This window comes from Ruegeria sp. K5 (genome assembly GCF_056531805.1).
Genome location: NZ_JBQFML010000003.1, coordinates 115,343 through 230,685 on the forward strand (window position 1 = coordinate 115,343; position 115,343 = coordinate 230,685).

Annotated in this window: 99 protein-coding genes, 1 pseudogene and 1 riboswitch (2 of these 101 running past the window's edge); of the genes and pseudogenes, 42 read left to right on the forward strand and 58 right to left on the reverse strand. The window is 60.5% G+C overall.

The window, feature by feature from the left end; genetic code table 11:
- The 10 genes from ACR0MO_RS11755 to ACR0MO_RS11800 form a co-directional block, all read left to right on the forward strand.
- Positions 1-224, forward strand: partial view of an ABC transporter substrate-binding protein gene (locus tag ACR0MO_RS11755; RefSeq protein WP_480626697.1) — the 3' portion only. 1,036 nt of this gene lie to the left of the window's left edge; the window shows 224 of its 1,260 coding nt (coding positions 1,037-1,260); the start codon falls outside the window, past its left edge; its stop codon occupies positions 222-224.
- 89 nt (positions 225-313) lie between these two features.
- Positions 314-1,240, forward strand: a complete 927-nt coding sequence (locus ACR0MO_RS11760) for a carbohydrate ABC transporter permease (RefSeq protein WP_170522817.1) — start codon at positions 314-316, stop codon at positions 1,238-1,240.
- 1 nt (position 1,241) lies between these two features.
- A complete protein-coding gene (locus ACR0MO_RS11765; protein WP_170453790.1) occupies positions 1,242-2,090 on the forward strand; it encodes a carbohydrate ABC transporter permease in 849 nt (282 codons plus the stop codon).
- 22 nt (positions 2,091-2,112) lie between these two features.
- A complete protein-coding gene (melA, locus tag ACR0MO_RS11770) occupies positions 2,113-3,453 on the forward strand; it encodes an alpha-galactosidase (RefSeq protein ID WP_480891398.1) in 1,341 nt (446 codons plus the stop codon).
- 25 nt (positions 3,454-3,478) lie between these two features.
- Positions 3,479-5,188, forward strand: a complete 1,710-nt coding sequence (locus tag ACR0MO_RS11775; protein ID WP_170453792.1) for an IlvD/Edd family dehydratase — start codon at positions 3,479-3,481, stop codon at positions 5,186-5,188.
- Complete coding sequence (locus ACR0MO_RS11780; protein WP_170622167.1) at positions 5,188-5,955, forward strand: SDR family oxidoreductase; 768 nt, start codon at positions 5,188-5,190, stop codon at positions 5,953-5,955. The genes ACR0MO_RS11775 and ACR0MO_RS11780 overlap by 1 nt, the downstream gene beginning before the upstream one ends.
- 4 nt (positions 5,956-5,959) lie before the next feature.
- Complete coding sequence (locus tag ACR0MO_RS11785; protein ID WP_170736095.1) at positions 5,960-6,853, forward strand: 2-dehydro-3-deoxygalactonokinase; 894 nt, start codon at positions 5,960-5,962, stop codon at positions 6,851-6,853.
- Entirely contained in the window at positions 6,850-7,455 is a 606-nt protein-coding gene (locus ACR0MO_RS11790; protein WP_480891401.1) for a 2-dehydro-3-deoxy-6-phosphogalactonate aldolase, read from the forward strand. Before ACR0MO_RS11785 ends, ACR0MO_RS11790 begins: the two co-directional genes overlap by 4 nt.
- Positions 7,452-8,312: an SMP-30/gluconolactonase/LRE family protein gene (locus tag ACR0MO_RS11795; RefSeq protein WP_480891403.1), complete on the forward strand. Its 861-nt coding sequence runs from the start codon at positions 7,452-7,454 to the stop codon at positions 8,310-8,312. The genes ACR0MO_RS11790 and ACR0MO_RS11795 overlap by 4 nt, the downstream gene beginning before the upstream one ends.
- A complete protein-coding gene (locus ACR0MO_RS11800; protein ID WP_480891405.1) occupies positions 8,309-10,225 on the forward strand; it encodes a beta-galactosidase in 1,917 nt (638 codons plus the stop codon). Before ACR0MO_RS11795 ends, ACR0MO_RS11800 begins: the two co-directional genes overlap by 4 nt.
- Before the next feature lie 38 nt (positions 10,226-10,263).
- Here the strand turns inward: ACR0MO_RS11800 and ACR0MO_RS11805 are convergent, their stop codons facing one another.
- The 14 genes from ACR0MO_RS11805 to ACR0MO_RS11870 all read right to left on the reverse strand — a co-directional run bounded on the left by ACR0MO_RS11805 (position 10,264) and on the right by ACR0MO_RS11870 (position 27,599).
- Positions 10,264-11,526 (reverse strand): ABC transporter permease, encoded by a 1,263-nt coding sequence (locus tag ACR0MO_RS11805; protein WP_480891408.1) that lies wholly within the window; start codon positions 11,524-11,526, stop codon positions 10,264-10,266.
- Positions 11,523-12,443 (reverse strand): ABC transporter permease, encoded by a 921-nt coding sequence (locus ACR0MO_RS11810; RefSeq protein ID WP_170453799.1) that lies wholly within the window; start codon positions 12,441-12,443, stop codon positions 11,523-11,525. The genes ACR0MO_RS11805 and ACR0MO_RS11810 overlap by 4 nt, the downstream gene beginning before the upstream one ends.
- A gap of 12 nt (positions 12,444-12,455) precedes the next feature.
- Entirely contained in the window at positions 12,456-13,568 is a 1,113-nt protein-coding gene (locus tag ACR0MO_RS11815; RefSeq protein WP_170522790.1) for an ABC transporter ATP-binding protein, read from the reverse strand.
- Positions 13,569-13,682: 114 nt separating this feature from the next.
- On the reverse strand, positions 13,683-14,807 hold the full coding sequence (locus ACR0MO_RS11820) for an extracellular solute-binding protein (protein ID WP_170523054.1): 1,125 nt from the start codon (positions 14,805-14,807) through the stop codon (positions 13,683-13,685).
- Between the two features lie 145 nt (positions 14,808-14,952).
- A complete protein-coding gene (locus ACR0MO_RS11825; protein WP_480891411.1) occupies positions 14,953-16,917 on the reverse strand; it encodes a beta-galactosidase in 1,965 nt (654 codons plus the stop codon).
- Positions 16,914-18,560, reverse strand: a complete 1,647-nt coding sequence (locus ACR0MO_RS11830) for an amino acid ABC transporter permease (protein ID WP_480891414.1) — start codon at positions 18,558-18,560, stop codon at positions 16,914-16,916. Before ACR0MO_RS11830 ends, ACR0MO_RS11825 begins: the two co-directional genes overlap by 4 nt.
- A 65-nt stretch (positions 18,561-18,625) precedes the next feature.
- The gene (locus ACR0MO_RS11835; protein ID WP_170522780.1) at positions 18,626-19,375 is read right to left on the reverse strand and encodes a basic amino acid ABC transporter substrate-binding protein; all 750 of its coding nucleotides are present in this window, start codon (positions 19,373-19,375) and stop codon (positions 18,626-18,628) included.
- A 22-nt stretch (positions 19,376-19,397) separates the two neighbouring features.
- Positions 19,398-20,444 (reverse strand): LacI family DNA-binding transcriptional regulator, encoded by a 1,047-nt coding sequence (locus ACR0MO_RS11840; protein WP_480891416.1) that lies wholly within the window; start codon positions 20,442-20,444, stop codon positions 19,398-19,400.
- Entirely contained in the window at positions 20,444-21,190 is a 747-nt protein-coding gene (locus tag ACR0MO_RS11845) for a sugar phosphate isomerase/epimerase family protein (RefSeq protein WP_480891419.1), read from the reverse strand. The genes ACR0MO_RS11840 and ACR0MO_RS11845 overlap by 1 nt, the downstream gene beginning before the upstream one ends.
- Positions 21,191-21,271: 81 nt before the next feature.
- Positions 21,272-22,354, reverse strand: a complete 1,083-nt coding sequence (locus tag ACR0MO_RS11850) for a sn-glycerol-3-phosphate ABC transporter ATP-binding protein UgpC (protein WP_170453807.1) — start codon at positions 22,352-22,354, stop codon at positions 21,272-21,274.
- A 4-nt stretch (positions 22,355-22,358) separates the two neighbouring features.
- Complete coding sequence (locus tag ACR0MO_RS11855; protein WP_480873868.1) at positions 22,359-24,014, reverse strand: alpha-glucosidase; 1,656 nt, start codon at positions 24,012-24,014, stop codon at positions 22,359-22,361.
- A 9-nt stretch (positions 24,015-24,023) separates the two neighbouring features.
- Positions 24,024-25,172, reverse strand: a complete 1,149-nt coding sequence (locus ACR0MO_RS11860) for a carbohydrate ABC transporter permease (RefSeq protein WP_170522762.1) — start codon at positions 25,170-25,172, stop codon at positions 24,024-24,026.
- A 5-nt stretch (positions 25,173-25,177) separates the two neighbouring features.
- Positions 25,178-26,185: a carbohydrate ABC transporter permease gene (locus tag ACR0MO_RS11865; protein ID WP_170453810.1), complete on the reverse strand. Its 1,008-nt coding sequence runs from the start codon at positions 26,183-26,185 to the stop codon at positions 25,178-25,180.
- Positions 26,186-26,240: 55 nt separating this feature from the next.
- On the reverse strand, positions 26,241-27,599 hold the full coding sequence (locus tag ACR0MO_RS11870) for an ABC transporter substrate-binding protein (protein WP_170453811.1): 1,359 nt from the start codon (positions 27,597-27,599) through the stop codon (positions 26,241-26,243).
- A gap of 220 nt (positions 27,600-27,819) precedes the next feature.
- Here ACR0MO_RS11870 and ACR0MO_RS11875 point away from each other — a divergent pair, with 220 nt between their 5' ends.
- The 9 genes and pseudogenes from ACR0MO_RS11875 to ACR0MO_RS11915 all read left to right on the forward strand — a co-directional run bounded on the left by ACR0MO_RS11875 (position 27,820) and on the right by ACR0MO_RS11915 (position 36,292).
- Positions 27,820-28,848 carry a LacI family DNA-binding transcriptional regulator gene (locus tag ACR0MO_RS11875; RefSeq protein WP_480891421.1) on the forward strand — a complete coding sequence of 343 codons (1,029 nt, stop codon included), beginning with the start codon at positions 27,820-27,822 and terminating at the stop codon, positions 28,846-28,848.
- A 4-nt stretch (positions 28,849-28,852) separates the two neighbouring features.
- Positions 28,853-30,157 (forward strand): annotated as a pseudogene (locus ACR0MO_RS11880) (GH1 family beta-glucosidase); the annotation flags it as partial.
- A gap of 63 nt (positions 30,158-30,220) precedes the next feature.
- Positions 30,221-31,180 (forward strand): glucokinase, encoded by a 960-nt coding sequence (locus ACR0MO_RS11885; protein ID WP_480891568.1) that lies wholly within the window; start codon positions 30,221-30,223, stop codon positions 31,178-31,180.
- Positions 31,181-31,214: 34 nt separating this feature from the next.
- A complete protein-coding gene (locus ACR0MO_RS11890; protein ID WP_480891423.1) occupies positions 31,215-32,141 on the forward strand; it encodes a carbohydrate kinase family protein in 927 nt (308 codons plus the stop codon).
- An 18-nt stretch (positions 32,142-32,159) separates the two neighbouring features.
- A complete protein-coding gene (locus tag ACR0MO_RS11895; RefSeq protein WP_170453815.1) occupies positions 32,160-32,825 on the forward strand; it encodes a D-lyxose/D-mannose family sugar isomerase in 666 nt (221 codons plus the stop codon).
- A 59-nt stretch (positions 32,826-32,884) separates the two neighbouring features.
- Positions 32,885-33,088, forward strand: a riboswitch (cobalamin riboswitch).
- Positions 33,089-33,187: 99 nt separating this feature from the next.
- On the forward strand, positions 33,188-33,544 hold the full coding sequence (locus ACR0MO_RS11900) for a DUF1636 family protein (RefSeq protein ID WP_480891424.1): 357 nt from the start codon (positions 33,188-33,190) through the stop codon (positions 33,542-33,544).
- Complete coding sequence (locus ACR0MO_RS11905) at positions 33,541-34,317, forward strand: ABC transporter ATP-binding protein (protein WP_170622183.1); 777 nt, start codon at positions 33,541-33,543, stop codon at positions 34,315-34,317. The genes ACR0MO_RS11900 and ACR0MO_RS11905 overlap by 4 nt, the downstream gene beginning before the upstream one ends.
- A 12-nt stretch (positions 34,318-34,329) precedes the next feature.
- Positions 34,330-35,280 carry an ABC transporter substrate-binding protein gene (locus tag ACR0MO_RS11910; protein WP_480708484.1) on the forward strand — a complete coding sequence of 317 codons (951 nt, stop codon included), beginning with the start codon at positions 34,330-34,332 and terminating at the stop codon, positions 35,278-35,280.
- 1 nt (position 35,281) lies between these two features.
- Positions 35,282-36,292, forward strand: a complete 1,011-nt coding sequence (locus ACR0MO_RS11915; RefSeq protein WP_170453818.1) for an iron ABC transporter permease — start codon at positions 35,282-35,284, stop codon at positions 36,290-36,292.
- A 2-nt stretch (positions 36,293-36,294) separates the two neighbouring features.
- On the opposite strand, the gene ACR0MO_RS11920 is transcribed toward ACR0MO_RS11915, so the two are convergent.
- On the reverse strand, positions 36,295-37,308 hold the full coding sequence (locus ACR0MO_RS11920) for a LacI family DNA-binding transcriptional regulator (protein ID WP_170622184.1): 1,014 nt from the start codon (positions 37,306-37,308) through the stop codon (positions 36,295-36,297).
- Positions 37,309-37,539: 231 nt separating this feature from the next.
- On the opposite strand from ACR0MO_RS11920, the gene ACR0MO_RS11925 reads away from it, so the two are divergent.
- From ACR0MO_RS11925 to ACR0MO_RS11945, 5 genes are all read left to right on the forward strand, one after another.
- On the forward strand, positions 37,540-38,844 hold the full coding sequence (locus ACR0MO_RS11925) for an extracellular solute-binding protein (RefSeq protein WP_170453820.1): 1,305 nt from the start codon (positions 37,540-37,542) through the stop codon (positions 38,842-38,844).
- Between the two features lie 72 nt (positions 38,845-38,916).
- Positions 38,917-39,798 carry an ABC transporter permease subunit gene (locus ACR0MO_RS11930; RefSeq protein ID WP_170453821.1) on the forward strand — a complete coding sequence of 294 codons (882 nt, stop codon included), beginning with the start codon at positions 38,917-38,919 and terminating at the stop codon, positions 39,796-39,798.
- A 12-nt stretch (positions 39,799-39,810) separates the two neighbouring features.
- On the forward strand, positions 39,811-40,704 hold the full coding sequence (locus ACR0MO_RS11935; RefSeq protein WP_170453822.1) for an ABC transporter permease subunit: 894 nt from the start codon (positions 39,811-39,813) through the stop codon (positions 40,702-40,704).
- Between the two features lie 12 nt (positions 40,705-40,716).
- Positions 40,717-41,763, forward strand: a complete 1,047-nt coding sequence (locus tag ACR0MO_RS11940; protein ID WP_170453824.1) for a sn-glycerol-3-phosphate import ATP-binding protein UgpC — start codon at positions 40,717-40,719, stop codon at positions 41,761-41,763.
- Positions 41,760-42,761, forward strand: a complete 1,002-nt coding sequence (locus ACR0MO_RS11945) for an endonuclease/exonuclease/phosphatase family protein (protein ID WP_480626680.1) — start codon at positions 41,760-41,762, stop codon at positions 42,759-42,761. The genes ACR0MO_RS11940 and ACR0MO_RS11945 overlap by 4 nt, the downstream gene beginning before the upstream one ends.
- 21 nt (positions 42,762-42,782) lie before the next feature.
- Here the strand turns inward: ACR0MO_RS11945 and ACR0MO_RS11950 are convergent, their stop codons facing one another.
- Entirely contained in the window at positions 42,783-43,697 is a 915-nt protein-coding gene (locus tag ACR0MO_RS11950) for a LysR family transcriptional regulator (RefSeq protein WP_170622185.1), read from the reverse strand.
- Between the two features lie 116 nt (positions 43,698-43,813).
- Here ACR0MO_RS11950 and ACR0MO_RS11955 point away from each other — a divergent pair, with 116 nt between their 5' ends.
- On the forward strand, positions 43,814-45,364 hold the full coding sequence (locus ACR0MO_RS11955) for a proton-conducting transporter transmembrane domain-containing protein (protein WP_170453828.1): 1,551 nt from the start codon (positions 43,814-43,816) through the stop codon (positions 45,362-45,364).
- Positions 45,365-45,378: 14 nt separating this feature from the next.
- A complete protein-coding gene (locus ACR0MO_RS11960) occupies positions 45,379-47,790 on the forward strand; it encodes a DUF2309 domain-containing protein (protein ID WP_170453829.1) in 2,412 nt (803 codons plus the stop codon).
- A gap of 48 nt (positions 47,791-47,838) precedes the next feature.
- Here ACR0MO_RS11960 and ACR0MO_RS11965 read toward each other — a convergent pair whose 3' ends face one another.
- The 10 genes from ACR0MO_RS11965 to ACR0MO_RS12010 form a co-directional block, all read right to left on the reverse strand.
- Complete coding sequence (locus ACR0MO_RS11965) at positions 47,839-48,984, reverse strand: iron-containing alcohol dehydrogenase (RefSeq protein WP_480891430.1); 1,146 nt, start codon at positions 48,982-48,984, stop codon at positions 47,839-47,841.
- Positions 48,981-50,363, reverse strand: a complete 1,383-nt coding sequence (locus tag ACR0MO_RS11970; protein WP_480891432.1) for an aldehyde dehydrogenase family protein — start codon at positions 50,361-50,363, stop codon at positions 48,981-48,983. The genes ACR0MO_RS11965 and ACR0MO_RS11970 overlap by 4 nt, the downstream gene beginning before the upstream one ends.
- Before the next feature lie 94 nt (positions 50,364-50,457).
- Positions 50,458-51,819, reverse strand: coding sequence for a glutamine synthetase family protein (locus ACR0MO_RS11975; protein WP_480891435.1), 1,362 nt, complete (start codon positions 51,817-51,819; stop codon positions 50,458-50,460).
- A complete protein-coding gene (locus tag ACR0MO_RS11980; RefSeq protein ID WP_480891438.1) occupies positions 51,816-52,565 on the reverse strand; it encodes an N-formylglutamate amidohydrolase in 750 nt (249 codons plus the stop codon). The genes ACR0MO_RS11975 and ACR0MO_RS11980 overlap by 4 nt, the downstream gene beginning before the upstream one ends.
- 16 nt (positions 52,566-52,581) lie before the next feature.
- Positions 52,582-53,355: an inositol monophosphatase family protein gene (locus ACR0MO_RS11985; protein WP_480891441.1), complete on the reverse strand. Its 774-nt coding sequence runs from the start codon at positions 53,353-53,355 to the stop codon at positions 52,582-52,584.
- Between the two features lie 27 nt (positions 53,356-53,382).
- On the reverse strand, positions 53,383-55,827 hold the full coding sequence (locus tag ACR0MO_RS11990) for a GcvT family protein (protein WP_480891443.1): 2,445 nt from the start codon (positions 55,825-55,827) through the stop codon (positions 53,383-53,385).
- An 8-nt stretch (positions 55,828-55,835) separates the two neighbouring features.
- Positions 55,836-56,717 carry a phosphotransferase gene (locus tag ACR0MO_RS11995; protein WP_480891446.1) on the reverse strand — a complete coding sequence of 294 codons (882 nt, stop codon included), beginning with the start codon at positions 56,715-56,717 and terminating at the stop codon, positions 55,836-55,838.
- Position 56,718: 1 nt separating this feature from the next.
- On the reverse strand, positions 56,719-58,710 hold the full coding sequence (locus tag ACR0MO_RS12000; RefSeq protein WP_480891448.1) for an ABC transporter permease: 1,992 nt from the start codon (positions 58,708-58,710) through the stop codon (positions 56,719-56,721).
- Positions 58,707-59,729, reverse strand: a complete 1,023-nt coding sequence (locus tag ACR0MO_RS12005; RefSeq protein WP_480891450.1) for a quaternary amine ABC transporter ATP-binding protein — start codon at positions 59,727-59,729, stop codon at positions 58,707-58,709. Before ACR0MO_RS12005 ends, ACR0MO_RS12000 begins: the two co-directional genes overlap by 4 nt.
- Positions 59,730-59,805: 76 nt before the next feature.
- The gene (locus ACR0MO_RS12010) at positions 59,806-60,747 is read right to left on the reverse strand and encodes an ABC transporter substrate-binding protein (protein ID WP_170453845.1); all 942 of its coding nucleotides are present in this window, start codon (positions 60,745-60,747) and stop codon (positions 59,806-59,808) included.
- Positions 60,748-60,928: 181 nt separating this feature from the next.
- Between ACR0MO_RS12010 and ACR0MO_RS12015 the strand changes: the two genes are divergently transcribed.
- Positions 60,929-61,732 (forward strand): DeoR/GlpR family DNA-binding transcription regulator, encoded by an 804-nt coding sequence (locus tag ACR0MO_RS12015; protein WP_480891453.1) that lies wholly within the window; start codon positions 60,929-60,931, stop codon positions 61,730-61,732.
- Here ACR0MO_RS12015 and ACR0MO_RS12020 read toward each other — a convergent pair.
- From ACR0MO_RS12020 to hutI, 10 genes are all read right to left on the reverse strand, one after another.
- Positions 61,729-62,490, reverse strand: a complete 762-nt coding sequence (locus tag ACR0MO_RS12020) for a methyltransferase domain-containing protein (protein WP_170522695.1) — start codon at positions 62,488-62,490, stop codon at positions 61,729-61,731. The two genes, ACR0MO_RS12015 and ACR0MO_RS12020, sit on opposite strands and share 4 nt — an antisense overlap.
- Entirely contained in the window at positions 62,487-63,104 is a 618-nt protein-coding gene (locus ACR0MO_RS12025) for a pimeloyl-ACP methyl esterase BioG family protein (protein WP_170522692.1), read from the reverse strand. Before ACR0MO_RS12025 ends, ACR0MO_RS12020 begins: the two co-directional genes overlap by 4 nt.
- Complete coding sequence (gene bioA, locus ACR0MO_RS12030; protein WP_480891457.1) at positions 63,101-64,387, reverse strand: adenosylmethionine--8-amino-7-oxononanoate transaminase; 1,287 nt, start codon at positions 64,385-64,387, stop codon at positions 63,101-63,103. The genes ACR0MO_RS12025 and bioA overlap by 4 nt, the downstream gene beginning before the upstream one ends.
- Positions 64,384-65,004 (reverse strand): dethiobiotin synthase, encoded by a 621-nt coding sequence (bioD, locus tag ACR0MO_RS12035; protein WP_170453851.1) that lies wholly within the window; start codon positions 65,002-65,004, stop codon positions 64,384-64,386. Before bioD ends, bioA begins: the two co-directional genes overlap by 4 nt.
- Positions 65,001-66,134, reverse strand: coding sequence for an 8-amino-7-oxononanoate synthase (locus tag ACR0MO_RS12040; protein WP_170736049.1), 1,134 nt, complete (start codon positions 66,132-66,134; stop codon positions 65,001-65,003). Before ACR0MO_RS12040 ends, bioD begins: the two co-directional genes overlap by 4 nt.
- Positions 66,131-67,111, reverse strand: a complete 981-nt coding sequence (gene bioB, locus ACR0MO_RS12045; protein ID WP_170453854.1) for a biotin synthase BioB — start codon at positions 67,109-67,111, stop codon at positions 66,131-66,133. Before bioB ends, ACR0MO_RS12040 begins: the two co-directional genes overlap by 4 nt.
- Before the next feature lie 145 nt (positions 67,112-67,256).
- Positions 67,257-68,939: a urocanate hydratase gene (hutU, locus tag ACR0MO_RS12050; protein ID WP_480891460.1), complete on the reverse strand. Its 1,683-nt coding sequence runs from the start codon at positions 68,937-68,939 to the stop codon at positions 67,257-67,259.
- A complete protein-coding gene (gene hutG / locus ACR0MO_RS12055) occupies positions 68,936-69,730 on the reverse strand; it encodes an N-formylglutamate deformylase (RefSeq protein ID WP_170622202.1) in 795 nt (264 codons plus the stop codon). The genes hutU and hutG overlap by 4 nt, the downstream gene beginning before the upstream one ends.
- On the reverse strand, positions 69,727-71,265 hold the full coding sequence (gene hutH / locus ACR0MO_RS12060; protein ID WP_480891464.1) for a histidine ammonia-lyase: 1,539 nt from the start codon (positions 71,263-71,265) through the stop codon (positions 69,727-69,729). The genes hutG and hutH overlap by 4 nt, the downstream gene beginning before the upstream one ends.
- The gene (hutI, locus tag ACR0MO_RS12065) at positions 71,262-72,470 is read right to left on the reverse strand and encodes an imidazolonepropionase (RefSeq protein ID WP_170453861.1); all 1,209 of its coding nucleotides are present in this window, start codon (positions 72,468-72,470) and stop codon (positions 71,262-71,264) included. The genes hutH and hutI overlap by 4 nt, the downstream gene beginning before the upstream one ends.
- An 80-nt stretch (positions 72,471-72,550) precedes the next feature.
- Here hutI and ACR0MO_RS12070 point away from each other — a divergent pair, with 80 nt between their 5' ends.
- Entirely contained in the window at positions 72,551-73,915 is a 1,365-nt protein-coding gene (locus tag ACR0MO_RS12070; protein ID WP_170453863.1) for a formimidoylglutamate deiminase, read from the forward strand.
- A gap of 74 nt (positions 73,916-73,989) precedes the next feature.
- Positions 73,990-74,691: a GntR family transcriptional regulator gene (locus tag ACR0MO_RS12075; protein ID WP_480584762.1), complete on the forward strand. Its 702-nt coding sequence runs from the start codon at positions 73,990-73,992 to the stop codon at positions 74,689-74,691.
- Here the strand turns inward: ACR0MO_RS12075 and phnY are convergent.
- Complete coding sequence (gene phnY, locus ACR0MO_RS12080) at positions 74,685-76,130, reverse strand: phosphonoacetaldehyde dehydrogenase (protein ID WP_480873786.1); 1,446 nt, start codon at positions 76,128-76,130, stop codon at positions 74,685-74,687. The two genes, ACR0MO_RS12075 and phnY, sit on opposite strands and share 7 nt — an antisense overlap.
- 76 nt (positions 76,131-76,206) lie before the next feature.
- Entirely contained in the window at positions 76,207-77,172 is a 966-nt protein-coding gene (locus tag ACR0MO_RS12085) for a LysR family transcriptional regulator (RefSeq protein ID WP_480891466.1), read from the reverse strand.
- Between the two features lie 359 nt (positions 77,173-77,531).
- On the opposite strand from ACR0MO_RS12085, the gene ACR0MO_RS12090 reads away from it, so the two are divergent.
- The 3 genes from ACR0MO_RS12090 (at position 77,532) to ACR0MO_RS12100 (ending at position 84,442) form a co-directional block, all read left to right on the forward strand.
- The gene (locus ACR0MO_RS12090) at positions 77,532-81,269 is read left to right on the forward strand and encodes a beta strand repeat-containing protein (RefSeq protein ID WP_480891469.1); all 3,738 of its coding nucleotides are present in this window, start codon (positions 77,532-77,534) and stop codon (positions 81,267-81,269) included.
- Positions 81,270-81,332: 63 nt separating this feature from the next.
- Entirely contained in the window at positions 81,333-83,075 is a 1,743-nt protein-coding gene (locus ACR0MO_RS12095) for a type I secretion system permease/ATPase (protein WP_480891472.1), read from the forward strand.
- Positions 83,072-84,442, forward strand: coding sequence for an HlyD family type I secretion periplasmic adaptor subunit (locus ACR0MO_RS12100; protein WP_480781231.1), 1,371 nt, complete (start codon positions 83,072-83,074; stop codon positions 84,440-84,442). Before ACR0MO_RS12095 ends, ACR0MO_RS12100 begins: the two co-directional genes overlap by 4 nt.
- Positions 84,443-84,545: 103 nt before the next feature.
- On the opposite strand, the gene ACR0MO_RS12105 is transcribed toward ACR0MO_RS12100, so the two are convergent.
- Positions 84,546-85,163 carry a TetR/AcrR family transcriptional regulator gene (locus ACR0MO_RS12105; RefSeq protein WP_170453869.1) on the reverse strand — a complete coding sequence of 206 codons (618 nt, stop codon included), beginning with the start codon at positions 85,161-85,163 and terminating at the stop codon, positions 84,546-84,548.
- Positions 85,164-85,343: 180 nt separating this feature from the next.
- On the opposite strand from ACR0MO_RS12105, the gene ACR0MO_RS12110 reads away from it, so the two are divergent.
- The 5 genes from ACR0MO_RS12110 to ACR0MO_RS12130 all read left to right on the forward strand — a co-directional run bounded on the left by ACR0MO_RS12110 (position 85,344) and on the right by ACR0MO_RS12130 (position 89,879).
- Entirely contained in the window at positions 85,344-86,273 is a 930-nt protein-coding gene (locus ACR0MO_RS12110; protein WP_170622208.1) for an AEC family transporter, read from the forward strand.
- Between the two features lie 103 nt (positions 86,274-86,376).
- Positions 86,377-87,210, forward strand: coding sequence for an S-formylglutathione hydrolase (fghA, locus tag ACR0MO_RS12115; protein WP_170522652.1), 834 nt, complete (start codon positions 86,377-86,379; stop codon positions 87,208-87,210).
- Positions 87,211-87,213: 3 nt separating this feature from the next.
- Positions 87,214-88,665, forward strand: coding sequence for a Si-specific NAD(P)(+) transhydrogenase (gene sthA / locus ACR0MO_RS12120; protein ID WP_170522649.1), 1,452 nt, complete (start codon positions 87,214-87,216; stop codon positions 88,663-88,665).
- Positions 88,662-89,117, forward strand: coding sequence for a YaiI/YqxD family protein (locus ACR0MO_RS12125; RefSeq protein ID WP_170522646.1), 456 nt, complete (start codon positions 88,662-88,664; stop codon positions 89,115-89,117). The genes sthA and ACR0MO_RS12125 overlap by 4 nt, the downstream gene beginning before the upstream one ends.
- Before the next feature lie 141 nt (positions 89,118-89,258).
- Complete coding sequence (locus ACR0MO_RS12130; RefSeq protein WP_170453874.1) at positions 89,259-89,879, forward strand: HAD family hydrolase; 621 nt, start codon at positions 89,259-89,261, stop codon at positions 89,877-89,879.
- On the opposite strand, the gene ACR0MO_RS12135 is transcribed toward ACR0MO_RS12130, so the two are convergent.
- The 15 genes from ACR0MO_RS12135 to ACR0MO_RS12205 all read right to left on the reverse strand — a co-directional run bounded on the left by ACR0MO_RS12135 (position 89,876) and on the right by ACR0MO_RS12205 (position 106,321).
- A complete protein-coding gene (locus ACR0MO_RS12135; RefSeq protein ID WP_480891476.1) occupies positions 89,876-91,117 on the reverse strand; it encodes an MFS transporter in 1,242 nt (413 codons plus the stop codon). The genes ACR0MO_RS12130 and ACR0MO_RS12135 overlap by 4 nt on opposite strands.
- A gap of 165 nt (positions 91,118-91,282) precedes the next feature.
- Positions 91,283-92,044, reverse strand: a complete 762-nt coding sequence (locus ACR0MO_RS12140) for a Phenylacetic acid catabolic protein (RefSeq protein ID WP_480584791.1) — start codon at positions 92,042-92,044, stop codon at positions 91,283-91,285.
- Between the two features lie 13 nt (positions 92,045-92,057).
- Positions 92,058-93,131 (reverse strand): 2Fe-2S iron-sulfur cluster-binding protein, encoded by a 1,074-nt coding sequence (locus tag ACR0MO_RS12145; RefSeq protein ID WP_170453876.1) that lies wholly within the window; start codon positions 93,129-93,131, stop codon positions 92,058-92,060.
- Positions 93,132-93,144: 13 nt separating this feature from the next.
- The gene (gene paaD / locus ACR0MO_RS12150) at positions 93,145-93,603 is read right to left on the reverse strand and encodes a 1,2-phenylacetyl-CoA epoxidase subunit PaaD (RefSeq protein WP_170522634.1); all 459 of its coding nucleotides are present in this window, start codon (positions 93,601-93,603) and stop codon (positions 93,145-93,147) included.
- A gap of 6 nt (positions 93,604-93,609) precedes the next feature.
- Positions 93,610-94,377, reverse strand: a complete 768-nt coding sequence (gene paaC, locus ACR0MO_RS12155) for a 1,2-phenylacetyl-CoA epoxidase subunit PaaC (RefSeq protein WP_480891480.1) — start codon at positions 94,375-94,377, stop codon at positions 93,610-93,612.
- A complete protein-coding gene (gene paaB / locus ACR0MO_RS12160) occupies positions 94,377-94,661 on the reverse strand; it encodes a 1,2-phenylacetyl-CoA epoxidase subunit PaaB (RefSeq protein WP_170453879.1) in 285 nt (94 codons plus the stop codon). The genes paaC and paaB overlap by 1 nt, the downstream gene beginning before the upstream one ends.
- A gap of 23 nt (positions 94,662-94,684) precedes the next feature.
- Positions 94,685-95,662, reverse strand: coding sequence for a 1,2-phenylacetyl-CoA epoxidase subunit PaaA (gene paaA, locus ACR0MO_RS12165; protein ID WP_170522628.1), 978 nt, complete (start codon positions 95,660-95,662; stop codon positions 94,685-94,687).
- Between the two features lie 15 nt (positions 95,663-95,677).
- Positions 95,678-96,880, reverse strand: coding sequence for a 3-oxoadipyl-CoA thiolase (gene pcaF, locus ACR0MO_RS12170; RefSeq protein ID WP_480891481.1), 1,203 nt, complete (start codon positions 96,878-96,880; stop codon positions 95,678-95,680).
- 210 nt (positions 96,881-97,090) lie between these two features.
- On the reverse strand, positions 97,091-97,906 hold the full coding sequence (locus ACR0MO_RS12175) for a PaaX family transcriptional regulator C-terminal domain-containing protein (protein WP_170622217.1): 816 nt from the start codon (positions 97,904-97,906) through the stop codon (positions 97,091-97,093).
- Between the two features lie 49 nt (positions 97,907-97,955).
- Positions 97,956-99,986, reverse strand: a complete 2,031-nt coding sequence (paaZ, locus tag ACR0MO_RS12180) for a phenylacetic acid degradation bifunctional protein PaaZ (protein WP_480891483.1) — start codon at positions 99,984-99,986, stop codon at positions 97,956-97,958.
- A gap of 120 nt (positions 99,987-100,106) precedes the next feature.
- Entirely contained in the window at positions 100,107-101,294 is a 1,188-nt protein-coding gene (locus ACR0MO_RS12185; RefSeq protein ID WP_480891486.1) for a cytochrome P450, read from the reverse strand.
- Positions 101,294-102,646, reverse strand: a complete 1,353-nt coding sequence (locus tag ACR0MO_RS12190) for a TRAP transporter large permease (RefSeq protein WP_170522613.1) — start codon at positions 102,644-102,646, stop codon at positions 101,294-101,296. The genes ACR0MO_RS12185 and ACR0MO_RS12190 overlap by 1 nt, the downstream gene beginning before the upstream one ends.
- Positions 102,646-103,149, reverse strand: a complete 504-nt coding sequence (locus ACR0MO_RS12195; RefSeq protein WP_480584814.1) for a TRAP transporter small permease — start codon at positions 103,147-103,149, stop codon at positions 102,646-102,648. The genes ACR0MO_RS12190 and ACR0MO_RS12195 overlap by 1 nt, the downstream gene beginning before the upstream one ends.
- Before the next feature lie 57 nt (positions 103,150-103,206).
- On the reverse strand, positions 103,207-104,226 hold the full coding sequence (locus tag ACR0MO_RS12200) for a TRAP transporter substrate-binding protein (protein WP_480882033.1): 1,020 nt from the start codon (positions 104,224-104,226) through the stop codon (positions 103,207-103,209).
- Positions 104,227-104,296: 70 nt separating this feature from the next.
- Positions 104,297-106,321: an FAD-dependent oxidoreductase gene (locus tag ACR0MO_RS12205; protein WP_480891489.1), complete on the reverse strand. Its 2,025-nt coding sequence runs from the start codon at positions 106,319-106,321 to the stop codon at positions 104,297-104,299.
- A gap of 103 nt (positions 106,322-106,424) precedes the next feature.
- Here ACR0MO_RS12205 and paaG point away from each other — a divergent pair, with 103 nt between their 5' ends.
- The 5 genes from paaG (at position 106,425) to zapE (ending at position 110,812) form a co-directional block, all read left to right on the forward strand.
- Entirely contained in the window at positions 106,425-107,210 is a 786-nt protein-coding gene (paaG, locus tag ACR0MO_RS12210) for a 2-(1,2-epoxy-1,2-dihydrophenyl)acetyl-CoA isomerase PaaG (protein WP_480626649.1), read from the forward strand.
- A gap of 2 nt (positions 107,211-107,212) precedes the next feature.
- The gene (gene paaI, locus ACR0MO_RS12215; RefSeq protein WP_480891491.1) at positions 107,213-107,638 is read left to right on the forward strand and encodes a hydroxyphenylacetyl-CoA thioesterase PaaI; all 426 of its coding nucleotides are present in this window, start codon (positions 107,213-107,215) and stop codon (positions 107,636-107,638) included.
- A gap of 24 nt (positions 107,639-107,662) precedes the next feature.
- Positions 107,663-108,973, forward strand: coding sequence for a phenylacetate--CoA ligase PaaK (gene paaK / locus ACR0MO_RS12220; protein WP_170736007.1), 1,311 nt, complete (start codon positions 107,663-107,665; stop codon positions 108,971-108,973).
- A 3-nt stretch (positions 108,974-108,976) separates the two neighbouring features.
- Positions 108,977-109,573 carry a TetR/AcrR family transcriptional regulator gene (locus ACR0MO_RS12225; RefSeq protein WP_170453892.1) on the forward strand — a complete coding sequence of 199 codons (597 nt, stop codon included), beginning with the start codon at positions 108,977-108,979 and terminating at the stop codon, positions 109,571-109,573.
- A 180-nt stretch (positions 109,574-109,753) separates the two neighbouring features.
- Positions 109,754-110,812, forward strand: coding sequence for a cell division protein ZapE (gene zapE, locus ACR0MO_RS12230; protein WP_480781241.1), 1,059 nt, complete (start codon positions 109,754-109,756; stop codon positions 110,810-110,812).
- 76 nt (positions 110,813-110,888) lie between these two features.
- On the opposite strand, the gene ACR0MO_RS12235 is transcribed toward zapE, so the two are convergent.
- The 4 genes in view from ACR0MO_RS12235 to ACR0MO_RS12250 are tightly spaced (at most 59 nt apart) and all read right to left on the reverse strand, a layout consistent with a single transcriptional unit that may run on beyond the window.
- On the reverse strand, positions 110,889-112,163 hold the full coding sequence (locus ACR0MO_RS12235) for a bifunctional folylpolyglutamate synthase/dihydrofolate synthase (RefSeq protein ID WP_480891494.1): 1,275 nt from the start codon (positions 112,161-112,163) through the stop codon (positions 110,889-110,891).
- A complete protein-coding gene (accD, locus tag ACR0MO_RS12240; protein WP_170453895.1) occupies positions 112,160-113,092 on the reverse strand; it encodes an acetyl-CoA carboxylase, carboxyltransferase subunit beta in 933 nt (310 codons plus the stop codon). The genes ACR0MO_RS12235 and accD overlap by 4 nt, the downstream gene beginning before the upstream one ends.
- A gap of 59 nt (positions 113,093-113,151) precedes the next feature.
- Positions 113,152-114,042, reverse strand: a complete 891-nt coding sequence (locus ACR0MO_RS12245) for a CPBP family intramembrane glutamic endopeptidase (protein ID WP_480891496.1) — start codon at positions 114,040-114,042, stop codon at positions 113,152-113,154.
- Positions 114,035-115,343, reverse strand: the end of a protein-coding gene (locus ACR0MO_RS12250) for an ABC transporter transmembrane domain-containing protein (protein ID WP_170453897.1). It continues 1,799 nt past the right edge of the window; the window shows 1,309 of its 3,108 coding nt (coding positions 1,800-3,108); its start codon lies beyond the right edge, outside the window; it ends in the stop codon at positions 114,035-114,037. Before ACR0MO_RS12250 ends, ACR0MO_RS12245 begins: the two co-directional genes overlap by 8 nt.

The window sequence follows — 115,343 nt, forward strand, 5'->3', positions numbered from 1 at the left end:
ACGCCCAATCCTCGGTGGATGACGACAAGTTCCTGCAGCAGGGCTTTACCATGCTGTCGTCGAACAGCCCGGGCGGCGTTGCCCAGTTCTGGGATCGTGACGCGCCTGCCGAAATGGCAAAGGTGTCGATGGAAGGCTTCCAGGAATTCATGGTCAAGCCGGACAATGCTGATCGTATCCTGGCCAAGCTGGAGCGTGCACGTCAGCGCATCTACGACAACTAAACGGACAGGGCCGGGCTGAAGCCCGGCCTACGCCAAACTGCAAATGTAAGGTGGGCTTCAGCCCGCCACCCCTCAGCCGGAATGCCGCCATGACCATTGCCGCAGACGCCCCAGAACAGGAAAGCTGGTTCCACCGCAACCAACAGCGTATTGCGCCGTGGCTGTTTCTGGCCCCGGGTCTGCTGTTCTTTATGGTCTATGTGATCATCCCGGTTTTCCAGTCCTTCAACCTGTCGCTTTATGAATGGGACGGTCTGGGCGCGGCGGAATATGTGGGCTTCCGCAACTACGAGGACCTTTACTGGGAATGGGTTGATCGGGATGCGTTCTATATCTCGCTGAAAAACAACCTGATCTGGCTGCTCCTTTACTTGCTGGCCATCCCGGCGGGCCTGTTCATTGCGCTGTTCCTGAACCAGACGGTCTGGGGCATCCGCCTGTATAAATCGCTGTTCTTCTTCCCGTTTGTCATTTCACAGGTCGTCGTCGGCCTCGTTTTCACATGGTTCTATGATCCGACCTTTGGTCTGCTGAACGAGTTTCTTGGCTTCTTTGGCATGGGCCCGCTCAACGTGCTGGGCGATGAGAGGTTCGTCACCTACGGCATCATCTTCGCGGGCCTTTGGCCGCAGACCGCGTACTGCATGATCCTGTACCTGACCGGGCTGAACGCCGTGGACCCCGAACAGATCGAGGCCGGACGTCTGGACGGTGCAAAAGGCGGGCGTATGCTGTGGCACATCATCCTGCCGCAACTGCGCCCGGCCACCTTTATCGCCTTCGTTGTCACCATCATCGGAGCGCTGCGGTCGTTCGACCTGATTTCGATCATGACCCAAGGGGGGCCGTTCGGGTCGTCCCGCGTGTTGGCCTATTATATGTTCGAGGTCGCCCTGTCCGAATACGGCTTCCGCATGGGATACGGCGCTGCCATCGCGGTGATCCTGTTCCTGATCATGCTCTGCTTCATCGCCTACTTCCTGTGGTCAATGTATCGCGAAGAAAGGGGGCACTGAGATGTTTCCCAAACCCATCGAAAAACAACCCCGCGCAGCGCAGATCACCTATCAGGCCATGTTGCCAGTCGCCCTTCTGTTGTGGCTGGGGCCGCTGCTGGCGGTCGCCTTGTTCTCGGTCAAGCCCGCTGCGGATTTTACCAATGCGAACTACTGGGGCATGCCGTCGAGCTTTGAAGGCGCGTTCAACTACGGCCAGGTCTTCTTCAACTCGGACATGCCGCGCTATCTGATGAACTCTTTCCTGATCACCATCCCAACGGTGATCGGATGTGTCGCGCTTAGCTGCATGACCGGGTTCGCGCTGGGGATTTACAAGTTCAAATCGAACCTCTGGATCTTCTTCATGTTTGTCGCGGGCAATTTCGTGCCGTTCCAGATTCTGATGGTTCCCGTACGCGACCTGACGCTGGAATTAGGTCTCTACAACACCAAAACCGGGCTGGTCTTGTTCCACATCGCGTTTCAAACCGGATTCTGTACCCTGTTCATGCGCAATTTCATCCGCGCCCTGCCTTTTGAACTGATCGAGGCTGCGCGGGTCGAGGGTATCAGCGAATGGCGTATCTTCTGGTACGTGGTTCTGCCGCTGATGAAGCCTGCGATCGCGGCGCTCAGCGTGTTGATCTTCACCTTTATCTGGAACGACTATTTTTGGGCCGTGGTCCTGACCCAGGGCGCAGAAAGCCAGCCTGTCACCGCAGGCATCACCAGTTTCAACGCGCAATTCCGCGCCGCCTATCAATTGATGAGTGCCGGTTCCATCGTCGCGGCCCTGCCGCCGGTGGCCATGTTCTTCCTGATGCAGAAACACTTCATCGCGGGCCTGACCCTCGGTGCCGTAAAATAACGTCAAACCAAAGGTTTGCAAAATGACCAAAATCGCCTTTGTCGGAGCGGGCTCGACGATCTTCATGCAGAACATCGTGGGCGACGCGCTGCTGACCCCTGCGCTGGCCGACAGCCACTTTGCGCTGATGGATATCAATCCCGAACGTCTGGCAGAAAGCGAAGCGGTGGCCCGCGCCATGATCCGCTCGGTCGGTTCGGGCGCAACCGTTTCAACGCATATTGACCGCCGCGCCGCGCTGGACGGGGCCGACTTTGTCATAACCGCCTTCCAGATCGGCGGGTATGAGCCCTGCACGGTCACCGATTTCGAGATTCCTAAACAATACGGCCTGCGCCAGACCATTGCCGACACGCTGGGAGTCGGTGGCATCATGCGCGGGCTCCGCACGGTTCCAGTTCTGTGGGACGTGGCGCGAGATATGATGCAGCTTTGCCCCAACGCGACGCTGCTGCAATACGTCAATCCGATGGCGATCAACACATGGGCGCTGGCGGAACAATTCTCGGCGCTGAAACAGGTGGGCCTGTGCCACTCGGTCCAGAACACGGTCGAGGAACTGGCCCATGATCTGGACCTGCCTAAGGACGAATTCCGCTACAAGGTTGCGGGCGTCAATCACGTCGCTTTTTTCCTGAAACTGGAACATCAAGGCCGCGACCTTTACCGCGCGCTGCGGCAAGGCTATGCCAGCGGTCGCCTGCCCAAACCGCCATTGCTGATGCCGCGTTGTCCCAACAAGGTGCGTTATGAGGTTATGGACCATCTTGGCTATTTCTGCACCGAAAGCTCGGAACATCTGGCCGAATACGTTCCGTGGTTCATCAAGGACGGGCGCTCGGATCTGATCGAGCAATTCTCGATCCCGCTGGACGAATACCCCACCCGCTGCATTGAACAGGTCGCCAACTGGAAAGAGCAGGCCAAGACGCTGACCGATGGCCGTGACATCACTGTCACCCGCAGCCATGAATTCGCCGCCGATCTCATGAACGCTATCGTCACCGACACGCCCTATGTGGCTTATGGCAACCTGCCCAACACTGGCCAAATCCCGCAACTGCCCCTTGGCGCTGCGGTCGAGACCCCCTGTCTGGTGGACAGCAACGGGGTGCAGCCTTCGGTCGTGACCGATATCCCACCCCAACTGATCGCGCTGATGCGGACGCAGATCAATGTGCAGGAACTAACGGTGCGCGCTTTGGTCGAGCAGAACCCGGAATATATCTATCATGCTGCCATGATGGACCCCCACACCGCTGCCGAGTTGGACCTGCGCCAGATCCGAAACTTAGTTGACGATCTACTGATTGCGCATACCGACTGGCTGCCGGACTGGTGCAAACCCGCCAAGGCCGCCTGACCCCAAGAGTAGAAGGCTGACAAGAATGACAAAGAAACGCCGCTCAGCGCATTGGTACGGAAAGCTCGACAAGGATGGGTTCATCCACAGGTCCTGGATGAAGAACCAGGGCTTCCCCGATCACGCCTTTGACGGGCGGCCCATCATCGGCATCTGCAACACCTGGTCCGAACTTACCCCCTGCAACTCAGGCCTGCGCGATCTGGCCGAGGGCGTCAAACGCGGCGTGTGGGAGGCCGGAGGGTTTCCGGTGGAATTCCCCGTCATGTCGCTGGGCGAAACCCAAATGAAACCCACCGCCATGCTGTTCCGCAACCTGCTGGCCATGGATGTCGAGGAATCGATCCGTGCCTATGGCATCGACGGCGTCGTGCTGCTGGGCGGGTGTGACAAGACCACGCCGGGGCAGTTGATGGGCGCTGCGTCAGTCGATCTGCCGTCGATCGTGGTCAGTTCCGGCCCAATGCTAAACGGCAAGTATCGCGGGCAGGATATCGGTTCGGGCACCGACGTTTGGAAATTCTCCGAGGCCGTGCGCGCCGGAGAGATGACGCTGCAGGACTTCATGAACGCCGAATCTGGTATGTCGCGCAGCGCAGGGGTTTGCATGACCATGGGCACGGCTAGCACCATGGCCTCTCTGGTCGAGGCGATGGGCATGTCCCTGCCCACCAATGCCGCCCTGCCTGCCGTTGACGCCCGCCGCATGGCGCTGGCGCATCTGACCGGCAAGCGGATTGTCGAGATGGTGGATGAAGACCTCAAACCATCCGACATTCTGAGCAAAGAGGCGTTTGAGAATGCCATCCTCGCCAACGCCGCCGTAGGTGGGTCGACCAACGCGGTGGTTCACCTTCTCGCGTTGGCGGGTCGGGTTGGCGTGGACCTGACGTTGAAAGACTTTGAGATCGGTTCCGAAATCCCCCTGCTGGTCAATTGTATGCCTTCGGGCAAGTACCTGATGGAGGATTTCTGTTATGCAGGCGGCGTGCCGGTGGTTCTGAACGAACTCAAGCCCTTCCTGCGCCCGGCAAAAACGGTGCTGAACAAGGATATCTCGGCCCATTACGAAGGGGCTGAATGTTTCAACAATGACGTGATCCGACCCTTCAATGGTCCGGTGAAACCCGCCGCTGGCCTACGCGTGCTGCGGGGCAATCTGGCACCGAACGGGGCCATCGTGAAGCCTTCGGCGGCCACAGATGCCTTGCTGGAAACCGAAGCCGAGGCTTACGTTTTTGAGAATATCGAAGACCTCAAAGCCAATATCGACCGTGATGACCTGCCGGTGACGTCTGAGACCATTCTGGTGCTCAAAGGCTGCGGCCCCAAGGGTTATCCGGGCATGCCCGAGGTCGGCAATATGCCGATCCCTGCCAAGCTGGTGAAAGAAGGCGTGCGCGACATGATCCGCATTTCCGACGCGCGCATGTCGGGGACCGCCTATGGCACTGTCATTCTGCATGTCAGCCCCGAGGCGCAGGCGGGCGGTACTCTGGCGTTGGTCAAAACCGGCGACCGCATCCGCGTTTCGGCCAGTAAGGGCGAGTTGGAACTTCTGGTCGATGAAAAGGAACTGGACGCCCGCCGCGCGGCATGGCAACCGGACGACCCGCACTACACCCGCGGCTATGCAAAACTCTATATCGACCACGTGCTGCAAGCCGATCAGGGCGCAGATCTTGATTTCCTTGTCGGCAAAGATACCCGCCTTGTGACCAGAGAGAGCCATTGATGACCCAATCCGCCACATTCCATGACCTGAACGGGGCGTCTGTCTATATCACCGGCGGCGGCTCGGGCGTCGGTGCAGCCCTAACGGATGGGTTCCTGGCGCAAGGGGCAAACGTTGCCTTTATCGGCCGCTCGGACGCCAGCGCTTTTGTCGAAGAGATGCGCGACAAACACGGTCGCGCCCCGCTGTTCATGCAGGGCGACATGACCGACACCGAATTGCTGCACACCACCATGCAAAAAGCCGCCGAGGCGCATGGACCCCTGAATGTGCTGATCAACAACGCGGCCAATGACAAACGCCACGCGCTGGAAGAAACCACAACCGAGTTCTGGGACTGGATGATCGAGGTCAACCTCAAGGCCTATTACTTCGCCTGTCAGGAAGCCGCGCGACAAATGCAGGATAAGGGCGGTGCCATCGTCAATTTCAGCTCGATCAGTTACATGATGGGCAATGCGGGCTATCCGATCTACACGACCTCGAATGCTGGAATCACAGGCATGACCCGCTCGCTGGCGCGCGAATTGGGGCCGCAGAACATCCGCGTGAACGCCTTGGCCCCGGGCTGGGTGCTGACGCAGAAACAACTGGATATGTGGGCCACGCCCGAAGATCTGGCCGCCCATATGGATCGCCAATGCCTGAAAGAACACCTGACGCCCGAGGACATGATCGCACCGACCCTGTTTCTGGCGTCTCAGGCCAGCCGCGCCATGACCGGGCAGTGCATGGCCGTTGACGGCGGCGTAGTGGTATCGGGGTGACACGATGAAGACCGAATGGATTGCTGTCGATTGGGGAACCTCTCACTTACGGGCCTGGGCCATGCAGGGCGACACGGTGCTGGATCAGGCGCAGAGTGATCTGGGCATGGCCCGAGTTGCGCCGGGCGCGTTTCAATCTGCGCTGCTGGCGCTGGTGCAAGATTGGCTGGGCGATGCGCCCGTCGATGTCGTCGCCTGTGGCATGGTTGGCGCGCGGCAAGGCTGGGCCGAAGCGCCTTATGCCGCTGTCCCCTCGGCCCCCGTACCAAATGCGCCGGTTCGTGTTCCCGGCACCGATCCGCGTATTCGGGCCTTTATCGTGCCGGGTCTGAAACAAGCGGCGCCGCCAGATGTGATGCGGGGCGAAGAAACCCAGATCGCCGGATTTCTGGCCGGGCATCAGAACTGGGACGGCGTGTTGTGTCTGCCCGGCACCCATACCAAATGGGTTCAGATCAGCGCGGGCGAAGTGATCAGCTTCCGCACCTTCATGACGGGTGAGATGTTTGACCTGCTGTGCGGGCAATCGGTTCTGAAACATTCGGTCGGCGAAGGTTGGGACGATCCGGCCTTTGCCGAGGCTGTGGCAGACACTTTGTCAAAACCGGAAAATCTGGCTGGACGTTTGTTTGGTCTGCGCGCAGCGGACCTGTTGCAGGGGCAGGACAGGGCCATTGCCCGGGCGCGTCTGTCCGGCCTGTTGATCGGGGCCGAGCTTGCGGCGACCCGGCCTTATTGGCTGGGCCAGCAACTGGCCATAATCGGTGCGGACGAGGTCTCGAAGATCTATGCGCAAGCCCTGCAGCAACAGGGCGCATTCGTCGAGACGGCGGATGCCACGCTCTCCACTCTGGCCGGTCTGGCACTGGCCCGCACGCTGACGAAGGAAACCGCATGAGCCGTCCGATCATCGCCATTCTTCGCGGATTGAAGCCATCGGAGGCTGAAACCGTCGGCCGTGTCATTATCGAGGCGGGCATCGACCGGATCGAGGTGCCGCTGAACTCACCCGACCCGCTGGACAGCATCGTCCGATTGGCCTCTGTCTTCGGAGAGCAGGCGTTAATAGGTGCGGGGACGGTGTTGACCGTTCAACAGGTAGAGGATGTCGCACAGGCCGGTGGGAAACTGATTGTGTCACCGAATTTCGACGCCGAGGTGATTGCGCGCACGATTGCGCTGAACCTGCAAAGCTGGCCGGGTGTATACACGCCGACCGAAGCTTTTGCCGCCTTAAAGGCCGGGGCTACGGGGTTGAAGCTGTTTCCGGGTGTCACCGCCGGACCATCCGGTCTGGCCGCGCTGCGCCCGGTTCTACCGCAAGGGACACTGGTTTTTGCCGTCGGCGGTGCAGGGCCCGAGAATTTCGATCAGTGGCTCGCCGCAGGCGCAGACGGGTTCGGCATTGGGTCGGCCCTGTTCAAGCCGGGTATGGACATCGCCGAAATCTCGGAACGGGCCATCCGGATTGTTGCCGCCTATGACGAGGCCGTGGGATGAGCGCCGTATTCGACAACCGCCCCTGCGAATTGGGCGAAGGCCCGCTGTGGCACCCCGAACGGCAACAGCTTTTCTGGTTTGATATCCTGAACAAGCGACTGATGACCCAGGAAGCAGGCGAACAGAAAAGCTGGGACTTTTCCGAACATGTCTCAGCCGCGGGTTGGGTGGATCACGATACGTTGCTGATCGCCTCCGAAACCGGGCTGTGGCGGTTTTCCCTGACCACGGGGCGCAAGGATCTGGTGGTGGCGCTGGAGGCCGACAACCCGATCACCCGGTCGAATGACGGGCGCGCGGACCCGTGGGGTGGGTTCTGGATCGGCACCATGGGTAAGCGGGCCGAGCCGGGTGCCGGTTCGATTTACCGCTTTTGGCAGGGCGAGTTGCGCCGCCTTGTTCCCGATGTGACCATCTCGAACGCGATCTGTTTCGCGCCGGATCGGTCATGCGCCTTCTATGCCGACACCAAGACGCGGCAGGTCATGCGCTGGCATTTGAACGCCGAAACCGGATGGCCCGAAGGCGAGGCGTCGGTGTTTCTGGACCTGTGGACCGACAGGCTGAACCCGGATGGCGCTGTGGTCGATGCGGCGGGCAATATCTGGATCGCGCAATGGGGCGACCACCGGGTTGCCGCCTATGACCGCTCGGGCAAATACCTGCATTCGGTGCGTTTCGATGCGGCCCATACCTCATGCCCGGCCTTTGGCGGCGCTGAACTGACAACGCTTTTTTGCACCACAGCCCGCGAAGGCCTGAGCGCCGAGGCGATCCAAACCCAACCTTCCAACGGAATGACCTTTACCGCGCTGAATGCCGGTCAGGGTCAGGCAGAACACAGAGTCCTCTTATGAAGCCAGAACTTGGCGTTTGTTATTACCCCGAACACTGGCCCGAGGCTGTTTGGGCCGAAGACGTTGCGCGCATGATTGAGGCGGGCTTGCGCTGGGTGCGGATCGGTGAATTCGCCTGGAGCCGGATGGAGCCATCGCCGGGCGACCTGCAATTCGACTGGCTGGATCGCGCTATCGATACGCTGGGCGCGGCGGGCCTGAAGGTTGTTCTTGGTACGCCAACAGCCACGCCCCCGCGCTGGATGCTGGACAAACACTCGGATATGTTGGCCGTCGATGCTCAGGGTCAGGTTCGCAAGTTCGGCTCGCGGCGGCATTACTGTTTCAGCCATCGTGGATACATTGAGGACTGCGCGCGGATCACCCGGATCATGGGCGAACGCTATGGCCGCAATCCGCATATCGCTGCCTGGCAGATCGACAATGAATATGGCTGTCACGACACGACACTCAGCTACAGCCCCCCTGCCCTGAACGCGTTTCGGCGCTGGCTGGCGGATCGCTATGGCTCGGTCCAGGCGCTGAACGAAGCGTGGGGGAATGTGTTCTGGTCGATGGAATACAGCAGTTTCGACCAGATCGACCTGCCCAACCTGACCGTAACGGAACCCAATCCTGCCCATGTTCTGGCCTTCCGCCGCTTTAGCTCGGATCAGGTAGTGGCGTTCAACAAGGCGCAGGTGGAGGTGCTGCGGGATCAGACCGATGCGCCCCTGCTGCACAACTATATGGGTCGCGTGCTGGAGTTCGACCATTTCGATGTGGGGGCGGATCTGGATATCGCCACCTGGGACAGCTATCCGCTTGGGTTCCTGTCGGATCGGCTGGAGGACGGTGCGGAGCACAAAACCAAATACCTGCAACAGGGCGACCCGGATATGCAGGCCTTCCACCATGACCTGTATCGCGCTGTCGGACGGGGTCGCTGGTGGGTGATGGAACAGCAACCCGGCCCGGTGAACTGGGCGCCGTACAACCCAGCCCCCCTTCCCGGCATGGTCCGTCTGTGGTCGCTTGAGGCCGTGGCGCATGGGGCCGAAGTGGTCAGTTACTTCCGCTGGCGGCAAGCATCCTTTGCGCAGGAACAGATGCACGCCGGATTACTTACGCCAGGCAATCGCCCTGCCCCGGCATTGGCCGAGGCGCGCCAGACAGCCGATGATCTGGCCACCTTGGGCGAGGTTCAGCAGGAACAGGCTCGCGTGGCGATCCTGTTCGACTATGCCTCGGACTGGGCTTGGGCGACGCAACCTCAGGGTGCCGGGTTTGATTACTTCCGATTGGTGTTCTCGGCCTATCGTGCGCTGCGGCGGGCCGGGGTGTCGGTGGATTTCGTTCCGACAAACGCCGTTCCCGACGGCTACGCGATGATCCTTGCACCGGGGTTGGCGACGGTGGATGAGGGCCTGGAACAGCGTCTGTCAGACGCCTGCGATCTGGCCATTCTCGGCCCGCGAGCCGGGGCCATCACCGGCGATTTCCAAATCCCCACGACGGGCCGCCCCGGTTTGAACGGTTTGGACTGCGAGGTTGATCTGGTCGAGACGCTGCCACCGAATATCCAGCGCCCTGTGGCAGGTGGCGGATCGGCACAGCACTGGATCGACCGGGTATCCGGTGCCGCCCCCGACCTGCTGAGCTTTGAGGATGGAACCCCTGCCCTGAAAGGGGACGGCGGATTGTGGTATCTGGCCGGGTTCCCGGATGAGGCGCTGTGGGACCGCGTGATTGCGATGGCTGCGGAAAAGACAGGGCTGATCCTGCATCCCCTGCCCGACGGGTTGCGAAAGCGTGAAACGGCCCAGCAGGTTTTCCTGATCAACTACAACGCCGAAGCTGTTGAATGGGACGGTCATTGCATTGCGGGTTGCGATGTCCTGATCCTGAAACGCGCTCGGCCCGAACGGATCTAGCTTCCGTCCGGGCCGAGGCTGTTGTTCAGAGCCTGCGATTAGTCGCTTTGCAGACTGTTGGGGTCAAAGGCCCCGCCAAAGCCGCCATTGTTTGATGGCTGCTCTTCGGTCTCTGACTCATCGTCTTCGGCCTCTCCGCCACCCAGCGCATTGGGGGCAAACACGTTTCCGAATCCGCTGTTGTTCGACGGTTTCGGCGCGGTTTGCGTTGCGCCTTGTTCGGCCTCTTCCGCTTCACGCTGTTTGCGGCGCTCCTCGCGCTGCTTGCGCAGTTCCTGAATGCGCTGTTCGGCCTCCAGCTGCTTTTGCTCGCGCACGTCGGCAATGCACTGGCCGGGGTTGTAGGCCGTAGCCGTGCCCACGACCGTGATCGTCGCAACCGCAAAGACCACCAGCAGAACTGCGGCCATGTTGCCCGCGAAGAAGCTGGGCAGTTTGATCTTGTCTGCCAGTTCCTCGACAGTGGCGTTTTTCCGCGCTGCGGCCACCAGTTCCTGACGCTTCAGCTTGGCCTCGTTCAGCAGGGCAAAGAACACCGTCAGAACCACGATGATAAAGGCCAGAGCGGAGATCGAAGGCGTGATGCCATAACGCACCTTCTGCGCCAGTTCGATGGTCAGCGTCGGGTATTCGCCAAAGGTGAAGGTTGTGGTGTTGTAGTTCTCGAACGAGGCGAGGAACGCCAGCACCGCCGCCGACGCAATCGCCGGGCGCATGAAAGGCAGCAGGATTTTACGAAACGCCTGTGCGTGGGTTGCACCCAGGTCCAGCGCCGCCTCGGTCAGGGCCACGTCATAGCGTTGCAGACGCGCCACCAGAACCAGCATGCAGTAGCTGGCGATAAAGGTGGATTGGCCGATCACCGTCAGGAAAATCCCGTTCGACAACACACTGTCCGCACCCAGCCCCAGCATCCGGTTGATCCGGTCCCAGAACACCAGCGTCGAGATACCCAGAACCACGCCCGGGATCAGGATCGGTGCGATAATGATCGTGTAGTAGGTCGCGCGCAGTTTGGGCCAGATCTGCGTCAGCAGCAGCGCCCCGGCCAAACCCATCGCCACCGACAGTACGACGGTCCCGGCCCCGATGATCAGCGAGTTCTTGATGCCGTTCAGGATGCGTTGATCCTGAAACAGCTCTTCGAACCACTGGAAGGTCAGGCATTCCCACGGGCTCATCCTTGGGAAGCTGGGCGAGTTGAAGGCGGTGATCGACATGATCACCAGCGGTCCCAGCAGATACAGGAAGAAGATCGTCAGATAGACCCAGATACTTATGCGGAGGAAGGAATTATTCATTTCCCGATATCCCCCATGTTCACCTTGAACAGGCGCATCACGGCCAGCACGAACAGGATACAGGTCACCAGCAGCACGATGGCGTAGGCGGCCCCTTGTGGCCAGTCATTGTTGTCGTTGAACTGCTGATAGATCAGCTGCGTGAACCACAGGCTGGACGGCCCGCCAAGAATTTGCGGCGCGGCCAGCGCACCGGCGGACAGCATGAACACCATGGTACAGCCCGAACTGATGCCCGGCTTGGCATAAGGGATCACGACCCGCCAGTGAATGCGCCACCATGGGGCACCCAGATCGCGCGCGGCCTCAATCTGATTGCCGTCCAGACTTTCGATCACGTTATACATCGGGAAGATCATCAGCAGGATGTAGGCGTAGCCCAAACCGGCATAGAGCGCGATGTCGTTGCGGATGAAATCAAACGGCGTGTCCCAGATGCCCAGACCCATGAACAGGGTGTTCAGAACCCCGGTCTCACCAAAGATGATCCGCAGGGCAAAGGCGCGCAGGATCTCGTTGATCCAATAGGGGATGATCAGCATGATCGCGAAAATGCGGATGTGATTGCCCTTGGACTGACCCAGGTAATAGGCAATCGGGTAGCACAGGATCAGGTTGAAGATCGTCACACAGACCGCCGCCAGCAACGTGCGGAAGAACACGCGCAGATCGACCGCGTTGTAAGCCTGACTGCCGCCTTCGGGGCCGTAGATCAGGTATTTGTAGTTCTCCAGCGTGTAAACGTCCTTGGGGCCACCAATTTCAGGCGGAGGCAGGTTGGGACGGAACGAAAAATCCAGCATCGACAATTGCGGCAGGATGATCAGGCCGATGGTCCAGAACAGGACCAGACCAAGGATCATCAACCCCATGCCGGTGCCATTGCGGTTGAAGAAGTCTTTCAGAAATCGGGGCATCTGTTGAACCCCTTACTCTGCCGCCAGTTCACCCGCGGGAACCAGAACCGCATTGCGGGCCTCGTATTCCAGCGTGATGGTCTGGCCGGTGTGATCTTCGAAGGATTGCCCCAGGTTTGGCAGAGATACCTTGATCTCTTTCCCGCCATCCCCTTCGGTGAAGATGTTGAAGACGTTGCCCTCGAATTCTTCGTGATTGACGCGGGCGGTGACGAAATGGTCTCCGGTTGCGCCATCCGGGGCAATGGCAAAGGCTTCGGGGCGGATGAATATCATCGCGTCGTCGCCCTCTTTCATCTTGCCCTGATTGGCCGACGAAATCCGCGCCACCAGATCGCCCGAGCGGTTGGTCGCGATCAGCGCCTCGTTGCCCATCACCTGCTTGATCTTGCCACGGAACACGTTGTTTTCGCCCACGAATGAGGCCGCAAAGGCCGTGTTGGGATCGTTGTAAATCGTTTTGCCATCGGCAATCTGGTCGATCACCCCGGCGCGCATGACGGCGATATTGTCCGACATGGTCAGCGCTTCACCCTGATCGTGGGTGATGTAGATGAAGGTGATGCCGACACGCTGTTGAATTTCACGCAGCTCGGTGCGCATGTGCTGGCGCAGTTTCAGGTCCAGCGCCGAAAGCGGTTCGTCCAGCAGCAACACGTCGGGTTCGGCGCACAGCGCGCGGGCAATGGCGACGCGTTGACGCTGACCGCCCGAAAGCTCGCTGGGCAGTTTGTCGCCCTGTCCCGGCAGAGCGATCATGTCCAGCAACTCATCGGCGCGCTTGCGGCGTTGCGCGGCGCTGGCCCCCTTGATCTCCATCGAGAAGGTGATGTTCTCCCACACTTTCATCAGCGGGAACAACGCGAGGTTCTGGAAGATCAGTGCTGTCGGGCGTTTGTTGGGTCCGATCCCGCGCATGTCATTGCCACCGATCAGCACCTTGCCTTCGCTGGGGTCAAGAAACCCCGAAACCGCGCGCAGGATCGTTGTCTTGCCACAGCCCGAGGGGCCAAGAAACGAAAAGAAATCGCCCCCGTTGATGTTCACATTGGCATCGCGCACGGCGACGAAATCGCCGAAACGGATCCACAGGTTTTCCAGATCTACTCCGACCCCTGCACTCATTTTAGATATCTCCGTCTGGGGCACATGATTTTCGCACCCTGATAGGCCTGTCGCGCCACAAGGGCGCGCAGGGATCAGCCCCCCGCATATGCAAGGGGCCGGGGTTCGAAACGCTTAGGCGCTTTTGAACTTGTTGACGAACTCGGTGCGGGTTTCCGCATACCAGGGCGCTTCGGCAGGCCATGGGTTGAGGTTGGCCAGCGAGTCGCCCGGATAGGCCTCGGCAAAGTTCTTCTTGTAGGTGTCGCCCGAATACTGGTCGGCACCAAGAACGGGCGAGTTGTACCCGTGGCTATCAATCGCAACACCGGCCGGTTTCGCCTGATAGGCAAAGTCGATGAAGGCATAGACCTGATCGATATTGGCAGCACCCGTCGGCATCGAGATGCCGTCAACCCAAGCCATCGCACCTTCGACCGGTGCCTGATAGTGCACAGGCTCACCGGCCGATTTCAGGGCCAGCGGCGGGCCGTCCCAGGTCTGCCCAACCACAACGCCTTCGTTCAGCAGGCCGTTTTTCTGCGTATCTGCGTCGTTCCAGATCAGCTTGATCCGATCCTTACGCGCCACGCACCAGTCGGTGATCTGACCCCAGACCTTGCGCATGGTGTCTTCGTCACCATAAGCGGCCCAGACCGAGCCAGGCTCCATCTCGCCCGAGCGTTCCATGTAGAGACCCGCGCCCAGCATCATCGAATGTGCACGGCCCATGGTCTTGCCCGCGTTCTCTTCCGACCAGACGTCGCCATAGGACGGTGCGTCGCCTTCCGGCAGCCACAGGTCGGTGCGATAGGCGATGCCTTCGGTGCCCCAGATATGCGGCAGCCAGTGTGCGCCGCTGTCACCAAAGTTCCACGCGTCGGTGCCGATCTTGGCCATTGCCGGGTTCACCAGATCAACCGGCACCTTATTCATGTCGAACGGTTGCAGCAGTTCCAGCGGCTCCCACTGAAGCGAGCGGTTGTTGGTGGGCGACACGATGTCAAAGCCCTGGCCCTTGGTGGCCTTCATCTTGTTGATAATTTCTTCGTTCGACCCGATACCGGTGTAGTTCACCTTGATGCCGGTCAGCGTCTCGAATTCCTCAATGAAGCTGGGCGGCAGGTAGTCCGACCACATCAGGATATTGATCTCACCCGACGACGCCAGCGCGCTTTTGCTGTAAAGCGGTGCGGCCAATGCAGCCGCGCCTGCGCCTTTTAGCACCGTGCGTCTGGAAAGGGATTTCCGTTCTACCATTTTGATGTCTCCCATAGTTGGACGTTTGTTTTTGTTATGTGATTGCAGGCCAGAATGTTGCGGCAGAGCTTTTTGTCCAAAAGTGACAGTTGCCAGTTTCCATGAGTCCAGTTTGCAGCCACGTCCGGTGTTTTCCGTGAGGGTGTCACGACTCGTGCCAGACAGCGATACCATAGGGCGGGATTCTCGAACTACCAATAACGTACTGGCGTGAATCGTCGAATTTAAGATCCTGTGCATCGGGGCCGAAGTTGAAGGCAAAGACCAGATCACCCCGGCAGGTGATCCGCAGATCAGGCCCGCAGTCCGTTTTCCGTAGTCCGGCCCAGTCCAGAACGTCTACCAAAACAGCCATTAACAGGTCGCCGCGCGGGATCATGGCCAGATAAGTCGCCCGGTCCGACCGCACAATCGCCGGGCTTCCATCCCGGTAAGCGCTTGAAAAACAGCCAAGTACCTGATCGCCGGTCTCGATGACCTCGCGCCAGCCCGTGAAGGGATACGCCGATCCATCGGGCATCCGGACGGATTCCTGTACCAGATCGGGAAGCGATTCCACCCGCAGAACCCGGACACCCGCCAGATCGGACAACACGCCAGGCGCCAGATTTGATGGCGTGTGCATGTCATGGGTCTTGCTGCCAGCGCGCGCGCCGATCAGCAGTTTGGCCTTGCTGGCCTGAAGCTTTTCCGCCAGTGCAGGCGAGACGATCATGGCCTGAGGAATCACGATCAGGCGATACCCGGACAGGTCGTCATCTGGCCCTATAAAATCCAGATCAACCCCCTGCGCGCGCAATCCGGCATACCATTCCCGCAGGATATGGGAGTTTGGAAAGGCGTCATCATGGGGCAGAATATCGGCGGCCCAGATTGAGGTATAATCCAGCAATATCGCCACCTGCGCCTTTTGCCGCTTTACCGGAGGCAGCGCATCGCGCTCGGCCGCGACCTGTTCAAGTTCAATTGCCGCCTGATCTGCGCTGCCATCAGACCGCAGCAGCGCGGTGTGATATTGCTCTTGCGCGAAGCGGGCCTGCCGCCAGCGAAAGAACATCACCGCCTGCGCACCATGGGCATATGCGGCCCATGTCCAAAGCCGGATCATGCCATCCGCAGGCGAGGGGTTCTTCTCGGCCCAGTCCACCGGGCCGGGCTGCTGTTCCAGCACCCACATGCGCCCCCGCCCTTGCGAGCGATAGAGGTCGCAGTGAAACCCCTGATAATCCGGCGCGCCGCTACGGAGATAGCGGTGCTTGTCCGCGTCCGACAGGGTCGATCCCAACAGGTTGCCCAGCGGGTAACTGTCAAACCCGACAATATCCAGATCCTTGGCAACGGCGTGGTGATCGAACTCGAAACTACCTGCCATGAAGTTGTGGGTGATGTCCCGGCCCGGCGCATGTTCCCTTAGAATATCCGCCTGCGCCTTGTTGAAAATCCGGACCCGATCCGAAGAATAGCGCGCGAAATCCAGCGCATGGGTCGGGTTCGGCGTCGCAACCAGCCCGTTGGGCAATTCGATCTGGTCAAAGCTGGAATAGAGCATTCCCCAGAACACCGTACCCCATCTTTCGTTCAACGCCTCAATCGAGCCGTAACGGTCCCGCAACCAACGGCGGAACCCGTCGCGGGCGGCGTCCGAGTAGCTCAGCACCGTGTCGTGGTCATTATACTCATTGTCGATTTGCCAGGCATGAACATGCGGGTTCTGGCCGTACCGCCGCGCGTATTCGGTCGCGATACGTCGGGCTTCTTCCAAATAAACTTCGCTGGAAAAACAATAATGCCTGCGCGAACCGAACCCGCGCACGCGACCGTCAAGGCCGACGGGCAGAATCTCGGGGTGTTCGTCGATCAGCCATTTTGGCGGCGAGGCTGTCGGCGTCGACATCATCACACGCAGGCCCGTATCGCCCAGAATACCGATCACCTCATCCAGCCAGCCCCATTCGAACTGACCGCGCTTGGGCTCGATCAGCCCCCAGGTGAATTCGGCAATGCGCACCCAATCCAGCCCCATTTCGACCATCCGCGTCGCATCGTCACGCCATTGGGACGGGTCCCATTGTTCGGGGTAGTAGCAAACACCAAGTTCCAACCGGTTCATCTGGTGTCCTTCGCGGTGCGGCGTTCGATCCATTTCAGGAAGCTGGCGCAGCCCAGCGTGATCACGACATACAGGATCGCCGCCGTGTTGAAGGGCGCAAAGGGCAGGAAGCTGGCGGCTTGAAACTCTCGCATCCGTTGGGTCATGTCACGCACCGACAGGATCGACAGCAGCGAGGTGTCCTTGATCATCGCAATGAATTCGTTGCCTAAGGGCGGTGTCACGATCCGCAGCGCCTGCGGTAGCACAATCAGCCGCGCGGTTTGCCAGCGGGACAGGCCCAAGGAACTGCCTGCCTCCAACTGTCCCTTGGGGATGGCTTCGATCCCGGACCGGAAAATCTCGGCCATGTAAGCGGAATATCCGACCGAAATGGCGATAATCCCCCGCGTCATGTTGGTCATGTCGATACCGCCGCCGGTCGCATCTTTCACGGCCCCGGCCAGAGGCAGACCGATATAGAGGATGATCACCAGCATCGGAATGCCCCGGATCGTGTCCACAAAGAACTCAGCCCCAACCGCAAGCGGATGCAGTTTGTGTTGCGCGCCACCAATAGTCAGGGTCAGTAGCAGGAAGCCGAACACCGCAAAGGCCAGCGCCGGATTGCGGAACTTGTCCGGTAGAAAGCTGGTCTGCCACAACACCGGATAGCCTTGTGTATGCGCCTCGACCGGCACAAACGCACCCGAGACGCTGTCGACGGTTTCGATCTGCTCCAACGCGCTCGCCGCATCGGTTGCGCTGCGGATGCGATATTGTTGATCTCCTCCGCCGTCGAATTCGCCAAACCGGATGATATCGGCCTGCGCTTGCGGCGTGCCGCGCACGATGGCGATCCGCGCCTCGGTGCTGCCGACGAGGATATAGCTCACCTTTGGCTGCATGAAGAAAAACGTCGAAATGGCCAATAAGGCCAGGCTGATCGCCCCATAGATCATCGTCGTACGCGCCCTGGCCTTGAACGATTGCAGTCCGACCCAGATCAGCCCAAGGATGGCAGCGAAGATATAGGCAAAGATCGCCGCGCGGAATGTGATGGCGACGCCGGTGGCAAACTGCCAATGGGCCATGAACATCAGATAGAACAATGCGGTCCCGGTCAGGACCTCAAACCCCAACTGCACATACCCGCGCATCGGATTGGGCAAACGGCCCGAGACCAAACACAGCGCAATGATCACCGCATAAGCCGCCAGCAGAACCTGCAAACCCGTCTGCACCTGCGCCACCACCTCGGGGAACAGCACCCAGGTTTGGTTGGACCGGTCAATCAGGGTCGAGGTGTTTTCGCTGAGGGCATGAAAGAACACGGATTCGGCGAAAGGCATCAGCATTTGCGGAGCGACAAAGGCCAGTATCGACAAGCCAACCGCCACCGGAAACGCGACCAGCGCGGCGAGGCGCAACCAAAGGGGGGCTTGCGATTGGAACCGGGTGTGCCGGGCACAGAGGTATCCAAGGATTGCGGCCGTCAGAACCAGCAGAAAGCCCACAAAGATCGGCCCTGCATTGTTGCCGATCCCCAGAATGGCCACCAGGGACCGCAGGTATTTCGACGACGTGGCGAACAGGTAAATGATAAACGGCGCGGCGGCGAGCAACACAAGGTTGCTCGGGCGGATCGAGCTGAGGCGCGACATGGGGTTCTCCGCTAAGTCAAAGCCCCGGCGATTGGGTCCGCCGGGGCTGTTCGTGTCTTATGGGATTAGTTGGTGCCCCAGTATTTCGCTTTCAGTTCGTCCAAAGTGCCGTCTTCCTGAATGGCGGCCAGCCCGGTGTTGATCGCATCCACGGTCGGGTCGCCTTCCTGAAACACGATGCCCAGCGGGTCGGATTGCAGGCCGGTGATGCCCACGGTCAGCTCTCCGGCGAACTCCTGCTCGTAAGCCGAAGCCGAGGTGCCGTCGATGATCACGCCCTGCACATCGGCGTTTTGCAGCGCCAGAATGGCGGCCGAGAAGTTGTCATACAGGCTGACATTCTCGCGCCCGACCAGTTCTTCGGCCAGTTGTGCGTTGGTGGTGCCGGTCTGCGCGGCCAGTTTCTGACCCCCGGCCTTGAAGTCATCCAGCGTCATGTCGCCATTGTCCACCTGCAGCAGGATGGCCTGGCTGACGATGATGTAGGGTTCGGAAAAATCCATGGTCTCTTCGCGTTCATCGGTGATCGACACGCCCGAGATCACCAGATCGAACTCACCCTGCTGAAGCGCGGCAAAGATGCCGTCCCAGGCGGTGTTGACGAAGTTGGGCACGCAATTGACCTTGGCGCAGATCGCATTCATCACGTCTACGTCGAAGCCCACGATCTCACCCGTTGTTTCATCCACGGTTTCCATCGGCGGATAGGTCGCATCCGTCCCGATCTTCAGCACGCGCCCCTCAAGGTCAGCGGCAAAAGCTGCGGGCGCGGTCATCGCGGCAAGGGCCGCTGCGGCAAATAGATGTTTGAACATGTTCGGTTTCTCCTTTGTTGGATCAGTTGGATTGCGCCAGTTCCGGCGCGGGGGTGTCAGGTTGCCGCTCGATTAAGGTGGGCCTGATCTTTTTTTGAATTTCTGACGGGTCGGCCCCGTCCAGGGATTTCAGCATGAACTTGCCCAGCAGACGACTGGTTTCGCTGATCGGCAGGTAGTAGGTGCTGGGCGGCGGCACGAAATACTGGCTGAGTTGCAGATCGTCGGTCGATATTACCACCACATCCCGCCCGACCTGCACGCCGGATTTGGCAGCCGAGGACAAAACGCCCAGCGTCATCGCCTCATTGGCGCAGATGATTGCTGTGGGTGGGTTTGAAAGCCGCGCAAATTTCTGGAATGCCATTTCACCCGACAACGCGGTGGTCGGCCCGTTGAATACAAGGTCTTCGGCAAATCCGATCTGCGCAGCGGTCAGAGCCTGCACATACCCCTCTTCCCGCTGCGACGCATAGATCAACTCGGACGGTGGATTGACCAGCGCGATCCTGCGGTGCCCCAAACGGATTAGTCGCCGGGTCGCATCAAATGCTGCCGCCTGACTGTCGAAATCAACATAGGGGTGGGGTTGGGTGGCATCGCTCATCCCATATGTCACAAAGGGAAAGTTCTGTGCTTGCAAATACGCAATGCGCGGATCATTCCTGAGCGTACCCGAAAAGATCACCCCATCGGCCAGACCCTCTTGCACGATATTGCGCAAAGTCGTCATGGCGCCGTTCAGGTCCGAGACGCTGAATACGCTCAGTTGATAGCGTGAGCCCTGCAGGGCGCCCGATATTCCGGACAGAATACGTGTGAATTCAACACCTTCCCACTCCTCAGGCTCATGAGCCGAGACGCCAACCAGAACCGCAATACGATAGGATTTGTTGGTGCGCAGTTTCAGGCCGTCCAGATTGACCCGGTATCCCTGCTCTTGCGCAACCTTCTGGATCGCCTCGCGCGTTTCGCGCCTGACAGATGCGTCATCGCGCAAGGCGTTCGAGACGGTTCCAACCGAATAGCCCGTTTGACGGGCAATCGACTTGATCGTCGCCCGCGCCATTACGCGGCTGTCCTCAGCTGTTGTTCCAGAAACCTGCGCCCGGTTTCCAGCGTGGCCTTGAGGTCGGTGCTTTCGTCATGTTCGACAAACAAATCCGCGCAGCCGGTCCGCGCAAGGGCCGCCAACAAAGGCTCCCAATCAACGACGCCCTGCCCCAGATCGCGCCAGCGATCATCGCCTTGCTCGGTCGGATCGACATCCTTGGCATGGATGGACAGGATCGAACCCGCGTGGCGCTGAACCATGTCCACAGGATCCAGACCCACCGCCACAACCCAGCCAATATCGGGCTGCCAGTAGATGTTGCCTTGCGACAGAATCAGATCAAGCGGGGTGTCCCCCGCCTCGCCCTGCAGATCGAAATCGTGGTTGTGATAGCCCAGCCTGACACCCTGCGCGGCCAAACGGGTGGCCCATTCGGATAGCTGATGCGCCACCTTGCACCAGTCTGCACGAGATTTTGGACGCATCTCTGGTGACAGCCAGGGCATGATCGCCACCGGGCAATCCAACAGGTTCAGAACCGCTGAGACCTCGTCAAACCGGTCTTCGAACTCTTCCCAGTCAAAATGGGCAGACCGCACCCGCAGGCCCGAGCGTTGAACGATCTCTGCCATCTGGGACGGCGTCAGTTCGTGTAAGCCCGTCGTCTCGACATCCGCAAAACCGCAGGTCGCCGCCATGTCCAGCTGATCGGCCAGACCCCCGCAATGCCGGACTGTGTAAAGTTGCGCGGAAATACGCATATCCCACCATTGAAACGTTTCAAATATGGTGGAATACGAGGGGCGCGCTTGTCAAGCACCCCGCACGGCCCTTGTTTTCGGTTATTTTCGCATCGACATTCCGTTGTGGAACAAATGCACCTTGTCCGGGGCGGCGGTCACCGACGCGGTCTGGCCCCGCAGGTTTCGTTGCACGCCGGGCAGTTTGGCGATGACCGATTCTGCCCCTTCGGATTTCTCGAAATAAAGCAGTGTGACCTCGCCCAAGGCTTCGGTGAAATCGACGGTGCCGGACAGGATCGGATCGCTGTCGGTCAGGACAAAATCTTCGGGCCGAACGCCAATATTGACCTGTTTGCCTTCGTCCCCAGCCTCGGTCGGGATTGTCGAAACCGCCGTGCCACCAGAGGCCAGCGAAACAGTGGTCATCTGCCCGGTGCCCGTGATCGTGCCCGGCAACAGGTTCATCGAGGGTGAGCCGATGAACTGCGCCACAAACTCATTGTCCGGCGTTTCATAAAGCTCCAAAGGAGTTCCGACCTGCGCAATCCCTTTGTTGGCCAGAACCACGATCCGGCTGGCCAGCGTCATGGCCTCGACCTGATCGTGGGTCACATAGATCATCGTGCTGTCAGGCATCGCCTCTTTCAGACGCGCAATCTCGATCCTTGTGGCCACGCGCAGGGCGGCATCGAGGTTCGAAAGCGGTTCATCGAACAGATACACCTTCGGATCACGTACAATCGCGCGCCCGATAGCCACCCGTTGCCGCTGACCGCCTGACAGCGCTTTGGGCAAACGATCCAGAAACGGTTCGAGCTGAAGGATTTTGGCGGCACGCTCGACCGAGGCGTCGATCTCGGAGGCTGGCATCTTGGCGATCTTCAGGGCAAAGGCCATGTTCTCACGCACGGTCATATGCGGATAGAGCGCGTAGGATTGGAACACCATGGCGATGCCGCGCTGCGCAGGCGGGACTTCGTTCATGACCTGCCCTTCGATCTCTAGCGTGCCACCAGAGATCTTCTCCAACCCTGCGATCATCCGCAGCAAGGTGGATTTACCGCAGCCCGAGGGGCCGACGAAGACAATCAACTCACCCTGTTCGATGTCCAGATCGATATGTTTCAGGACATCAACAGGACCATAGGACTTGGCAACGTCCGTCAGCTTGAGTTCAGACATGGCTTTACCCCTTTTCCCTGATCATCAGGCAGAATTGTGCTTCGTTCAGTGTGACTTGCCCGGTGCCATCCACCGCGCCAAGGTCCTGACCAATTGGCCGCCAGTCACCTTCTGGCAGACGCAGATCGGCGCTGTCCGAGCCCAGATTGAAGGCGCAGAACACCTGTTCGGTTTCATCTTCACGTAGGAAAGTCAGGATCGGTCCGGTCTGCTCCATCCGCGTCTGCGTGCCCGAGGCCAACGCGGAATGCGACTGACGCAAGGCAATGGCACGGCGATAGTGGTTCAGCATCGACATCGGATCATTTTCCAACCGATCCACCGCCTGTTCAGCCTGCGCCATGCTGACCGGCAGCCATGGCTCAGCCGCGCTGAAACCGGAATGCTCATCCTGTGCGGCCCAGACCATCGGCGTCCGGCAACCGTCGCGTCCCTTGTATTCGGGCCAGAACTCGATGCCGTAAGGGTCTTGCAGTTTTTCAAAGGGCACATCCGCTTCGTGCAGACCCAGCTCTTCGCCCTGATACAGACAGGCTGAACCGCGCAGGCACATCATCAACACAGCATGTTGCCGGGCGGCAGCCTCGGTCAGGTTCCAGCGCGAGGCATGGCGGGCGACATCGTGGTTCGAAAACGCCCAGCAGGGCCAGGCGTCGCCTGCTTTCGTTTCCAACTGATCAAAGACCTGCTTGGCGTAGTCGGCCGTCAGCGCGCGCTTTTCCAAAAACTCGAACGCGTAGCACATATGCATTCGCTTATCGCCGGTGGTGTATTCGCCCATGATCTCAAGCCCGCGTTGGGCATCCCCGATCTCGCCCAGACAGGCGCGGCCTTCATATTCGTCGGTCAATGCGCGAAGACGTTCCAGAAACGCGATGTTTTCCGGCTGGCTTTTTGAGAACAGGTGATCCTGATGGTTATACGGATTCACCGCAGGCGCGATCGAGGCATTGCGCTGATCCTCGGGCAGCGCCGGATTGTCCCGAAGCGCTTTGTCGTGGAAGTAGAAGTTGATGGTATCCAGGCGGAACCCGTCAACGCCCATATCCAGCCAGAATCGCGCAACGTCCAGCAGCGCGCCCTGTACTTCAACGCAGTGAAAATTCAGGTCGGGCTGCGAGGTCAGAAAGTTGTGCAGGTAATATTGCAGACGGCGGGAATCCCATTGCCAGGCCGAGCCGCCAAAAATCGACAGCCAGTTGTTAGGTGGTGTGCCGTCCGGCTTGGGGTCGGCCCAGACAAACCAATCGGATTTCGGGTTGTCTCGGCTGGCCCGGCTTTCGCTGAACCACGGATGCTGGTCCGAGGTGTGCGACAGCACCAGATCGATCATCACCTTCAAGCCCTTGGCATGGGCCTTGGCCAGCAGGTCCTGAAAATCCGCCAGCGTGCCGAACATTGGGTCCACGTCCCGATAGTCGCTTACATCGTAACCGAAATCCTTCATCGGGGATTTGAAGAAGGGCGAAATCCAGATCGCATCCACGCCAAGCGACGCGATGTAATCCAACCGTTGGGTGATGCCTTTCAGATCCCCGATCCCGTCACCATTGCTGTCCTGAAAGCTGCGCGGATAGATCTGATAGATCACACCGCCGCGCCACCACTCGGACGTTGCTTTGGTCGATTTGGAAATGTCCACGATGTTTTGCACGTTCATCAGACGCCTCTATTTGACAGATCCGGCCAACAGGCCCCGGACCAGATATTTTTGCATTGCGAAGAACACGACCAGCGGCACGAAGATCGACACAAAGGCCGCTGTCGCAAGGATTTCCCAATTGCCGCCTCGGGTTCCCAAAAGCTCGACAATCCGGTTGGTCATTACGGTGGTCTGACCGGTTGCATCGATCAGGAAAACCTTGGCGACCAGCAGGTCGTTCCATGTCCACAGGAACTGGAAGATCGCGAATGAAGCCAGCGCCGGGAAGCTGAGCGGCAGGATCAGCTTGGTGAAGATCTGGAACTCGGTCGCGCCATCGACGCGCGCGTTTTCGATCAGATCACGTGGCAATCCGGCCATGTAGTTGCGCAGCAGGTAAATCGCCAACGGCATCCCAAAGCCCGTATGGGCCAGCCAGACACCCAGATAGCCTTTGCCGATGCCGATATTCAGGTGGAATTTCAGCAACGGGATCAAGGCCAGCTGCAGCGGCACCACCAGAAGGCCGACCACCGCCGCGATCAGCAGCGCACGGCCCGGAAAATCCATCCATGCCAGCGCATAGGCTGCAAAAGCCGCCACAAGGATCGGGATGATCGTCGCCGGGATCGTCACCGTCAGCGTATTGAAGAACGCTTTGGCCATATTGTCGTCACCGCTGTTGCTCAGCAATACGGTGCCGTAATTCTCCATCGTGAATTCCGACGGTACTTTGGCGGTGACAAAGACACGCGCGCCACGATTGCCGGTGAACGCCTCGGAGTTCTCCATTCGGTAGTTGCCCTCTGCGTCCACGGTGATTGTACCGCCCCTGCGCAGTTCGGCCACATCGCCGGGTGCGAAGGCATCGATCTCACGCGCGCTGATCCCCCATTTTGAAATCGTCGCCTGCTGCGCTTCGTCGAACAGGTTGCCCTCGATCACATACAGATCACCCTGTTGCACCTGAGTTTCGGGCGCGGCGGCGCGGATCGTCAGGTTCTGTTCCGACGGGAACATGGCGCGCCACCAGCCGCTGCTGGAAATCTGATCCGCCGTGCGGAACGAAGAAATCAACAGCCCCAGTGTCGGCACCAGCCACAGCACGACCAGAAAGATGACCGAGCCATGAACCACCCATCTGAGGGCGGGTTTGGTTCCTGCAATATCGCTCATACCCGCTACTCCATTTCCTTGCGCGCATTGCGCACGTTCCAGACAAGGATCGGGGTTACCAGCAGCATGATGACCATGGCCGAGGCCGAACCGACCCCCCAGTCATCGCCCCGGAACAGCTTGTCATACATGTAATTGGCCAGGACCTGCGTCTCCCATTGCCCGTTGGTCATGGCAAAGACGATGTCAAAGACCTTCAGCACCGTGATCGTGATCGTCGTCCAGACGACGAGAATGGTTGTCTTGATCTGCGGCACCTTGATCTTGAAGAAAATCTGAAACGGGTTGGCCCCGTCCAGAATAGCGGCCTCGATCGTTTCTTCGGGAATACCGCGCAGGGCCGCTGACAGGATCACCATCGCAAAGCCGGTTTGGATCCAGATCAGGACGATCATCAGGAAGAAACTGTTCCAGAACGGCACCGTCAGCCATGTCTGCGGCTCGGTCCCGCCAAAGAAGATATAAAGCGCGTTCAGGATGCCGATCTGGTCTTGCTCGGCTGGCCGGGCGTCATAGACCAGCTTCCAGATGACCGATGCACCGACGAAGGAAATCGCCATCGGCATGAAGATTAGCGACTTGGCAAGATTGCCCCAGCGGATGCGGTCGGTCAGTTGCGCAACCAGCAGACCAAAGGCCGTGGACATCGCAGGCACCACGATCAGCCACAGCATGTTGTTGCGCATGGCCTCCCAGAATTTTGGCTCGGCGGCCATCTGGCCGTAGTTTTCCAGCCCGACCCATCTGTACCCGCCGCCGGGCACGCGTTCCGTGAGGGACAGACGCAAGGTTTCAACCACCGGATAGGCCAGATACAGGCCAAGTGCGGCCAGCGCGGGAAACAGAAACAGCCAGGGCCGGATCATGTTTGCGCGGTTGATGTTGCGTCCCGCATTCGGCCCGCGCGGCGGGAACAGGACTTTGTCCAGAAACTGGTTCGAGAGGTAGAAGTAGCCCACGCAACCCGACACACCGATGATGATGGTCAGCAGGCCCTGAAGTGCCGGTGTCATGACGCCCTCATGTGTTTGGAAACGGGGCAGCCGGTGGGCCGCCCCATAACATCAGTTACTTCGCGGCATCCCACGAGGACTGGATTTCGCCTGTAACCGTGGCGGCATCTTTCGCACCCGACGAATAGTCGACCATGCCGGTCCAGAAGGTCCCCGCGCCGACCGCACCGGGCATCAGGTCAGAGCCGTCAAAGCGGAAGGTGGTGGCGTTTGTCAGAATCTCACCCTGTCCGCGCTGCGTGTCATTGGCGTAATTCTCGGGGTTTGCCCCCAGATGCGGGGTCAGGAACCCGTCCTGCGACATCATGATCTCATGCGCGAAGGGGGTTTTGAGGAATTCCATGAATGCCTCGGCCGCCGGGTTCGGGTTGGTGATGGTGAACAGCGTGCCCGCACCCAGAACCGGGGTGCCCAGATCCTTCTCGGCATAGGCCGGGAAGTAGAAGAAATCGGCATCCACACCCAGTTCGGTCCCTTCCGGGAAGTAGGCCGGAATGAACGAGGCCTGACGGTGCATCATGCAGGCCGGCGGGCTGTCGAACAGACCCTTGGGGCTGTCGCGGAAATCAATCGCGGCGGTGTCATCGGCATCACCCACGACGTAGTCGTCATTGCGGGTGAAGCTGCCATATTCCTCGATCGCGGCGATCACGCGCGGATCGTCGAACTTCATTTCGTTCGAAACCCACTGGTCATAAACCTCGGGCGGCTGGGTGCGCAGCATCAGATCCTCGACCCAGTCGGTCGCGGGCCAGCCAGTGGCACCACCAGACGCCAGACCAACACAAAGCGGCGTTTCGCCATCTTCGACCATCTGGTCCATCAGTGCCTTGAACTCTTCCATGGTCTGGGGCACTTCGTAACCGAAATCCTCAAAATTCTCGGGGATGTACCAGACCAGGGATTTCACGTTCACATTGAAGAAGAAGCCGTAGAACCCGTCTTCACCTTCGGCATTCTCGAATGTCCCAAGATCAACCCAGGACTGCCCGGCGGCAAAATTCTCTTTGATCCAATCCGCCGACCCTTCGGCCAGAGGTGTCAGATACCCGTTCTTTGCCATGTTGGCGGCAAGGCCGGGCTGCGGAAAGACAGTCAGGTTGGGGGCCGACCCGGCGGCAGCGTCAATCAGGATCTGCTGTTCCAGCGAATCCGACCCGACATAGCTGGCATTGGCGCCGGTTGCATCGATGAAATAGGCCACGAGGTTCTCGAAAGAATCGCCCTCACCCGCCAGCCATGGCCCGAAAATCGTCAGGTCCTGACCGGTCAGGTCATGAGCATCGGCAAAAGCCTGCAACCCATCCCAATCAAAGTTTCCATCGCCGACCGCGTGAATCATTTCACCTTCGGCATGCGCGGACCCGGCCATCAGGGCGAGCACCGCCGCGCCTGCATATAGCGAGTGTTTCATCAATAATCCTCCCAAGACAACAACGCGCTTCTGAGATTCGTTTTTCAAAGCGCTTTGGATGCGGAACTTTATCCGCTAACATTCAGCCTCTGTCAACAATCTGTTTCTGATACTGCACTATGGTTGGCAGAGTTCGAATTGACGGAATACAGGTTGACGAATGGTCGATTTGGCCACAAAACAAGTTTAACACCTCATTTGAAGGCGCTTTGAACCGCTCATGAACCTGAAACAGCTCTCGGAAGTCCTGGGTCTTTCACAGACAACCGTCAGCCGCGCGCTGAACGGCTATCCGGAGGTGAGCGAGGATACGAGGGTTCGGGTTCAGGCCGCTGCGCAGAAACATGGATACCGACCGAACAGCCGGGCCAAGGGGCTGGCGACGGGCAAGTCCATGGTGATCGGGCATGTGATCCCCAGCTCATCCCAGCATGAAATGGTGAACCCGATTTTTGGGGATTTCGTCGCCGGTGCTGCAAAGAAATATGCCGAGCATGGCTATGACATGATGTTCACAAACGCCGACGACACCTCGATCGAAGAAGCTTATCGCAGTCTGTTTCAACGCGGCGCGGTGGACGGGGTCGTGCTGCAAGGGCCCAAGGTGAACGAGCATCGGATTTCAGTGCTCAGCCGCATGTCCGTGCCGTTCATCGTTCACGGACGTTCAACCGGGGTGGACCTGCCTTATGACTGGATCGACGTGAACAACAAAAGTTCTTTTCAGCGCGCGACCCGGTTTTTGCTGGATCTGGGCCATCGCCGCATCGCGCTGATCAACGGGCTTGAGGATATGGATTTCGCCCATCGCCGCCGCGACGGTTATCTTGCTGCGCTGGCGCAGGCCGGGCTTGAGTTGGATCCCGATCTGATGCGCAGCGCCGAAATGACCGAAGTTTACGGCCATCACGAAACCCGCGCCATGCTGGCGCTGGACAATCCGCCCACCGCAATTCTGACTTCGTCCATGATCTCGGCCATTGGTGTGCGCCGCGCTTTGGAGGAGGCTGGCTTGCAGATGGGCCGCGATGTGTCCGTGATTGCCCATGATGACGACCTGTCCTACCTCAAGAACGGGCAGGACGTGCCCATTTTCACAGCCACACGCTCATCCGTACGTCAGGCAGGGGAACTGGCCGCCGACATGCTGATCGAGCGCATCAAGTCCCCGAACGATCCGACCAAAACCAAATTGCTCGAGGCGGAACTGGTCGTGGGCAGATCAACCGGCCCGGTGCTAAGCAGGTAACAAAATGAAATACACCCGCGCTGATTTCCCCAAGGATTTCCTCTTTGGTGTGGCAACTTCGGCCTATCAGATTGAAGGCCACGCGAAGGGCGGCGCTGGCCAGACCCATTGGGACACCTTCGCCGCCTCGCCCGGCAATGTCGTGCGAAATGAAAACGGCGATCTGGCTTGCGATCACCTGAACCGGTTCCCGCAGGATTTCGATCTGGTGCGCGAGGCCGGGTTTGATTGCTATCGCTTTTCAACCAGCTGGGCGCGGGTCATGCCCGAGGGGCGCGGTCAGGTCAATCAGGCCGGGCTGGACTACTACGACCGGCTGACCGATGCGCTGCTGGATCGCGGCATCCGCCCCTGCGCCACGCTTTATCATTGGGAATTGCCTTCGGCCCTGGCCGACCTCGGCGGCTGGCGCAACCGCGATATTGCCGGGTGGTTCGCCGATTTCACCGAGGTCATCATGGGCCGCATCGGCGACCGTATGCACAGCGTCGCCCCGATCAACGAGCCCTGGTGCGTGAGCTGGCTGAGCCATTTCGAAGGGCACCACGCCCCCGGCATGCGCGACATTCGTGCGGCGGCGCGCGCGATGCACCATGTTCTGCTGGCCCATGGGCGCGCCATTCAGGCCATGCGGGGGCTGGGGATGAACAATCTGGGCGCGGTGTTCAATCTGGAATGGGCCGAACCCGCCGACAGCAGCCCAAACGCCCGCGAAGCCACCGATCTTTATGATGGGATTTACAACCGTTTCTTTCTGGGTGGCGTCTTCAAAAAAGCCTACCCGCAGAATGTGCTGGACGGGTTGGAAAAGCACTTGCCAACCGGTTGGCAGGACGATTTCGAAATCATCGGAACGCCAGTCGATTGGTGTGGGCTGAACTATTACACCCGCAAACTGATCGCCCCGTCCGACACCGCATGGCCCAGCCTGAAAGAGGTGCCCGGCCCGCTGCCAAAAACGCAGATGGGGTGGGAGATCGAGCCGACGGCACTTTCTCGTTTTCTGACCCGCACGGCGCGGGACTACACCGGAGACCTGCCGATCTATGTCACCGAAAACGGCATGGCCAGCCCCGAGCGGCAGCAGGATGACGACCGGATAGAGTATTTGAATCAGCATCTTACGGCGGTGCAAACTGCGCTGGAACAGGGCGTTCCGGTCAAGGGTTACTTCATCTGGTCGCTGCTGGACAATTACGAATGGGCGTTTGGATATGAAAAGCGGTTCGGGCTGGTCGACGTGGATTTCGACACGCTGGAGCGCAGACCCAAAGCCTCGTTTAACGCGCTGAAGTCGGCGCTGGCGCAAGGTGAACCCGTTGCGGTGCCCTTGGCCCAACCGGCAGGTGCGGTGCACGCGCATTGGAACCTGGTGGCAGATATCGGCGGCACCAACACCCGGCTTGGGGTCATCACAAACGGAGAGCTGACGGATCTGCGCAAGCATCCGACCGGTACCCTGCCCGATCTGCTTGACGCGTTCCACAGCCTGCGTGATGACATCGGCACCGACCCTCAGGCCGTTGTCGCCGCAGGCGCGGGCCCGGTTCGCGATGGCGTCATCCAACTGACAAACGCCCATCTGGACCTGTCCGAGGCCGAGTTAGCCAAGGCCACAGGTGCCCGACATACCTATGTGATCAACGACTTCACCGCTGCGGCATGGTCCGTGGCCGAGGCAACGAAGGCCGATGTGGCCGTGCTGCAGGGCGACCCGACACCGCCAACCGGCACCCGTCTTGTCGTTGGCCCGGGAACCGGGCTGGGTGTCGGGGCGCTGTTGTATTCGGAAGGACATTACCACACAGCCTCGGGCGAAGGCGGTCATGTCGGTGTCTCCCCGCGCCACCGGGACGAGGTTGATATTTTCGAAGCCGCCCGCCACATCGCGCCGGACTGTTTCTTTGGCGACAGCCTGACGCTTGAAGCTGAAATGTTCCTGAGCGGAACAGGTCTGCCTGTCCTCTATCAATCCATCGCACTGGCCGCCGGTCAGACTGACGCACCGCACCGTCCGGCAAAGGACATTCTTCACGACGCCCGCAACGGATCGGATGCCCATGCCATCAAAGCGGCAGAGATGTTCACGACCCATCTGGGCGCTCTGCTGGGTGATCTGGCCGTCACCTTGATCCCCCGGGGCGGCGTGTTCCTGGTGGGCGGCGTGGCAGAGAAGAACCGCTGGCTGTTTGGCGAGCGTTTTCTGGACGCCTTCAATCAAGGTGGGCGATTCAGCGATTTGCGGCAAGGGATGAACCTTTATATCTCGGAACAGATCGAATTTGGCATTGTTGGCGCTAACAACTTCTGTAAAAATGCGCTCATGCGGTAAAATCGTGTGACCATTTCCAAAGAAGGACCGCGGGATGATCCTGTGTTGTGGCGAAGCCCTGATCGACATGATCGCCGAACCGACCAATTCGGGCGCGCAGGGCTATGTGCCCCATTCCGGCGGCGCAATTTTCAACACGGCCATCGCGCTGGGGCGCTTGGGCGCGCCGGTGGGGATGCTGACGGGCTTGTCCTCGGATATGTTTGGCGCGCAATTGGCGGACACGCTGAAGGCAAGCCATGTGGACACCTCGCATGTGATTGTCAGCGACCGCCCGACCACTTTGGCTTTTGTGAAGCTGGTGGATGGGCATGCTTCGTACAATTTTGTTGATGAAAACACGGCGGGGCGAATGTTGCAGCCCGAGGATATGCCACAGCAATTGCTGGCGACCTCGACCCTGTATCTGGGGGGGATCAGCCTGGCCTGTGAACCCTGTGCCGATGCCTATGCCGCGCTGCTCGACCGTCATGGCGGCGACCGCGCGGTGATGCTGGACCCAAATATCCGGCCGGGTTTTATCAAAGATCAGACCCGCTATCGCACCCGCCTGAACCGCATGATCGCGCAGGCCGATATCGTCAAGGTTTCGGACGAGGATCTGGATTGGATCATTCCCGGGCCGGAAACCCATGCCGAGAAGGTGCCCTTGTTGCTGAAGGCCGGGCCGTCGGTGGTGATTGTGACGCGGGGCAGTCAGGGGGCCTCGGGCTATCTGGCGGACGGGTCCGAGACCTCGGTGGCGGTCAAACCGGTGCAGGTTGTCGATACGGTCGGGGCTGGCGATACGTTCAACGCGGGCGTTTTGGCCGAACTCCACCGCGCCGGGCACCTGAGCAAAGAGGGCCTGCGCGCCTTGACACCTGATAGCCTGCGCGCGGCTTTGTCCCTGGGCGCAGAAGTCGCCGCCGTCACCGTATCCCGCGCCGGGGCAAACCCGCCCAGGGCGCATGAGCTTTGATCCCCCGAGGGAACCGACATGAAACGATCCGACATCAACGACATCAAGACCGAGGCGCAGGCCTTCATCAAATCCTTCGGCGCGGTCCTGCCGCCCTTCGCCGACTGGTCCCCTGATCAGATGCGCAGCGCAAAGGCCGACACGATCCGCGCCCGAGGGTTGGGCTGGGACATTACCGATTACGGTCAGGGCAAGTTTGATGAGCTGGGCCTGTTCCTGTTCACCCTGCGCAATGGCGACGTGAATGATCTGAACCAGGGTCGCGGTATGCTCTATGCCGAGAAACTGCTGATTTCGCGAGACAAACAATTATCTCCGATGCACCGCCATATCATCAAGGCCGAGGACATTATCAACCGGGGCGGCGGTGATCTGGTGATGGAGATCTACGCCTCGGACCCCGAAGGCGGCATTGATCGCGACAATCCGGTGGTTGTGCCCAGCGATGGCTGCGACGTGACGATCACGCCCGGCGAATTGCTGCGCCTGAAACCCGGCGAAAGCGTGACCCTGATGCCCGGTATCTGGCATGCCTTCTGGGCCGAGCGTGGGGATTGTCTGATCGGTGAAGTCTCAACCGTCAATGACGACCGCACCGACAATGTGTTCGAGCAACCGATCCCCCGGTTCGCGACCATTGAAGAGGACGCAGCGCCGGAATTTTTGCTGGTTGCGGATTACTAAACACTCAGTCCGCGCCGCCAAAATCTCGACCAGAGCGCTTGACAATTAAATCCGCGACAGACTAGCTGACCAGCGATGGTTCCCGTAGCGATGCCTGCGGGATGAAAATGGGAATACGGTGCGGCCCTGCGGCCAAATCCGTGACTGCCCCCGCAACTGTAAGCGCAGAGCGACGCCAAATCACCACTGGCTTGAACAGGTCGGGAAGGTTGGCCAAGCCACGACCCGCAAGTCAGGAGACCTGCCATCACCTGTGCAACCAACCCGGGGCGGGGTGTCCTGGAAGGAGGATTTGATGGCTCAATTTTTCGCCTGCGGGCGTGGCTTTTTCTTTTCGCGCGGTTTCCGCAGCGGGAACAGCCATGTCATCCCAAGCTGACCACTTCGTCCTGATCTGTTCGACCTGTCAGGGTGAAATCGAAGCCAAGGCAGCCAAGGCCAGTTTGGACGCAACCCTACCACCGGGGTTTGCGACCCGAATGATTGCCTGCATGGCAGGGTGCGAACGCCCCATGACCGTTGGGCTGCAAGCCGAAGGCAAGGCGCAGTATCTGTTCGGCGATATCCAAAGCCCCGCCGATCTGGACGCGATTGCCGCCTTCGCCCGCCAATTCCGCGACAGTGACGACGGCTGGACCAGTGCAACCGATCGGCCCCCTGCCCTGCTTTTCAAAACTCTGGCCCGTCTGCCGCGCCTTTCGACAGAGGGCGAGAAATGAGTTTTCTGGTTGCCAAGGGGCTCGAATACTACGCCCTGAATGGGGATGTGTTGCTACAGGATGTCTCCTTCTCATTGGATGAGGGGTCGATCCTGGCCATTGCCGGGCCAAACGGGGCCGGGAAAACCACGCTGTTGAACCTGCTTTGTGGCCTCGAACGTCTGGCCTTGGGCGATGTGACGATCAAGGGGCAAAGCCTGCGTCAATTATCTGCCCCTGAACGGGCACGCACCATCGCTGTGGTCGGGCAGCAGGAACTGCCTGACGGCAGGCTGAAACTGCGCGACTATGTGGCCCTTGGGCAAATCCCGATTCAGGCCGACCGGTCAGCCGAGGATCATAAGGCCGATCTTGAGCGGGTGCTTGAGATCACCGAACTGGTCCCGCTGGCCGATAAACCGATGCAACGTCTGTCCGGCGGCGAACGTCAGCGGGCGCATATCGCACGGGCCCTGGCGCAAAGGCCATCGCTGCTGTTTCTGGACGAGCCGACAAACCACCTCGACCCCGACGCCAAGGGCCACATGCTGTCGCTGGTGGCCGAACTAGGCGTGACGGTTGTGATGATCGTGCACGATCTGGTCATGATCCCCGAATTCGCCACCCATGTCGCTTTGATGAAGGCAACCCGCATGACCGGCTTCGGCCCGGTTCCCGAAGTTCTAACACCCGAGCGTGTGCGCGATACGTTTGGCGTTGACTACCTGTGTTTCCAGCACGAAGGGCGCGTGATCCCGGCGCTGGATATCCGAAAACGAAAGCTGTCATCTTAACAGGAGAATTTGATGATGCAGAAATTCTGGTCCGTAGTCCTTGTTTCGGGCCTCGCGAGTGGTGCGGCGGCACATGAAGTGACCGTCGACAATTGCGGAGAACCACTGGTGTTCGACGGCACGCCCGAGCGGATTGTCGTGCACGACATGAACATGACCGACATGGCCTTTGCGCTGGGTTTGCAGGACAAGATTGTCGGCCTGACCGGCATTACCGGCTGGTACAAGACCAGCCCGGATTTCGATGCAAAACGCGGTGACATCCCGGAACTGGCGCCCAAATACCCCACCGTCGAAAATCTGGTCGCGGTCGAGCCGGATATGTTCTTTGCCGGTTGGTATTACGGCATGCAGCCGGGTGGCGAAGTCACCCCCGACACGCTGGAACCCTTTGGCATCAAAACCATGGTCCTGACCGAAAGCTGCGTTCACCTGAACAAGGACCGCCCCGAAGCCAGCATGGACCTTCTGTTCGATGACGTGCTGCGTCTGGGCAAGGTGATGCATGTGGAAGACAAGGCCGAAGCGTTGGTTTCGGGCTGGAAAGACCAGCTGGCGGCCATCGAATCCAAAACCGCAGACCTGCCGAAACCCCGCGTCTTCCTGCTGGACGGTCCCGCCGATGCGCCCTTTACCGCCGGTAAATTCGCCATTCCAGACGCCATGATCGAGGCTGCGGGCGGTGTCAGCGTCACCCATGACATGGACACCAGCTGGGGTCGCACCTCATGGGAAGCAGTGGCCGCCGCAAACCCCGAATTTCTGGTCCTACTGGACTATCAGACCGGGAACGGTGCCGAGGACACGTTCAAGTTTCTGCAGGAGCATCCGGCCATGTCCCTGACCGATGCCGTCAAGAACGAACGCTGGATCGGTCTGCGCTATGAAGAGCTGACACCGGGACCGGCAAATATCGACGCCATCGAAAAGATGGTTTCGGCCATGCACCCGGAGCTCAACTAAAATGGCTCAAACGGGGCGTGCGGTCCTGCTGGGGGCGGTCATTCTGACCGCCCTTTTGCTGCTGTCCGTTGTCTATGGCACGACATCCATTCCTGTCGCAGACGTAGGCACAGCGATCATGCTGGGCACCGGATTGACCGAAGGCGAGATGTCCCCCCTGCATCGGATCGTGTTCGACCTGCGCCTGCCCCGCGCCCTATTCGCGGCGGTCATTGGCGCTGGTCTGGGTGTGGTCGGCGTGGTGCTGCAAACCACCACGCGCAACGATCTGGCCGACCCGTTTCTGTTTGGCCTGTCTTCGGGCGCAGCCGCCGGGGCGGTTCTGGTCATCACGGTAACCGGGGACGTGCTTGGCATCTGGACCCTGCCGCTTGCTGCCTTCTGTGGCGGCTTGATCGCGTCAGGCATCGTTCTCGCGCTGGTTCAGGGCTTGCGCACAAGCGCGCCGGAAAAGCTGATCCTTGCAGGGCTTGCGGTCTCGTTCCTGTTTTCTGCCATCACCAACTATCTGATTTTTTCCGGCGACAGTCGTGCCGCGCATTCGGTGATCTTCTGGATGCTGGGCGGTCTTGGCCTCGCGCGGTGGGAGACCTTTCCCCTTGTCCTGATCGGGCTTGCGATGATCCTGGGCTATTCACTCTACCGCAGCCGCTGGCTGGACGCGCTGCTGACCGGGGATTTCACTGCTGCTACGCTGGGTATCCCGGTTCAGGGCCTGAGGTTTCGGATGTTCTTTGTTGCGGCTCTGGCCACGGCAAGCTTTGTCTCGGTCGCGGGCGTCATTGGCTTTGTCGGCCTGATGGTCCCTCACATCGCCCGAGGCATTGCCGGAACACTGCACCGCAATCTGTTGGTAACCTCGGCCATCGTGGGTGCGATCCTGCTGACGCTCTCCGACATCCTGTCGCGCTTGCTGCTGGCCCCGCAGGAACTTCCCGTCGGCATCGTCACCACATCCATCGGATCACTGTTCGTCTTCCTGTACCTGTTCAAATCCGCCCGCAACGACTAAGCCTAGTGCGTGCCGCGTGGCACGAAATAGGGATCGACCATGATCGTCTCGCTGGTTTTGGCGGGATCGGCCAGCCTGCGTTCCAGCAGCGCAATGACCTGATCGACAGCCTCAGCAATCGGGTTGTTGACCGTGCTCAGGTTGAAGATCGGCCATCTGGCCATTTCGATGTCGTCGAACCCGACCAGCGACAGCGCGTTTGGAACGTCCAGACCCATCTCGCGCGCCGCTGTCAGCGCCCCGATTGCGCTGGCATCATTGGCGCAGATCAGCGCGTCCAGCCTGTGCTGTCCCAGCAAGGTCAGCGCGATGTCCCGCCCGGTCTCGACCGTGAAATCTCCGGTCTCTTCCGCCACCAGTCCAAGGCCCGCGCGTTCCAGCACCTCGATCACACCCGCCCTGCGCTCGGCCGAGGATGAGAAACTGGGCGCGCCACCCAGAAATCCAAACCGTGTCCGACCTTTCCGGATCAACGCCTCAGTCGCAAGTCGCGTGCCTTGGGCATTGCGGCAGCACACGTTGTCGACCCCTGGCGCCTGCACAATGCGCCCGGCAGAAATCATCGGCACGCCCAGCTTGCTGCATCGTTTGACCAGCGCCTGAGGCATACTGCCCCCGCGAAGGATCAAAGCATCCAGCGGATAGCGCAAAACCTGCTCGATCGCGTCTTCTGCACGCTGATCCCCACCGTCGATGAGAATCGGCCATTTGTTCAAAGCGTTCAGTTTACCGACCAAAGCACGCACAAATTCGGAATCAAAATCGCTGCGCATATTGCCGACAAACACCGCCACAAGGTGCGAGCGTCCGTCCTTCAGACCGGCGGCCAAAGCGTTTGGCTGATAGCCCATACGCTCGGCCATATCTTCGATTATTTTTCTTTTATTTTCATCAAGATATGCGCCGGGTGTAAAGGCGCGGGAAACGGCCGATCGAGACACCCCAGCCGCGTCCGCGACGGCCTGCGCAGTGACCCTGCGGCGCCTTTCGGCGGGTTTGTCACGATCCTGAACCACGCTCAACCTGTCCTTCGATTTGGTGGAATTTGTCAATATTGCTAGAAATCTTTCACCGAACTGTCATACGTTAACACTATGTGGGCACGTGTGCAGATTCCAGACGCGTCCATGATGCAGGTCGGAGGCTGCGCGCATCAAACGCCGCAGGGGAGCCTGCACAATAACCTGGCACAAATTTGCCACCGGTCCCTTAGCTGCAAGGGGCCGACACCGAACCGGAGGATCGAAATGACCAAACTGAAGTTTTGCGCAACGGCTGCCGCACTCGCGTTCACCGCGACCACAGTCTTTGCAGAAACCGAAATCACCTGGTGGCACGCACATGGCGGGCAATTGGGCGAGACCGTCAACAAGGTGGCCGAGAAATTCAACGCGTCGCAGGACGAATACACAATCACTCCGATCTACAAAGGCAGCTACGAAGAGACGCTGACCGCTGGTATCGCGGCCTTCCGCGCCGGTGAGCAGCCGAACATCATGCAGGTCTTTGACGCGGGCGCTGCAACCGTGATCGCCGCCAAGGGCGCAACCGTTCCGGTACAGGACCTGCTGGCCGAAAACGGTGTCGAGTTCGACATCAACGACTACATCGCCGGTGTGCGTTATTTCTATGCCGACAGCGATGGCAAGATGATCGGGATGCCCTTCAACTCGTCGACCCCGATTCTGTACTACAACGTCGACGCGCTGGAAGCCGCTGGCGTGACCCCGCCGAAGACATGGGAAGAATTCCAGTCGACCACCGCCCCGGCGTTGAAAGAGGCGGGCTATATCCCGCTCAGCCAGTCGCACCTGCCCTGGATCTTCACCGAGAACTTCATGTCGCGCCACAACCTGCCGTTTGCGACCAACAACAACGGCTATGACGGCATGGATACCGAGATTCTGGTGAACAACGACGCGATCAAGGCGCACTTCACCGCCGTGACCGAGTGGAAGGACAATGGCCTGTTCGAGTGGTACGGCACCGGTTGGGGTGACAACGCCAAGCCGTTTGAAGAGGGCAAAGTTGCCATGTGGCTGGGCTCGTCCGGTTCGTTCGGTGGCCTGTTGCAGAAAAATCTGGGCTTTGAATTCAGCGCGGTTGAACTGCCCTATTGGGAAGCCGTGACGCCCGAGCCGACCCAGACCTTCATCGGTGGTGCCGCCCTGTTCGCGATGGCCGGCAAATCGGACGAAGAAAACAAGGCAACTGCCGAGTTCTTCCGTTTCCTGACCGCGCCTGAAACCCAGTATTTCTGGCATCAGGAAACCGGCTATGTGCCGATCACCGAGGCCGCCTATGACGTTGCCAAGAAAGACGGCCATTATGAGCGTTTCCCGGCAGCCGAAGTCGGTGTGAACCAGTTGCAGGCCAAAGCCGGTGACAACACCAAAGGCTATCGCATGGGCTTCTACGTGCAGATCCGCGATATCATGAACCGCGAATATGGCCGTATCCTGACTGGTGAAACCGACGTGGACACCGCGTTCCAGAACATCGAAGACGAAGCCAACGAATTGCTGGCCCGCTTCGCAAAAACCCAGGGCTAAACCCCGGGATCACCCCCAAGATGGTCGCGCCTTCGGGCGCGGCCATCCCCCATTTTCGCAACTGGACGGGTCATGAAACGCGCGGGCTTCGACACTATCTGGCTTCCTGTGGCATTGCTGCTGCCACAGCTGATGATCATCGCAATCTTCTTCTACTGGCCTGCGGGTTGGGCGTTGCAATCGTCCTTCTTTCTGCAGGACCCGTTTGGCTTCGGTTCGACCTTTGTAGGGGCGGATAACTACACCTCGTTGCTGGGTAACGATCAGTACAAGCGCATCGCGTGGTTCACGATTGTCTTCTCGGTCCTGGTCACATTCTTTTCGCTGTCCATCGCCCTGCTGCTGGCGGTCAAGGCCGACAAGGTGATCCGGGGTGCCAAATCCTATCGCACGCTTCTGATGTGGGTCTACGCCATCGCGCCACCGGTCGCAGGGTTTCTGGGCATCCTGTTCTTTGACCAAAGCACCGGCCCGATGACCAAGTTCTTCCAGATGTTTGGCTGGGATTTCAAACTGGGCGTCGACTACAACGCCACCGCAACCGCGATGATCATCGTGGCTGTCTGGAAACAGATCCCGGTCAATTTCATCTTCTTCCTGTCCGGCCTGCAATCCATCCCGCGTTCGGTCCGCGAGGCGGCGATGATCGACAACCGCTCGGCCACCGGTCGCTTCTGGCAGGTGACCTTTCCACTGCTGGCCCCGACCGCCTTCTTCCTGCTGATCATCAACATCACCTACGCACTGTTCGACACGTTCGGCATCATCGATGCGCTTATGAAGGGTGAGCCGGGGAACAACCCGATGACGCTGGTCTATAAGGTCTATCTGGACGGGTTCCGGGGCAATGACCTTGGCGGCTCATCCGCGCAATCCGTTGTCCTGATGGTTCTTGTTCTGATCCTGACCGTCTTTCAGTTCCGGCTGGTTGAACGCCGGATCCACTATACGTGATGGGGGCGCAAAATGGCTGACACAACCCTTGAGACAACCCAAACCACCCGCCGCCCCCGCAAGATCAAATGGAGCGCGGTTGGCGATCACACCGTCCTGATCCTGGGCTCGCTGCTGATGATGCTGCCGCCGTTGCTGGCGCTGACCACGGCCAGCCATGATGCGGTGACCATCCACCGGCAGGGCATTCAACTGGGCCTTGGCGACGATCTCGGCAAGAACTTCAACGCCGCCATGTTCGAAAAAGGCGGCTTTACCCAAACCGTCGATGGCACGCTGATGCTGATGAATTCGTTCATCCTTGGCATTGGCTTTGCGGTGGGCAAGATCATCATCTCGATGATGGCCGCTTATGCCATTGTCTATTTCCGCCTGCGTTTTGCCACGCTGGCCTTCTGGATCATCTTCACCACGCTACTGCTGCCGCTTGAGGTGCGGATTCTGCCCTCATACGAAGCGATCCAGAAACTGGGCCTGACGAACACCTATACCGGCCTGATCGTCCCACTGATCGCGTCCGCTACAGGCACGTTCTTCTTCCGGCAGTTCTTTATGTCCGTGCCCGAGGAACTGGCCGAGGCCGCCCGAATCGATGGCGCAGGGCCGTGGAAGTTCTTCATCGACATCCTCGTCCCGCTCAGCCGGACGATGATTGCGGCGATCTTCATCATCATGTTCGTCTTTGGCTGGAACCAGTATCTGTGGCCGACACTGATCACCACGGATGAAAGCTTCTTCACGCTGGTCCGGGGCATCAAGCAGATCGTGCTGACCTATACCGACAGTCAGATCCCCGAACATGGGCAGGCCTTGGCGCTGGCGATCGTTGCGATGATCCCGCCGGTGGCTATCGTCATCTTCTTCCAGAATTGGTTCGTCAAGGGCCTCACAGAATCCGATAAATAAGGAAATACGCGCATGGCTCAGGTCTCGTTAGAGGGCATCCGCAAGGTCTATCCCAACGGCTTTCAGGCCGTTGAGACTACCAATTTCACCATTCAGGACGGCGAGTTTGTCGTTCTGGTCGGCCCCTCGGGCTGTGGCAAGTCCACGCTTCTGCGGATGATCGCGGGGCTGGAGGATATCACCGAAGGCACGCTGAAAATCGGCGACCGGGTGGTGAACGATGTGGACCCAGCGGATCGCGACATTGCGATGGTGTTCCAGAACTACGCTTTGTATCCGCATATGACCGTGCGGAAGAATATCGGCTACGGGCTGAAGAACCGGGGCACGCCTGCCTCCGAGATCGCGGCCAAGGTCGAAGACGCGGCAAAGATGCTGAACCTGACCGAGTATCTGGATCGCAAACCGGCGCAACTGTCGGGCGGTCAGCGGCAGCGCGTTGCCATGGGCCGCGCGGTCGTGCGCGATCCGGCGCTGTTCCTATTTGATGAACCTCTGTCAAACCTGGACGCCAAACTGCGCAACCAGATGCGGATCGAGATCAAGGCCCTGCAACGCCGCCTTGGTACCACGGCGGTTTACGTGACCCACGATCAGGTCGAGGCGATGACCATGGCCGACCGCATCATCGTCCTGAACGCAGGCAAGATCGAACAGATCGGCACCCCGTCCGAAATTTATCACAACCCGGCCTCGACCTTTGTGGCCTCTTTCATGGGCGCGCCGCCAATGAACCTGATCGAGGCGCAAGTGGATCAGGGTCAGGTGCGGATCAATGGCTATGACGGGATCATGACTGCCCCGGCCTCGGCCAATGGCCCTGTGACGCTGGGCATCCGGCCCGAAGATATTGAACTGGACGGGCAGGGCTCGGTTCCGTTTCAGGTCGACATCCTGGAAGAACTGGGCGCGCACCGACTGCTGCACGGTCAGTTGGGCGGGCAGCCCTTTACCGTTCTGGTCAGCAAGGACCACGATGCACAGACGGGTGAGACACATATCACCCTGAAACCCGACGCGCTGCGTCTGTTTGATGTGGAAACGGGAAAAGTCATTTGATTACAGACGTTTTGGACGCCCTGCCCGCTGTGACAGCGGATCAGCGGGCGCGCATCCTGTCGGCACCCCGCACGGCTGCCGCGCATCGCGAATTGCTGGGTGACATACCCGCGATGAACGCATTGCAAATTGGCGGTCAGGCAACCGCCACGCGTTTGCCGGCACAATTCAATGTCGCGGCATGGAATGTGGAACGGTGCCTCTTCCCCGAGGCGACTGCCGCCCATCTGCGCCCGATCCGACCGGACATTGTTTTGCTGTCCGAGGTCGATCACGGCATGGCCCGCACCTCGCAACGGCACACGACCGAAGCCATGGCCGAGGCCTTGGGCATGGTCTATGCCTTTGGTGTCGAGTTCCACGAACTGGACCTTGGCGGCCCGACCGAACGCAGTTTTTGCAAAGACGACTTCAATACGCTGGGTTGGCATGGCAACGCCATTCTGTCCTCGGTTCCGTTCCAGCGCACGGCCCTGATCCGTCTGGACGATCACGGCCATTGGTTTTCCTGCGACGAAGGGGCTGCCGACCCGGATCAGCCGCGAGTCGGGGGCCGTATGGCACTCGCCGCCATCGTGCCGACGGAAAACGGACCAATCTGTGTGATCTCGACCCATCTGGAAAGCAATGCGGATGCTGCGCACCGGCACACCCAGTTCGTTCTTCTGCTGGATGCAATCGACAGGTTTGCGCCGGGCCTGCCGGTTCTGATCGGCGGCGACCTGAACACCGGCAACCACCTGCCCCCGGATTTCAACTGGCAGGACGAAAGCCTGTTCAGCTTGGCCGAAACGCACGGATACGACTGGGGTTTCACGATCGATGGCCCCACCACTCGGCCCAGCCTGATCACCCCGCACCCGCAGCGGGTGATGAAGTTAGATTGGCTCGCAGGCCGGGATCTGAGCTGCATCGACAAAGGGCTGCTGACATCAATCTCGGATGAGGGCACGCCGCTGTCCGATCATGACTGCGTCTGGTGTCGCGCCAGCCTTTAGACGATTTGGACAAAGGCCGGGTTAACCCCCGGTCTTTTCCCGTACTACTACTGCGCCGTCCAAACCCTGACTGTTCGACAGCAATTCCTGCACAAGCGGATTGGGGAATCGCCGCTTGAACGTGACTGCGTGAAAGTTCTCTTTGATGCGCGGATGCTCTTGCGCCTCGATCAACCGGCCCGAGGACAACTCATCCCGCACCACAATCGGGGCCACAAGGGCCAACCCAATATCTTCACGTGCCAGCAGGCGCATCATCGCCATGTCATCCACTTCGGCCACCACCTGCGGACGAACGGACATCCGGCTGGCCATTGCGTCAAAAGCGGTGCGCACACTGTTTTTGCTGGTCGGCAGGATGAAGGGTTGTTCTTCGAGCAGCGCCTTGATGGGGCGCTTGGGATCCAGCCGCGCCGGGGTGCCGACAATGCTGACCGGTTGTTCCGCCAGATGATGGGTGACGAAACTGGTCAGGCTGTCACTGGCCGGTTCGTGGTTCATCAGGACCAGATCGAAATTCAGTGTCTCAAGCCCCTCAAGCAACTCACTGGGGCTGCCGGAACGCAAGATGACCTCGACATCCGTACGGGCCAGAATGGGCCGCAGAAACCCGATCTGAAAGTTGCGTGACAAGGTCGACTGTGCGCCGACACGCAGCGCCTGCCTGGCGTTTCCGGCATCCTGCAACGTTGCCACAAGCTCTTGCCCTGCCGCAAAAATTGCGTCCGCGTGGTCCAGGGCGATGTGCCCGGCCTCGGTCAGGTGCAGTTTGCGCCCGCGCCGTTCGAACAGCGGGTGACCCAGCCTCTCCTCCAGCTCTTTGATCTGAACCGAAAGCGCCGATTGCGACAGGTTCAGTCGCTGGGCTGTTCGGGTCAGGTTCCCATCATGGGCAACGGCCCAGAAATAGCGCAGGTGATGATAGTTCAACGGCATATCGTTCTATTTAAATGAACGAAAACCTCAGAACAATGAATTTTTCATTGGGCTGCACGCGCAATATGTCCTGCGAAACGGGCCGAGTCAGCCCATGACCAAAAGGGACGCGCAAAATGCTTCATCTGTTTCTTCCATTGTTAAGCCCGCTGATTCTGCTGGCATCGGCGTATTACGCCAGTCGCCATCCGGGGTTGCGGCCGGGCAATGTCGCGAAACTGTCCGAATGGGCCGCCCTGGCCGCCTTTGCGGTGGCTGCTATCTCGGCGCTGCTGCTGGTGACGCAGGGTTCCGGCACATCGCCGCTGATTGGCTTTTTGGGCCTGGGGTTATCAGTGCGACTGGATGCAGTCAGCGCCATCATGCTGGTGCTGGTCAGCTTTATCGGCTGGATCGTGTTGCGTTACTCAGCCACTTATATGGACGGTGAAGCACGGCAAGGTGCGTTCACCGGCTGGATGTCTGCCACGCTCGCGGCTGTCCTGCTGTTGGTGATGTCGGGCAATCTGGTCCAACTGTTGGCGGCTTGGATCGCGACCAGCCTGATGTTGCACCAGTTGCTTTTGTTTTATCCAGAACGCACCACCGCTCGACGTGCTGCTCGTAAAAAGGCCGTGGTGGCGCGGATCAGCGAAGGCGCGCTGGCCGTTGCGGTCGTACTGCTGCTTGCCAGCTACGGCACCACTGACATTGCGACGATCCTGTCTTCGGCCCAAGGAAACGCCCTGACCATCGTCGCGGCCTTGCTGATCGCGTTGGCTGCGGTCATGGCCTCGGCCCAGTTCCCGATCCATGGCTGGCTGACCGAAGTAATGGAGGCCCCGACCCCGGTATCCGCCCTGTTGCATGCAGGTGTCATCAATGCCGGTGGCTTCCTGCTGATCCGCTTCGCGGACGTCATGCTGGTCGCCCCGGGGATCATGGCAATGCTGGTTATGCTGGGCGGGTTCACCGCGCTGTTCGGCGGGTTGGTCATGCTGACGCAACCGGCTGTGAAAACCTCGCTGGCGTGGTCCACCATCGCGCAGATGGCCTTCATGATCATGCAGTGCGGTCTGGCGCTGTTCCCGCTGGCCCTGCTGCATATCGTGGCGCACTCACTGTACAAGGCGCACGCCTTTCTCAGCGCGGGTGAGGCCGTGCGGAACGTGGCCGCAATTCGCCGCCCCGGCCCGGTTGCGGTGCCAAGCGCACGGAATGTGGTGCTGGCCTTTGCCACGGGCATCCTGATCTACGGCATCGTGGCGGCGGTGTTTGGCATCGACGGCAAGTCGGTCCAGGCCATTGCACTTGGCGTCATCCTGATCTTCGGTGTCGCTTACCTGCTGGCGCAGGGTTTTGCAGATGCAGCGCCCGGAGCACTGACCCGTCGCACGGTGATCTACGCCAGCGTCACCTCGGTCAGCTACTTCGTGCTGCAAATCATCGCGCAAAAACTGACCGCAGGTACCCTGCCCGCGACCCCGGTTCCGGGACCGTTGGAATGGGCGCTGATCATCCTCGCCCTGATCAGCTTTGGCGCGGTCGCGCTGGCGCAATCCACCTTCCCGCTTTGGGCCTCGCATCCTGCTGCGGCGGGCATCCGGGTGCATTTGTCGAACGGGCTTTATGCCAATGCAATCTTTGACCGGCTGTTGGACGGATGGTCCAAGCGGCAGACTGTGTAAGAGGGGTTCCCAAGATGTATATGAAGCACGAAAGCTATCCCGCAGCCCTTTTGGAACTGGTCGCACTGGCCAATGACGCGGCCCGTCAGATCCCGCCTCTGTTTCCCTTGTCCTCGAATGTCGCGGTGAACCCGTTTCTTGGGCAAACCAACGAGCCTTTGGCCGTAACCGCGGCCCGGCTTGGCCGGGTTGCGGGAACGCGGATCATGCCGGATCGCACGGCGTTTGCAGAAAAGTTGAACGCCGGAGAGATCACCGAGGGTGATCTGCTTGAAGCACTGGCCCATATCGACAGCCCGTTTGACACACCGTCGCCAGAGGATTTGGCAGCAGCGCTTGAAACCCAGGCGGCCCATCCCGCACCTCTGCCCACTGTCGCTGATCTGGCCGCAGAAGTTTCGGGGATCGACTGGCCCGGCCTGATTGACGAACGGATCGGAGCCTGGGCCGCCAGCCACTTTGATCAGGGTCAGGCGCTGTGGCAGGCCAACCGCACCGGCGGGGCCCATATTGCCTGGCGTGAATTTGCCACACGTGATCTGACGCTCGAGATACACGGCCTGAAAGGCTTTGGCGCTTTTGTTGCCGGTACCAACCGCTCGCAATGGCGGGCGATTGGCCGGGCGTCCGAGGCGCTGGGGGTGACGCCCAAGGCCGCTGGAACCGCCTTCCACCGCTGGCTGATGACGCTGGGCGGATGGGCGCAATATGCGCGCTATCTGCTGTGGCAGGCTGAACTTGAAGGCAAGACCGACACAACCACGACCGAGTTGCTGGCCATCCGCATGGTGTTTGAAGAGGCGCTGTTCGACCTTTATCGCGATCAGATTGCCGAACGCTGGGCCGAGACCGTCGCGCAACATGAAACTCCGGTTACACCATCCCGCGATATGGTGATCGACGCGGTGCTGCAGGATGCCGCTGAACGCGCGCAACAACGCCAGCTGGGACAGTCGCTTGCCAAGCGGCAGCCGCGCAAGTTCGCGGGCCGCCCGATGGTTCAGGCCGCGTTCTGCATCGACGTCCGGTCAGAGGTCTTTCGCCGCGCACTGGAAGCGCAGGGCGAAGGGATCGAAACCCTCGGTTTCGCAGGCTTCTTCGGCCTCGCCAGCGCCCACAAGGCGGCGGGTTCGGATGTCACCGAACTGCGGGGTCCCGTGCTGCTGAACCCCGGTGTCCGCTCGCATGCGGCTGAGGATACGCAGGCAGACCTCAACCGCCGCTACTCTGCGCGGGCCAAGCGCGCCTGGGGCCGGTTTAAGCTGGCCGCGGTGTCCTCTTTTGCCTTTGTCGAGGCGACGGGGCCGGTCTATGCCGGAAAGCTGCTGCGGGATGCGCTGGGGAAAGGGCATGGAGGGGCTACGTTCGATCCTGCACCCAAGCTGGATCCATCAATTGACCTGCCCACACGGATCGCATCGGCAAAAGCCATCCTTGGTGCCATGTCCCTGACCAGCAACTTTGGCCACATCGTCATGCTGGCCGGTCATGGCGCGGATGTGACCAACAACCCGCATGAAAGCGCTTTGCAATGCGGCGCGTGCGGCGGCCATGCCGGAGATGTCAGCGCCCGCCTTCTGGCAGGTCTTTTGAACGATCCAGCCGTGCGCAACGGGCTGCGCGAAGAAGGGATCGACATCCCCAGGGACACGCTGTTCCTGGCCGCCATGCACCACACGACAACGGATGAGGTGACACTGTTCGATCAGGACCAGTCGACCGGCCAATGGGCGCAGAATATCGCGCAACTGAAGATGTGGCTGCAATCGGCAGGGCGGCTAGCCCGAACCGAACGCTCAACACGTCTGCCTCGGGCCCGAGGGGCCCGCGATATCGCCCGCCGCGCCACAGACTGGGCCGAGTTGCGCCCCGAATGGGGTCTGGCCGGATGCCGGGCCTTCATCGCCGCACCCCGGTCCCGGACGGATGGAACCGGCCTGTCAGGTCAAACCTTCCTGCACAGCTATGACTGGCGGGACGATACCGGGTTTGGCGTGTTGGAACTGATCATGACCGCCCCGGTCGTGGTCGCAAGCTGGATCAGCCTGCAATATTATGGCTCGACCGTTGCGCCGACCCTGTTCGGCGGCGGCAACAAGCTGCTGCACAACGTGGTAGGAGGCATCGGCGTGGTCGAAGGCAATGGCGGTGCGCTGCGCCCCGGCCTGCCTTGGCAATCGGTGCATGATGGCGAAACCTATCAGCACGACCCGCTGCGCCTGTCGGTGGTCATCGAAGCCCCGCGTGAAGCAATGAACGACATCCTGAGACGCCATCAAAGCGTCAAAGAGCTGTTCGACAACCGCTGGCTGCACCTGATCGCCATGGACGAAAACGGCGATCTTGCCTGGCGCTACACGAAAGACCTTGAATGGGTCCCTATGGTGAAGTCCGAGATCAGCGAAAACGCCATCGCAGCGGAATAACCGCATCGCATGAAAGGCCCGGCGTGTTTCCCCGCCGGGCCTTGTGCTTTACAGCGCCGCTTTAAAAAGCTGGGTCAGGTTTTCCCTGGTCAGTTTGATCGGATTGCCGCCACAGGACGGATCAATGATCGCACCTTCGACCAGTTCCGGGATCGCCGCCTCGGTCACACCCAGTTCGGACAACGTGCGTGGGATGCCGAGCGAGTCGTTGAATTCCTGCACAAAGTCCCTGAACCCGTCGAACCCGCCTTCGATGCCCAGATAGGCTGCAGCCGACTGGAACCGGTCAGCAATGGCAGGGGCATTGAACTCCAGAACGCTGGGCATGCAGACGGCGTTGGTGGTCCCGTGATGGGTGTTGAAATGCGCGCCGATCGGGTGACTCATGGCGTGAATCGCACCCAGACCCTTCTGAAATGCGGTCGCGCCCATGGCTGCCGCACTCATCATCTGGGCGCGGGCTTCGATATCGGTTCCATCGGCATAGGCACGCGGCAAGTAGTCCTTGACCAGCCGCATACCCTCTAGCGCGATACCCTGAGACATCGGGTGGTAGTGCGGGCTGGAATAGGCCTCGACACAATGGGCAAAGGCATCCAGACCGGTGCCTGCTGTGATGAACTTGGGCATCCCCACGGTCAGTTCCGGGTCGCAGATCACCACCGTGGGCAGCACTTTGGGGTGGAAGATGATCTTCTTCAAATGGGTTTCGGAATTGGTGATGACGCTGGCGCGGCCCACTTCGGACCCGGTTCCGGCGGTGGTCGGTACCGCAATGATCGGCGCAATCACGTCGGCATTGGCGCGGGCCCACCAGTCGCCAATATCTTCGAAATCCCAGACGGGCCGCGTCTGACCGGCCATGAAGGCCACCATCTTGCCCAGATCCAGCCCCGAGCCGCCGCCGAACGCAATCACCCCGTCATGGCCGCCCGCGTTATAGGCCGCGACCCCCGCATCAAGGTTCTTTTCATTTGGGTTCGGATCCACATCCGCAAACAACCCGCGCCCCAGACCGGCGGCCTCCATGATATCCAGCGTTGCGACGATAATCGGCAGATCTGCCAACCCCTTGTCGGTGACCAGCAGAGGGCGCTTCATCCCGGCCGCCGCGCAGGCCTCGGGCAATTCCCGGATGCGGCCAGCACCGAATTTTATCGCGGTCGGGTAGGACCAGTTTCCAACAAGGCTCATGATGTCACCTTCTTCAGATGGTAGGATTTGGGGCGGGTCAGGTTGTGATAGCCGATAACCGAAAGGCCACCGCCCCGCCCGGTATTCTTGCAGCCGGTCCAGCACAGGCCGGGATCCAGATAATCGGCCCGGTTCATGAACACGGTACCAGTCTCGATCTGGTCCCCTACCCGCGCCGCGCGATCCACGTCGCGGGTCCAGAGGCTGGCGGTCAGGCCGAACTCACTGTCATTCATCAGCGCGATCGCTTCTTCGTCGCCGGACACTTTCATGATGCCCACCACGGGACCAAAGCTTTCATCCCGCATCACCCGCATATCGTGGGTCACATTGGTCAGGATCTGAGGGCTCAGATAGGCCCCGCCATCATCTTCGGCGAAAGTGTCAATATGGGCCACAGCGCCATCGGCCACGGCCTCGGCAATCTGCTCCCGCACTTCATCGGCAAAGCGCACATTGGCCATCGGACCCAGAGCGGTCTCGCTGTCCAGCGGATTGCCCAGCTTACAGCCCTTTACGATCTCAACCGCCTTGGCGACAAAATCATCATAAAGACTCTCATGCACGTAAATCCGCTCGATCCCGCAACAGCACTGGCCCGAATTGAACATCGCCCCGTCAATCAGTGTATCGACCGCCGCATCCAGATCGGCATCCTCCATGACATAGCCGGGGTCCTTGCCGCCCAGTTCTGTCCCGACGCCGGTGAATGTCCCCGCCGCCGCGCGCTCCATCGCCTGACCGCCACCGACCGAGCCGGTGAAGTTCACAAAATCAAACGCATTGCCTGAGATCAGATCATTGGTCACGTCATGGCTCAGAAACACGTTCTGGAACACATCCTCGGGCACACCCGCCGCATGGAAGGCCCGCGCCATGCGCTCACCCACCAACAGGGTCTGCGTCGCATGTTTCAGGATCACCGTATTGCCTGCGATCAACGCCGGAGCGACCGTGTTGATCGCGGTCATGTAAGGGTAGTTCCAGGGCGCCACCACAAACACCACCCCATGCGGAATGCGCTTGATATACCGCCTGAACGTCTCATCCTCGCCCACCGCGATATCCGCCAGCGCGCCTTCAGCGATCTCGGCCATATGGCTCGCACGTTCGTTGAACCCGCCAAACTCACCGCCATAGCGCACCGGTCGGCCCATCATATGCGCAAGCTCAGGTACGATCTCATCATTCATCTCGCCCACAGCGGCCACGCCTGCCATCACCAAATCAATCCGCTCCTGCAACGGTCGCGCAGCCCAGCCAGCCTGCGCCGCCCGTGCCCGGCCAGCAACCTCAAACGCCGCCTCCGGCGACAGCACCTCGCGTTCCGCAAAAACCGACCCATCAATCGGCGAGACACATCGCAACATCTGCCCCATATCCACTCCATCTACCAGAAACGCAGGGTCCCCTGCTTCTTCTGTTCAAAAATACCTCGGGGAGCGCGAGGGGCTGGCCCCTCGCTCCTGCCCTTTACGCCCGCTCAAACCCGCGCGCAATTTCCCAATCGGTCACCACACGCTCGAACTCTTCGATCTCAACCTCAGCCGCGCGCGCATAGTGATCCACCACCTCATCCCCCATGGCAGCCCGCAACATGGCCGACCCATGCAACGCATCCCGCGCCGCGCGCAGGTTGCCCGGGATCATGCCCGTATCGCCCTGATAGACGTCACCTGCGGCAGGCGACTGTAACTCCAAACCTTCCTCGATCCCTGCAATCCCGGCGGCCAGCATCCCGGCCATCGCCAGATAGGGGTTCATGTCCGAGCCCGGTATCCGGCACTCCACCCGCACCGCCTTGGTGCCATCGCCGCACAGGCGGAACCCGGCGGTGCGGTTGTCCACCGACCAGATGATCCGCGTCGGCGCAAAGCTCCCCTTCATGAACCGCTTGTAGCTGTTGATGTAAGGCGCCATGAAATAAGTGTAATCGGCGGCGTATTTCAAAAGACCCGCCATGTAGCTTTTCATCAGCGCCGACATACCCAAGGCATCCGACTGGTCATAAAACGCAGGCTGCCCATCCTTCCACAGCGACTGATGCACATGCGAAGAACTGCCCACCTTTTCATGATGCCATTTCGGCAGGAAGGTCGCTGCGTGCCCATGCTGCCACGCGATCTCTTTCACTGCATTTTTGGCAATCGAGTGATATTCCGCTGTCGCCATCGCCGGTGCGTATTTGATGTTCAACTCTTCCTGCCCGGTCTCGGCCTCACCTTTCGAGTTCTCGACTGGAATGCCTGCATCCCACAAATGGTTGCGGATCGGGCGCATCACATGCTCTTCCTTGGTGGTCTGAAGGATGTGGTAATCTTCGTTATAGCCCGAGATCGGCTCCAGATCGCGGAAACCTTCCTTGCGGATCTGGTCAAAACTCTTTTCGAACAGGAAAAACTCCAGTTCGGTCGCGCACATCGCCTCATAGCCCATGGCTTTCAGGCGGTTCACCTGTTTCTTCAGGATCGAACGCGGCGCGTGCGGCACCTCTTCATGCGTATGATGATCCAGCACATCGCACATAACCATTGCGGTGCCCTCAAGCCACGGCACCGGGCGCAGCGTGCTCAGGTCCGGCTTCATGACATAATCGCCATAGCCCCGCTCCCAACTGGTCGAGGCGTAGCCGTCCGGTGTGCCCATCTCAAGATCGGTCGCCAGCAGGTAATTGCAGCAATGGGTCTCTTCCCACGCGCCCGCAACAAAGTGGCCCGCATGGAACCGCTTGCCCATCAGTCGGCCCTGCATATCGACCATGCAGACCAGAACCGTATCCACTTCGCCTGCAGCGACCTGCGTCTTGAGATGTTCGAAGGTAAGTGTTGCGGTCAAGATGCGTCCTCCCTGAGTTCCTGAATGGCGGGTCTGAGCAGCGCCAGTATTTCATCCGCCACCGTGGCAACCTGTTGATCCGAACGCAACAGATCGTTGCGCACTTCGATCATGACATTCGCCAGTCCCCGGCTGATCGCGTGCAGGCGCAGGGAATGGGTCACGCCGTCCAACGGCCCATAGGGCTCGTTCCGCTCGATCCGGCGGCTCGAGACCTGATCCACGTGATCCAGCATCAGATCGACCAGACGGCTGTCCTCATCATGCAGCAAGCCGATTTCGACGGCGCGGGGTTGGCCGAAATAGATGGGCGTAAATGAATGGACCGTAACCAGCACCGTATCAGGCCCGCGCGCGCCCAGAACCCGCGCGACGGCGTTGCAGAACGGATCATACACGGTTGTCGTGCGCAGCCTGCGCTGTTCGGGGCTCAGAGCAACATTGCCCGGCACCTCGATCAGCTCGGATTTCACCGGCATGGCACTGGCGGCTTCAGGCGGGCGGTTGCAGTCATAGACCAGCCTCGACACGGTCGAGGCCACAGCGGGCACATCCAGTGCCTGCGATAAACGCATTGTCAGGTCGCGCGCACCGGGATCCCAGGCAGCGTGACTTTCGCGATCCGCCTCGGCCAGTCCCAACCCTTCGTAATAAGGTGGGATAAACGCGCTGGCATGTTCGCACAGCAACACCACGCGCCCCGCCCCATCGGGGTTAATGATCTCAACAGTAGGGCGGCTTTTCAATTCTCGGCTCCATCGGTTAGGCGTTCAGCAGGCTCAAAAGCTCGGCGTGCAATTCGGGGGTTGCGGCTGAAACAACCGCCACGTCGGATTGCATGGTCAGGGCCTGCCCCTTCCAATCGGTCATCACCCCGCCTGCCGCCTCGATCAGCGGGCAGAGTGCAAGGTAATCATAGGGTTGAAGCTCATAATCCACCACTGCATCCACATGCCCCGCAGCCAGCAGCGCATGAGGGTAGCAATCATACGCAAAGCGGCGGGTCTGCCCGGCCCGCATCAGACGGTCGAAGACCGACGGTTGATCGCGATATATCTTGTCGCCCTCATTCACATACAGGATCGCCTGTTCCAGACGTGTCACGTCCGAGGTCTGAATGGCCCGATCGTTCAGCGTGGCCCCGCTGCCACGCGCGCCCACAAAGGTTTCATTCATCGCAGGCATACCGACGATGCCAAGATGCGGCTGACCATCGACAAGATGCGCCAGCAGGAACCCGAACAGGGGATGCCCGGACAGGAACGAACGCGTGCCGTCAATCGGGTCAATCACCCACAGATGCCGCCCGTCACCGTCTTCCTTGCCGTGTTCTTCACCGAATATGCCGTGATCCGGGAAGTGCTGGCGCAGATAGGCCCGCACCTCGGCTTCCACGCCCCGATCGGCCTGGGTAACAGGGCTTTCATCCTGTTTGAATTCCACCCCCAGCGCGCCCCGGAAGTACCGCATCGCCGCCTGCGATGCGATATCCGAGATCGCCTTTGCGTGGTCTTCAAGCGCCATGGCATCCAGCATGTCAGGTTCCTTTTGACTGCATTCGGGTCACGCCTTGATCCGCTCCATTTTCGGATCGTAAAGCGGCTGTAGCGAGACCTGACACGGCACGCGCCGGGTCGCAACCTCAAGCTCATACGTGCCAGAAGTGACAAACTCCGCATCAACCCCGTCCGGATTGCGGACATAGCCGTAGCCGATGGATTTACCCACCGTGTAGCCATAGCCGCCCGAGGTCAGCCAACCGACGCGTTTGCCATCCCGATAGATCGTCTCGCGGCCCAGCAGAACTACATCCGGGTCGACGGTGAAACAGGCCAGCATCTTTTTGACGCCTTCGGCCTTTTGTTTTTCAGACGCCGCGCGGCCTTTGAAGTCGATATCCTTGCGCAGCTTCACGGCCCAGCCCAACCCGCTTTCGAATGGGGTATGATCCGGCCCGATCTCTGCCCCCCAGGCGCGATAGCCTTTTTCAAGCCGCAGCGATTCAATGGCGCGGTAGCCTGCGTTGACCAGACCATTGGGCTGACCCGCCTGCATCAGCGCGGCGTATACCGTCTGGGCGTATTCCACCGGCAGGTGCAATTCCCACCCCAATTCGCCCACATAGGTCACGCGCAGGGCTTTGACCGGGCAACCGGCGATGCCGATGGTGCGGATCGTGCCGAATTTGAACCCGTCATTCGAGACATCATCGCGCGTCACCGCCGCCAGTATATCCCGCGCCTTTGGTCCCATCAGCGACAGCACGGCGTTGGATGAGGTGATGTCGAACAGCTGGCAATTCATGCCTTTGGGGATATTGCGGCTGATCCAGTCGAAATCATGGGTGGCAAAGCCGGTGCCGGTGACGATGTAGAACTCATCATGCGCGACGCGGCCCACGGTCAGGTCACATTCGATCCCGCCCTTGTCGTTCAGCATCTGAGTGTAAGTCAGCGCACCCACGGGTTTGTCCACGTCATTGGCGCAGATCCAGCTCATCGCCGCCAGCGCATCCGGGCCTTTCAGGGCAAATTTGGCAAATGAGGTCTGGTCGAACAGCACCGCCGCCTCACGCGCTGCCTTGTGTTCCCGGCCCACGGCGTTGAACCAGTTCTGGCGGCCAAAACTGTATTCGTCCTTGGGTATTTCACCCAGCGAGGAATCCGCGTACCAGTTCGGGCGTTCCCAGCCCAGTTTCTCGCCAAAACACGCGCCCTGCGATTTCAGCGTGTCATAGAGCGGCGACTTGCGACAAGGGCGGCCCGAGTCATGCTCCTCATGCGGCCAACCCATCGTGTAGTGCTTGCCGTATGCCTCAATCGTGCGGGTGCGAACCCAGTCAGTATCGAAATGCGGGCGGCCAAAGCGGCGGATATCGGCGGACCACAGGTCAAAGGGCGGCTCGCCCTTATGCACCCATTCCGCCAGCGCCATGCCCGCGCCGCCGCCAGCGGCGATGCCAAAGGCGTTGAAACCCGCGCCAACGAAGAAATTGTTCAATTCGGGCGCTTCGCCGATGATGAAATTGCCATCGGGCGTAAAGCTCTCGGGACCGTTGGTCAGCGTTTTGACGCCTGCGTTTTCCAAAGCAGGCACACGACCCAGCGCCAGTTCCATCAACTGTTCGAAATGGTCGAAATTGCTGTCCAGAAGCGTGTAGTGGAAGCCTTGCGGAATGCCCTTGGTGGCCCAAGGGATCGGGTTCGGCTCGTACCCGCCCATGACCAGCCCGCCTACTTCTTCCTTGTAATAGGTCAGCCGGTCGGGGTCGCGCAGGGTCGGCAGGTTACCGGGCACGTCAAACGGTTCGGTGACCATATACTGATGTTCCATCGGCACCAGCGGAACGTTGACTCCAAAGCGCCCGGCAAAGGTGCGGGTCCACTGACCGGCACAGCAGATCACCTTTTCGCATTCGATGCGGCCATGTTCGGTGATCACGGCGCGGATCTTGTCGTCCTCGATCTCGATATCGGTGACCTTGGTGTCCTCGAAAATCTTCGCCCCGGCCATGCGCGCGCCCTTGGCCAGTGCTTGCGTGATGTCCGAGGGGTTCGCCTGACCATCCGTCGGCAAATAAGCCGCGCCGATCACGTCCGAGACATCCATCAGCGGCCACAGTTCCTGCGCCTCGGATGGCGTCAGAAGCTGCATGTCCAGACCAAAGGAATGCGCGGTGGTGGCCTGTCGTTTGACCTCGGTCCAGCGTTCCTCGTTACAGGCCAGCCGCAACCCGCCGTTCATTTTCCAGCCCGTCCCAAGGCCGGTTTCCTCTTCGATCTTGTTATACAAATCGACCGAATAGCCCAGCAATTGCGTGATATTCGCGTTCGAGCGCAATTGCCCCACCAGCCCGGCGGCGTGGAAGGTGGTGCCCGAGGTCAGTTTCTTGCGTTCCAGCAGCACCGTGTCGGTCCAGCCCAGCTTGGCCAGGTGATACGCGGTCGAGCAGCCGATGATCCCGCCGCCGATAATGACGGCTTTGGCTGTTTTCGGAAGGTCGGTCATGTCTGTCCTCAGGTATTTTTGAAATCAAGCAGGGCCGCGCGGAACCGCGCGAGGTTTTCAGCCGTGTAGGCCGCATAGTCAAAGTCGATATCCGAGGTGATCTCGGACACCATGCTCCACATCGTTTCGCGCAGCAGCGAGGCGCATTTCATCGCCGTATAGCGGTGGCGCAGGTCGTCGGTGACAGGGGTCAGGAAATAGGCTTCCAGCATCCAGTCCTCCTGTTCGGGGGAAAGCCCGTTGTTCGAGGCCAGCCCTCCCAGATCAAACAGCGGCGAGTTGAACCCGGCATAGTCGAAATCGATCAGCCACAGGCGGGTGCCATCGTCCAGAAAGTTGCCGCAGAGCAGATCGTTATGGCCAAAGACCATGTCATATGGCCCGGCCTCGGTTTCAAGCCCGTTCCCGGTTTGCACCAGTTCCGGGATCACGGCCGCATGGGTGCTGCCGCGTTCGGTCAGCGTCGCGGCATAATCGCGGATGACGTGGAACACCCAGAATACCAGAGACGGGCCGCGCAGGTATTTGGGCACCTCGATATGGCATCGCTTTACCAGATCCAGCACACGGGGCAGCATGTCGGGGTGGCACACATCCTCTTCCGTTAGGGTGCGGCTTGCGATGAACTCCAACACCGTTAGATCGCCCGAGGCATGGACCACCGCAGGCGAAAGACCTGCGGCGTGGGCGGCCTTGGTGGCGGCCATCTCGTTGAAGCGCATGACCTGATGCAGTGGGATATCGTCGCCGACACGCACAACATAGGACCCGCTGGTATCCGTAACCTTGTAGTTCACATTGGTGATGCCGCCGGTCAGCGGAGTGGCCTCGATCTCACCCTGCCAGATCGGCAGAGCATGGATGCGGGTCATCAGATCGGATTGGCTCATGTCAATTCTCCAGTCCAAAGCGGATGCGGGCCTGACGGGCGCTGGCGTTGATCAGCCGGTCGGCGATGATGGCGATGAAGGCAATCGACAGACCGGCCACCAGACCCCGACCGGTGTCGGCCTTGGTCAGGGCGATATAGACCTCTTGCCCTAGATCGCGGGTGCCGACGAGGGCGGTGATCACCAGCATCGACAGCGCCAGCATGATGGTTTGGTTGATGCCCAGCAGGATTTCCGGCAACGCCATCGGCAGACGGATATGGCGCAGCAGTTGCGCGCGGGTGCAGCCCGAGACCAGACCGGCCTCGATCAGTTCTTCGCTGACCGACCGTACCCCGTGCGCGGCATAGCGCACCGCTGGCGCCAACGCGTAAAGGACGATGGCGATCAGGGCGGTGAAATCGCCGACCCGGAACAGCATCACCACGGGGATCAGGTAGACAAAGCTGGGCAGGGTTTGCAGCGTGTCGATCAGCAGGTTGATGACCGTCCCGGCCCGTTTGTTCAACGCCGCCAGCACGCCCAGAGGCACCCCGATCAGCGTCGCCAAAATCACCGACGCGCCGCACAGATAGACCGTGACCATCGCCTTGGACCACAGACCCGATACAAGGATCAGCGAGGCCATACCGCCACACAGCAGCGCCAGCCGCCAGCCGCCCGCGTGCCAGCCCAGCAGGGTCAGCATCGCAATCGCCCATGGCCATGGGATGCCCAGCAGCACCGTCTTGATCGGGATCATGAACCACGTCAGGAAAAAGACCTTGATCGCCTCGAACGTGTCGAAATAGTTGACGTTCAGATATTCCACCGTGTTGTCCCAGAACGCGCCCGTCGTGATGGTCTGGCCTTCGGGATATTCCAGCAGCAGGGGCGAGAACTGGCCCAGCACCCATGTCAGCACCAGCAGGATCAGCACCAGAACCGTGCGGCGATGTCGTGCCACCCACGAGCCGGGAACTTCATGATGCACCTGACCCATACGCTCGGCAAAGGCCTGACTCAGCCGATCCACAGCGATGGCCAGCACCACGATGGCGATACCCGCCTCGAACCCCGCGCCGATATCCAGACGGCGCAGCGCGGCGAGGACGTCGAACCCCAGCCCTCCGGCCCCGATCATCGAGGCGATGATGACCATATTCAGCGTCAGCATGATCACCTGATTGACCCCCACCATCAGGCTGTGACTGGCCGAGGGCACCAGCACGCGCCACATCAACTGCCGTTGGGTTGTACCCGCCATGCGGCTGAAATCGAGGATTTCGGGGTCCACGCCCTTCAGCGCCAGCGTTGTGATCCGCACCATCGGTGGGGTGGCGTAGATGATCGTCGCCACCAGCGCCGAGATCGGGCCAAAGCCGAACATGAACAGGATCGGCACCAGATAGGCAAAGATCGGGATCGTCTGCATCAGGTCCAGAATGGGCGAGATGATCTTTTCGAACAGTGGGTGGCGATAGGCGAGAATGCCCAGCAGCAACCCTCCGCCCGCGCCAATGGGGACGGCGATCAGGACCGAGGCCAGCGTCACCATCGCGCTGTCCCATTGCCCGAAGACGGCCAGATAGATGAAACAGGCCCCAACCAGCGCCGCCAGCCCCCAATCGCGGCAATACTGCCCCAATGCGATCACGGCGGTGATCACCACGATCCAGCTGATCGCGGGCAGGATGACCTGCGCGTCATTGCCCTGACCGCTGACAAATCCGTCGGCCAGCAGGGCCAGCACCAGATTATAGGGCTGCTCGATCAGCCAGGCGATGGCGCGGGTGACATCGGTGAACGAGACCGGGCCAATCGCGGCATCCTCGATCAGCCAGGTCATTGCCGAGGAGATATAGGTCTTGAACGGGATCACCCAGGCCGAGGGGAACTTGGTCAGCCAGCGCGCATCCAGAGCCTTGCCCAGATCGCGGCCGAACCAGCCCAGCAGGATCGTGATCAGCACGAGCGACAGGATGGTAATCTGGCTGCGGCTCAGGCGGATCATGCGGCGTCCCCGTCACCGAACAGCACATGCGCCACGGCCTTGCGGTCGATGGCCCCGACGATCTGGCCGGTGTCGTCTGAAACCGGGATCGGCGCATCGGCCGCGATGATCCGTTCCGCCACGTCCGAGACGCGGGTAGATTGCGGGATCGGGTCGCCCTGACCATCCGCGCCGGGGGTCATCACGCCGCCAACGGTCAGAACCTTCGAACGGGGTATATGTTTCGTAAATTCAGCCACATAATCGGTGGCCGGGTGCATCACCAACTCTTCCGGGGTGGCGATCTGGATCACCTCTCCGTCTTTCATGATAGCGATGCGGTCGGCCAGACGGACGGCCTCTTCGAAGTCGTGAGTTATGAAGACGATGGTTTTGTGCAGCCGCTCCTGCAGGCGCAGAAACTCATCCTGCATTTCGCGCCGGATCAGCGGATCGAGGGCCGAGAACGGCTCGTCCAGAAACCACAGATCCGGTTCCGTCACCAGCGAGCGGGCGATGCCGACGCGCTGCTGCTGACCGCCCGAAAGCTCGCGCGGATAATAATCCTCGCGCCCTTTCAGCCCGACCAGTTCCACCACTTCGCGGGCTTTGACCTCGGCCTCAGCCCTGGGTGTGGCCTGAATGGTCAGCGGGAACATCACGTTCTGCAAAACGGTCAGATGCGGCAGCAGGGCGAAATGCTGGAACACCATGCCCATCTTGTGGCGGCGGATCTCGATCAGTTCCTTGTCGCTGGCGCGCAGCAGATCGGCATCGTCAAACAGAACCTCTCCGCCCGTGGGTTCGATCAGCCGCGACAGGCAGCGGACCAAGGTGGATTTGCCCGAGCCGGACAGGCCCATGATGATGAAAATCTCACCCTCGGCAATGTCGATATTGGCGTTTCGCACCGCGCCGATCACGCCCGCCTTGCGGATGTCATCAGCCGACGGGTTTGGATTTTGCCGCAGCAGCGCATCCGCATTCGGACCGTAGAGTTTCCACACGTTACGGCAGGACAATTTGGTCTTGGGGGTCATCTGGGACGTCCGATTGAAAGGCCGGGTAAGCCGGAGCGGTTGGGGAGAACAGGGTGACCGCTCAGGCCAATGCAGATTACTTGGAGATCCAGCCAGACCAGCGGTCTTTATTGGCCCCCATCCAATCTGCAACAACGGTATCAATCTCGACACCGTCCAGATCTGCCTTGCCGACCATCGCGCTCATCTCATCGTTATTGATGCTGTAGGCTTCGATGATGTCATACGCACCCGGCCATTTTTCCTGCAAACCGGACCAGGCCGCCTTCCAGATCGGGCCGCGCGGCTTGCCGCAGTCATAGGCCAGATCGGGATTCACCCCGACTGACGGATCGGCGTAGCATTCCGGGGAAAACGGCGGGAATTCAACGAATTCGCCATCATATTTTGCCGGTGCCCAATGGGGGACATAGACCCACAGCATGATTGGATCTTCGCGCTGATAGGCGGATTCCAATTCGGCAAACAAGGCCGCATCGGTGCCCGCGTGGACAACCTCGAACTCAAGCTCCAGCGCTTCGACACGCTCTTCGTCGAACCCGCCCCAGGTAACAGGACCACCTACATAGCGCCCGTTTGGCGCGGTTTCGGCGGTGGCAAATTCCTCGGCGCAGTCTTTCAGCGCCTCCCAGTTCGGCAGGCCAGGGCAGCGGTCTTTCATGTAAGTCGGATACCACCATTCCTCGATCGCCATCAGCCCGGTTTCGCCCACATTGACCACATTGCCCGAGGCTGTCGCCTCATCCAGCGCCTCGCGCCCGGTGGTTTCCCAGATCTCCATCGCCAGATGCAGATCGCCGGTTTTCAGACCCGCAAATTGGGCGATGTAGTCGGCCTGCACATATTCGACGTTATACCCTGCCTCTTGCAGGATCGAGCCCATGATCTTGGTGTTGATCAATTGCCCTGACCAGTCATGCAGCGTCAGCTTGATCGGGTCCGAGGATTCCACAGCCCCCGCCGAGGTCACGCCCGCAACCGCCAAAGCCAATACGCTAAGTCCCAGTTTGAGTTGCATTATACCATCTCCCTGTCGTGGTTTTTCTTTGTGAATCGGTGGTATTATTGAAAGACGACCACATTGTGGGGTTTTGTGTCAATAAAAACCACGTTAAGCCACACAATTACTCTCAAGTTAAAACCTAACCGCGCAAATTCTGGCAATTTCGTTGCTTTATGTGGTAGTTGTGGTACCCCTAGTGCCAACTACTGCCATCACCATGGACCCAATGAACCTGAAAACCACAAATCAGCGAGAAGATGAGATTTTGCGCGCCCTGTTCCGGTCGGGCGGATCCTGTCGGGTCAGCGTGCTGGCCAATGAACTTGGCGTGACGCTGGAAACCATCCGCCGCAATGTGCGCAATCTGGAAGAGCGCAGTATCGTCCGCAAAGTCCATGGCGGCGTTCATCTGGTCGAAAACCTGCTGGAACCTTCGCTGGAAAGCCGGTTGGACAGCAAGGTCGACGCCAAGGAAAAGCTGGCCAAAGCCGTCGCCGAGATCATCAGCGACGGGGATTCCCTGTTCCTCGATATCGGGTCGACGACAGCCTATGTGGCGCAGGCCCTTCGGGATCATAAGGACCTGTTTGTGGTGACAAATTCAGTTGTCGTGGCCAACACGCTGGCCGCGCATAACAACAACCGCGTGTTCATGGCCGGGGGTGAGTTGCGCCCCCACGACGGCGGCGCGTTCGGGGTGGAAGCGCAGGAGTTGATCAGGCGACTGAACGTCCGCTTTGCGATCCTGTCGGTCGGGGCGGTAAACTCCGATCTGGGCTTCATGCTGCATGATTTACAAGAGGCCAACCTGGCCCGTATCGCAATCGACAACGCGCAGGTGCGTGTGGTGGTGGCCGATGGCGAAAAGCTGGGCAAACGGGCGCCCGTGACGCTTGAGGTTCCGACGAAGATCAACCTGTTTTTCACCGACACGCAGCCGTCGCAGGGCATTCGCGACATGTTGGCCGAGAACGAAATCGATCTGGTGGTAAAGGATTAGCCTTCGCGTTTCTGGGCAATGATCCAGACCGGATGGTAGGTCAGCGGCACGCCCTGCCCGTCGCCGAATTCCGTCCAATAGTCCTGTTCGAACCGGGCCAGCGTCGACTTGGTCCAGGCACGTTGCGCGCGGCCATTCACGCCGGTGTTCCGCAGGTGTCGCAGCACGTCGCGCGGGGTGGCAAAATAGGAGGGCCGCAGACTCTCACCCGCGGACTTGACGATCAGCACATCTTCAATAGCTGCGCGCATTTCATCCGCCCCGCACAAGCCCGGTGCCTGCGCAGCGGATCCGATCTGCCGCAGTTCCTGATACTGTTTCGGGCCAAAACCGGATACGGCAAGCCAACCGCCGGGGGCCAAGGCCTTGGCCGCTTTGCGCAGCAGATCAGCCGGGTTCTCCATCCACTGGATCATCGAGGCAGATACCAACAGATCGATATACGCGGGCCAGGATACCTGCCGCGCGTCACCTTCGATAAATCCGGCATCCACCGCATGTGCCGTTTCGCGGGCCTGCGGGGCGATGTCGTTCAGACTCAGGTGATCAACCGAGAACTGCGCGCGCAACAAACGGCTCAGATGCCCTGTGCCGCAGCCCAGCTCGAACCCCGCCCGATACTGATTGGGCGCGCCCAGCCGGTGTAACTCGTCCACCAGCTTCTCGGCCACCCAGGCCTGCTGGCTTGCCGCATCGTGATAGGTGTGAAAACTGCGGCTGAAACTGCGTTGCACCTTGTCTGTAAGATGGACTGTCATGCAAACCACTCCGCCCAGCTTTGACCCGCTGCAAACGGGACATGAGGGGTATCGACGCGCCGGATAATGTCTGACCGATCCGTCCATGCGGCCTCTTGCGCGGTGGTGGGGATGACGCGATCCCGCTGAGGTATCCAGATGCGGTCAAAGCCGGGATCGTGGGCCGCGCCCCGATCGATCACGGCAAGCAGTTCGTCACGTGCGGCGGCAATGTCCAGCGCGGGCGCAGACCCGACCAATCCGGCCCGGCGGCAGAACTTGGTGAAACTCGCATTAGACAGGTTATCCGCCGTTGCCCGGATCATCTCGGGTGCGATGCCAAATTCAGCGCTGGCCGGGTTCAACGTCCCGCTGACGGCAACCAGCCGGTCAGGCCGGAAACCGGTCTGCGCCAGCCAATGCGCTGCCGAGGCGACCCCGAAGGAAAAGGCCAGCAGGTGAACGCGCTCAAACCGCTCAAGCGGCAGGGGCGCGTCAATCTGCGTGTAGCCTTGGATCAGCAACAGGTTGTCCGCATCGGTCAGACCATCAAAAGGCGCAGCCCCCAGTGCCCAGCCCCCGAAGACAAGGGTCAGGTCGGTTCCGTCCGAGCGTGACAGCCACTGATGCTTCACTGTGCACCTCCGGCCAGCGCGACCATGGCCGCCGTGACGCGGCTCAGCTCATCAGCCGAGATGATGTAGGGCGGCATCGTGTAGATGTTGCGCGCAAAGGGGCGCAGCCAGACGCCGGTTTGCGGGGCAAGGCGGTGCGCGACCCGGGGATCAACCGTATCCTTCATCTCAATCACGCCAATCGCGCCCAGGACCCTGACATCGGCAACACCCGGCAAGTGGCGGGCGGGCTCCAGTTCAGCCCGCATCTGGTTTTCGATTGCAGCCACCTGCCCTGTCCAATGACCTTCGGCCAGAAGGCTAAGGCTGGCCGAACCCGCGACACAGGCCAACGGGTTGGCCATATAGGTCGGGCCATGCATGAAAACGCCCGCCTCGCTGTTGCCGATTCCATAGGCGATTTTCTCGCTGGTCACCGTCGCCGCGAACGAAATATGCCCGCCCGTCAGCGCCTTGCCCAGACACAGGATGTCAGGTGTTACACCCGCATGATCGATGGCAAACAGTTTGCCGGTACGGCCAAAGCCGGTTGCAATCTCGTCAAAGATGATCAGAACGTTGTGGGCGTCACACAAGGCCCGCGCCGCGCGCAGCCATTCGGGGTGATAGAAATACATCCCCCCAGTGCCCTGCACGACGGGTTCAAGTATCAGTGCCGCAAGCTGGTCGCCCTTTTCGTCAAGCAGGCGTTCCAGCGGTTCAAGACCGTTTTGCGCCGAATCCTCAGGCCATTCGTCATCCAGCCGCACATGCGGGCGCGGCAGGAAGTGCTGGATCGACAAGGCACCACGGAACAGCCCATGCATCCCGGTGACCGGGTCACAGACGCTCATCGCTTTCCACGTATCACCGTGATAGCCGCCCCGGACGGTGGCAAACTCGACCTTGCCGGTGCGGCCATGGGCCATCTGATACTGCAACGCCATTTTCATCGACACTTCGACCGAGACCGAGCCGCTGTCGCAGTAGAAAATCCGGTCCAGCCCCTCGGGCAGCATGTCAACCATCCTGCGCCCCAGATCGATGGCCGGGTTATGGGTCAGACCGCCGAACATCACATGCGGCATCTTCTCCAGCTGGCGCTGCATGGCCGAGGTAATCACGGGGTGCTTATGCCCATGGATCGCGCACCACCATGAGGACATGGCGTCGATCATCTTCGCCCCGTCTTCGCGGTACAGATACACCCCCTCGGCCCGGTCGATCAGGTGCATCGGGCCGGGATCAGCCACGTTGGTATAGGGGTGCCACAGGTGGCGGGCGTCAAAATCCAGCGGGGTCATAGCGCCCCCCGGATGGCATCGACATCGATGGCCTGGAATGCGTTGGCCAGAGCGTCACGCGACAGGTCGGGCAGCATGGGCAGACGCCCCAGATGGCGCACATCGCACATCTGGACGATGGTCTGTTCCACATCCGGCTCGGGTTCGCCCACAAAAGCCACGCCCACCACCTGGCACCCTGCATTTCGCAGCGCCATCAGAGACAAAGTGGTGTGGTTAATCGTGCCCAAAGCGGTCCGCGCGACCAGTACAACCGGGGCCTCCCATTGCGCGATCAGGTCCAGATAGAACAGCTTGCGGTTCAGCGGCACCATCAGGCCCCCTGCCCCTTCGACAACCAAGGGCCCGTCAACCTGCGGCAGGGACAGGCGCTTTGCATCGATTTCCAGCCCCATATCCTCGGCGGACAGATGGGGTGAGGCGGGCATGTTCAGTCGGTAGGCCTCGGGCAGAACTTCGGCACCGGACAGGTCCCGAACGATGTCGGTGTCAGTGGCGTCTTCCAGCCCCGACTGCACCGGCTTCCAGTATGTCGCACACAAGGCAGCGGTCAGCCCGGCAGAGAAGACGGTTTTGCCGACACCCGTATCGGTGCCGGTGACGATCAGCGCGCTCATGCGGCCTCCGATTGCTGTTGGGCCAGCGCGGTGAACAGGGCCGAGATGTCGGCGTGATCCACATTGCCGGTGATCGAGATCCTCAGGCGCGACGTGCCGCGCGGAACGGTGGGCGGGCGGATGCCGCGCACGTCAAAGCCTCGCTCTTGTAGGGCCGAGGCCATAGCCATCGTGCGCGCCTCATCGCCCAGAATGACCGGGATGATCTGGCTGTTCAGGGCGGTTTCGGCGACGCCCTGCTGGCGCGCAACCGAATGCGCATGGCGAATGCGGCCCTGCGCGGCCTGTATCAGCCCTTCGTCCGAGACCAGCGCCTGCAAAGCTGCGCGCACCAGCGCTGCGTTCAGCGGCGAAGGAGCGGTTGCGAAGATGAACGGTCGTGCGCGGTTGATCAACGCGTCGATCATCACCCGAGGTCCGCAGATCAATCCCCCGGCGACACCCAACCCTTTGCCGCAAGTGTGCAATGTCAAAAGTTGCGCGTCCAGATCATGCGCCAGACCTTCTCCGTGCGCGCCATAGACGCCGGTGGCGTGCGCTTCGTCCACAACGAGAATCGCATCGAATTCCCGTGCAAGGGTCGCGAAATCCGATAGCGGGGCAAGATCACCCTCCATCGAATAGACGCTTTCGACGGCAAGCCAGATTTGCCCGGTGCCCCCTGCCGCACGCCATTCTGCCGCCACCGCCCGGGCATCGCTTACATCATTGTGCCGGAACGACCGCAGATCCGCGCGGCTGGCGCGCATCCCTTCATGGGCGCTGGCATGGACCAGCGCGTCGTGCAGAACCAGATCATCTGCCGCCGGAAGGGTGGAAAAGATCGCCTGATTGGCCTGAAACCCGCCGCCCATGAACAGGGCAGCCTCGGCACCGAAAAACGCGGCGGCCTCATGCTCCAGCACTTCGTGTTCGGGGTGGTTGCCGCGCAGCAGGCGCGACCCGCCGGACCCCACTGGCACGCCACGCGCCACCGCGTCCTGCGCGGCGTCCCGCAACAGTTGCGAGCTCGCCAGCCCCAGATAGTCGTTCGACGCAAAGTCCAGCCCTTTCGCCGCCGCCAAATGGCGACGACGATGGCGCGCATCCAGCGTGCCAAGCATCGACTCCAGCCGATCGACTGCTGTCATTCGGCAGCTTCCGTCTGCGCGTGATCTTCTGCCGTCTCGGGCTGAATACCCAGCTTGGCGAACAGGATCGAATCCACATCCTCTTCGGGGTTTTCGGCCGTCAGCAGCGTCTCACCCACAAAGATCGAGTTCGCACCGGCAAAGAAACACATGGCCTGCATCTCATCGCTCATGTCGCTGCGACCGGCGGACAGACGCACATAGGATTTCGGCATCAGGATCCGGGCCAGAGCGATGATCCGCACAAACTCAATCGGGTCAATCGGCTCGGCATCGGCCAGGGGCGTATCCGCCTGCGGCATCAGCATGTTGATCGGAACCGAATCCGGTGCGGGCTGCATGTTGGCCAGCGTCAGCAACATGTCGATGCGGTCGCCCGAATGCTCACCCATGCCCAGAATACCACCCGAGCAGACCTTGATCCCGGCTTCCTGCACCCGGTTCATGGTGTCGATCCGGTCGCTGAAGGTGCGGGTGGTGATGACTTCGGAATAATAGCGTTCCGACGTGTCGATATTGTGGTTGTAATAGTCCAGCCCGGCATCGCGCAGTTGTACGACCTGAGTGTCATCCAGCATGCCCAGCGTCATGCAGGTTTCCATACCCATCGCCTTGACGCCTTCGACCATGGCGACCAGCGCAGGCATGTCGCGGGGCTTGGGCTCGCGCCACGCCGCCCCCATGCAGAACCGCGTCGCGCCGCCATCCTTGGCTTTCTTCGCCTCGGCCAGAACGCGCTGGATCTCGATCAGTTTCGACGCCGGCAGGGTCGAGCCGTTGCGGGCCGATTGCGAGCAATAGGCGCAATCCTCGGCGCAGCCGCCGGTTTTGATCGACAACAGCTTTGAGGTCTGGACCTTGTTGGGATCAAAGTTCTCGCGATGCACGGTTTGTGCCCGGAACAGAAGATCCATCAACGGAAGGTCATAGACAGCTTGCGCAGTTTTGCGGGTCCAGCCGGAGTGGGGGATGATCATTTTATCTATAAAATTTCCTGCAGCTTGCGTTGCTTTGGAGTTATTATCGATAAAATGTGTTGACGCAACACTCTATACGCCAATCACCCCAATATGACGCATCGTCTTTCTGTGACGATCTCGTACGCAATTGAGAAACAGGGTGTCAGCCCAAAATGCCCGGCAGCCGCAACCCGTGATCGCGCGCGCAGGCTTTGGCATCCTCGTACCCCGCATCGGCATGCCGCCAGACACCCGAGGCCGGATCGTTCCACAGGACCCGCTCAAGGCGTTTTGCGGCCTCATCCGTACCGTCGGCGCAGATCACCACGCCCGCGTGCTGGCTAAACCCCATGCCAACCCCGCCGCCATGGTGCAGCGACACCCATGTCGCCCCCGAGGCGGTGTTGACCAGCGCGTTCAGCAGCGGCCAGTCGCTGACCGCATCCGAGCCGTCCTTCATCGCCTCGGTCTCACGGTTCGGGCTCGCCACCGAGCCCGAATCCAGATGATCCCGGCCGATCACCACCGGTGCTTTCAACTCGCCATTGCGCACCATTTCGTTGAAGGCCAGCCCGGCGCGGTGCCGGTCGCCCAACCCGATCCAGCAGATACGGGCGGGCAGGCCTTGGAAGGCGATCCGCTCCTGCGCCATGTCGAGCCAGTTGTGCAGATGGGTGTTCTCGGGGAACAGCTCTTTCATCTTGGCGTCGGTCTTGTAGATATCTTCCGGGTCGCCCGACAGCGCGCACCAGCGGAACGGGCCGATGCCACGACAGAACAGCGGGCGGATATAGGCGGGGACAAAGCCGGGGAAGGCAAAGGCGTTTTCCAGCCCCTCATCCTGCGCCACCTGCCGGATGTTGTTGCCGTAATCCAGCGTCGGCACGCCTGCGTTCCAGAAATCGACCATCGCCGCCACGTGTTGCTTCATCGACGCGCGCGAGGCTTTTTCAACCGCCTTGGGATCGCTTTCGCGCTTGTCCTTCCACTGCGCCATGGTCCAGCCCAATGGCAGATAGCCGTTGACCGGATCATGGGCGCTGGTCTGGTCGGTGACGATGTCGGGGCGCATGCCGCCTTCCTGCATCCGCCGATAGATTTCGGGGAAGATTTCGGCTGCGTTGCCCAGCAGGCCGACCGATTTCGCCTCACCCGCCTTGGTCCAGCGGTCGATCATTTCCAACGCTTCGTCCAGCGTCTCGGCCTTCTCATCCAGATATCTGGTGCGCAGACGGAAATCGATGCTGTCCGGGTTGCACTCGACCGCCAGACAGCAGGCCCCGGCAAAGACCGCCGCCAAAGGCTGCGCGCCGCCCATGCCGCCCAAACCGCCGGTCAGAATCCACTTGCCGGTCAGGTCGCCGTCATAATGCTGACGCCCGGCCTCGGCAAAGGTCTCATAGGTGCCCTGAACGATGCCCTGCGTGCCGATATAGATCCACGAGCCAGCGGTCATCTGGCCATACATCATCAGGCCCTTCTTATCGAGCTCATTAAAGTGATCCCAGTTCGCCCAATGCGGCACCAGATTCGAGTTCGCGATCAGCACCCGAGGCGCATCCGAATGGGTCCGCACAATCGCCACCGGCTTGCCGGACTGCACCACCAGCGTTTCATCCTCTTCCAGATCCTTGAGGCTGGCGACGATGGTGTCGAAATCCTTCCACGTCCGCGCCGCGCGGCCAATACCGCCATAGACCACCAGCTCATGCGGGTTTTCGGCCACATCCGGGTGCAGGTTGTTCATCAACATCCGCAGCGGAGCCTCGGTCATCCAGCTTTTGGCGTTCAGTTCGGGCCCGGTGGGCGGGTACACGTCACGGGTGTTTTTGCGAGGGTCAGTCATCGGGCAAGCTCCAATGCGGTGTCGTGGATAGCGTCGAGTATATCTTTCAGCCAGCGGCGCAGGCGCGTGGCTTTGCGTTCGTCATAGGACCACGGCGGGCGCTCGGCGGTCAGGTAGGTGGATTGGGCCAGTTCCATCTGAATGGCGTGCAGCCCCTCGGCCGGGCGGCCATAATGGCGGGTCGTCCAGCCGCCCTTGAACCGTCCGTTCAGCACTGTGCTATAGGGCGATGAGGCCGCAAACTCATGGGCGATGGCCTCAATCTCGGGCGCGCAGGTCGTGCCGTTATTCGTGCCCAGGTTCATGTCCGGTAGCGTTCCGTCAAACAGGAAGGGGATATGACTGCGGATCGAGTGGCAATCATACAGCACCGCAACACCGTGGATCGCCTTGACCCGCGCCAATTCGGCCTCAAGCGCGGCGTGATAGGGCGCGTGGAAGGTGGCGCGGCGTTCGGCGATTTCTGCCTCGGAGGGCGGATCATCCCAGATATCCTGCCCGTCAAAATCCGTCAGCGGCACCAGCGTCGTGGTGTTCTGTCCGGGGTAAAGCGACACGCCCGACGGGTCGCGGTTGGCGTCGATCACATAACGATGGAAAGTGGCGCGCACCGTTGTGGCACCGGGCAGCAACCCGTCATAAAGCTGATGGATATGCCAGTCGGTATCGTCCAGCCCCCTGCCCCGGTCATTCAGCCGGGCCTCGACCTCGGGCGGTACATAGGTGCCGGTATGGGGCAGGCCCAGCACGATGGGGCTGTCGCCCTGCGTGACCTCAACCGGATCGATCATGCGCCAAGCTCCGGCATGTCTATGCCTGTGCCATGGGCAATCTCACCGCGGGCAATCAGAGCATGGGCGGCTTCGATATCCGGTGCGGTATAGCGGTCGTCGCCCAGGGGCGGCACCACCGCGCGCAGCCGGGCCATCACGCCCTGCAGGGCCTCGCTGGTGGGCAGCGGCGCGCGGAATTCAACGCCCTGCGTAGCACAGAGCAGTTCGACCCCAAGAATGCGTTCCAGATTGGTCACCATCTGTCCCAGACGCCGCGCGCCATGGGCGGCCATCGAGACGTGATCCTCCTGATTGGCCGAGGTTGGCGTTGAGTCCGTGACGCAAGGATTGGCCAGATGCTTGTTCTCGCTCATCAGCGCGGCCGTAGTGACTTCGGCAATCATCAGGCCCGAGTTCAGCCCCGGATTGGGCGTCAGGAAGGGCGGCAGATCAAAGCTGAGCACCGGATCGACAATCAGCGCGATGCGGCGTTGGGCAATCGCCCCGATCTCGGCCACGGCCAGCGCGATCATGTCGGCGGCAAAGCCCACCGGTTCGGCGTGGAAATTGCCGCCGGAGACGATCAGCCCGGCCCCGGACAGGACCAGAGGGTTGTCGGTGGCGGCATTTGCCTCGATCTCCAGCGTGGTGGCCGCCTGACGCAGCACATCCATCGCCGCGCCCACCACCTGCGGTTGGCAGCGAATGCAATAAGGGTCCTGAACCCGTGTGTCGCCCTCACGATGGCTTTCGCGGATCACCGACCCGGCCAGCAGCGCGCGCATGGTGGCCCCGGCCTCGATCTGGCCGCGATGGCCGCGCAACGTATGGATTTCCGGTTGCAATGGGGCCGTGGACCCCATGATCGCATCCGTGGTCAGCGCCGAAGTCACCAACGCGCTTTGCGCCGCCTGCCACGCACCAAACAGACCCGCCAGCGCAAAAGCGGTCGAGAACTGGGTGCCGTTGATCAGCGCCAACCCTTCCTTGGGGCCGAGTTCCACCGGGGTCAAACCGGCGGCGATCAGCGCCTTGTGGCCGGGTATCACCTCGCCGCCATATTCGGCTTCACCCGCTCCCATCATGACAGCCGCCATGTGCGACAGCGGTGCCAGATCGCCCGAAGCGCCCACCGAGCCCTGCGCCGGGATCACCGGGGTGACGCCTTTGTCGAGCATGGCTTCAAGCAGGTCGATCAGTTCCAGCCGCACACCGGACGCGCCACGCCCAAGGCTGAGCAGTTTCAGCACCATCATCAGCCGCGCAACCGCGCGCGGGATCGCAGGACCGACACCACAGCAATGAGACAGGATAAGATTACGTTGCAGGGTCGCCGTATCCTCGGCGGCAATCTTGACGCTGGCCAGTTTGCCAAAGCCCGTATTGACCCCGTAAACCGCCGCTTCACCCGCCGCAGCCTCGGCAATGCGCGCCTGCGCCGCTTCGATGCCGGGGCGGCAGGCCGGGTCAAGCCGCACCGCGCATTCCTCGCGGTAAACCTGTTCCAGTTGCGCCAGCGAGACAGCGCCGGGGGTTAGTGTCAGCGGGGTCAAAACGCACCTCCGATGATGCGGGCGTGAAGCGGGTTGAAGCCGATGCGATAGGCGAGTTCCGCCGGGTGCGAGACGTTCCAGACCGCGAAATCGGCGCGCAGGCCGGGGGCAATCTGGCCGCAATCGCTCAGACCCAGCGCGCGGGCGGCGTTGGTGGTGACCCCTTGCAAGGCCTCTTCGGGCGTCATGCGAAACAAGGTGCAGGCCATGTTCATCGTCAGCAGCAAAGACGTCAGGGGGGCCGAGCCCGGATTGCAATCGGTCGCCAGCGCCATCGGCACATTGTATTTGCGCAGCAGGTCGATCGGCGGGGCCTGTGTCTCGCGCAGCGTATAGAACGCTCCGGGTAGGATGACGCCCACGGTACCTGCCTCAGCCATGGCCTGAACGCCGTCTTCATCCAGATATTCGATGTGGTCCGCCGACAACGCGCCATATGAAGCGGCCAGCTTTGCACCACCCAGATTAGACAGTTGCTCGGCGTGAACCTTGATCGGCAGACCAAGCTGCTGCGCCACATCGAACAACGGCACCAACTGGTCGGGCAGGAAGGCTATTGCTTCGCTGAACGCATCTACCGCATCGACCAGACCCTCGGCATGGGCGGCGCGCAGGGTCGGGATGCAGATTTCGGCGATGTAATCTGTGGGCCGATCGGCAAATTCCGCAGGCACTGCATGGGCACCCAGGAAACTGGTCACCACGCGCACCGGGCGGTGTTCGGGCAAAGCCCTGGCCGCGCGCAGCATGGTCAACTCGGTTTCGTGATCCAACCCGTAACCCGATTTGACCTCGATCACGGAAACGCCCTCGGCCAGCATCGCGTCGACGCGGGGTAGCGCCTGCGCGATCAGGTCATCGACACTGGCCGCGCGCGTCGCCTTCACGGTCGAGATGATGCCACCCCCGGCCCGCGCGACCTGTTCATAGCTGGCCCCGTTCAGGCGCATTTCGAATTCGGCCGCGCGATGGCCGCCATGCACCACATGGGTGTGGCAGTCGATCAGTGCTGGCGTTACCAAACGGCCCTCCAGTGAGGTTCTGGGCAGCGCCGAATACTGTGCAGGCAATTCCGTCTGAGCACCGACCCAGACAATCCGACCGCCCTGAACGGCAATCGCGGCCCCATGGATCAGCCCGTATGCGGCCTCACCCGCCATGGTCGCGGCATTCAGGTCAGTAAACAGGTGGTCGGGGGCCTGCATTCGAATCCCTCTCGTGAAATTCTCTCTTTTCTGGTACAGGTGTTTATGCTTTATGTCTATCCATAAAACCGGAGGCAAATATGACCACCATATTCGCAAACCGCGCCCTGCTGGCGGATGGATGGGCCGAAAATCTGCGGCTGGAGGTTCAGGACGGGCGCATTTTACGCCTGACGACGGACGCGGCAGCCATGCAAGGCGACACCCGCGTCGATACCTTGCTGCCCGCGCTGTCCAATCTGCACAGCCACGCCTTTCAGCGCGCGATGGCCGGGATGACCGAGTACCGTTTGGCGGGTCGCGACAGTTTCTGGACCTGGCGCGAGTTGATGTACCGCTTTACCGCGCATTTGACGCCGGATCAGGTGCAGGCCAGTGCCGCGCTGGTCTACCTTGAGATGCAGGAGGCCGGATATGCCGCAGTCGGAGAGTTCCATTACCTGCATCACCAACCCGGCGGGCAGCCCTATGACCGGCTTGCCGAACTCAGTGACCGGATCATGGCTGCCGCTGGTGAGACCGGGATCGGGCTGACTCACCTGCCGGTGCTTTACAGCTACGCGGGCGTCGGGGAAAAACCTCTTGAGGCCGGACAGGCCCGGTTCGGCAATGATGTGGACCGGTTCTGTGCGTTGGTCGATCAGTCGCGCGGCGCGCATGGCGAACTGCCACCGGACTGCCGCGTTGGCATCGCGCCGCATTCCCTGCGCGCCACCTCACCCGCCGATCTGGCGCAGGTGATCGCCGCGCAAGGCACTGGTCCGATCCACATCCACATCGCCGAGCAACCCAAAGAGGTGGCCGAAGTACAGGCCGGTCTGGGCGCGCGCCCGGTAGAATGGCTGCTGGCCAATGCCCCCGTCGATGCCAATTGGTGCCTGATCCACGCCACCCAGATGACCGAGGCCGAGACCCGCGCTATGGCCGCCAGCGGGGCCGTCGCAGGCCTGTGCCCCATCACCGAGGCCAATCTGGGTGATGGTCCGTTTAACGGCCCGACGTATCTGGCCGCTGACGGGACGTTTGGGGTCGGCTCGGATTCCAATGTGCTGATTTCTTTGACGGAAGAACTACGCACGTTGGAATATTCCCAGCGGCTGCGTGATCTGTCGCGCAATGTGCTGGTTGTGGGTGAAGGCTCGGTCGGGCAAACGCTCTATTGCGGCGCGGCCATGGGTGGCGCACAGGCTTTGGATCGCGATGCGGGCCAGATCGCCGAGGGCAAGCTGGCTGATCTGGTCGCCATAGACAGTCAAAACCCGGCGCTGTGTGCGCTGCGATCCGATCAGGTGCTGGACGGGTTGGTCTTTGCGGCCAGGGACTCGGTCGTGACCGATCTTTGGTCCGCCGGGCGGCATCAGGTGCGCAACGGTCGCCATATCCATCGCGACCGGATCATCGCCACGTACCGAACCGCGATAGAGGGGCTTTTGTCCGCGCTGTGATTAGGTTGATAGCTTTGCATCCAGATTTAATCCGGACATAATATGAATAGAGGCAGATATTAAGTGAGCAACCCGTGACCGTGCCAAAGACAATGGGCTTTCAGGACATACGCGACGAGGTTCTGAACCGCATCCAGACCCGCATCTGGCCACAAGGCAGCCTTTTGCCGACCGAGTTGGAGCTTGCAGCCGAGTTCGGTTGCGCCCGCGCCACTGTCAATCGCGCTCTGCGGGAATTGTCCGAGCAAGGGATCATCACCCGCAAGCGCAAGGGCGGCACGCGCGTCGTGACCACTCCGGTCAAGCAGGCCAAGCTGCCGATCACCGTGGTTCGCCAAACCATCGAGGATATGAATGCCGAATACCGCTATGCTCTGGTCAGTCGGACCCTGATTGATTGTCCCGCATGGTTGCAGGCCAAGCTGGGTCTGGCCGAGGGGGCTCAGGTCCTTCACCTGCACTGCATGCACCACGCCGACAACCGCCCCTTTCAGTTCGAGGAACGCTGGATCAATGTCGAGGCGGTCCCCCATGTGGTGGACGAGGATTTCCTTGCAACCGGACCCAACGAATGGCTGCTGGCCGAGGTGCCCTTTTCAAACGCGGAGATCGCCCTGTCGGCGGTTCCGGCCACGGGGCATTTGCAGGATTTCCTGTCCGTCCCGCCCGGAACGCCGCTGTTCCAGTTGGAGCGCACGACATGGTTTCAGGCCAAACCGGTGACATTCGTGCGCATGACCTTCCATCAGGGATACCAGATGCGCACCACTTACTGAGGCCAGGGCAGCGAGTAGGTTTTGACATTGGTGAAGAACTTCATCGCTTCGATGACACCTTCTTTCACACCATTGCCGCTGTCCTTTATGCCCCCGAACGGAGACATCTCAATCCGGTAGCCCGGTTGCTCCCAGATATTGCAGGTGCCGACGTGCAGCCCGTTGATATAGGCAATCGCGCGGTTCAGATCGTTTGTGCAAACGCCCGATGACAGGCCAAACGGCGTGCCATTGGAAATTGCCATCACCGCGTCGTCATCGTCGGGGACACGCAGGATGGGGATGATGGGGCCGAAGGTTTCCTCCATCACCAACGCACTATTGTAGGGCACGTGATCAACCACGATTGGGGGCAGTAAGGCCCCCTGTCGCCCGGGGTGATACAGAACTTGCGCGCCCTGCCGTTCGGCATCCATCACGCGGGTTTCAAACAGCGCCGCAGCCTCTGCATGGATCACGCAGCCCAGTTCCGTTTCCGGGTCCTGCGGGTCGCCAAAACGGATGGCTTTAGCCTTGTCCAGCACGAAGGGCACAAAACGATCTGCCACGCTGTTTTGAACCAGAATACGTTTGACGGCGGTGCAGCGTTGCCCGGAATTGCCCGTTGCCCCGGCAACCGCAATGGCCGCGGCCCGGTCCAGATCGGCGTCGCTCAGATCGTTCAGCACAATCAGCGGGTCGTTTCCGCCCAGTTCCAAGGCCTGCCGCTTGTACCCCGCCTTGGCCGCGATACTTTTGCCGACGGGAACGCCCCCGGTGAAGGTGATGATGTCGATATGGTCATTGGTGACCATCTCATCCCCGATCTCTTGCGGCCAGCCGGTGACAACCTGAAACATCTCGGGCGGTAAACCGGCCTCATACAGAATGTCGGCCAGGCTGAGCGCGGTCAGAGGGGTCAGTTCGGTCGGCTTGCAGACCATGCAATTGTTCGTCGCAATCGACGGCGCGATCTTGTGGGCGACCATGTTCAAAGGGTGGTTGAACGGCGTGATCGCACTGATCGCACGAACGGGGTCGCGCTTGGTGAAAATCTTGCGGGGCTTGCCGTTGGGGGTCAGGTCGCAGGAAAAGACCTCGGCATCATCGCGCAGCGCCTCGGCGGCGGCGAACTGAAACACATCCTGCGCCCGTTTGGTCTCATAGATCGCGTGCTGATGGCAAATCCCAAGCTCCAGCGTCAGCCATTTCGCGAGGTACTCGCGCCGCTCACCGATCAGGTCGCCTGCACGCTGCAAGATCTGACTGCGCTCATAGCGGGTCAGGTGGGGTGTGTAATTGGCGGCAATCTCGAAGGCCTGCCGAACGTGATCGACCGTGCCTGCGGGAACAGTGCCGACCACCTCGTTCGTGTAGGGATAATGAACCGGAATGGTGGCCTCAGAGAACACCACCTGCCCGCCGATGCGCATGCCTTCGTTCCGAATGTCCATTGCCATCTGCCTACCCCAATTGCCACGGGTCAACGGATAGAACTGCCCTCCGGCCTGCGTCAACAATGGGTTTCGAGAAAACTCAGGCTCGGGCAAGCGCGGGGCGCTGCCCCTGATGGGCGGGAAGCTCGGACCGATAGGTCGGAATAACCCCAACGGGCGGCTTTTCCCGGATATACTCCCCTATTCGCGCCAACATCGGTTTTCTCGGGCAATTGGGGCGTGTGGCAGCCCCCAGATCGCGCAGATGGCCGGGCGCGTCGAACGGAATAAAGCACAACGGCCAGTTGTCGCGCTTGAATTGTTCGGCCGCCAAAGCCGAGACAATGGTGCAGTCATCCGAATGGCAGATATGGCGGCAGATCGTTTCGAACCGCAGGGCAGTCAGGTCAAAGCGCTTGCTGATCCGGGTTGAGGGGTCATGTTTGGGCAACCGCTCCTCAAGCTCATAGCCAAAACTGTGCGGCAGGCGGATGAAATCATGCGGCGGCACGTCTTCCGGAGCGATCGAGGGTAAAGTGCACAGCGGATGCCCCTGTCGCAGCGCCAGAAACAGCGGCTCGGACCAGATCGAGGTGAAATCCAACGCGGCACTGTTGTTGATCTTGGCCACCAGAGCCATGTCCAGCGCATGATCTTCGACCATCTGCAGCATATTCTGCGGCAGGTCTTCGATCATGGTGACACGCATGCGCGGGAACAGCGTGTTAAACAGCTCTGAGAAATACTGCGTCAGATAGGGGGCCAGCGTGGGGGTCATGCCGATGGTGAAGGGCACAGCCTCGGGGTCGCGGAACTCGGTCGCGGTATCGCGGATCTTTTGCGCGTCGGCCAGAATGCGCGCTGCGATGTCCACGATCCGCGCACCGCAGGCGGTAGGGCGTACCTCGTTGTTCAGCCGCAGGAACAATTCAGTGCCAAGCTCGTTCTCAAGCTTCTTGATCTGGTTGGACATCGCCGGCTGAGACACGTTGCACGCCTGCGCGGCCTGACTGAACTGACCGTGTTTGGCAATCGCAAGGACATATTCCAGATCACGGATATTCATTTTGGCAAACGTCACAATTGGAAATGGGAACACTCATGCCATCAAAATACGCCTGAGGGGCCGGATTCAGAAGACCTGCGCCCGAAATCCGGGGGGATAAACGCTCACTTCCGTTAACAAATCTGTCAACTTTCGAAAATGAATAGGGCAAACCGCGCGGCGTGTATGCGTGAAGCGCCTTGTTTTTCGGGGTTTGAAGGTTTCAGACCTCACGCGTTTTGTGACTATTTGCATCGGTTATAGCCCCGATTTGGACCATGAATTTCCGCTGCCTCGGGGTGGGGCCTACTCCTTTGATGCGTCGGCTGCCCAAGCATTCGGGCCGCCTGCACCACGCAACAAACCTGACGGAGTGACCCATGCTGTCCCAATTCGTAGAAAGCCTGCGCGCCCGTCTCTTGACCACGTCAACCCTGGCGCAAGAGACGACCCGCGACGGCCAAACCCTTTTCAACAACTTCTTCCAGAGCACGGTGGTAGATGACACCCCCGCTTTTGTTCTGGCCAATGATTTCTCGCGCCTGCTGAACTTTGGCGAGATCGTCACCAACAACGCCGTTGCCGCTGTTCAGGCGCAGGGGCAGGATGTTGACATCTTCAACTTCCGCTCGGGCGTGATCGACGCCAATAGCGGCCCTGATGCGCTGGCAACCGGCGTTCAGGTCACCGGCAGCGCCGCTGTCCGCAACTTTGGTGCAATCTCGGGCGACTTCAACGGTGTTCAATTCCTGGGCGCAGACAGCTCGGGCAGCCTGGACAATTTCCGGGGCGGCGTGATCAGTTCCGACAGCCGCGCGGTGGACATCCAAGGTCAAGGCATCGATTTGCGCAACTTCGGCGACATCGTCGGCACTGGCGACCAGCGCAATGGCACGATCTACACCAACAGCACTGCCGAGGATATCTCGATCTCGAACTTCGCGGGCGGGACCGTGGATGCCGGTGAGGGCAATCTGGGCGCAGGCGTTTCGCTTCAGATCGGGGATGAGATCGGCGACCGTGTGGAAACCGATGTGTTCAACGGCTTTGGCGCGACCATTCAGGGCCGGGGTCAGGCGGCGTCGAACACCGCGCTGGCGGGCGACGGTATCCGCATCGACAATGGCGCCGAAGGCACCATTCTGGACACTGAGATCGTCAACAGCGGCCTGATTTCTTCGGAAAGCACCCAAGGCACCGCTGCTGGTATCCGTATCGCTGACGGTGCAAACACCGAAGGCGAGATTCTGAACACCTCGACCGGTGTGATCGAAGGCGCTGCAAATGGCCTTTATATCGGTCAGGGCGCGCATGATCTGGACGTTCTGAACTTTGGCACCATTCAGTCGGACAGCCGCGCGGTGAATATCGATGGCACGGGTGTCAACCTGATCAACGGCGGCGACATCCTCGGCACCGACGATCAGCGCAACGGCACTGTTTATGCCGATGGCACAGCCGACGACTTCTCGGTCAACAACCTGGCCACCGGGACAATCGACGCAGGCGAGCACAATCAGGGCTCGGGCTTTGGTGTTGAAATCGGCGGGGCCGCAGATGGCGCGAATTCGTTCACGCTGGACAATGCCGGTACAATCCAGGGCCGTGGCAATGCTGCAGCGGGTACAAACGCGGCAGGTGACGGTATCCGGATTGGCAATGTTGGCAATGTCGGCACCACCGACGCGATCATCAACAACACCGGCACCATCGACTCGGAAGGGGCCAATGGAACCGTTGCGGGTGTGCGTTTTGTAAACGGTGTTTCGTTCCAGGGTGAGTTCAACAACTCGGGCGATATCTCGGGTGTTCAAAACGGTGTCTATTTCGGTAACCCGGTCGCAGGCGAAGGCGCAGATCACACCGGCGGTGTGTTCAACAACCTGGAAGGCGGAACCATTTCGTCGGACAGCCGGGCGTTCAACATCGATGGCATTGGCCTTGAGGTGAACAACGCCGGTGACATCATCGGCACCGACAGCCAGCGCAACGGCACGGTCTACGCTGACGGCACCGCGCAAGACTTCACCTTCAACAACCTGGAAACCGGTGTTGTGGACGCAGGCGAAGGCAACGAAGGTTCGGGCTTTGGTGCCGAGATTGCAGGCGAGAATTCCTTCGAGCTGAACAATGACGGCACCATCCAGGGTCGGGGCAACGCCGCCGCAGGCACCAACGCAGCCGGTGACGGTATCCGCATTGGCAATGTCGGCAACGCCGGGACCTTCTCGGGCACCATCATCAACGCGGGCGTGGTCGCCTCGGAAGGTGCTAACGGCACCGTCGGCGCATTCCGCGCGGTGAACAACGTCAACTTCCAGGGTCAGCTGATCAACGAAGAAGGCGGTCTGTTCGAAGGTGGTCAGAACGGTGTGTACTTTGGCACCGGTGATCACGCTGGCGGTTCCTTTGTGAACCGAGGCACCGTCACCTCGGACAGCCGTGCGGTGAACATCGATGGTGAAGGGCTGGAGGTTGTCAACGAAGGCGAAATCCTGGGTACCGGCAACCAGCGCAACGGGACTGTCTACGCTGATGGCACCGCCGACAACTACACCTTCAACAACTCCGGTGTGGTGGATGCAGGTGAAGGCAACAACGGGTCTGCCGTTTCGCTGCAAACTGGTGACGTCTCGGGCGATGTGGTTTCGGCCGCGATCCTGAACGAAGGCACGCTGCAAGGTCGTGGCGACGCGATCGAGGGCAACCAGGTCGGCGACGGTCTGCGCCTGTTCACCAGCCAGGATGACGCCTCTTTCGCGGGTGTTGTTGTCAACGAAGGTCTGATCGCAGGGTCCGAGGACTCGGACGCGGCAGCCGGTATTCGTATCGATGGCGGCCTGAACCTGCTGGGTGCGATCCTGAACGAAGGTGAAATTCGCGGCACGGTCAACGCAATCGACGCCTTGGACGCAGCCAGCGTGACCATTGTCAACGACGACGAAGGTGTGATCAACGGCAACGTTCTGCTGAGCGATGGCGACGACATCTTTGTCGATCTGGGCACCACCAACGGTGACATCAGCGGTGGCGCAGGAGATGACGTGCTGATCGCAGGCGATGCGGACAATGTTCTGACCGGTGGTCTGGGCAATGACTTCATCGACGGTGGCGACGGCATTGACACAGCCGATTTCTCGGATCTGGATGTCGCGGTCGAGGTTCGTCTGGACGCCAACGGCAACGGCACCGCCACGCGCGATACGGGCTTCAACATCTCGGTCGTCGATGCGGTTGTCGCAGCACCGGGTCAGTTCGGGTCGGCTATCGAAGATGGCGCTCAGTTCGTGGAACAAGCGGTTCAGGGCAACCTGTACTACAACATCCACACCTCTGAGTTCCCGGGCGGTGAAATCCGCGGGCAATTGCTGGTCGACAGCGACGTGACCGAGAACGGCATCCGCACAGTCTCGCTGAGCGGCGGTCTGGACGCAGCGCAAGAGCCTGGGCCGATCTCGGACAGCGACGCCACTGGTGAAGCAACCGTTGTCATCACCCAGAACCTGGCGTCGGGTGAGGTCACATACTCCAGCGAACTCAGCGTTGTGGGTCTGAACGAAGCCGACCTGAACACGCCGATCCCGGGTGTTGTCTCGGCCATCCATCTGCACAATGCACCGGCGGGCATCAACGGCCCGGTCGTACAGGATACGCTGGTGGATGCAGGAGCGACGCTGGACGTCAATGCCGTGGGTGGCATTGGTGTCATCGGTCAGGACGTCATCGAGAACCAGATCGAGACAGACATCCTGCAATCCATCGAGAACGTCATCGGCTCGGACGATGGTGACGTGATCTTTGGCAGCGATCTGTCCAACGTTCTGAACGGTGGCGAAGGCGACGACCTGCTGAACGGTGAGGGTGGCGATGACATCCTGATCGGCGGCGCAGGTGCAGACACCTTCTCGTTCGGCTCGAACTTCGGCACCGACGTGATCCAGGACTTCGAAGTTGGTCTCGACCAGCTCCAGTTCGGGGACTTCGGGCCGGATTTCGGCGGCGCGCTGAGCGTCGCTCAGGATGGCAACGACGCTGTCATCTCATTCGGCAACGAAGGCTCGGTCCGTCTGGCCGGTGTCAACAGCGCCGACCTGAGTGACGACGACTTCGTCGCGTAACCACACCCAATCGGGGCGGCCCTCGGGTCGCCCCGTTTTTGATCAACCGGAAAGGGCTATCCGATGTTCAAGAAATCCAACTCCGTCGAAACCGCCTGGGCCGCGCTGCGCAAAGGCTTTGTCGCCGTCGCGCTGTTCAGCCTGTTTCTGAATCTGCTGATGCTGGCCGGACCGCTTTACATGCTACAGGTCTATGACCGTGTGCTGACCAGCCAGAACATGGACACACTGATCGCACTGACGCTGCTGTTGGGCGGCGTGTTTGTCGTGATCGCCTGTCTCGACCTGATGCGGATGCGCATCCTTGGCCGTCTTGCCGCCCGGTTCGAGATGTCTGTCGGCGCGCCCGTTCTGGGTGCCGCCATGCGCCGCCGGGTTCAGGGCGACGGTCAGGCCGGTGAGAATCTGGTCGAAGACGTCAACGGATTTCGCGAATTCATTTCGGGCAGCACCCTGACCGCCTTTTTTGATGCGCCATGGATACCGATCTATCTGCTGGTCCTTTACGTCTTGCACCCGCTGCTGGGTCTGTTGGGGCTGGCCGGAGCCGTAACCCTGACCCTCATGGCGGTGATCAACAACGCCCGCGCCCATGCGCCGATGCAAAACGCCGCGCAGGCGCGGGGACGCTCGGATGCGTTGTTCAACACCAGCGACCGTAATGCCGAACTAGTGCACGCGCTGGGGATGAAATCCGATCTGGTGCGCCGCTGGACCGCGCTGCAGATCGATGCGCACAGGCACAAGACCAAAGCCGCTGACCGGATCGCCAGCTTTTCGGTCATGTCCAAAACTATCCGCATGGGGCTGCAATCCGCGATTCTCGGACTGGGTGCCGCCCTTGCGATCACCGGAGAATCCACCGCAGGCGTGATGATCGCCGCCACCATCGTTCTGGCCCGCGCCCTGTCGCCCATCGACCAGTTGATCGGCCAATGGCGCGGCTTTCTGGCGGCGCGCGGGTCCTATGCCAAGATCAAGGCCCTGACCCATGAGTTTGCCGAGACCCCGCCCAACCTGCACCTGCCCCGCGCGTTCAAATCCCTGAACGTCCGCATCGCACAGGCCGGACCGCCCCGCGCCATCAACGCCACGATCCGGTCGATCGATTTCGCCCTGGACGCGGGCGATGTGCTGGCCGTCATCGGCCATAGCGGCTCGGGCAAGACCACGCTGGGCAAGATGCTGGCCGGGATCTGGCACCCGCAACGGGGCGAGGTTCTGCTGGATGGCAGCCCGATGTCGAAATGGAATGCCGAGGATCTGGGCAAGCAGATCGGCTATCTGCCACAAGACGTTGAGCTATTCGACGGAACGATCCGCGAAAACATCGCGCGTTTCTCGGTCGCCATCAACGATGCCGAGGTTCTGCGCGCCGCGCGCGAGGCGGGCATTCACGAGATGATCAGCGCCCTGCCCGACGGTTATGAAACGCGCATCGGTCAGGGATTCTTCCTGTCCGGCGGTCAGAGGCAACGTCTGGCACTGGCCCGCGCGCTATATGGTGATCCGTTTGTACTGGTCCTGGACGAGCCCAATTCCGATCTGGATACCGAAGGCGAACACGCATTGCGTGAGGCTATTCTGGCCGCTCAGGCGCGCGGTGCCATTGCCATCGTGATGACCCATCGCCCCGCCACCCTTCAGGCCGCAAACAAGGTCATGGTCATGCGCAACGGGGCCCAGACTCAGTTTGGTGACAAAGAGGATGTGCTGAAGGTCAACCGCCGCAACGTATTGGAGACGCAAGCGAAACCCACACCCCAGCCCGCCCCAGCCCCCCAAGTCACAGGAGCCGCACAATGAGACAGCTTTTTCCACACACCCAATCGCAGAACACTCTGACCCTGAATGACGGGCAGATGATCGACATCACCGAAACATCGCCCGGTATTGCGCGCTATGTCCTGTTTGGACTGCTGGCCATGGTGGCTTTTGGGGCTGGTAGCGTCTACTGGGCATTTGCCTCGAAACTCGACGGGGCGGTGGTGGCCCCGGCCTCTTTCGTGGTCGAGGGCGACCGCAAGACGGTCGAGCATCTGGACGGCGGCATCATCCGCTCGATCCTGATCGCGGACGGGGATTTCGTCGAACAGGGACAGCCTCTGATCCGGCTCGACAGCACCGAGATCGAAGTCGATCTGAACGTGTTGGGCAGCCAATTGGGCGAGCTGTCGGTCCGCCGCGCGCGGTTGATCGCGCAGATGACAGGCGAGACCAGCTTTGACGAGGCCGCAGCCCTTGCCCAGTTCTCGGCCAACATGAACCGGCTGCACTGGTTCCCGGCCTATCTGACCCAGAAACAACTGTTCGACGCCGAAGCCCGCGCCCGCCGGACCGAGGCGGACATCAATGCCCAACGCATCACAGGGCTGCGCGATCAGATCGCCGGGCTGAGCGAACAGCGCCTGAGCACCCAAAACCAGATCACGATCACGCAGGTCGAATTGGACAACCTGCAGGGCTTGCTGGACAAGGGTCTGGTTGCCGCAACCCGTGTCAGCGCCCGGCAGATCGAGCTTGAGCGTCTTTCGGGCGTCGATGCCTCGCTTCGGACGCAGATGGCGCAGGCTGAGAACCAGATTCATGAGCTACAACTGACCCTGCTCAGCCAGCAAAAGCTGCGCGATGAGGTCATTGCCGGTGAACTTGCGGTGGTCGAGGCGCAACTGGACCTGATCCGCCCGCAATATGCAGGCACCGCCGAACGACGCAGCCGGATCGAGCTTGTGGCCCCGGCCAGCGGGCGCGTGGTGAACCTGACCGCCTCGACCACGGGCGGTGTGATCCGGCCGGGTGAGCATATCATGGACATTGTTCCCGCCGACCAAGCGCTGATCGTCGAAGCGCGGGTGAAAACCGCTGACATCGACAAGCTGCATGTCGGACAATCCACGCGCATCCGCCTGTCGGCCTTTGCGCAGGCCGATGTACCCGAAGCCCATGGCCAGATCTTCGATATATCAGCGGACGTGCTGGAGGATGAACGGACGGGCGAGCCCTATTACCAGGCCCGCGTCAGGCTGGATGCGGATCAACCCGCGCCGGTTACCGCGCTCGATCTTGTTCCGGGCATGCCTGCCGATCTGTTCGTCAATACCGGCGAGCGCACGGTGATCGCCTATCTGGCGCAACCCATCAGCGACCGGCTGGCACGAACTTTCATCGAATAAAGGATTTCCAAAGACCTGTGCCTTAGACCCAATACTTACCGAGTGCCATTTTAATGAGTGAAGGATGGCCTGCACCGCAAGCCCCGGTGCAGGCCATCAATTTTCAGGCACCATAGCGGGCCAGGAACATATCCACGGCATGCAGCGCGACTTCGTCAATCTCGGCCTGGCTGAACTCTTTCTGGATGCCAAAGGCAGCGCGCACCCACAGCCGAACCTTGCACAGTTCGGCAAATTGCTCGGCGGCAATCTGGACATCTTCAATCGCAAGTTCACCTCTGACAACGGCCTTTTCCAGATACTCTGCAATCTTGCGCTGTCCGTTCTGAGGTCCGGCCTCATAAAATGCCTGCCCCAGTTCCGGGAACCGATCCCGTTCTGCGACACAGACCCGGAAGACCTGTTGATTAAAGTCCGATACAAAAAACCCGACCAACTGTGTTGCGGTGATGGTCAACACCTCACGTGCTGGCTTGGTTTCATCGATCATCGACAGAACACGCTCGGCCATAAGCCGGCACTCGGTCTGTGCCACCTCGACAAACAAAAGCCGCTTGTCCGGGAAGTAGCTGTACAGCGTCGCCTTGGACACACCCGCCGCACGGGCGATGTCGTCCACACTTGCGCCTTCGAACCCATCCGCCATGAAAACCTCTCGGGCCCCGCGCAGAACCTGGTCGAATTTTCGGCCGGTGCGCAGGATGGTAGCGGTCTGGGTCATGTCGTCTCCTGATGCTTGAGGTGGTCCGAGTTTATAAACCGTTCGGTTCAGATACAAGGATTCTTGGCCATTGCGCGCAGTTTGACGTCACGATCCTGTGAAATCCGGCACTCCCAGCACGGTCACCCCTGTCCCAAGACCGGGCTTGCAGCAGGCCCAAACCATGCTAGGACAAGACCCATGGTCGAGGTCTTTCTGCGCACGCTGCCCTTCTTTGCGATCATCGGCCTGGGCTATTGGGCCGGGCGCACCCGGTTTTTCTCGGCCGAGGCCACCGCCTATCTGACCAAGTTCGTGTTCTTTTTCGCACTGTCGGCAATGCTGTTCAGGTTCGCAGCCACCCTGCCCTTTGCCGAGATTTTCAACGGCCGCCTGATCATCGGTTACCTGATCGGAACGCTGGCGGTCTATTCCCTTGCCACCTTTGTCGCGTGGTTGCGCGGCATGGACATCCCCACCGCAGCGGTCGAGGCGCAATGTGCCGCCATTGGCAATGTCGGATTTCTGGGCCTGCCGATGCTGGCCCTGCTGCTGACCGAGGCCGCAATTGGCCCGGTGATGCTGGTGCTGGCGGTTGATCTGGTGGTGTTTTCCTCACTGATTGTCATACTGATCAACGGTGGGCGGGACGGGAAACTGACCCCTTCAACGCTGCGCCTGATCGGGATCGGATTGCTGAAAAACCCGATGATCGTGTCCATTTCCGCCGGTCTGATCTGGTCAGCCTTGCAAGTGCCGGTACCCGGCCCCCTGAATGATTTCCTGACCATTCTGGGCGGGGCCGCAACGCCCGGCGCGCTTTTCGCCATCGGAGCCTCTCTGGCCGGAAAATCCGCCGAGCGCGTCCACATCGCCGCCTGGCTCAGCTTTTGCAAGCTGGTCATCCATCCCGCCTGCGTGGCCGTGGCCGTAATATGGCTGGTGCCCGTCGAAGCCTTTCCGGCGGCGGTCGCAATCGCTGCGGCGGCACTGCCCGTGGCGGGCAATGTCTACATGCTGGCCGCGCATTATAATGTCGCTCCGCACCGCGCGTCAGCCGCGATTTTGTTGTCTACTGTGGCCAGCATCCTGACCGTCCCCGTGGTCATTGCCTGGGTCGGCACCTTCTGATCTTCACCTTTTCGAAAAATACGCGCGACGAAGGTGCCCGGACTTTACGTAGGGGCCTTGGACCGTTAGCCATGGGCGAACCCTAACGTAAGGAAAAGACCTGATGGAAACCCTTTCGGAAAATGCCTGTTTCGGTGGCGTGCAGGGCGTCTACCGCCATGCCTCGACCGCGTGCCAATGCGACATGACCTTTGGCCTGTTTCTTCCGGCCGAGGCAAAGGACGGCCCGGTTCCGATCCTGTGGTATCTGTCGGGCCTGACCTGCACCCATGAAAACGCGATGACCAAAGCTGGGGCGCAAGCCTGGGCTGCTGAACAGGGCATCGCGGTCATCTTCCCCGACACCTCGCCGCGCGGCGAAGGTGTGGCCGATCACGAGGATTACGATCTGGGTCAGGGTGCCGGGTTCTATGTGAACGCAACGCAGTCCCCCTGGGCCCCGCATTTCAACATGTGGGATTATGTGGCCGAGGAATTGCCCGCCTTTGTGGCCGAGAATTTTGCCATCGACATGGATCGTCAGGCCATCACCGGCCATTCGATGGGCGGCCACGGTGCGCTGACGCTGGCGATGAATCTGCCGGGTCGGTTCCGGTCGGTGTCGGCCTTCGCGCCGATTTCGAACCCCACCGGTGCGGATTGGGGTCGCAAACAGCTTGCCGCGTATCTGGGCGAAGATGAGGGCCTTTGGCATAAGCACGACGCGTCCCTGATGATGAAAGAGGTCGGCTTTGACGGCCCTATCCTGATCGACACTGGCGCAAGCGATCAGTTCATCGACCTGCTGCGCCCCGAGGCTCTGGCACAGGCCATCGCCGAACGTCGCCAGCAGGCCACTTATCGCCTGCAGCCGGGCTATGATCATTCCTATTTCTTTGTGTCCACCTTCATGGAAGACCACATCACCTTCCACGCCGAAGCGCTGTACGGAGACTGAGGCATGAGCGACTATGACTACGACCTGATCATCATCGGGTCCGGTCCCTCGGGGCGGTCCGCCGCGATTCAGGCCGGTAAGCTGAAGCGCCGCGTGTTGGTGATTGATCGCAAGGACCGGTTTGGCGGTGTCTCGGTCCATACTGGCACGATCCCGTCGAAAACCCTGCGCGAGACGGTGCTGAACCTGTCCGGCTGGCGCGAGCGCAGCTTCTATGGGCGGTCCTATCGCGTAAAGGACCAGATCCGCGCCGAAGACCTCAAGGCCCGTCTGCACATGACGCTGGATCATGAGGTTGACGTGCTGGAACACCAATTCAACCGCAACCACGTCGAAACCCTGAACGGGTTGGCCTCGTTCGTGGGCCCGCATGAGATCGAGGTTGCCACCGATGCCGGCGAGAAAACGCGCCTGACCGCAGCCAAGTTTCTGATCGCCACCGGGACCAAAACCTATCGCCCCGATTATGTGCCTTTTAATGGCAAGACCGTCGTGGATGGCGACGATTTTCTTGAGATGGCCGAGATTCCACGCTCGCTGGTCGTCATCGGGGCCGGGGTGATTGGCGTGGAATACGCCACCATGTTCTCGGCACTGGATGTGAGGGTGACACTGATTGAGCCGCGCGAAACCTTCCTCGATTTCATCGACAGCCGGTTGATCCACGATTTCACCCATCAGATCCGCGAGAACGGTGTCGATCTGCGGCTGGGTTCTGCGGTCGAGAAAATCGAAGACACCGGCGACCACGTTGAAGTCACGCTGGAAAACGGCCGCCACGTTCGCGCCGAAATGCTGTTGTTTGCAGCCGGGCGGATGGGCGCGACCTCAGCGTTGAATTTGGACGCGGTCGGGCTGGAAACCGACCACCGGAACCGGATCAAGGTGGATCGCAAGACCTATCAAACCTCGGTGCCACATATCTACGCAACCGGCGATGTGATCGGGCATCCCTCGCTGGCCTCTACGTCTTTGCAACAGGGTCGGGTCGCCGCGTGTCACGCGCTGGAAACACCGACCTTACCTGAAAGCCCCTGGTATCCTTATGGCATCTATTCGGTGCCCGAGATTTCCACCTGCGGAATGTCCGAGGAGGAGTTGCAGGAGCGTGGCATTCCCTATGAGGTCGGCGTCGCGCGGTTCCGCGAAACCTCGCGCGGGCATATCATGGGGTTGGAGCATGGTATGCTGAAGATGCTGTTCTCATTGAAAACCCGCCGGGTTCTGGGTGTGCAGATCGTCGGTGAAGGCGCGACCGAGCTGATCCATATCGCGCAGGCCGTGCTGAACCTGAAAGGCACCGTGGACTACTTTGTCCAGAACACGTTCAACTATCCAACGCTGGCCGAGGCCTACAAGATCGCAGGTCTGGATGCGTTCAACCGGATGCCGATCCCGGAAGAGTTCAAGGTGAAAAAGAAGCCAGCGGCAACGAAAGAGGCCAGGAAGGCGTGACAACGCTCTATATCGATGGCGATGCCTGCCCGGTAAAGGCCGAGGCCGAGCGGGTGGCGACCCGGCACAAGGTTCCGATGGCGCTGGTGTCGAATGGCGGGCTGCGGCCTTCGGCGAACCCTTTGGTGCAGGTGGTCATTGTCTCGGAAGGGGCAGACGAAGCGGATAAGTGGATCGCCGAACGCTGCGGGCCGGGCGATGTGGTGGTCACATCCGACATCCCCTTGGCCGCAAAATGTGTCGAGGCTGGCGCCCGCGTACTGCGCCCCAATGGCGAGGCGTTCACCGCCGCCAATATCGGTCAGCAACTGGCGATGCGCGACCTGATGGCCGACCTGCGTGCGGCAAACCCGTTGGGTGCAGGGGGCGGCGGCAAACCCTTCGGCAAGGCCGACCGATCCCGGTTTCTGGACGCCTTGGAACGGGAACTGAGGGCTGCAAAACGGTCATAGCCCTCCCGCCCGTCGGCGATGCATCAAAGATGCATCTACTCCGGTTGGGCCGGGCAGCGCTGCGCGCTGCGGTTGGTGCTTGAACTTGGACGCCGGGCTTGGTTCAGTCGGCCCGGCAGGAATTTGAAGCAGGAACGCAACATGCCCATCCAAGCGGTCATTTTCGACATCGGCAATGTACTGATCGAATGGCAGCCCGAGCGCTACTATGACCGCGTGATCGGCGAGGATCGCCGCCGCGCGATGTTCGACGAGGTCGATCTGCACGGCATGAACGATCTGGTGGATCAGGGCCATCACTTCACCGATACGATCTACAATTGGGCCGAGAAATATCCCAATTGGCGCGACGAGATTCGCATGTGGCACGACAAATGGATCGAGCTTGCCGCGCCTGAAATTCCGCATTCGGTCCGGTTGCAACGGGCATTGCGCGCCAAGGGCGTGCCCGTTTTTGCGCTGACGAATTTCGGTGTGCAGAATTTCGACTATGCCACCACCGTTTATCCGTTTCTGAACGAGTTTGACCGGCACTATGTCTCGGGCCGGATGAAGATGGTGAAGCCCCATGTGCCGATCTATGCACAGGTCGAGGCCGATTGTGGCCTGCCGCCCGAGACATTGCTGTTCGCGGACGACCGGATCGACAACATCGAAACCGCGCGGTCCCGTGGTTGGCAGACGCATCACTTCACCGGCCCGCAAGGCTGGGCGGATCGCCTGGTTGCCGAAGGCTTGCTGACCGAAGAAGAAGCCCGCTAGGCTGCTGCGGGTGTTGCGCCCCGGTTTTCGCGGATCGGCAGATGGACGATGGCACTGAACGCTCCGACCGCGACGCCGATCCACCAGACCATGGTGTAGTCGCCATAGACGTCATACATCCGCCCACCCAGCCAGACGCCCAGGAACCCCCCGATCTGGTGGCTGAGGAAGATGAAGCCGTAAAGCGTGCCCATGTAGCGCAAGCCGTAAAGATGCGCGACAAGGCCCGAGGTCAGCGGCACCGTCGCCAGCCACAGAGAGCCCATGACGATTGAGAAGATGATCACCGAAGTTGGCGTGATCGGCATCAGAATGAAGGCTGCGGCTGCAAGGGTTCGCGCTGTGTAGATTGCGGCGAGCAGGTATTTCTTGGGGAAGTGATTGCCCGCCCAACCTGCCAGCAACGTGCCGCCGATATTGGCAAGACCCACAAGCGAAATCGCTACGGCACCGAGGGCCGACGTCGTAGTAATGCCAAGCGAATGCAAAACACCCCCGGGCTGAATAGGGCCGCACATCTCGGTCACGAAAGCCGGGAAATGGGCGGTGATGAAGGCCACCTGATAGCCACAGCTGAAAAAACCCAAGAAGATCAAAGCATAAGACGGGTCCCGGAAGGCGCGGCCCAGGATCTGGCTCATGCTTTCTTCCAGCTCGGCCTTGCTGACCGGTTGCGGCGCGCGCATAAAGGGCAGCGTCAGAACAAGCGCAAGGATCGCAACGGCGAATACGATAAACACCTGTTGCCACGGCAGGAAGGTGAGCAACCATTCAGCAGTTGGCGCGCCGATGACCTGACCAAAACTGCCCGCAGCAGTCACAATCGCCAGAGACATCGACCGGTTCTTGTCGGATGAGGCGCGGCCAACCACAGCCAGAACAACGCCGAACCCGGTGCCTGCGATACCAAAGCCCACCAGCCAGGCGTACATCTGGTGCCCAAAGGGCGTGATCGACCAGGCCGACAGAACCATACCTGCGGCATAGGTCAGTGCACCCAGGATGATCGCCTTTCGATCACCGATCTTTTCGGCAATCGCAGCAAAGATTGGTTGCCCAATGCCCCAGGCCAGGTTCTGGATCGCAATGGCCAGGGAAAAATCGGTGCGCAGCCAGCCGAACTCATCCGCAATCGGGATCTGAAACACCCCGAACGAGGCGCGCACAGCGAAGCTGACCGTGATGATGATACACCCCACGATCAGGATCGGATTCAACAGTCGGGCGGATTGCGACATGAGGACCTCGGGGCGCATTGATCCGGCAGACGTTAGCGGATTCAGACGGCCCGTCAATTCAACAGATTTGCGGTCACGCATCAGAAATATTGATGCTCTAATCAACCTCAAAAGCAAAGGGCCGTCTGGTCGCGAATTACAGGCGGCCAAGTCGGACGACAGGGTCTAGACGGGCTTTCTAAGGTTCAACGTCGCCAAGGTCTCGCCCATCGCATGGTTCCACCGCTCTCGCAGCATGTGGTTTTCGGTGCGTCTCAGGTTCATGGATTTCAGAAGCTCGAACCGTTTCGGATCATCGCCCCCGAACGAGGCTGCCACGCGGGGCCACCAATAATCGACCGAGCTTTGCATCGCGTCCGCCTCGCCCGCAGCGATCAGCTTGGTTGCGCCCTCCAAGGCCAGATCGCCGTGGTTCGCCTCGATAGGCGCGATGATCCGGAAAGCCTCGGCCAGCGGCTGATACGAGATCGTCGAAAACTCGGCCAGTTGCTCGGCGACGGCTCGGCTCATCAGCAGGTTCATGACGACGGCATCTGTCCAGCCGCTGATCGGGTAGTTGAACACCGCAAGGCGCATGTCGTGTTTGCTGCGGGTCGCGCCAATGTCGGCATCACGGTCCAGACGCGCGGTCCAGGGGTGATGGGTGGCGTATCTTTCGGTGTCTGCCCCGAACTCACCCATGATCTTCAGGACGCGATCCGCGTTGTCGGTTTTCTCCAGCACGATCTTGGCGGCCGCTATACGTTCCTTGATGCCCGGCCCCTGATTGATGATGTCGGCAAACCCGGCGGCCCCGGCCAGTTCGCTATCGACGAAAGTGGCCATCAGCTTCATCAGTTCGGCCCGGTATCGCGGCGGGACATTGGTTGGATTGGTCAGCACCCCGCCTGCGGCCAGATAGCTGTCGAGTGTCATTGTATCGCTCATCAATCCCCTCCTGTCACTGATCGTAGTCGACGACGACGCGGTCGGTCACCGGATAGGCCTGACAGCTTAGGACATAGCCCTTTTCGACCTCGTAATCCTCAAGCGCGTGATTGGCGAGCATTTCGACCTCGCCCTCGAGCACGCGGCAGCGGCAAGTGGAACAAACTCCTGCCTTGCAGGCGTAAGGCGCGTCCATGGCGTTTTCCAGCGCGGCTTCAAGAATGGACTGATCCTTGGGTAGGGTCATGGTCTGGGTGGCCCCGTCCAGCGTGATCGACGCACTGGTCTGATTAGCCTGCGTGCCCGCCTGCGCCGCGCTTGCCTTGCGCTTGGCCCGGCCCGGTTGGGCGCTGGCGAAAAGCTCGAACTTGATCTGGCTGTCTTCCAGCCCGTGGTCGCGCAAAGCGGCGGCAATCCCCAGCATCATCGGTTCCGGCCCGCAGATAAAAGCGGTGTCCACGTTTGTGATATCGATCCAATGCTTGAAAAGCTGACCGCATTTGTCCTGCGTGACCAGACCGGTGAACAAGTCGATCTCTTGCGCGTCGGCTTCGAGGATGTGGATCACGTTCAGGCGACCCATATAGAGGTTTTTCAGGTCCTCCAGTTCTTCCCGGAACATGATCGTGTTGATGCCTTTGTTGGCATAGATCAGCGTGAAACGGGATTTGGGCTCGCGGGCCAGCGTGGTTTTCAGAATCGACAGAACCGGCGTGATGCCCGAGCCGCCGGCAAAGCCAAGATACTGTTTCTGCGCATCTGCATCGATGGGCGCGTGGAAGCTGCCCATTGGTGGCATCGCCTGCACGACGTCGCCAACGGTAAGTTCTGCATTGGCCCAGCTTGAAAAGGCACCGCCCTCGACGCGTTTGATACCAACCTGCAAAACACCGTCATCCTTGCCCGCGCAGATCGAATACGATCGGCGCAGTTCCTCACCGTCAAAATCACGCCGGAACGTCAGATACTGACCGGCAGTAAAGTCGAACTGATCCGCCGCACCGTTTACCGGCTCAAGTGTCACCACAACCGCATCGCGGATGGTCTTGTGGATGTCGGTGACTTTCAGATCATGAAAACGTGCCATCCGGTGCTCCTCCTCAGATGCACTTGAAATAGTCAAAGGGTTCCAGGCAATCGGTGCAGCGCCAATGGGCCTTGCAGGGGGTCGAGCCGAACTGGCTGACCTTCTCGACCGCCTTGCTGCCGCAATGGGGGCACCGGTCCGGGCCGCCCGCCGGTTGCGGCGGTGCAATGCCATAGTCTTCCAACCGGGCGCGGCCCTTATCGCTCAGCCAATCGGTGGTCCAGGCGGGGGCGATGCTGGTTTCGATCCGCACATCCCCGATCCCATGATCGCGCAGGGCGGTTTCGATATCCATGCTGATCACCGACGTCGCCGGGCAGCCGGAATAGGTGGGCGTGACCGTAATGACCAACGTTTCAGCCTCCCACCGCACGCCACGGACAATGCCCAGATCCACGACCGAGATCACCGGGATCTCGGGGTCGGGAACGGCATCCAGCCAGCCCCAGATCTGTTCGGTCGAGGCCTGCATCACATCTCACCACTTCGCGCCGGGATAGGCGCGTTGCAGCCATTGCATCTGTGTCAGCAGGTGGCCCAGATGCTCGGTATGCATCCGCCCATCGCGCCCGCCCTTATGGGTAAAACGGCTGTCCGGAATGGTCAGCGTTGCCCTGGTCAGAACGCGTTCAACCAAAGCGTCATATTCGGCGCGCAGATCGGACGGGTTCGGTGCGATCCCCGCTGCAACCATCTGGGCATCGATGTCGTCGCCGACAAACATCTCACCCACGTAAGGCCACAGGTAATCCAGCGCCTCCTGCATCCTTGCGTGGCTTTCCTCGGTCCCGTCGCCAAGGCCCACAACCGTCTCGCCCGAGCGTTCCAGATGATAGATAACTTCTTTGCTGGCCTTCGCGGCAATGGCTGCGACCCGGTCGTCCGAGGATGTCATCAGACGCCCCAGCATGATCGAATGCCACGCGTCGAACAGGAACTGGCGCATCAGCGTACGGCCGAAATCGCCATTCGGCACCTCGACCAGCAGCACGTTGCGGAAATCCCAGGCATCGCGCAGAAAGGCCAGATCATCGGCGCTTTTGCCGCCTTCAACCTCACCCGCAAGGCCAAGCCACATCTGGGTCTGTCCGATCAGGTCCAGCGCCGTGTTGGCCAGCGCAATATCTTCCTCAAGCACCGGCGCATGGCCGCACCACTCGCTGACGCGGTGACCCAGGATCAGCGTATTGTCCCCCATCCGCAGCAGGAATTGCAGCAAAGCGTCGTTGGAAACCAAAACACTCATTACATCGCCCCCACGTCTTCGGGAATGTCGAAGAAGGTCGGGTGGCGGTACACTTTGCTTTCGCTGGGTTCATAAAGCGGGCCTTTGTCGCTGGGTGACGAGGCCGAGATGTTGTTCGCCTCGACCACCCAGATCGAAACGCCTTCGTTGCGGCGGGTGTAAACATCCCGCGCGTTCTTGATCGCCATTTCCGCGTCGGGCGCATGAAGCGAACCGACATGCCGGTGGCTCATCCCATGCTGGCCGCGGATGAAGATTTCCCACAGGGGCCATTCGTTGTTCATCGGGTTTCCTCCTTTGGGCAAGCCTATTCCGCCGCCAGATTGCCCGCGCGTTTCTTGCGGGCATGGGCCAGCAACCCGTCGCGGACCCACTGGCCGTCATCCCAGGCCTTGTTGCGGGCGGCCAGACGATCCACGTTGCAGGGGCCGTTGCCTTTGAGCACGTCGAAGAACTCGGACCAGTCGGGTTCCGAGAAATCGTAATGCCCGCGGTCCTCGTTCCATTTCAGGTCCGGGTCGGGGATGGTCAGACCCAGATACTCGGCCTGCGGCACGGTCTGATCGACGAATTTCTGACGCAGCTCGTCATTGGTGTTGATCTTGATCTTCCACGCCATCGACTGCGCCGAATGCACGGAATCCTTGTCGGACGGTCCAAACATCATAAGCGACGGGAACCAGAACCGGTTCAGCGCGTCCTGCGCCATCCTGCGCTGCTCGGGCGTGCCTTCGGCCATCTTGCGGATCGCATCATAGCCCTGACGCTGGTGAAAGCTTTCTTCCTTGCAGATGCGGATCATGGCGCGGGAATAGGGGCCATAAGACGTGCGCTGCAGCGGCACCTGATTCATGATCGCGGCCCCATCGACCAACCACCCGACCGCCCCGATATCGGCCCAGTTCAAGGTCGGATAGTTGAAGATTGACGAGTATTTCATGCGCCCGTCCAGCAGCATCTCGGTGATCTCGTCGCGGCTGACGCCCAGCGTTTCGGCAGCGCAGTACAGATACAGGCCATGCCCGGCTTCGTCCTGCACCTTGGCCAAAAGGATCGCCTTACGCTCCAGCGTTGGCGCGCGCGTGATCCAGTTGCCTTCGGGCAATTGACCGACAATCTCGGAATGCGCGTGCTGCCCGATCTGGCGGATCAGAGTCTTGCGATAGGCCTGAGGCATCCAATCCTTGGGTTCGATCTTGATATCCGCGTCGATCCGCGCCTGAAATTCCGCCAGCTTTTCCGGATCGTCGTCCGACGCTTCGGATTTTACCATCTGAGCGTACATGTTCCGTCTCCTCCGTCACACGCGTTCAAGAATTAGGGCTGCGCCCTGCCCGACACCCACACACATGGTGCACAGCGCATAGCGGCCCCCGGTTCGTTTCAACTGATAGGCCGCGGTCAGTACCAGCCGCGCGCCGCTCATTCCCAAGGGGTGGCCAATCGCAATCGCGCCGCCATTCGGGTTGACGTGCGGTGCATCATCGGCCACGCCCAGTTCCCGCAGTGTCGCCAACCCCTGAGAGGCGAAGGCTTCGTTCAACTCTATCACGTCCATCTGATCGATGCTCAGCCCCGCACGGGCCAGAACCTTGCGGCTGGCAGGCACCGGACCGATCCCCATGACACGCGGCTCTACCCCCGCGACCGACATGCCTACCACGCGGGCCATTGGGGTCAGATCGTTCTTTGCCGCTGCCGCCTCATTCGCCATCAGGATCGCAGCGGCCCCATCATTCACGCCCGAGGCATTTCCCGCCGTAACCGTCTTGTCCGGTCCGTTCACTCCCTTGAGGCCCGAAAGCTTTTCTGCCGTTGTTCCCGGTCGCGGATGTTCGTCGGTGTCCGAGACAATCGGATCGCCCTTGCGCTGCGGGATCGAGACCGGGGTGATTTCGTCCCTGAACACGCCCGCTGCATGCGCGGCCTGCCAACGGGCCTGGCTGCGCGCGGCAAAGGCATCCTGATCCACGCGGCTGATCCCGTAATCCTCGGCCACGTTATCAGCGGTTTGCGGCATGGAATCGATGCCGTATTCCTGCTGCATCTTGGGGTTCACAAAGCGCCAGCCAATCGTTGTGTCATACACCGCATTGCTGCGCGTGAAGGCGGACGTCGCCTTGGGCATCACAAACGGCGCGCGCGACATGCTTTCTACACCGCCCGCGATGGCCAGATCGTAATCCCCCGCTTTGATCCCACGCGCGGCCATTCCGACAGCATCCATGCCGCTGGCACACAGGCGGTTTATCGTTGTTCCGGGAACGTCAATCGGCAACCCGGCCAATAGCGCGGCCATGCGCGCCACGTTACGGTTACTCTCCCCCGCCTGATTGGCGTCGCCATAGATCACATCATCCACGCTGGCCCAGTCAACCTGCGGATTGCGGGCTTTCAGGGCGGCCAGCGGGATGGCGGCCAGATCATCCGTGCGCACAGAAGACAACGCTCCGCCATACCGTCCGATCGGAGTGCGCGTCGCGTCGCAAATGAATGCGTCCATCTGTAATGTCTCCTGTTCGCAGGAACTGCCAATAACCGTCTGGTCGGTTAATAAATTCAGATCCGATTCGAAGCAAGACTTATGTTACCATATAGCCGCCTGCTTCGCATATTGTGTAACATGATAATCCATACCTATGCCGCCACAATGGCTGAACCAACCCAAGCCACTGGTTTTGTACCCTGACCGGCGCGGGCAACCGGCCCTGCGTCAATCGTCCAGCGCGGCTTCCAATGTTGCAAGATCGGGGCGGGGCAGCTTGTCCAGCAACCGAAAAACCGCCTCGCGGCACTCTTCCCCCTTCCAATCCGAAGGCAGAAACGCAGGTGGCATGGCCGGGTGGCGCAGGATCAGACGCCGCCACCCGTGCACGATCAAAACGCGCAGCACAGCCCTGCGCAACGGATCGTCCACGCCCCTTGCGGGCAGATGCTGTTCGACGATCTGTATCGAGCTCCAGAACTGGTTATACGCCGTTTTCAGGGCCTCTGGCCCGCACAGATCACGCAGCCAATCAGGTGCCGCGATGGTGCTGCTTTCGATGCCCAGCAACTCCTCCAGCCCGTCCGGGATCGGGCCGGGCGCCATGGCTGTTGTGGGACTCACCGAGATATAGTCCCCCGTCAGCATCAAATCCGACAGTTCTTTCCGGGAACTCTCGGTATTGCTGGCAATCAGCACATGCCACACATCAGGCTCAGTCGTTTCGCGGGCATAGATACGCGGCGCGGCGGCCGCGCTTTGGCTGCGGCCGAATTCGGTGAGCCTGTGCACACTGTTCCGCCCCACCCGCGTACTTTCGATCCAGCCTTCCTTGCGCAGCCGGTGCAGCGCGACGCGTGTCGCCTCGGCCTTGATCCCGGCCAGAGTGGTGAGCGTGGTAATCAGCGCACCACTCACCTGATCCGATCCGTTCTGCGCCAGATCGCCAAAAATCGTAACCAGAACCGACCACACCCGCTGCGTGCCCGTGTTTGTCAGTTGGCTGACGCAGGTTTCAAACCAATCAGGAGCCGTATCTTTCATAGGCCAAGTATAATAGGGCCGGACGGAATTTCCATCCGGCCTTGTGGGTCTAGTAGGCGACCATGGTCAGCAATTCATACTCTGCTACCATGTCATCATCCTGCTGGGTCAGGGTGACATGCCAGCGAACCTCGCCATATTCGTCGTTTCGCTTGGTCTTGCTTTTGACCGTCAGACGCACCTTGATCGTATCCCCCGCCTCGACCGGTTTCATGAAGCGCAACCCGTCCAGGCCGGTATTGGCCAGAACCGGCCCTTCATTGGGCTCAACAAATAACCCCGCAGCAAAGGACAGCAGCAGGTATCCATGCGCGACGCGGCCCGGGAAGAACGGATTCCGTTCCGCCGCCGCCTGATCCATATGGGCATAGAACGTATCACCGGTGAAATGGGCAAAATGTTCGATGTCCTCCAGCGTGATGGAGCGCGGGTCGGTGTGGATGGTCTCACCAATCGCAAGCTCGTGGAATCTGCGGGTAAAGGGATGGGCCGGGCCTGCGATCTCGGTAGCACCCGGCACCCATTTGCCGCCAATTGCGGTCAGCATATCGGGTGAGCCCTGAATGGCGGTGCGCTGCATATAGTGTTTCACGCCGCGCACGCCGCCCATTTCTTCGCCGCCCCCGGCGCGGCCGGGTCCGCCATGGACCATATGCGGCAAGGGTGAACCGTGGCCGGTGGATTCCTTCATCGAGTCGCGATTGTTAAAGTAAAGCCGCCCGTGATAGGCCCCCGCCCCCATCGCAACCTGCCGCGCCACATCCGGGTCATGGGTGATAACCGACGCCACAAGCGACCCCTGCCCCCGGTTCGCCAGTTCGATCGCATGGTCGAGATCGCGATACCCCATCACTGTGCTGACCGGACCAAAGGCTTCGGTGTCGTGCACGCGCTGCGCCGTGTCCGGGTTGGCGCAGTGGTACAGCATGGGCGGCAGGAAAGCGCCTTTTTCGGCATCCGCGCCATCGACAGTGAAATCATCCGGGTCGCCAAAGACACGCTCGGCCTCTTGCCCGATGATCGCGGCCTTTTCCAGAACGTCGCGTTTCTGACTGGTCGAGACCAGCGCGCCCATGCGCGTGGTCTCCAGCTTCGGGTCTCCGATGACCGTTTTGGCCAGCCGCGCGGACAGCGCCTCGATCACCTCCTGCACTTGCGACTCGGGCGCGATGATCCGGCGGATTGCGGTGCATTTCTGACCCGCTTTTGTGGTCATTTCACGCTGAACTTCCTTGACGAACAGGTCAAATTCCGGCGTGCCCGGCTGTGCATCGGGGCCGAGGATCGAACAGTTCAGGCTGTCCTGTTCCGCCACAAACCGCACCGAGTTCTGCAAGATCACAGGGTTGGACCGCAGGTTCAGAGCAGTATCGGCAGACCCTGTGAAACTGACCACGTCCTGCATGGTCAGGCGATCCAGCATATCGCTCAGCCCGCCCGAGACCAGTTGCAGCGCGCCCGCTGGCAAAATGCCCGAGTCCAACATCAGCCGGACACAGAATTCAGTCACATAGCAGGAATTCGTCGCCGGTTTCACAATCGCCGGAATACCTGCCAACAGGGTCGGCGCCAGCTTTTCCAACATCCCCCAGACGGGAAAGTTGAACGCGTTGATATGAACCGCCACGCCATGCAGCGGGGTGCAGATGTGCTGACCCAGAAAGGTACCATTGCGCGATAGCTGCTCGACCTCACCATCCAGATACACATGCCCGTCCGGCATCTCGCGCCGGCCCTTTGAGGCGAAGACGAACATCGTGCCGATACCACCGTCGATGTCGATCAGGTGATCCGACTGCGTGGCACCTGTGTTGAAGGACAGGTCATAAAGGGCCTGCTTGTGCTGACCCAAATGCAGAGACAGCGCCTTGAGCATCTTGGCCCGCTCGTGAAACGTCAATTTGCGCAAGGCCGGGCCGCCGACGTTGCGCGAGTGGTCCAACATCGCCTGCACGTCCAACGCGCTGTTGCCCGCCGTGGCGATCACCTCGCCCGTGACAGCGCTGGCAATGGTGCGGGCCCCTTCGCCGGGCGAAACCCACTCACCGGCTGCGAAGCTGGAAATCTGTTGGATGGTCATGAGCGTCTCCTCATCTGCATGGCGATCTTCGCGCAGCCCTTTGCCGGTCTGACGAAATGATATTTTAAACCGTACGGTCGGTCAATAAATTCCCGAGCCGATACCCCTGAACCAAACATCTCAAACCTGCGCGGGCAGTCGTGCGAAGCCGCGAAACCGGATCCGCCCGCCGCGTTCGACACCTTCCGTGATACGATAGTTGGGGAACCGGGTCAGAAAACGCCCGACGGCAACGCGCCCCTCCATCCGCGCCAGGGTCAGGCCGACGCAGGTATGGGGTCCACCGGCAAAGGCGTGATGCTTGTTGGGGCGGCGGTTCAACTGGACATCATCAGGCCGGTCGAACTGCCGCGGGTCGCGGTTGGCCGCGCCGATGCACAGATGAATGTCGGTCCCCGCCGGGATTGTTTCTCCGTGAAACGGCACGTCTTGGGTGGTCAAACGATTGCCAAACTGGTTCGGGCTTTCCAGCCGCAGAAACTCATCACCTGCGGTGGTGATCAGATCGGGGTCGGCCAGCAACTCGGCCCGTTTGTCGGGGTGGCGGTCCAGCAACTCCAACGCGTTGCCGATCAGGTTGGTGGTGGTCTCATGCCCCGCATTCAGGATGAAAATGCAGTTCTGATACAGCTCGACCTCGGTCAGCCCGCCATCGGTGTCGTCCTGCATCAGCCGGGTCAGAACATCCGTCGCGGGATCTCCGGGATTGGCGCGGCGGTCTTCTACGATATGCCTTAGGAAATCCTTGAAGTCGGATACCGAGCGGTTGCCCCATTCTTCCTGCTCTGGCGTCAATTTGGGCTCCAATGCGCCGAGAATGGCCAAAGACCAATCGCGCAGCGGCCCCCGCTCGGACCGGGGAATGCCCAAAAGGTTGCCGATGATTTCAATCGGGATCGCACCGGCAAAATCCTCGATCAGTTCCACCGTGCCCTTCGCCTGCATCTCGTCCAGCAACCCATCGACCAGCTGGATCAGCCCCGGCTCCATCTGCGCCAAAGCCCGCGGGTTCATCGCGCCGACCATCACCTTGCGAACACGGGTGTGCAGGGGCGGGTCGTTGAACACCAGGCTGGTCGTGTGATGTTCAAACAAAGGGCTGTCGATTCCGTATTTGGGGCCAAAAACCGCCTTTTTATCAGATATGAACCGGTCCGTGTCCCGATACACCAGATCCAGATCATCATATCGCGACAGAACCACAGATCCGTCGGGCTGCCAGCAGACCGGCGTGTCCTCGCGCAGCGTGGCGTAGATTGGATACGGGTCCGCGTGGAAACCTTGTGGCAATGCGGTCAGAGAAAACATCAGTGACCCATCGCCCCCATATGTTCAGGCAATACCAGTACCAGCCAGGGCACAAGAACGATCAGAGCCAGACGGAAGATGTCCGCCACCCAGAACGGCGTGACCCCTTTGAAGATTGTACCGGTCGACACATCGCCGACCACGCCTTTCAGGATGAACACGTTCAAACCGACAGGGGGCGTGATCAGGCTGATCTCGGTGACGACAACGACGACAATACCGAACCAGATCGGGTCATAGCCCAGCGACGTGACCAGCGGGAAAAAGATCGGCACTGTCAGCAGCAGCATCGACAGCGATTCAAAGACGCAGCCCAGAATGATGTAGATCCCGAGGATCATCAGGATGACCACGAAGGGTTCCACCTCATACGCCGTGACCAAGGCGATCAAGGCTTCGGGCAGACCGGCAAGGTTGATGAAATTCGAAAAGATCTGCGCCCCGATCAGAACCGAGAACAGCGCCGCCGCCGTGAATGAGGTTTCCTTCAGCACCTCAAAGGTGGACGCCAGCGTAAGCCCACCACGGGACAGAGCGATCAGGAACGCGCCCATTGCACCCATGCCCGCAGCCTCGGTCGGGCTGAAGGTCAGGTTCAGCGGGTAGAAATCGAACACACCATACAGGCCGCCGATCACCAGAAAGAATAACAGCAACACGGCCCAAACCGAACGCAGTGCTGACAGACGTTCGCCCCAGCCATGGCGTTCGCCCGCCGGGCCGGACTCGGGCCTGCGCCAAACCGTCCAGCGCACGGCAAACAGGTAAAACAGGATGCCCAGAACGCCGGGAATGATACCCGCGACGAACAGCTTGCCGATCGAGGTTTCGGTCAGCAGGCCATAGATCACAAGGATCACCGACGGCGGGATCAGAATGCCTAAAGTGCCGCCTGCCGCAATCGACGCCGTCGACAGCTCATCCGAATAACGGTAGCGGCGCATTTCCGGCATGGCAACTTTGGACATGGTTGCAGCCGTTGCCAGTGAAGAGCCGCAAATGGCCGAGAACCCGCCGCAGGCCGCAACCGTCGCCATGGCGATACCACCGCGAAAGTGCCCCAGAAAGGCGTTCGAAACCGCATAAAGTTCACGCGCCAGACCGCCTTTGTTCACGAACAGGCCCATAAGGATGAACAGCGGTACAACTGACAGGCCGTAATCCTGCGCCGTGTCGGTGATCTGACGACCGACCATCGACATCGCGGCCTTCAACCCGCGCTCGGACAGGATGCTGCCGCCGCGCTCATAGGCAAAGCCCAGCGTCCCGACCAGGCCCATTGCAAACACGATGGGCAGCCGCAGCAGCACCAGGACAAGAACAAGGGCAAAACCGATCAGTGCGGCAGTCATCAGGCGTGCTCCGACAAGGCGTGAGGGGCAAAGATCTGCAAAAGGCCGGTGATGATCATTGCAACGGCGGTGATCGCAGTGAAACCGGCGATGAACCAACCCACGTAGAAAACCGGGATCGACAGGTATTCGGTGACATCTCCATAGTCCCGCGCACGTTCCGCCAGTACCCAGACCCGCTGAATCGGCCAGATCAGCATGATGCCGGACACCAGATAGACAATCGCATCGCGCACCCGGCTCAGCCGCAGGCGCGAGAATATCCCATCCGTCAGGTCCACCGCGATCTGCCCCTTCCCCGCCGAGATCATCGGCAGAACCGAGAACACAAGGATCGCCATCAGAATCCGCGTCAGCTCGGTCGCGGCCTCAATCGGAGCATTGAAGACAGATCGCAGGATGACGTCGAAAAAGGTCATCACCATCAGGATGAACAGCGCCACACAGGCCAGCACCGTCGGAATGATGCTGACGCGACGCGCAAAAGTCACGAGAGATTGCATGATTGGTCCCCGGTGGGTGAAACTGGCTGGCGGATCGATCCCGCCAGCCAAAGCGCGTTATTGCGCAGCCATTTCATTGACGATCATGTCATAGGCGGCCTGCGCATCGACACCGGTGCCGTTGACCTCATCAATCACCTTGGCGCGCACATCCACTGCAATTGCATTGAACTTTTCCAGATCCTCGGCAGAGGCTGTGTTGATCGCGTTGCCCTCGGTCCCTTCGGTGGCTTCCCGGCCAATCGCGTCAATCTCGTCCCAGATCTTGCCAATCTCTCGGCTGAGCGGTTCGCCAAAGACGTTCTCTTCCAGCGCCGCCTGCAGGTCGGCGGGCAGATCGGCAAAGGTATCCTCGTTCATGATAAAAGCGAACGACCCGCGATACAGACCACCCGGAACCTCGTAGACGTTCTGCGCCACTTCGGTCAGCTTGAAGCCCTTGCGGGATTCAAAGGGCATGACCACGCCATCGGCCGCTTTCGAGGCCAGCGTTTCGTATACTTTCGGCGCAGGCACCTGAATACCGGTCGCCCCCAGCGCCGTGCCGACGTCACCGCCAACACCGCCCGGAATACGAACCTTGAGGCCCGAGACTTCGTCCAGCGCGGTCACCGGGCTGCTGGAATGCAGCTGCGCCGGACCGTGCGTATGCAGGGCGATCACTTTCACACCGCGATGTTCATCCGCTGCCTTGAGGTGCTGGTCATAGGTGCGCCAATAGGCAACCGAGGCATCCTCGGCCGAGCCTTCATATCCGGGCAGTTCGATCATCTTGGTGGTGACGAACCGGCCCGGCTGATAGCCGTGGAAGATGATCGAGGCATCCGCCGCGCCATCCATGATCAGGTCCATCTGCGCGGGCGGAGGGGCAAGGCCCAGCTTCAATTCGGCAGTGACCTGACCATCGGTGGCGTCTTCAACCATCTCGACGAATTTCGGCCACATTTTGGCGTTGATACCATGGGTCGGCGGGGCCCAGCTGGAAATGGTCAGCGTGTAATCCGCCGCCAGCGCTACGGTGCCCGAAACGGCCAGCGCGGCCGAGGCCAAAAGCGTGCTCAACTTGGTAAGTTTCATGGTTCTGTCTCCTCCCTGTGAAACATGACTCGCAAATGCGTTAATGGTCGCTTTTGTAACCATCAACATGTTAAAGACCCTCAAGCCCTTCCGCGATGCGCCAAGACCCCGGACTTTCTGCAGCGACGGTTGCCATGGTTGCGCGGGTGACGTCCGGCCCGATCTCTTTGCAATAGGCCATCGGCCCACCGCGCCAGCGCGGAAAGCCGTATCCTTGGATTTGTACCATATCGACGGCCTCGGTGTTTTCCGCGATCCCCTCTTCGAGGATCAACGCCCCCTCATTCGCCAGCACGGCGAGTATGCGCGAGGAGATCCCGTCATCCGAAAAAGCGCGGCGAGTAATGCCCTGCTGCGCGGAATAGGCTTCGATCAGCGCCTCAACCTCTGGATCGCGGATCGGCTCGCGCTTGCCATCTTCGTAGCGATACCACCCTTTTCCCGTGCGCTGGCCAAGCCGGTCCATTTCACACAGCTGGTCCGCGATGGTCACATAGCGTTCGCCCGGATCGCGGGTTGCAGCATTGCGCTTGCGATTGGCCCAGGCGATCTGAAGGCCGGTCAAGTCCTGCAACTCATACGGCCCCATGGGCATTCCAAGCGCCCGCATGGCCCGATCCACCTGATAGGGCAGCGCCCCGTCCGCCAGCAGATAATCGGCCTCGCGCCGGTAAGCGGCCAGCATGCGGTTGCCGATAAACCCGTCGCAAATGCCCGACAGAACCGAGATCTTGCGCAGCTTTTTACCCAGCGCAAACCCGGTTGCTATCACTTCGGCCGAGGTGTGCGGGGTCTTCACGATCTCCAACAGCTTCATGACATGGGCCGGGCTAAAGAAATGCAGACCAATGCAGCGAGACGGGTTTTTAATGCCCTCGAAGATCTCACGCGGGTCCAGATAGGACGTGTTGGTCGCCAGAATTGCGTCTTGGGGCATATGGCGGGCCAGTTCCGCGAATACCTGTTGCTTGACGGACTGGTCTTCGAATACCGCCTCGATCGCAAGTTCTGCATCGGCGGCCTCGGCGTACTTGTCCACGGCACGGAAGGCGGCAAGGCGATCCCGAAGCTGCACCTCGGTCATCTTACCCCGTTTGACGGCCCCCTGCAGCAAACCCTCGACCCGGTTGTGCGCCGTTGCCGCCGCATCCGAGTCCCGTTCGATCAAAGTGACCGACAGGCCACCGTTCAGGGCAGCGGTGGCAATTCCGGCCCCCATCAGCCCCCCGCCGACAACAGCGATCCGGCTTATGTCGCGCGCGGTTGCGCCTTTGATCACCGCGGGTTTCGCCACGCTGCGTTCCGCAAAAAAGGCGTGGCGCAGGGCCCGGCTTTCAGCGCTTTGGCGCAGGTCCAGATGGCGGGCACGCTCTTTCGGCTGTGCTGTTGCAAACGGCTCGGCAGACCATTCCAGCGCGGTCAGGTTCTCCAGCGGCGATTGCTGCCCTTTGGCGCGTTTCTTCAGGTCCTGGCGGCTGATGTCCAGCAGGTCAGGCGCAAAATCTGCCACGGGGCGCTGGCTGACAGGGATCGGACGTTCGGGCAGGTTGGCAATAAAATCGGGGATCGCGGCCTTGGGGTCTCCTGCGACAAGATCCACGCCCCCAAGTTCGGCCAAAGCCTCGGCTTTTAGTATTTTTCCCGAGCACGCTATGTCGATTGCAGCCTGCATCCCCACAAGACGCGGCAAGCGTTGCGTGCCCCCTGCCCCGGGGATCAGGCCCACATTGACCTCGGGCAGACCAAAGCCTGTACCCGGCGCGGCAATCCGCCAGGCGCAGGCCATGGCAACCTCCAACCCGCCGCCCAGCACATTGCCGTGCATGCAGGCAATAAACAGCACCTGACTGTCTTCGATTTTCTGCACTACATCCGGCAAATGCGGCTCAACCGGCGGCGCATCGAATTCGGACATATCTCCGCCCGCGATAAAGGTTCTGCCCGCGCAGCACAGCACCGCCACGCGCGCGCCTTTGACCGCGTCAACCGCATCGGAGAGCCCCTGCCGCACCCCGGTCGAGGTTGCGTTCACCGGCGGGTTGTCAACCGTGACCCAGGCCACGTCCCCCCTGAAATCAACACGCACCAGCGACATGAGCTATTCCTTTGATCGGCCCGGAATCGGTTCGGGTTTATATATTGACCAACCGTTCGGTTAATGCAATGATTAAGTTGGAACGGGACCGGGTGGGACAGTCATGAGCGATACGATTCTTGTGCAAGACAACGGGAACTGGGCCGAAATAACCCTGAACCGTCCCGACAAGCTGAATGCGTTCAACGAAGAGATGCACTTTGCCTTGCAGAGCGCGCTGAAATCTGCGCGCGACAATGGGGCTAGGGCGATCCTGCTGACCGGAGCCGGGCGTGGCTTCTGTGCTGGTCAGGACCTCGGCGACCGCGACCCGTCGAAAATGGACGGCCCGCCCGATCTGGGCAAAACGGTCCGCAGTTTCTATGCGCCGCTGGTCCGTTTAATACGGTCGATGGACTTTCCCGTGATCTGCGCCGTGAACGGCGTCGCCGCAGGCGCGGGCGCAAATCTGGCACTGGCCTGCGACATGGTTCTGGCCGGGGAAAGCGCAAAATTCATCCAAAGCTTCTCCAAAGTCGGTCTGATCCCGGATACCGGCGGCAGTTGGCACTTGCCCCGTCTTTTGGGTGAGGCTCGCGCCAAGGGTCTGGCCCTGACGGCGCAACCGCTTACCGCGAAACAGGCCGAAGACTGGGGGCTGATCTGGAAGGCGCTGCCCGATGATCAACTGATGGACGAGGCGCGCGCGCTTGCCGCGCAACTCGCCAACGGCCCCACTCTTGGACTTGGCCTGACAAAACACTGCATTCAAACCGCGGCCACCACATCCCTGAGCGATCAGCTTGAGATCGAAGCAGATGCGATGAAAACCTGCGGTGAAAGCGCGGATTATGCCGAGGGTGTTTCCAGCTTCCTGGAAAAACGCGCACCGAATTTTCAAGGACGCTAAGGATGACCCCAAAGGAACGCGCCGAAAAATCCGCCGCCGCAATGTGGGCCAATGATGAGGCCAGCAAATGGTTCGGGATGGAGATCGCCGAGGTCGATGAAGGCCGCGCAGTCCTGACCCTGACCATCGCGCCCCATCACTGTAACGGGCACGGCATGTGCCACGGGGGCGTCACCCATGCGCTGGCCGACAGCGCCTTTGCCTTTGCCTGCAACAGCCGCAACACGGCAACCGTCGCGCAGCATACGACGATCAGCTTTCTCGCCCCCGGAAAAAAGGGCGACCAATTGACCGCGACCGCGACCGAAGTCACCGTTGCGGGCCGCAACGGTATCTACGACGTCCGCGTTACCAACCAGGACAACACTCTGATCGCCGAGTTTCGTGGCATGTCCCGCGCGATTTGTGGTCAGAATTTCGAAGAATAGCTTCGCGACCAGAGGAGGCACGCGATGGAAGACCTTTCCCCGAACCGGGCGGACCTGGACCCGATCGAGATCGCCTCGATCGACGAAATCCGCGCCACACAGCTTGAGCGCCTGAAATGGTCGGTACGCCACGCCTATGACAACGTTCCGATGTATCGGCAGCGCTTTGACGAGGCGGGCGTGCATCCTGACGATCTGCAACAGCTCTCCGATCTGGCGAAGTTTCCGTTTACCTACAAGAACGACCTGCGCGACAATTACCCGTTTGGCCTGTTCGCCGTCCCACGCAGCGAGATCATTCGCCTGCATGCCTCATCCGGCACGACGGGCAAACCGACCGTGGTGGGTTACACAAAATCCGACATCGACAATTGGGCCGATCTGGGCGCACGGTCCCTGCGCGCGTCGGGGCTGCGCAAGGGGGACATGGTGCACAATGCCTATGGCTATGGGCTGTTCACCGGCGGTCTTGGGGCCCACTACGGGATCGAACGGCTGGGCGCGACCGTGGTACCCATGTCAGGCGGGCAAACCGAAAAGCAGGTCAGCCTGATCCATGATTTCCGGCCCGACGGGATCATGGTGACGCCGTCCTATATGCTCAATATCCTCGAACAGTTCCACAAAGCGGGGCTGGACCCGCGCGAAAGCTCGCTGAAGGTGGGTGTATTCGGCGCAGAACCCTGGACGGACGCCATGCGGGCCGAGGTTGAGGCCGCCTTTGACATGCACGCGGTCGATATCTACGGCCTGTCCGAAATCATGGGTCCCGGTGTCGCCAATGAATGCGTTGAAACCAAGGATGGCCCGGTGATCTGGGAGGACCATTTCCTGCCCGAAATCATCAACCCCGAAACCGGCGAGGTCCTGCCCGACGGCGAAACCGGAGAACTGGTGTTCACGACCCTGACCAAGGAAGGTCTGCCGATGATCCGCTATCGCACACGTGACCTGACCTGCCTTTTGCCGGGCACGGCGCGGTCCATGCGCCGGATGGCCAAGATCACTGGGCGCAGCGACGACATGATGATCCTGCGCGGCGTCAATGTCTTCCCCAGCCAGATCGAGGAACAGGTGATGGCGACCGGCGGCCTTGCGCCCTACTACCAGATCGAACTCTATAAATCCGGTCGCATGGACGCCATGCGTGTCTTTGTCGAGGCGGCGCTGGATTCCACCGATGAGCTGTCCAAGACTGCCGCGGCGCGAATGCTGACCAAGCGGATCAAGGACGTCGTTGGCGTTTCCACGGAAATTGTTGTAGGTGACCCCGGCGACGTCGAACGCTCTCAGGGCAAGGCGAAGCGCGTCATCGACAATCGCGACAAGGAATAAGCCGTGGCCCGGACAATTGCCAAAGACCACGACCAGAAACGCAAGCAGATCCTGAAAATGGCGGCCAAAGTGTTTGCCGATCAGGGGTTTGACCGCGCCTCGATGACCTTGCTGGCCAAGGAATGCGGGATCTCAAAGGCCAACATCTATCATTACTACGACAGCAAGGATGCCATCCTGTATGACATCCTTGAAACCTATCTGCGGGAACTGCGCGACCGGATTTGCAACGTCGATCTGAACGGCTTGGACCCTGAGGAAAAGCTGCACAAGGCCGTGCGCGAGATCCTGTTTGCCTATCAGGGTGCGGATGACGAACACCGGGTCCAGATCAGCGGCATGAGCGCTTTGACAGATGATCAGCAGAAGCGCCTGCGCGGCTATCAGATGGATCTGGTGAATTTCATGCGCGACATTCTGAGGGACCTGTCGCCGAAATCCTTTGGCGATGACAAGGACAAGCTGCGCGGGGCCACCATGTCTGTCTTTGGGATGCTGAACTGGTATTACATGTGGAATTCCGGCGCGGGGCCAAAAGCCCGCGAAGACTATGCCGATTTGGTCAGCTCCCTGACATCGGACGGGGTTCGAAACCTGTAGTTTCGGTATTTCTTCCCTGTCGGGTTATGTTGGCCTGAAACAGAATTCCTGCGCCTGCGCCGTGACCTTCTGGCAATTGGGCGGGCCATTCACCTGGGCACCACAACGATCCCGCAAAATTGATGCATTGTCCGAAATGACGCTTTTCAAGCCTGGGGGTCAAAGGTAAGGCTCGGGTTTATGACGGATTTGATCTCGCTTTACGACACCCGCATTGCCGAAGGCATTTTGACCCGCGACGACGCGCAAGAGGCTGTTCTGCCACATTTCGAACGGATCCGCGCCGCGCTGGCCGCGCCGGTGAAACGCGGGTTGTTTCGCAAGGCGCCACCTGCACCGCAGGGATTGTACCTGTGGGGCGGTGTTGGGCGTGGCAAGTCCATGCTGATGGATATGTTCGTCGACAGTTTGCAGGACATCCCCGCGCGGCGCGTGCATTTCCATGCCTTCATGCAGGAAATTCATGCCGGGATGCACAAGGCGCGGCAGGACGGGGTTGAGGATGCGCTTGCCCCTGTTGCGCAAGCGGTCGTGAAATCCGTGCGTTTGCTGGCCTTTGATGAAATGCAGATCACCGATATCACCGACGCCATGATCGTCGGGCGGTTGTTCGATCTGCTGCATGAGGGCGGGGTTGTGGTCGTGACGACCTCGAACCGTCATCCGGATGAACTGTATAAGGACGGGCTGAACCGGCAGCTGTTTCTGCCTTTCATCGCGCATATCAAAGAGCAGTTGCAGGTGTGGGAACTGGTCTCACCCACCGATTACCGCCAGAACCGGCTGGAGGGCGCGCCGGTCTATTTCACGCCGATTGGCCCCGAAGCCCGGCAGAGCATCCGCGCGGTCTGGAGCGATCTGGCCGGTGGTCCGGCCGATCCGCTGGTGTTGCAGGTCAAGGGACGGGCGGTCGAGCTGCCCCAGTTCCGCAACGGGATCGCGCGGGCTTCGTTTTATGACCTGTGCGGACGGATGCTGGGCCCGGCGGATTATCTGGCCATTGCCGCTGAGGTGAAGGTTCTGGTGCTGGAAGACATCCCCCGCCTGTCGCGCAACAACTTCAATGAAGCCAAGCGCTTTGTCACGCTGATCGATGCTTTGTACGAGGCGAAGGTGCGGCTGATCTGTTCTGCCGCCGCCGAACCCGAGATGTTGTATGTCGAGGGTGAAGGGACGTTTGAATTCGAACGCACCGCCTCGCGCCTGAGGGAGATGCAGGCTGAGGATTGGGGGGCCTAGGGGGCTCTGCCCCCGCCGCCTTTGGCGGCTCCCCCGAGGTATTTTTAGCCAGATGAAGCCCTGCGGGCGGATCGCCTCAGCCGTTTTCGCGCAGGATATTGCCCGCAAGGTAGAGCGAGCCGCAGATCAGGATGCGGGCTTGTGGATCTTGGGCCACGATGGAGTTCAGCGCATCTGCAACGCTGCTGGCTGTGGTGGCGGGCAGACTGACTTTCGTCGCAGCCGCAGCGGTGTCTTCGGCGCTGAGCGTGGCGGTTTCACCGGGGATCGACACGGCGGTCAGGGTTTCGGCCTGCGCCGCCAGCGGGGCGAGATAGCCGGTCACGTCCTTGGTGTTCAGCATGCCGCAGATCATGTGGGTCGGGCGTTTGGGCAGTTTGGCCAGCACATCCGCCAATGCAATGCCTGCGGCGGCGTTGTGCCCGCCATCCAGCCAAAGCTCGGCCTGTGGGGCAGCTTCGACCAGCGGCCCGGTTTTCAGGCGCTGCATCCGGGCGGGCCATTCGGCCTTGGTCACCGCAGCCTCATAGGCATCGTCGCCCAGGTTCAGGTGCCGCAGGACCGCCAGCGCGGCGCCTGCGTTCTGGATCTGGTGCGCGCCCAGCAGATTGGGCAGCGGCAGGTCGCACAGGCCGGTTTCGTCCTGATAGATCAGGCGTCCGTTTTCCTCGGCCACGTGCCAGTGCTGGCCATGAGCAATCAGCGGCGCGCCGAGGCCGGCGGCGGTCTGTTCGATGACGTCCATCGCCTCATCGTCTTGCGGGCCGACGATGCAGGGCACACCACGCTTGATGATCCCGGCCTTTTCCCCCGCGATCTTCGCCAGCGTGTTGCCCAGAAACTGTTCGTGGTCGATGGAGACCGGGGTGATCACCGTGACCGCGGGCTGTTCGATCACGTTGGTGGCGTCCAGCCGACCGCCCAAGCCGACCTCAAGCAGGGTATAGTCCGCCTGCGCGCGGGCAAAGGCCAGCAGGGCGGCGCAGGTTGTGATCTCGAAATAGGTGATGTTTTCGCCGCCATTGGCCGCGTAGCATTCATCAAGCACCGCGGTCAGATCGGGTTCCGAGATCAGTTCTCCGGCCAGACGGATGCGTTCGTGGAATCGTGCAAGATGCGGTGATGTGTAGGCATGCGCCGACAGCCCTGCCCCTTCGAGCCCCGCGCGGATCATCGCCTGGGTCGAGCCTTTGCCGTTGGTTCCGGCCACGTGGATCACCGGCGGCAGTTTGGTTTGCGGGTTGTCCAGCGCGTCCAGCAGACGCCAGACGCGATCCAAGGTCAGGTCAATGATCTTGGGGTGCAGCGCCATCATCCGGTCGAGGATGGCGTCCGATGTCTGCGCGGTCATTTCTTGTCCGTATCCTCAGCCGGGGCATCCGCCGCAGGCGCTTCGGGGTCCGGCGCGGGCAGATCGCCCTTGATCGCGGGGGGCTGTTTCATCAGCATCCGGGTGATGGTGATCAGTTCCTCGCGCATCTCGGTGCGTTTGGTCACCCGATCCAGCATGCCGTGGTCCAGCAGGTATTCGGCGCGCTGGAAGCCTTCGGGCAGTTTCTCGCGGATGGTTTGTTCGATCACGCGCGGGCCGGCAAAGCAGATCAGCGCATTGGGTTCCGAAATATGCACATCGCCCAGCATCGCGTAAGACGCGGTTACGCCGCCCGTCGTCGGGTGTGTCAGCACAACGATATAGGGCAGGTTCGCCTCTTTCAGCATTTCGACCGCGACAGTGGTGCGGGGCATCTGCATCAGGCTCAGGATTCCCTCCTGCATCCGCGCGCCGCCAGCGGCTGAGAACAGGATCAGGGGACGCTTCAGTTTCACCGCCTCTTGCGCGGCGGCGATGATGGCGTTGCCGACATACATGCCCATCGACCCGCCCATGAACGAGAAATCCTGTGCGGCGGCAATGATCGGCGTACGTCCGATTTCGCCCGAAGCCACCAGCATCGCCTCTTTTTCGCCGGTTTTCTTCTGTGCGGCCTTCATGCGATCTGGGTATTTTTTCTGATCGCGGAAATGTAGCGGATCGTCCTTGGGTGCGGGCACCTCGACTTCGGTGAAGATACCGCCGTCGAACAGATGGGTGAACCGCTCACGCGGGGTGATCGCCATGTGGTGACCGCACTGGGTACAGACATTCTGGTTTTCTGCCAGCTCGCGGTGGAACAGCATCGTGCCGCATTCGTCGCACTTGTGCCACAGGTTTTCGGGCACCTCGCGGCGCGAGAAGATCGAGTTGATCCGGGGGCGGACGTAGTTTGTGATCCAGTTCATGTCGGAACCTTGCTTGTGCGGCGTTGACGTCAAATAAGACGCTACGGAAAGAAATGCAATCAGCGCCTGATGGCAAGCCGTGCTGTAAGCCAACCGACAAACATTGCGACGAAATCCACCAGCAGCCATTGTCGCAACATGCCGGTTTCGGACATGTCATAGGGCAGCAGGTACAGGGCCACCCCGCTGAGCGTGTCGGGTAGCGAGATAAACAGCAGCGCAACCGCATTGTTGAAGAAGTGCAAGGCGATAGCCGGGCCCAGGGTGCCGGACCGGGCCGTCAGGTCAGCGGCCAGCAAGCCAAAGACACAGGACCAGACTGCCACGATCAGGGCGTTGTCACCGGCAAGACCCGGGGCGTAGTGACCGGCGGCGAACAGGGCCGATGGCACCCCCGTCCAGATCAGTGGCGATCTGAACCGCGCGGCCAGCGATTGTTGCAGGTAGCCGCGAAACAGGATCTCTTCGGCGCTGGTCTGAATCAGCACTGCGCAGGCGGCGAAAGGCAGCACGATCAGCCAGACAGAGAACGGCAGATTCGGGGTCAGCGGATCGCCCATGCCATAAGGCGGCAGAACAGCCATCGCAATTCCAAGCAGCACAAGGGCCACAAACACGCGCAAGAACTGCTGAATGGCCAAACGTCGCGGCCCCAGAATCGCGCTGAGCGGGCGGTGCTGCATCACCCGGGCTGCAACGGCCACGCCCAGGGTCAGAAAGCCAAAGCTGGCCAGCAAAAGAAGCGCGCCGGATGTCGAGGTTCCCAACAAGAACCCCTCGACCTCGGACGGTGGGATCAGGCCCCCGATCAAGGCAAACAACACCGAGTTCAGTGCCAAATACAGCGCCATGACGATGACCAGCCCGGCCAACAGCCGCCACAGCTCGGGCCGGGCACGGGCATCGCTGACCAGTTGCTCATGCGCGGAATAGGCCGTTGGCTCAGGCATCAGGGCCCGCACTTTCATCCTGAAGCGTCGTCGCAACTTCCGGGAAGATTTCCGATGGGTCCTTGGCGTTGTTGATACGTGTGGACAGCGTGGAAAGATAACCTGCCACAGTCTGCAGCAGTTGCACGGCAACCCCGGCGTCGCTTTCGATCACGGCACGCAGTTCTTCCGCGCCGATGCGCAGGAAGGTGCAATCCTCGGTGGCGGTCAGATCCAGCTGCCGTAGATCTCCGGTGATGATCGACAGGTCACCGATCAGACGACCAGGTTCGATGATCGAGATCGTGCGGCGGTTTCCATCCTCGTCGGACCAATCCAGATTGGCCTTGCCTTTGATGCACAGATACGCCGCATCCGGAACCTGCCCGCGCGAAAAGATCATCTGACCAGCGGCGACATCATACCATTGCGCCGAAAATGCCAGCAGGCGCTGGTTTCGCGCGTCGATGCCCGAGAACAGCTCGGTCGACGATATGATTTCAAGCTTACGGCTCAGATCGGCCGAGACGCTTTCTTCGTGCAGGGTCTGCGTACGGGACACGCCGTCAATCCGGCCATCCTTGATCTCGATGAACAGATCATAGGCTTCGGGATGGGCAAAGTGGTCCTCCATGAAGATCATGATCGAGTCCGGCAGCAGCTCGCGCAGTTTCAGGCGGGTGCGCAGGCGGCTTTCCGAATCGTGACTGGCCAGCGCTTTGTCGAGGATCAGAACATCTGGCCGCTTGATACCGGCGCGCGAAAACGCGGCGCGTTCCTGAAACACCGTTGGCAGGTTGTTCCCGCCCAGACCCGATGGCAGATCGTAGATAATGGCCGCCGCGCGGCGCCGCAGTCCGGCCTGGTTCATAGCCTCGGCCACAACGTCCTCGATCTCGCCCGCATGGACGCCGGCGGTCAGAGAGATCCGCCCGTAGAGCGCGTTTTCAAGAACCGGCAGCATAGGGATATAGATATCCGGCGACAGCGGCAGGAACATACCGTTCATCGAACTGCGCAATTGTTCGCCCTGCCCCTGCCGGATCGCAAGGATCTTGTCCTTGTATTCATCGGGGAAATCCGCGCCGATCTGCTCTGCGGTCAGAAGGAAAGGCACGGTCAGCAGCAAGGCGCTTTCTTCATCGCTCAGTTCACCGTCGCCTTTGCCCTTGCGGCGATCTTCGATGTCCAGCCAGCGGTGGTACATCTCTTTACTCATCCCCAGTCGCAGGAACAGAGGGTGATCAGTGCCGTCCCGGCCAAAGGTGCGGCTCAGCGTATCCAGAACCGCCTTCGAGATGCTCATCGCGTCATCGGCCAGA

Bases quoted from the DNA above. Each gene is read 5' to 3' on its own strand.
- accD (WP_170453895.1), bottom strand. From the start codon at position 113,092: ATGAACTGGATCACAAACTACGTCCGCCCCCGGATCAACTCGATCTTC.
- ACR0MO_RS12100 (WP_480781231.1), top strand. From the start codon at position 83,072: ATGAGACAGCTTTTTCCACACACCCAATCGCAGAACACTCTGACCCTG.
- ACR0MO_RS12110 (WP_170622208.1), top strand. From the start codon at position 85,344: ATGGTCGAGGTCTTTCTGCGCACGCTGCCCTTCTTTGCGATCATCGGC.
- bioA (WP_480891457.1), bottom strand. From the start codon at position 64,387: ATGACCCCGCTGGATTTTGACGCCCGCCACCTGTGGCACCCCTATACC.
- ACR0MO_RS11805 (WP_480891408.1), bottom strand. From the start codon at position 11,526: ATGAATAATTCCTTCCTCCGCATAAGTATCTGGGTCTATCTGACGATC.
- ACR0MO_RS12000 (WP_480891448.1), bottom strand. From the start codon at position 58,710: ATGATCCGCCTGAGCCGCAGCCAGATTACCATCCTGTCGCTCGTGCTG.
- hutG (WP_170622202.1), bottom strand. From the start codon at position 69,730: ATGATCGATCCGGTTGAGGTCACGCAGGGCGACAGCCCCATCGTGCTG.
- ACR0MO_RS11970 (WP_480891432.1), bottom strand. From the start codon at position 50,363: ATGGGGCAGATGTTGCGATGTGTCTCGCCGATTGATGGGTCGGTTTTT.
- ACR0MO_RS11875 (WP_480891421.1), top strand. From the start codon at position 27,820: ATGAACCTGAAACAGCTCTCGGAAGTCCTGGGTCTTTCACAGACAACC.
- ACR0MO_RS12105 (WP_170453869.1), bottom strand. From the start codon at position 85,163: ATGACCCAGACCGCTACCATCCTGCGCACCGGCCGAAAATTCGACCAG.
- ACR0MO_RS11955 (WP_170453828.1), top strand. From the start codon at position 43,814: ATGCTTCATCTGTTTCTTCCATTGTTAAGCCCGCTGATTCTGCTGGCA.
- ACR0MO_RS11820 (WP_170523054.1), bottom strand. From the start codon at position 14,807: ATGGTAGAACGGAAATCCCTTTCCAGACGCACGGTGCTAAAAGGCGCA.
- phnY (WP_480873786.1), bottom strand. From the start codon at position 76,130: ATGGCAATGGACATTCGGAACGAAGGCATGCGCATCGGCGGGCAGGTG.
- ACR0MO_RS12020 (WP_170522695.1), bottom strand. From the start codon at position 62,490: ATGACAGTCCATCTTACAGACAAGGTGCAACGCAGTTTCAGCCGCAGT.
- ACR0MO_RS12130 (WP_170453874.1), top strand. From the start codon at position 89,259: ATGCCCATCCAAGCGGTCATTTTCGACATCGGCAATGTACTGATCGAA.
- ACR0MO_RS12040 (WP_170736049.1), bottom strand. From the start codon at position 66,134: ATGACAGCAGTCGATCGGCTGGAGTCGATGCTTGGCACGCTGGATGCG.
- ACR0MO_RS11780 (WP_170622167.1), top strand. From the start codon at position 5,188: ATGACCCAATCCGCCACATTCCATGACCTGAACGGGGCGTCTGTCTAT.
- ACR0MO_RS11825 (WP_480891411.1), bottom strand. From the start codon at position 16,917: ATGAACCGGTTGGAACTTGGTGTTTGCTACTACCCCGAACAATGGGAC.
- ACR0MO_RS11800 (WP_480891405.1), top strand. From the start codon at position 8,309: ATGAAGCCAGAACTTGGCGTTTGTTATTACCCCGAACACTGGCCCGAG.
- hutI (WP_170453861.1), bottom strand. From the start codon at position 72,470: ATGCAGGCCCCCGACCACCTGTTTACTGACCTGAATGCCGCGACCATG.
- ACR0MO_RS12095 (WP_480891472.1), top strand. From the start codon at position 81,333: ATGTTCAAGAAATCCAACTCCGTCGAAACCGCCTGGGCCGCGCTGCGC.
- ACR0MO_RS12145 (WP_170453876.1), bottom strand. From the start codon at position 93,131: ATGGCACGTTTTCATGATCTGAAAGTCACCGACATCCACAAGACCATC.
- ACR0MO_RS12195 (WP_480584814.1), bottom strand. From the start codon at position 103,149: ATGCAATCTCTCGTGACTTTTGCGCGTCGCGTCAGCATCATTCCGACG.
- bioD (WP_170453851.1), bottom strand. From the start codon at position 65,004: ATGAGCGCGCTGATCGTCACCGGCACCGATACGGGTGTCGGCAAAACC.
- pcaF (WP_480891481.1), bottom strand. From the start codon at position 96,880: ATGGACGCATTCATTTGCGACGCGACGCGCACTCCGATCGGACGGTAT.
- ACR0MO_RS11790 (WP_480891401.1), top strand. From the start codon at position 6,850: ATGAGCCGTCCGATCATCGCCATTCTTCGCGGATTGAAGCCATCGGAG.
- ACR0MO_RS11855 (WP_480873868.1), bottom strand. From the start codon at position 24,014: ATGAACGTGCAAAACATCGTGGACATTTCCAAATCGACCAAAGCAACG.
- ACR0MO_RS11890 (WP_480891423.1), top strand. From the start codon at position 31,215: ATGATCCTGTGTTGTGGCGAAGCCCTGATCGACATGATCGCCGAACCG.
- ACR0MO_RS11950 (WP_170622185.1), bottom strand. From the start codon at position 43,697: ATGCCGTTGAACTATCATCACCTGCGCTATTTCTGGGCCGTTGCCCAT.
- paaD (WP_170522634.1), bottom strand. From the start codon at position 93,603: ATGCAGGCCTCGACCGAACAGATCTGGGGCTGGCTGGATGCCGTTCCC.
- paaA (WP_170522628.1), bottom strand. From the start codon at position 95,662: ATGTACGCTCAGATGGTAAAATCCGAAGCGTCGGACGACGATCCGGAA.
- ACR0MO_RS12185 (WP_480891486.1), bottom strand. From the start codon at position 101,294: ATGTTTTCTCTGACCGCATTGCCACAAGGTTTCCACGCGGACCCGTAT.
- ACR0MO_RS11815 (WP_170522790.1), bottom strand. From the start codon at position 13,568: ATGAGTGCAGGGGTCGGAGTAGATCTGGAAAACCTGTGGATCCGTTTC.
- ACR0MO_RS11810 (WP_170453799.1), bottom strand. From the start codon at position 12,443: ATGCCCCGATTTCTGAAAGACTTCTTCAACCGCAATGGCACCGGCATG.
- ACR0MO_RS12175 (WP_170622217.1), bottom strand. From the start codon at position 97,906: ATGAAAGATACGGCTCCTGATTGGTTTGAAACCTGCGTCAGCCAACTG.
- ACR0MO_RS11850 (WP_170453807.1), bottom strand. From the start codon at position 22,354: ATGTCTGAACTCAAGCTGACGGACGTTGCCAAGTCCTATGGTCCTGTT.
- ACR0MO_RS12190 (WP_170522613.1), bottom strand. From the start codon at position 102,646: ATGACTGCCGCACTGATCGGTTTTGCCCTTGTTCTTGTCCTGGTGCTG.
- ACR0MO_RS11995 (WP_480891446.1), bottom strand. From the start codon at position 56,717: ATGAGCCAATCCGATCTGATGACCCGCATCCATGCTCTGCCGATCTGG.
- sthA (WP_170522649.1), top strand. From the start codon at position 87,214: ATGAGCGACTATGACTACGACCTGATCATCATCGGGTCCGGTCCCTCG.
- fghA (WP_170522652.1), top strand. From the start codon at position 86,377: ATGGAAACCCTTTCGGAAAATGCCTGTTTCGGTGGCGTGCAGGGCGTC.
- ACR0MO_RS11860 (WP_170522762.1), bottom strand. From the start codon at position 25,172: ATGAGCGATATTGCAGGAACCAAACCCGCCCTCAGATGGGTGGTTCAT.
- paaC (WP_480891480.1), bottom strand. From the start codon at position 94,377: ATGAGTGTTTTGGTTTCCAACGACGCTTTGCTGCAATTCCTGCTGCGG.
- ACR0MO_RS11910 (WP_480708484.1), top strand. From the start codon at position 34,330: ATGATGCAGAAATTCTGGTCCGTAGTCCTTGTTTCGGGCCTCGCGAGT.
- ACR0MO_RS12135 (WP_480891476.1), bottom strand. From the start codon at position 91,117: ATGTCGCAATCCGCCCGACTGTTGAATCCGATCCTGATCGTGGGGTGT.
- ACR0MO_RS11870 (WP_170453811.1), bottom strand. From the start codon at position 27,599: ATGAAACACTCGCTATATGCAGGCGCGGCGGTGCTCGCCCTGATGGCC.
- ACR0MO_RS11865 (WP_170453810.1), bottom strand. From the start codon at position 26,185: ATGACACCGGCACTTCAGGGCCTGCTGACCATCATCATCGGTGTGTCG.
- bioB (WP_170453854.1), bottom strand. From the start codon at position 67,111: ATGATCATCCCCCACTCCGGCTGGACCCGCAAAACTGCGCAAGCTGTC.
- hutU (WP_480891460.1), bottom strand. From the start codon at position 68,939: ATGACTGACCCTCGCAAAAACACCCGTGACGTGTACCCGCCCACCGGG.
- paaK (WP_170736007.1), top strand. From the start codon at position 107,663: ATGGAAGACCTTTCCCCGAACCGGGCGGACCTGGACCCGATCGAGATC.
- paaB (WP_170453879.1), bottom strand. From the start codon at position 94,661: ATGAACAACGAATGGCCCCTGTGGGAAATCTTCATCCGCGGCCAGCAT.
- ACR0MO_RS11845 (WP_480891419.1), bottom strand. From the start codon at position 21,190: ATGCGTATTTCCGCGCAACTTTACACAGTCCGGCATTGCGGGGGTCTG.
- ACR0MO_RS12085 (WP_480891466.1), bottom strand. From the start codon at position 77,172: ATGAATATCCGTGATCTGGAATATGTCCTTGCGATTGCCAAACACGGT.
- ACR0MO_RS12090 (WP_480891469.1), top strand. From the start codon at position 77,532: ATGCTGTCCCAATTCGTAGAAAGCCTGCGCGCCCGTCTCTTGACCACG.
- ACR0MO_RS12010 (WP_170453845.1), bottom strand. From the start codon at position 60,747: ATGCAACTCAAACTGGGACTTAGCGTATTGGCTTTGGCGGTTGCGGGC.
- ACR0MO_RS11765 (WP_170453790.1), top strand. From the start codon at position 1,242: ATGTTTCCCAAACCCATCGAAAAACAACCCCGCGCAGCGCAGATCACC.
- ACR0MO_RS11925 (WP_170453820.1), top strand. From the start codon at position 37,540: ATGACCAAACTGAAGTTTTGCGCAACGGCTGCCGCACTCGCGTTCACC.
- paaZ (WP_480891483.1), bottom strand. From the start codon at position 99,986: ATGACCATCCAACAGATTTCCAGCTTCGCAGCCGGTGAGTGGGTTTCG.
- ACR0MO_RS12200 (WP_480882033.1), bottom strand. From the start codon at position 104,226: ATGAAACTTACCAAGTTGAGCACGCTTTTGGCCTCGGCCGCGCTGGCC.
- ACR0MO_RS11840 (WP_480891416.1), bottom strand. From the start codon at position 20,444: ATGGCGCGGGCGACGATCAAGTCGATTGCCCGTCAAACGGGCTATTCG.
- ACR0MO_RS12140 (WP_480584791.1), bottom strand. From the start codon at position 92,044: ATGAGCGATACAATGACACTCGACAGCTATCTGGCCGCAGGCGGGGTG.
- zapE (WP_480781241.1), top strand. From the start codon at position 109,754: ATGACGGATTTGATCTCGCTTTACGACACCCGCATTGCCGAAGGCATT.
- ACR0MO_RS12245 (WP_480891496.1), bottom strand. From the start codon at position 114,042: ATGCCTGAGCCAACGGCCTATTCCGCGCATGAGCAACTGGTCAGCGAT.
- ACR0MO_RS11900 (WP_480891424.1), top strand. From the start codon at position 33,188: ATGTCATCCCAAGCTGACCACTTCGTCCTGATCTGTTCGACCTGTCAG.
- paaI (WP_480891491.1), top strand. From the start codon at position 107,213: ATGACCCCAAAGGAACGCGCCGAAAAATCCGCCGCCGCAATGTGGGCC.
- ACR0MO_RS11760 (WP_170522817.1), top strand. From the start codon at position 314: ATGACCATTGCCGCAGACGCCCCAGAACAGGAAAGCTGGTTCCACCGC.
- ACR0MO_RS12070 (WP_170453863.1), top strand. From the start codon at position 72,551: ATGACCACCATATTCGCAAACCGCGCCCTGCTGGCGGATGGATGGGCC.
- ACR0MO_RS11835 (WP_170522780.1), bottom strand. From the start codon at position 19,375: ATGTTCAAACATCTATTTGCCGCAGCGGCCCTTGCCGCGATGACCGCG.
- ACR0MO_RS11930 (WP_170453821.1), top strand. From the start codon at position 38,917: ATGAAACGCGCGGGCTTCGACACTATCTGGCTTCCTGTGGCATTGCTG.
- ACR0MO_RS11895 (WP_170453815.1), top strand. From the start codon at position 32,160: ATGAAACGATCCGACATCAACGACATCAAGACCGAGGCGCAGGCCTTC.
- ACR0MO_RS11965 (WP_480891430.1), bottom strand. From the start codon at position 48,984: ATGAGCCTTGTTGGAAACTGGTCCTACCCGACCGCGATAAAATTCGGT.
- ACR0MO_RS11775 (WP_170453792.1), top strand. From the start codon at position 3,479: ATGACAAAGAAACGCCGCTCAGCGCATTGGTACGGAAAGCTCGACAAG.
- ACR0MO_RS11785 (WP_170736095.1), top strand. From the start codon at position 5,960: ATGAAGACCGAATGGATTGCTGTCGATTGGGGAACCTCTCACTTACGG.
- ACR0MO_RS11905 (WP_170622183.1), top strand. From the start codon at position 33,541: ATGAGTTTTCTGGTTGCCAAGGGGCTCGAATACTACGCCCTGAATGGG.
- ACR0MO_RS11935 (WP_170453822.1), top strand. From the start codon at position 39,811: ATGGCTGACACAACCCTTGAGACAACCCAAACCACCCGCCGCCCCCGC.
- ACR0MO_RS11915 (WP_170453818.1), top strand. From the start codon at position 35,282: ATGGCTCAAACGGGGCGTGCGGTCCTGCTGGGGGCGGTCATTCTGACC.
- melA (WP_480891398.1), top strand. From the start codon at position 2,113: ATGACCAAAATCGCCTTTGTCGGAGCGGGCTCGACGATCTTCATGCAG.
- ACR0MO_RS11990 (WP_480891443.1), bottom strand. From the start codon at position 55,827: ATGACCGACCTTCCGAAAACAGCCAAAGCCGTCATTATCGGCGGCGGG.
- ACR0MO_RS12205 (WP_480891489.1), bottom strand. From the start codon at position 106,321: ATGTCGCTGGTGCGTGTTGATTTCAGGGGGGACGTGGCCTGGGTCACG.
- paaG (WP_480626649.1), top strand. From the start codon at position 106,425: ATGAGCGATACGATTCTTGTGCAAGACAACGGGAACTGGGCCGAAATA.
- ACR0MO_RS11985 (WP_480891441.1), bottom strand. From the start codon at position 53,355: ATGCTGGATGCCATGGCGCTTGAAGACCACGCAAAGGCGATCTCGGAT.
- ACR0MO_RS12235 (WP_480891494.1), bottom strand. From the start codon at position 112,163: ATGACCGCGCAGACATCGGACGCCATCCTCGACCGGATGATGGCGCTG.
- ACR0MO_RS11960 (WP_170453829.1), top strand. From the start codon at position 45,379: ATGTATATGAAGCACGAAAGCTATCCCGCAGCCCTTTTGGAACTGGTC.
- ACR0MO_RS11830 (WP_480891414.1), bottom strand. From the start codon at position 18,560: ATGTCGCGCCTCAGCTCGATCCGCCCGAGCAACCTTGTGTTGCTCGCC.
- ACR0MO_RS11940 (WP_170453824.1), top strand. From the start codon at position 40,717: ATGGCTCAGGTCTCGTTAGAGGGCATCCGCAAGGTCTATCCCAACGGC.
- ACR0MO_RS12005 (WP_480891450.1), bottom strand. From the start codon at position 59,729: ATGACCCCCAAGACCAAATTGTCCTGCCGTAACGTGTGGAAACTCTAC.
- ACR0MO_RS11795 (WP_480891403.1), top strand. From the start codon at position 7,452: ATGAGCGCCGTATTCGACAACCGCCCCTGCGAATTGGGCGAAGGCCCG.